The organism is Nocardioides sp. dk884 (genome assembly GCF_009557055.1).
Lineage (GTDB): Bacteria > Actinomycetota > Actinomycetes > Propionibacteriales > Nocardioidaceae > Nocardioides.
Genome location: NZ_CP045649.1, coordinates 786,006 through 899,806 on the forward strand (window position 1 = coordinate 786,006; position 113,801 = coordinate 899,806).

General features: G+C 74.3%; 98 protein-coding genes and 1 tRNA gene (2 of these 99 cut by a window edge). 61 read left to right on the forward strand and 38 right to left on the reverse strand.

Annotation, left to right across the window (positions count from 1 at the left end; genetic code table 11):
- The 5 genes in view from GFH29_RS03875 to GFH29_RS03895 are tightly spaced (at most 35 nt apart) and all read right to left on the reverse strand, a layout consistent with a single transcriptional unit that may run on beyond the window.
- Nucleotides 1-79, reverse strand: the 5' portion of a protein-coding gene (locus GFH29_RS03875; protein ID WP_153322126.1) for an acyl-CoA dehydrogenase family protein. 1,073 nt of this gene lie to the left of the window's left edge; 79 of the gene's 1,152 nt are visible here — the first part of the coding sequence; it begins with the start codon at nucleotides 77-79; its stop codon lies off the left edge, out of view.
- 3 nt (nucleotides 80-82) lie between these two features.
- Nucleotides 83-1,315, reverse strand: a complete 1,233-nt coding sequence (locus GFH29_RS03880) for an acyl-CoA dehydrogenase family protein (RefSeq protein ID WP_153322127.1) — start codon at nucleotides 1,313-1,315, stop codon at nucleotides 83-85.
- Between the two features lie 35 nt (nucleotides 1,316-1,350).
- The gene (locus GFH29_RS03885; RefSeq protein WP_153322128.1) at nucleotides 1,351-2,430 is read right to left on the reverse strand and encodes a phosphotransferase family protein; all 1,080 of its coding nucleotides are present in this window, start codon (nucleotides 2,428-2,430) and stop codon (nucleotides 1,351-1,353) included.
- Complete coding sequence (locus GFH29_RS03890) at nucleotides 2,427-3,251, reverse strand: SDR family oxidoreductase (RefSeq protein WP_153322129.1); 825 nt, start codon at nucleotides 3,249-3,251, stop codon at nucleotides 2,427-2,429. The genes GFH29_RS03885 and GFH29_RS03890 overlap by 4 nt, the downstream gene beginning before the upstream one ends.
- Nucleotides 3,251-4,003: an SDR family oxidoreductase gene (locus GFH29_RS03895; RefSeq protein ID WP_153322130.1), complete on the reverse strand. Its 753-nt coding sequence runs from the start codon at nucleotides 4,001-4,003 to the stop codon at nucleotides 3,251-3,253. Before GFH29_RS03895 ends, GFH29_RS03890 begins: the two co-directional genes overlap by 1 nt.
- A 94-nt stretch (nucleotides 4,004-4,097) precedes the next feature.
- Between GFH29_RS03895 and GFH29_RS03900 the strand changes: the two genes are divergently transcribed.
- The 3 genes from GFH29_RS03900 (at nucleotide 4,098) to GFH29_RS03910 (ending at nucleotide 5,923) form a co-directional block, all read left to right on the forward strand.
- Nucleotides 4,098-4,724, forward strand: a complete 627-nt coding sequence (locus tag GFH29_RS03900) for a TetR/AcrR family transcriptional regulator (RefSeq protein ID WP_153322131.1) — start codon at nucleotides 4,098-4,100, stop codon at nucleotides 4,722-4,724.
- Between the two features lie 69 nt (nucleotides 4,725-4,793).
- Nucleotides 4,794-5,459 carry a GntR family transcriptional regulator gene (locus GFH29_RS03905; protein ID WP_153322132.1) on the forward strand — a complete coding sequence of 222 codons (666 nt, stop codon included), beginning with the start codon at nucleotides 4,794-4,796 and terminating at the stop codon, nucleotides 5,457-5,459.
- Nucleotides 5,460-5,464: 5 nt separating this feature from the next.
- Entirely contained in the window at nucleotides 5,465-5,923 is a 459-nt protein-coding gene (locus GFH29_RS03910) for a hypothetical protein (RefSeq protein ID WP_153322133.1), read from the forward strand.
- On the opposite strand, the gene GFH29_RS03915 is transcribed toward GFH29_RS03910, so the two are convergent.
- The 4 genes from GFH29_RS03915 to GFH29_RS03930 all read right to left on the reverse strand — a co-directional run bounded on the left by GFH29_RS03915 (nucleotide 5,910) and on the right by GFH29_RS03930 (nucleotide 11,153).
- Nucleotides 5,910-7,739, reverse strand: coding sequence for an FG-GAP repeat domain-containing protein (locus tag GFH29_RS03915; RefSeq protein WP_153322134.1), 1,830 nt, complete (start codon nucleotides 7,737-7,739; stop codon nucleotides 5,910-5,912). The two genes, GFH29_RS03910 and GFH29_RS03915, sit on opposite strands and share 14 nt — an antisense overlap.
- A gap of 79 nt (nucleotides 7,740-7,818) precedes the next feature.
- A complete protein-coding gene (locus tag GFH29_RS03920) occupies nucleotides 7,819-8,790 on the reverse strand; it encodes a phosphatase PAP2 family protein (protein ID WP_153322135.1) in 972 nt (323 codons plus the stop codon).
- Nucleotides 8,791-8,800: 10 nt separating this feature from the next.
- Complete coding sequence (locus GFH29_RS03925; protein ID WP_153322136.1) at nucleotides 8,801-9,991, reverse strand: acyl-CoA dehydrogenase family protein; 1,191 nt, start codon at nucleotides 9,989-9,991, stop codon at nucleotides 8,801-8,803.
- Between the two features lie 10 nt (nucleotides 9,992-10,001).
- On the reverse strand, nucleotides 10,002-11,153 hold the full coding sequence (locus GFH29_RS03930) for an acyl-CoA dehydrogenase family protein (protein ID WP_153322137.1): 1,152 nt from the start codon (nucleotides 11,151-11,153) through the stop codon (nucleotides 10,002-10,004).
- A 211-nt stretch (nucleotides 11,154-11,364) separates the two neighbouring features.
- Here GFH29_RS03930 and hrpA point away from each other — a divergent pair, with 211 nt between their 5' ends.
- From hrpA to GFH29_RS03945, 3 genes are all read left to right on the forward strand, one after another.
- Entirely contained in the window at nucleotides 11,365-15,273 is a 3,909-nt protein-coding gene (hrpA, locus tag GFH29_RS03935; protein WP_153322138.1) for an ATP-dependent RNA helicase HrpA, read from the forward strand.
- A 46-nt stretch (nucleotides 15,274-15,319) separates the two neighbouring features.
- Nucleotides 15,320-15,913: a hypothetical protein gene (locus GFH29_RS03940; protein ID WP_228387751.1), complete on the forward strand. Its 594-nt coding sequence runs from the start codon at nucleotides 15,320-15,322 to the stop codon at nucleotides 15,911-15,913.
- 196 nt (nucleotides 15,914-16,109) lie between these two features.
- Nucleotides 16,110-16,625: a type II toxin-antitoxin system PemK/MazF family toxin gene (locus GFH29_RS03945; protein ID WP_153322139.1), complete on the forward strand. Its 516-nt coding sequence runs from the start codon at nucleotides 16,110-16,112 to the stop codon at nucleotides 16,623-16,625.
- A gap of 3 nt (nucleotides 16,626-16,628) precedes the next feature.
- On the opposite strand, the gene GFH29_RS03950 is transcribed toward GFH29_RS03945, so the two are convergent.
- Complete coding sequence (locus tag GFH29_RS03950; RefSeq protein ID WP_153322140.1) at nucleotides 16,629-17,402, reverse strand: hypothetical protein; 774 nt, start codon at nucleotides 17,400-17,402, stop codon at nucleotides 16,629-16,631.
- A gap of 131 nt (nucleotides 17,403-17,533) precedes the next feature.
- Between GFH29_RS03950 and GFH29_RS03955 the strand changes: the two genes are divergently transcribed.
- The 3 genes from GFH29_RS03955 (at nucleotide 17,534) to GFH29_RS03965 (ending at nucleotide 20,897) form a co-directional block, all read left to right on the forward strand.
- Nucleotides 17,534-18,934 (forward strand): ABC transporter substrate-binding protein, encoded by a 1,401-nt coding sequence (locus GFH29_RS03955; protein ID WP_153337094.1) that lies wholly within the window; start codon nucleotides 17,534-17,536, stop codon nucleotides 18,932-18,934.
- A 100-nt stretch (nucleotides 18,935-19,034) separates the two neighbouring features.
- Entirely contained in the window at nucleotides 19,035-20,336 is a 1,302-nt protein-coding gene (locus GFH29_RS03960; protein ID WP_153322142.1) for an HNH endonuclease signature motif containing protein, read from the forward strand.
- Nucleotides 20,337-20,483: 147 nt separating this feature from the next.
- Entirely contained in the window at nucleotides 20,484-20,897 is a 414-nt protein-coding gene (locus GFH29_RS03965) for a hypothetical protein (RefSeq protein WP_153322143.1), read from the forward strand.
- Between the two features lie 177 nt (nucleotides 20,898-21,074).
- Here the strand turns inward: GFH29_RS03965 and GFH29_RS03970 are convergent, their stop codons facing one another.
- The gene (locus GFH29_RS03970; protein ID WP_228387752.1) at nucleotides 21,075-22,415 is read right to left on the reverse strand and encodes a ribonuclease D; all 1,341 of its coding nucleotides are present in this window, start codon (nucleotides 22,413-22,415) and stop codon (nucleotides 21,075-21,077) included.
- Nucleotides 22,416-22,420: 5 nt separating this feature from the next.
- Nucleotides 22,421-23,056 (reverse strand): DUF3000 domain-containing protein, encoded by a 636-nt coding sequence (locus GFH29_RS03975; protein WP_153322144.1) that lies wholly within the window; start codon nucleotides 23,054-23,056, stop codon nucleotides 22,421-22,423.
- Between the two features lie 70 nt (nucleotides 23,057-23,126).
- Between GFH29_RS03975 and hemE the strand changes: the two genes are divergently transcribed.
- Entirely contained in the window at nucleotides 23,127-24,227 is a 1,101-nt protein-coding gene (gene hemE / locus GFH29_RS03980) for a uroporphyrinogen decarboxylase (RefSeq protein ID WP_153322145.1), read from the forward strand.
- Here hemE and GFH29_RS03985 read toward each other — a convergent pair.
- Entirely contained in the window at nucleotides 24,209-25,135 is a 927-nt protein-coding gene (locus GFH29_RS03985; RefSeq protein ID WP_153322146.1) for a LysR family transcriptional regulator, read from the reverse strand. The two genes, hemE and GFH29_RS03985, sit on opposite strands and share 19 nt — an antisense overlap.
- 302 nt (nucleotides 25,136-25,437) lie before the next feature.
- Between GFH29_RS03985 and GFH29_RS03990 the strand changes: the two genes are divergently transcribed.
- From GFH29_RS03990 to hemQ, 6 genes are all read left to right on the forward strand, one after another.
- A complete protein-coding gene (locus GFH29_RS03990) occupies nucleotides 25,438-26,664 on the forward strand; it encodes an SfnB family sulfur acquisition oxidoreductase (RefSeq protein WP_153322147.1) in 1,227 nt (408 codons plus the stop codon).
- 65 nt (nucleotides 26,665-26,729) lie between these two features.
- Nucleotides 26,730-27,884: an LLM class flavin-dependent oxidoreductase gene (locus GFH29_RS03995; RefSeq protein WP_153322148.1), complete on the forward strand. Its 1,155-nt coding sequence runs from the start codon at nucleotides 26,730-26,732 to the stop codon at nucleotides 27,882-27,884.
- On the forward strand, nucleotides 27,881-28,396 hold the full coding sequence (locus GFH29_RS04000; protein WP_153322149.1) for an NAD(P)H-dependent oxidoreductase: 516 nt from the start codon (nucleotides 27,881-27,883) through the stop codon (nucleotides 28,394-28,396). Before GFH29_RS03995 ends, GFH29_RS04000 begins: the two co-directional genes overlap by 4 nt.
- On the forward strand, nucleotides 28,393-28,911 hold the full coding sequence (locus GFH29_RS04005; RefSeq protein ID WP_153322150.1) for a flavin reductase family protein: 519 nt from the start codon (nucleotides 28,393-28,395) through the stop codon (nucleotides 28,909-28,911). Before GFH29_RS04000 ends, GFH29_RS04005 begins: the two co-directional genes overlap by 4 nt.
- Before the next feature lie 49 nt (nucleotides 28,912-28,960).
- Nucleotides 28,961-30,352, forward strand: a complete 1,392-nt coding sequence (gene hemG / locus GFH29_RS04010; protein ID WP_153322151.1) for a protoporphyrinogen oxidase — start codon at nucleotides 28,961-28,963, stop codon at nucleotides 30,350-30,352.
- A gap of 46 nt (nucleotides 30,353-30,398) precedes the next feature.
- A complete protein-coding gene (gene hemQ, locus GFH29_RS04015) occupies nucleotides 30,399-31,109 on the forward strand; it encodes a hydrogen peroxide-dependent heme synthase (RefSeq protein ID WP_153322152.1) in 711 nt (236 codons plus the stop codon).
- On the opposite strand, the gene GFH29_RS04020 is transcribed toward hemQ, so the two are convergent.
- Together GFH29_RS04020 and msrB are read right to left on the reverse strand one after the other, a co-directional pair.
- A complete protein-coding gene (locus tag GFH29_RS04020; protein ID WP_228387753.1) occupies nucleotides 31,058-32,500 on the reverse strand; it encodes an FAD-binding oxidoreductase in 1,443 nt (480 codons plus the stop codon). The two genes, hemQ and GFH29_RS04020, sit on opposite strands and share 52 nt — an antisense overlap.
- A 161-nt stretch (nucleotides 32,501-32,661) precedes the next feature.
- Nucleotides 32,662-33,087, reverse strand: coding sequence for a peptide-methionine (R)-S-oxide reductase MsrB (gene msrB, locus GFH29_RS04025; RefSeq protein WP_153322153.1), 426 nt, complete (start codon nucleotides 33,085-33,087; stop codon nucleotides 32,662-32,664).
- A 45-nt stretch (nucleotides 33,088-33,132) separates the two neighbouring features.
- Between msrB and GFH29_RS04030 the strand changes: the two genes are divergently transcribed.
- Entirely contained in the window at nucleotides 33,133-33,660 is a 528-nt protein-coding gene (locus tag GFH29_RS04030) for a DUF664 domain-containing protein (RefSeq protein ID WP_153322154.1), read from the forward strand.
- 7 nt (nucleotides 33,661-33,667) lie between these two features.
- On the opposite strand, the gene GFH29_RS04035 is transcribed toward GFH29_RS04030, so the two are convergent.
- Complete coding sequence (locus GFH29_RS04035; RefSeq protein ID WP_194288908.1) at nucleotides 33,668-34,954, reverse strand: GNAT family N-acetyltransferase; 1,287 nt, start codon at nucleotides 34,952-34,954, stop codon at nucleotides 33,668-33,670.
- A gap of 91 nt (nucleotides 34,955-35,045) precedes the next feature.
- Between GFH29_RS04035 and GFH29_RS04040 the strand changes: the two genes are divergently transcribed.
- The gene (locus GFH29_RS04040; protein WP_153322156.1) at nucleotides 35,046-36,131 is read left to right on the forward strand and encodes a DNA polymerase domain-containing protein; all 1,086 of its coding nucleotides are present in this window, start codon (nucleotides 35,046-35,048) and stop codon (nucleotides 36,129-36,131) included.
- 272 nt (nucleotides 36,132-36,403) lie between these two features.
- On the opposite strand, the gene GFH29_RS04045 is transcribed toward GFH29_RS04040, so the two are convergent.
- The gene (locus GFH29_RS04045; RefSeq protein WP_228387754.1) at nucleotides 36,404-37,006 is read right to left on the reverse strand and encodes a hypothetical protein; all 603 of its coding nucleotides are present in this window, start codon (nucleotides 37,004-37,006) and stop codon (nucleotides 36,404-36,406) included.
- A complete protein-coding gene (locus GFH29_RS04050) occupies nucleotides 37,006-38,130 on the reverse strand; it encodes an ATP-dependent DNA ligase (RefSeq protein WP_153322157.1) in 1,125 nt (374 codons plus the stop codon). The genes GFH29_RS04045 and GFH29_RS04050 overlap by 1 nt, the downstream gene beginning before the upstream one ends.
- A gap of 105 nt (nucleotides 38,131-38,235) precedes the next feature.
- Here GFH29_RS04050 and GFH29_RS04055 point away from each other — a divergent pair.
- From GFH29_RS04055 to GFH29_RS04085, 7 genes are all read left to right on the forward strand, one after another.
- Nucleotides 38,236-38,314 (forward strand) — tRNA-Gln (locus tag GFH29_RS04055).
- 1 nt (nucleotide 38,315) lies between these two features.
- On the forward strand, nucleotides 38,316-39,788 hold the full coding sequence (glmU, locus tag GFH29_RS04060; protein WP_153322158.1) for a bifunctional UDP-N-acetylglucosamine diphosphorylase/glucosamine-1-phosphate N-acetyltransferase GlmU: 1,473 nt from the start codon (nucleotides 38,316-38,318) through the stop codon (nucleotides 39,786-39,788).
- Between the two features lie 135 nt (nucleotides 39,789-39,923).
- Nucleotides 39,924-40,895, forward strand: coding sequence for a ribose-phosphate diphosphokinase (locus tag GFH29_RS04065; RefSeq protein ID WP_153325622.1), 972 nt, complete (start codon nucleotides 39,924-39,926; stop codon nucleotides 40,893-40,895).
- A 294-nt stretch (nucleotides 40,896-41,189) separates the two neighbouring features.
- Nucleotides 41,190-41,828 carry a 50S ribosomal protein L25/general stress protein Ctc gene (locus GFH29_RS04070; RefSeq protein WP_153322159.1) on the forward strand — a complete coding sequence of 213 codons (639 nt, stop codon included), beginning with the start codon at nucleotides 41,190-41,192 and terminating at the stop codon, nucleotides 41,826-41,828.
- Between the two features lie 47 nt (nucleotides 41,829-41,875).
- Complete coding sequence (gene pth, locus GFH29_RS04075; RefSeq protein WP_153322160.1) at nucleotides 41,876-42,469, forward strand: aminoacyl-tRNA hydrolase; 594 nt, start codon at nucleotides 41,876-41,878, stop codon at nucleotides 42,467-42,469.
- Between the two features lie 74 nt (nucleotides 42,470-42,543).
- The gene (locus tag GFH29_RS04080) at nucleotides 42,544-43,344 is read left to right on the forward strand and encodes a 3'(2'),5'-bisphosphate nucleotidase CysQ (RefSeq protein WP_153322161.1); all 801 of its coding nucleotides are present in this window, start codon (nucleotides 42,544-42,546) and stop codon (nucleotides 43,342-43,344) included.
- 113 nt (nucleotides 43,345-43,457) lie between these two features.
- On the forward strand, nucleotides 43,458-44,207 hold the full coding sequence (locus GFH29_RS04085) for a lytic transglycosylase domain-containing protein (RefSeq protein WP_153322162.1): 750 nt from the start codon (nucleotides 43,458-43,460) through the stop codon (nucleotides 44,205-44,207).
- Between the two features lie 22 nt (nucleotides 44,208-44,229).
- On the opposite strand, the gene GFH29_RS04090 is transcribed toward GFH29_RS04085, so the two are convergent.
- Together GFH29_RS04090 and GFH29_RS04095 are read right to left on the reverse strand one after the other, a co-directional pair.
- Nucleotides 44,230-44,919: a response regulator transcription factor gene (locus GFH29_RS04090; protein ID WP_153322163.1), complete on the reverse strand. Its 690-nt coding sequence runs from the start codon at nucleotides 44,917-44,919 to the stop codon at nucleotides 44,230-44,232.
- Nucleotides 44,912-46,309 carry a sensor histidine kinase gene (locus GFH29_RS04095; RefSeq protein WP_153322164.1) on the reverse strand — a complete coding sequence of 466 codons (1,398 nt, stop codon included), beginning with the start codon at nucleotides 46,307-46,309 and terminating at the stop codon, nucleotides 44,912-44,914. Before GFH29_RS04095 ends, GFH29_RS04090 begins: the two co-directional genes overlap by 8 nt.
- 493 nt (nucleotides 46,310-46,802) lie before the next feature.
- Here GFH29_RS04095 and GFH29_RS04100 point away from each other — a divergent pair, with 493 nt between their 5' ends.
- The 5 genes from GFH29_RS04100 to GFH29_RS04120 are packed head-to-tail and all read left to right on the forward strand — an operon-like array spanning nucleotide 46,803 to nucleotide 53,245.
- Nucleotides 46,803-47,510 (forward strand): response regulator transcription factor, encoded by a 708-nt coding sequence (locus tag GFH29_RS04100; RefSeq protein ID WP_153322165.1) that lies wholly within the window; start codon nucleotides 46,803-46,805, stop codon nucleotides 47,508-47,510.
- A 56-nt stretch (nucleotides 47,511-47,566) separates the two neighbouring features.
- Nucleotides 47,567-49,018: an exopolysaccharide biosynthesis polyprenyl glycosylphosphotransferase gene (locus tag GFH29_RS04105; protein WP_228387755.1), complete on the forward strand. Its 1,452-nt coding sequence runs from the start codon at nucleotides 47,567-47,569 to the stop codon at nucleotides 49,016-49,018.
- A complete protein-coding gene (locus tag GFH29_RS04110; protein ID WP_153322166.1) occupies nucleotides 49,018-49,473 on the forward strand; it encodes a UDP-N-acetylglucosamine--LPS N-acetylglucosamine transferase in 456 nt (151 codons plus the stop codon). The genes GFH29_RS04105 and GFH29_RS04110 overlap by 1 nt, the downstream gene beginning before the upstream one ends.
- The gene (locus GFH29_RS04115) at nucleotides 49,470-50,033 is read left to right on the forward strand and encodes a glycosyltransferase (protein ID WP_153337096.1); all 564 of its coding nucleotides are present in this window, start codon (nucleotides 49,470-49,472) and stop codon (nucleotides 50,031-50,033) included. Before GFH29_RS04110 ends, GFH29_RS04115 begins: the two co-directional genes overlap by 4 nt.
- 23 nt (nucleotides 50,034-50,056) lie before the next feature.
- Nucleotides 50,057-53,245 (forward strand): PKD domain-containing protein, encoded by a 3,189-nt coding sequence (locus GFH29_RS04120; RefSeq protein WP_153322168.1) that lies wholly within the window; start codon nucleotides 50,057-50,059, stop codon nucleotides 53,243-53,245.
- A gap of 11 nt (nucleotides 53,246-53,256) precedes the next feature.
- On the opposite strand, the gene GFH29_RS04125 is transcribed toward GFH29_RS04120, so the two are convergent.
- On the reverse strand, nucleotides 53,257-54,183 hold the full coding sequence (locus GFH29_RS04125; protein WP_153322169.1) for a glycosyltransferase family 2 protein: 927 nt from the start codon (nucleotides 54,181-54,183) through the stop codon (nucleotides 53,257-53,259).
- Nucleotides 54,180-55,517 carry an O-antigen ligase family protein gene (locus GFH29_RS04130; RefSeq protein WP_153322170.1) on the reverse strand — a complete coding sequence of 446 codons (1,338 nt, stop codon included), beginning with the start codon at nucleotides 55,515-55,517 and terminating at the stop codon, nucleotides 54,180-54,182. Before GFH29_RS04130 ends, GFH29_RS04125 begins: the two co-directional genes overlap by 4 nt.
- A 163-nt stretch (nucleotides 55,518-55,680) precedes the next feature.
- On the opposite strand from GFH29_RS04130, the gene GFH29_RS04135 reads away from it, so the two are divergent.
- From GFH29_RS04135 to GFH29_RS04145, 3 genes are read left to right on the forward strand one after another with little or no spacing between them, the layout of a single operon-like run.
- Complete coding sequence (locus tag GFH29_RS04135) at nucleotides 55,681-57,306, forward strand: hypothetical protein (protein WP_153322171.1); 1,626 nt, start codon at nucleotides 55,681-55,683, stop codon at nucleotides 57,304-57,306.
- Nucleotides 57,303-58,208, forward strand: coding sequence for a sulfotransferase family protein (locus GFH29_RS04140; RefSeq protein ID WP_153322172.1), 906 nt, complete (start codon nucleotides 57,303-57,305; stop codon nucleotides 58,206-58,208). Before GFH29_RS04135 ends, GFH29_RS04140 begins: the two co-directional genes overlap by 4 nt.
- Nucleotides 58,205-59,416, forward strand: a complete 1,212-nt coding sequence (locus GFH29_RS04145) for a hypothetical protein (protein WP_153322173.1) — start codon at nucleotides 58,205-58,207, stop codon at nucleotides 59,414-59,416. Before GFH29_RS04140 ends, GFH29_RS04145 begins: the two co-directional genes overlap by 4 nt.
- Before the next feature lie 28 nt (nucleotides 59,417-59,444).
- On the opposite strand, the gene GFH29_RS04150 is transcribed toward GFH29_RS04145, so the two are convergent.
- Both GFH29_RS04150 and GFH29_RS04155 read right to left on the reverse strand, forming a co-directional pair.
- Entirely contained in the window at nucleotides 59,445-60,281 is an 837-nt protein-coding gene (locus tag GFH29_RS04150) for a hypothetical protein (RefSeq protein ID WP_153322174.1), read from the reverse strand.
- A complete protein-coding gene (locus tag GFH29_RS04155) occupies nucleotides 60,278-61,759 on the reverse strand; it encodes a hypothetical protein (RefSeq protein ID WP_153322175.1) in 1,482 nt (493 codons plus the stop codon). The genes GFH29_RS04150 and GFH29_RS04155 overlap by 4 nt, the downstream gene beginning before the upstream one ends.
- Nucleotides 61,760-61,889: 130 nt before the next feature.
- On the opposite strand from GFH29_RS04155, the gene GFH29_RS04160 reads away from it, so the two are divergent.
- Nucleotides 61,890-63,452, forward strand: a complete 1,563-nt coding sequence (locus GFH29_RS04160; RefSeq protein WP_153322176.1) for a polysaccharide biosynthesis C-terminal domain-containing protein — start codon at nucleotides 61,890-61,892, stop codon at nucleotides 63,450-63,452.
- Here GFH29_RS04160 and GFH29_RS04165 read toward each other — a convergent pair.
- The 4 genes from GFH29_RS04165 to GFH29_RS04180 form a co-directional block, all read right to left on the reverse strand.
- A complete protein-coding gene (locus GFH29_RS04165) occupies nucleotides 63,425-65,089 on the reverse strand; it encodes a glycoside hydrolase family 16 protein (protein ID WP_153322177.1) in 1,665 nt (554 codons plus the stop codon). The two genes, GFH29_RS04160 and GFH29_RS04165, sit on opposite strands and share 28 nt — an antisense overlap.
- 254 nt (nucleotides 65,090-65,343) lie before the next feature.
- Nucleotides 65,344-65,481, reverse strand: coding sequence for a hypothetical protein (locus tag GFH29_RS04170; protein WP_153322178.1), 138 nt, complete (start codon nucleotides 65,479-65,481; stop codon nucleotides 65,344-65,346).
- Nucleotides 65,466-66,941 carry a family 16 glycosylhydrolase gene (locus GFH29_RS04175; RefSeq protein ID WP_194288909.1) on the reverse strand — a complete coding sequence of 492 codons (1,476 nt, stop codon included), beginning with the start codon at nucleotides 66,939-66,941 and terminating at the stop codon, nucleotides 65,466-65,468. Before GFH29_RS04175 ends, GFH29_RS04170 begins: the two co-directional genes overlap by 16 nt.
- A 496-nt stretch (nucleotides 66,942-67,437) precedes the next feature.
- Entirely contained in the window at nucleotides 67,438-68,061 is a 624-nt protein-coding gene (locus tag GFH29_RS04180; protein WP_153322180.1) for an acyltransferase, read from the reverse strand.
- Between the two features lie 420 nt (nucleotides 68,062-68,481).
- Here GFH29_RS04180 and GFH29_RS04185 point away from each other — a divergent pair, with 420 nt between their 5' ends.
- From GFH29_RS04185 to GFH29_RS04245, 13 genes are all read left to right on the forward strand, one after another.
- Nucleotides 68,482-69,129: a response regulator transcription factor gene (locus GFH29_RS04185; protein ID WP_194288910.1), complete on the forward strand. Its 648-nt coding sequence runs from the start codon at nucleotides 68,482-68,484 to the stop codon at nucleotides 69,127-69,129.
- A gap of 172 nt (nucleotides 69,130-69,301) precedes the next feature.
- The gene (locus GFH29_RS04190) at nucleotides 69,302-74,146 is read left to right on the forward strand and encodes a DUF4082 domain-containing protein (RefSeq protein WP_153322182.1); all 4,845 of its coding nucleotides are present in this window, start codon (nucleotides 69,302-69,304) and stop codon (nucleotides 74,144-74,146) included.
- 131 nt (nucleotides 74,147-74,277) lie between these two features.
- Nucleotides 74,278-75,381, forward strand: coding sequence for a Gfo/Idh/MocA family protein (locus GFH29_RS04195; RefSeq protein WP_153322183.1), 1,104 nt, complete (start codon nucleotides 74,278-74,280; stop codon nucleotides 75,379-75,381).
- Nucleotides 75,378-76,403 carry a dTDP-glucose 4,6-dehydratase gene (locus tag GFH29_RS04200; RefSeq protein ID WP_228387756.1) on the forward strand — a complete coding sequence of 342 codons (1,026 nt, stop codon included), beginning with the start codon at nucleotides 75,378-75,380 and terminating at the stop codon, nucleotides 76,401-76,403. The genes GFH29_RS04195 and GFH29_RS04200 overlap by 4 nt, the downstream gene beginning before the upstream one ends.
- Nucleotides 76,400-77,557 carry a DegT/DnrJ/EryC1/StrS family aminotransferase gene (locus GFH29_RS04205; protein WP_228387757.1) on the forward strand — a complete coding sequence of 386 codons (1,158 nt, stop codon included), beginning with the start codon at nucleotides 76,400-76,402 and terminating at the stop codon, nucleotides 77,555-77,557. The genes GFH29_RS04200 and GFH29_RS04205 overlap by 4 nt, the downstream gene beginning before the upstream one ends.
- Entirely contained in the window at nucleotides 77,554-78,255 is a 702-nt protein-coding gene (locus GFH29_RS04210; protein ID WP_153322184.1) for an acetyltransferase, read from the forward strand. The genes GFH29_RS04205 and GFH29_RS04210 overlap by 4 nt, the downstream gene beginning before the upstream one ends.
- Nucleotides 78,255-79,319 carry a glycosyltransferase family 2 protein gene (locus GFH29_RS04215; RefSeq protein WP_153322185.1) on the forward strand — a complete coding sequence of 355 codons (1,065 nt, stop codon included), beginning with the start codon at nucleotides 78,255-78,257 and terminating at the stop codon, nucleotides 79,317-79,319. Before GFH29_RS04210 ends, GFH29_RS04215 begins: the two co-directional genes overlap by 1 nt.
- A complete protein-coding gene (locus GFH29_RS04220; RefSeq protein WP_153322186.1) occupies nucleotides 79,316-81,940 on the forward strand; it encodes an oligosaccharide flippase family protein in 2,625 nt (874 codons plus the stop codon). Before GFH29_RS04215 ends, GFH29_RS04220 begins: the two co-directional genes overlap by 4 nt.
- Nucleotides 81,937-83,103, forward strand: a complete 1,167-nt coding sequence (locus tag GFH29_RS04225) for a DegT/DnrJ/EryC1/StrS family aminotransferase (RefSeq protein WP_153322187.1) — start codon at nucleotides 81,937-81,939, stop codon at nucleotides 83,101-83,103. Before GFH29_RS04220 ends, GFH29_RS04225 begins: the two co-directional genes overlap by 4 nt.
- Complete coding sequence (locus tag GFH29_RS04230; RefSeq protein ID WP_194288911.1) at nucleotides 83,100-84,419, forward strand: glycosyltransferase family 1 protein; 1,320 nt, start codon at nucleotides 83,100-83,102, stop codon at nucleotides 84,417-84,419. Before GFH29_RS04225 ends, GFH29_RS04230 begins: the two co-directional genes overlap by 4 nt.
- 1 nt (nucleotide 84,420) lies before the next feature.
- Nucleotides 84,421-85,203 carry a hypothetical protein gene (locus GFH29_RS04235; RefSeq protein ID WP_153322188.1) on the forward strand — a complete coding sequence of 261 codons (783 nt, stop codon included), beginning with the start codon at nucleotides 84,421-84,423 and terminating at the stop codon, nucleotides 85,201-85,203.
- Between the two features lie 2 nt (nucleotides 85,204-85,205).
- Nucleotides 85,206-86,654, forward strand: a complete 1,449-nt coding sequence (locus GFH29_RS04240; RefSeq protein ID WP_153322189.1) for an O-antigen ligase family protein — start codon at nucleotides 85,206-85,208, stop codon at nucleotides 86,652-86,654.
- The gene (locus tag GFH29_RS04245) at nucleotides 86,641-87,564 is read left to right on the forward strand and encodes a glycosyltransferase (RefSeq protein WP_153322190.1); all 924 of its coding nucleotides are present in this window, start codon (nucleotides 86,641-86,643) and stop codon (nucleotides 87,562-87,564) included. The genes GFH29_RS04240 and GFH29_RS04245 overlap by 14 nt, the downstream gene beginning before the upstream one ends.
- 10 nt (nucleotides 87,565-87,574) lie before the next feature.
- On the opposite strand, the gene GFH29_RS04250 is transcribed toward GFH29_RS04245, so the two are convergent.
- Both GFH29_RS04250 and GFH29_RS04255 read right to left on the reverse strand, forming a co-directional pair.
- Nucleotides 87,575-88,240 carry a polysaccharide deacetylase family protein gene (locus GFH29_RS04250; protein ID WP_228387758.1) on the reverse strand — a complete coding sequence of 222 codons (666 nt, stop codon included), beginning with the start codon at nucleotides 88,238-88,240 and terminating at the stop codon, nucleotides 87,575-87,577.
- 3 nt (nucleotides 88,241-88,243) lie between these two features.
- Nucleotides 88,244-89,107, reverse strand: a complete 864-nt coding sequence (locus GFH29_RS04255) for a glycosyltransferase (protein WP_153322191.1) — start codon at nucleotides 89,105-89,107, stop codon at nucleotides 88,244-88,246.
- 122 nt (nucleotides 89,108-89,229) lie between these two features.
- Here GFH29_RS04255 and GFH29_RS04260 point away from each other — a divergent pair, with 122 nt between their 5' ends.
- From GFH29_RS04260 to GFH29_RS04300, 9 genes are all read left to right on the forward strand, one after another.
- Complete coding sequence (locus GFH29_RS04260) at nucleotides 89,230-90,132, forward strand: GNAT family N-acetyltransferase (RefSeq protein ID WP_228387759.1); 903 nt, start codon at nucleotides 89,230-89,232, stop codon at nucleotides 90,130-90,132.
- Between the two features lie 26 nt (nucleotides 90,133-90,158).
- Nucleotides 90,159-91,748: an acyl-CoA ligase (AMP-forming), exosortase A system-associated gene (locus GFH29_RS04265; RefSeq protein ID WP_153322192.1), complete on the forward strand. Its 1,590-nt coding sequence runs from the start codon at nucleotides 90,159-90,161 to the stop codon at nucleotides 91,746-91,748.
- Entirely contained in the window at nucleotides 91,748-92,974 is a 1,227-nt protein-coding gene (locus GFH29_RS04270; RefSeq protein WP_153322193.1) for a pyridoxal-dependent decarboxylase, exosortase A system-associated, read from the forward strand. Before GFH29_RS04265 ends, GFH29_RS04270 begins: the two co-directional genes overlap by 1 nt.
- Before the next feature lie 32 nt (nucleotides 92,975-93,006).
- Nucleotides 93,007-93,285 carry an acyl carrier protein gene (locus GFH29_RS04275; RefSeq protein WP_153322194.1) on the forward strand — a complete coding sequence of 93 codons (279 nt, stop codon included), beginning with the start codon at nucleotides 93,007-93,009 and terminating at the stop codon, nucleotides 93,283-93,285.
- A 5-nt stretch (nucleotides 93,286-93,290) separates the two neighbouring features.
- Nucleotides 93,291-95,099 carry an asparagine synthase-related protein gene (locus GFH29_RS04280; RefSeq protein WP_153322195.1) on the forward strand — a complete coding sequence of 603 codons (1,809 nt, stop codon included), beginning with the start codon at nucleotides 93,291-93,293 and terminating at the stop codon, nucleotides 95,097-95,099.
- 127 nt (nucleotides 95,100-95,226) lie between these two features.
- The gene (locus tag GFH29_RS04285; protein ID WP_153322196.1) at nucleotides 95,227-96,630 is read left to right on the forward strand and encodes a DUF4082 domain-containing protein; all 1,404 of its coding nucleotides are present in this window, start codon (nucleotides 95,227-95,229) and stop codon (nucleotides 96,628-96,630) included.
- A 122-nt stretch (nucleotides 96,631-96,752) separates the two neighbouring features.
- Nucleotides 96,753-98,075, forward strand: coding sequence for a glycosyltransferase family 4 protein (locus GFH29_RS04290; protein WP_153322197.1), 1,323 nt, complete (start codon nucleotides 96,753-96,755; stop codon nucleotides 98,073-98,075).
- Between the two features lie 11 nt (nucleotides 98,076-98,086).
- Nucleotides 98,087-99,415, forward strand: a complete 1,329-nt coding sequence (locus GFH29_RS04295; RefSeq protein WP_153322198.1) for a UDP-glucose dehydrogenase family protein — start codon at nucleotides 98,087-98,089, stop codon at nucleotides 99,413-99,415.
- Entirely contained in the window at nucleotides 99,415-100,092 is a 678-nt protein-coding gene (locus GFH29_RS04300; RefSeq protein ID WP_153322199.1) for a methyltransferase type 11, read from the forward strand. The genes GFH29_RS04295 and GFH29_RS04300 overlap by 1 nt, the downstream gene beginning before the upstream one ends.
- Nucleotides 100,093-100,149: 57 nt before the next feature.
- Here GFH29_RS04300 and GFH29_RS04305 read toward each other — a convergent pair whose 3' ends face one another.
- The 3 genes from GFH29_RS04305 to GFH29_RS04315 are packed head-to-tail and all read right to left on the reverse strand — an operon-like array spanning nucleotide 100,150 to nucleotide 103,137.
- Entirely contained in the window at nucleotides 100,150-101,160 is a 1,011-nt protein-coding gene (locus GFH29_RS04305; RefSeq protein ID WP_153322200.1) for a hypothetical protein, read from the reverse strand.
- Nucleotides 101,157-102,422, reverse strand: coding sequence for an MFS transporter (locus tag GFH29_RS04310; RefSeq protein WP_153322201.1), 1,266 nt, complete (start codon nucleotides 102,420-102,422; stop codon nucleotides 101,157-101,159). Before GFH29_RS04310 ends, GFH29_RS04305 begins: the two co-directional genes overlap by 4 nt.
- Nucleotide 102,423: 1 nt before the next feature.
- A complete protein-coding gene (locus GFH29_RS04315; RefSeq protein ID WP_153322202.1) occupies nucleotides 102,424-103,137 on the reverse strand; it encodes a hypothetical protein in 714 nt (237 codons plus the stop codon).
- 471 nt (nucleotides 103,138-103,608) lie between these two features.
- Here GFH29_RS04315 and mfd point away from each other — a divergent pair, with 471 nt between their 5' ends.
- The 5 genes from mfd to GFH29_RS04340 all read left to right on the forward strand — a co-directional run bounded on the left by mfd (nucleotide 103,609) and on the right by GFH29_RS04340 (nucleotide 110,086).
- The gene (gene mfd, locus GFH29_RS04320) at nucleotides 103,609-107,196 is read left to right on the forward strand and encodes a transcription-repair coupling factor (protein WP_153322203.1); all 3,588 of its coding nucleotides are present in this window, start codon (nucleotides 103,609-103,611) and stop codon (nucleotides 107,194-107,196) included.
- A gap of 8 nt (nucleotides 107,197-107,204) precedes the next feature.
- A complete protein-coding gene (locus GFH29_RS04325) occupies nucleotides 107,205-107,915 on the forward strand; it encodes a hypothetical protein (RefSeq protein WP_153322204.1) in 711 nt (236 codons plus the stop codon).
- Between the two features lie 10 nt (nucleotides 107,916-107,925).
- Nucleotides 107,926-108,561, forward strand: coding sequence for a MazG family protein (locus GFH29_RS04330; RefSeq protein WP_153322205.1), 636 nt, complete (start codon nucleotides 107,926-107,928; stop codon nucleotides 108,559-108,561).
- 167 nt (nucleotides 108,562-108,728) lie between these two features.
- Nucleotides 108,729-109,295 carry a hypothetical protein gene (locus GFH29_RS04335; RefSeq protein ID WP_228387760.1) on the forward strand — a complete coding sequence of 189 codons (567 nt, stop codon included), beginning with the start codon at nucleotides 108,729-108,731 and terminating at the stop codon, nucleotides 109,293-109,295.
- Nucleotides 109,292-110,086, forward strand: coding sequence for a glycosyltransferase (locus tag GFH29_RS04340; RefSeq protein ID WP_153322206.1), 795 nt, complete (start codon nucleotides 109,292-109,294; stop codon nucleotides 110,084-110,086). Before GFH29_RS04335 ends, GFH29_RS04340 begins: the two co-directional genes overlap by 4 nt.
- Here GFH29_RS04340 and GFH29_RS04345 read toward each other — a convergent pair.
- The 5 genes in view from GFH29_RS04345 to GFH29_RS04365 are tightly spaced (each overlapping or abutting the next) and all read right to left on the reverse strand, a layout consistent with a single transcriptional unit that may run on beyond the window.
- Entirely contained in the window at nucleotides 110,049-110,927 is an 879-nt protein-coding gene (locus GFH29_RS04345; RefSeq protein WP_153322207.1) for a prenyltransferase, read from the reverse strand. The two genes, GFH29_RS04340 and GFH29_RS04345, sit on opposite strands and share 38 nt — an antisense overlap.
- The gene (locus tag GFH29_RS04350) at nucleotides 110,924-111,250 is read right to left on the reverse strand and encodes a lycopene cyclase domain-containing protein (protein WP_153322208.1); all 327 of its coding nucleotides are present in this window, start codon (nucleotides 111,248-111,250) and stop codon (nucleotides 110,924-110,926) included. Before GFH29_RS04350 ends, GFH29_RS04345 begins: the two co-directional genes overlap by 4 nt.
- The gene (locus tag GFH29_RS04355; RefSeq protein WP_153322209.1) at nucleotides 111,247-111,600 is read right to left on the reverse strand and encodes a lycopene cyclase domain-containing protein; all 354 of its coding nucleotides are present in this window, start codon (nucleotides 111,598-111,600) and stop codon (nucleotides 111,247-111,249) included. Before GFH29_RS04355 ends, GFH29_RS04350 begins: the two co-directional genes overlap by 4 nt.
- The gene (gene crtI / locus GFH29_RS04360; protein ID WP_153322210.1) at nucleotides 111,597-113,219 is read right to left on the reverse strand and encodes a phytoene desaturase family protein; all 1,623 of its coding nucleotides are present in this window, start codon (nucleotides 113,217-113,219) and stop codon (nucleotides 111,597-111,599) included. Before crtI ends, GFH29_RS04355 begins: the two co-directional genes overlap by 4 nt.
- Nucleotides 113,216-113,801, reverse strand: partial view of a phytoene/squalene synthase family protein gene (locus GFH29_RS04365; protein ID WP_153322211.1) — the 3' portion only. It continues 314 nt past the right edge of the window; only the last 586 of its 900 coding nucleotides appear in the window; the start codon falls outside the window, past its right edge — the gene reads right to left on this strand; the stop codon is at nucleotides 113,216-113,218. Before GFH29_RS04365 ends, crtI begins: the two co-directional genes overlap by 4 nt.

Genomic DNA, 113,801 nt, shown 5'->3' on the forward strand with positions numbered 1-113,801 from the left:
TTGGGACCGCCTCGCGCTCGAGGAACTCCCGGGCCACCGCCCGGAACGCCTCCTGCTCCGCGCTCAGCGAGAGGTCCACGGCTCAGGACCCGACGCTGTGGCGGGCCAGCTCGGCCTTGGCCAGGGAGTTCTTGTGCACCTCGTCGGGGCCGTCGGCGAAGCGCAGCGTGCGGATGCCCGCCAGGCTGCTGGCCAGCGGGAAGTCCTGGGACAGCCCGCCCGCGCCGTGTGCCTGGATGGCCCGGTCGAGGATCTCCTGGACGACCTTGGGGGTGGCGATCTTGATCGCCTGGATCTCGGTGTGGGCGCCCTTGTTGCCCACGCTGTCCATCAGCCAGGCGGTCTTGAGCACCAGCAGCCGCAGCTGCTCGACCGCCACGCGCGCCTCGGCGATCCACTCCCGGATCACGCCCTGGCGCGAGAGCGGCCGGCCGAAGGCGACCCGGCTCTCGACGCGCTGGCACATCAGCTCGATGGCTCGCTCGGCCACGCCGATCGCGCGCATGCAGTGGTGGATGCGCCCCGGCCCGAGGCGGGCCTGGGCGACCGCGAACCCGGCGCCCTGCTCGCCGATGAGGTTGCTCGCCGGCACCCGGACGTCCTCGAGGACCAGCTCGGCGTGTCCACCGTGCTCGTGGTCGTCGTAGCCCAGCACGTGCATGGGTCGTACGACGTGCAGCCCCGGAGTGTCACGGGGGACGAGCACCATCGACTGCTGGCGGTGCCGGGCCGCGTCGGGGTCGGTGCGCCCCATCACGATGAAGATCTCGCAGTCGGGGTTCATCGCCCCGGTGATCCACCACTTGCGCCCGTTGAGCACGTAGTCGTCGCCGTCGCGCACGATCGAGGTGGCGATGTTGGTCGCGTCGGAGGAGGCGACGTCGGGCTCGGTCATCGCGAAGGCGGAGCGGATCTCCCCGGCGAGCAGCGGGTCGAGCCAGCGCTCCTGCTGCTCGGGGGTGCCGAACATGTGCAGCACCTCCATGTTGCCGGTGTCGGGGGCCGCACAGTTCATCGCCGCCGGGGCCAGGTTGCCGCTGCGGCCGCTGATCTCGGCCAGCGGGGCGTACTGCAGGTTGGTGAGTCCGGCGCCGCGCCCGCCGGTGTCGCCGGGCAGGAAGAGGTTCCACAGCCCGCGGGCGCGGGCCTCGGCCTGGAGGTCCTTCATCACCGCGGTGCGGGTCCAGGCGAACGGGTCCTCGAGGGCGCCCAGCTGCTCGTCGAACACCTCCTCGGCCGGGTGCACGTGGCTGTCCATGAACTCCAGCAGGGTGCGCTGGAGCTCGCGGGTGCGGTCGTCGAACTCGAAGTCCATGGGGTCCTCTCAGGGATGGCCGTCAGTGCTGGCGGTCAGTGCTGGCGGTCGGGGGTGCCGGTCGCGGCGGCGAGGCCGGCGGCGAGCAGCGGCTCGACCGCCTCGCCGACGGTGTCGAAGCCCTCCCCGACCGTCTGGCCGAGCAGGTGGCGGTGGTGGATGCCCTCGAGGATCACCGCGAGCTTGAGGTGGGCCAGGCCGAGGTGGAAGTCCATCCGGCCCAGGTCGCGCCCGCTCGCCGCGGCGTACCGCTCGAGCTGGGCCTCGGGGGAGGGGTAGCCGGGCGCGGTGCTGGCGTCGGCGACGGCGGCGCCGCCGGAGATCGCGCCGAGGCTGTCATAGACCAGCAGCAGCGCGACGTCGGTGAGCGGGTCGCCGAGCGTGGCCATCTCCCAGTCGACGACGGCGCGCACGGGCTGCGGGTCCCCGGCGACCGCGAGCAGGTTGTCGAGGCGGTAGTCGCCGTGCACGATCCCCGCCCGGCCGGCGTCGCCGGTCTCCGGCGGCACGTGCGCGGCGAGGTGGTCCAGCAGGCGCGTGGCGTCGGGCAGCTCGCGGGTGCGCGAGCCCTCCAGCTGCCTGCCCCAGCGGCGCACCTGGCGCTCGAGGAACCCGGCCGGGCGGCCGAGCTCGGTGAGCCCGACCGCGGTCGGGTCGACGTCGTGCAGCCGGGCCAGCACGTCGACCAGCGCGGCGCCGAGCTCGGCGGTGTGCTGCTCGCCGAGGGCGGTCAGTTCGGCTGCGGTGCGGTACGGCGTGCCCTCGACGCGCTCCATGACGTAGAACGGCGCGCCGAGCACGTCGGGGTCGGGGCAGTGGGCGTAGGTCCGCGGCACCGGCACATCGGTGTCGGCGAGCGCGCTCATCACCGTGAACTCGCGGCCCATGTCGTGGGCGGTGGCCTGCACGTGACCGAGCGGCGGGCGGCGCACGATCCACCAGCGGAACCCGTCGGTGACCTCGTAGGTGAGGTTGGACTTGCCGCCGGCGATCAGCGAGCCGCGCAGCTCGCCGGTGATCTCGCCGGGGCGCTGCGCGTCGTACCAGCGCCGCCACACGGGCAGGTCCAGGCCGGGCAGCCCGGTGTCGGTGTCGGCGCCGGTCTCGGTGCTCATCGCCCGACCCCCGCGTCGACCTTGGCCTGCAGCCGGCGCATCCCGGCCAGCCAGCGGTCGGTGTCGGTGGCGCGGGCGCGGTAGTAGTCGGCGACCTCGGGGTGCGGCAGCACCAGGAACCGGTCGTCGGCGAGGGAGTCGACCCAGGCCGTGGCGACGTCCTCGGGCTCGAGCGCGGCGTCGCGGGAGAGCAGGTCGCTCAGCGGCCCGGCGTCCTCGAGCATGCGGGTGCGCACCCCCTGCGGGCACAGCGCCTGGACCACGACGCCCCGGTCGCCGTAGGTCACCGAGAGCCACTCGGCGAACCCGACGGCGGCGTGCTTGGTCACCGAGTACGGCGCGCTGCCGATCATCGTGAGCAGCCCGGCGGCCGACGCGGTGACCACGAACCGGCCGCCTCCGCCGTCGGCCAGCCACCCGGGGACGACGGCCCGTGCGGTGCGGACGTGGGCCAGGACGTTGGTCTCCAGCATCCGCGCCCAGGTCTCGTCGGGGACGCCCAGCGGGTCCGTGAGGCTGCCGGGACCGTCCTCGGCGTGACTGGTGTCGATGCCGGCGTTGGCGCAGAACACGTCGATGCGCCCCAGCGCCGCGCGCGCCTGCTCGACCAGCGCGGTCACCCCGGCGCTCGAGGCGCAGTCACCGGGCACCGCGTGCCCGCCGATCTCGGCCGCGACGGCCGTGGCCGCGTCGGCGTCGAGGTCGTTGACCACCACGCGGGCCCCCTCGGCGGCCAGCCGGCGCGCCAGCGCCCGGCCGATGCCGTGCCCGCCGCCGGTGACGACCGCGCCCGCGTCTGCGAGCGGGGAGCCGGTCGCCATCAGACCCCGCCGGTGAGGGTGAGCCCGCCGTCGACCACGAGCACCTGGCCGGTGAGCCAGGCCGCCTCCTCGGAGAGCAGGAACGCGACCACGCTGCCGATGTCGTCGGGCACGCCCAGCCGCTTGAGCGGGTACGCCGCGGCGACCTCCTCCTCGCGGCCCTCGTAGAGCGCGCTGGCGAACCGGGTCTTCACCACGGCCGGGGCGACCGCGTTGACCCGGACGCTCGGGCCGAGCTCGACGGCCAGGCTCTCGGTGAGGCTGGCCAGCATCGCCTTGGTCGCGCCGTACATCGCGATGCCGGGGGCGGGCTTGACCCCGGCCACCGAGGAGACGTTGACGACCGCGCCGCCGTGCTCGCCCATCCAGGCGCGGTGGGCGGCCTGCACCCAGCCGAGCGCGGCGATCGCGTTGACCTCCACGATCTTGCGGGCGGCGTCGAGATCGATGTCGACGAGCGGACCGAAGACGGGGTTGATGCCGGTGTTGTTGACCAGCAGGTCGACGCTGCCGAAGGCCTCGAGGGTGCGGGCCACCGCGTCCTCGCGGTGCGCGGCGTCCCCGGCGTTGCCGGCCACCCCGATCGCGACGTCGGCGCCGCCGAGCGTCTTGACCGCCTCCTCCAGCGCATCGGGCTTGCGTGCGGTGACGCAGACCCGGACCCCCTCGGCCACCAGCCGCTCGGCGACGCCGAGGCCGATGCCCCGGCTCGCTCCGGTGACGATCGCGACCTTGCCCTGCAGACCCTGCATGCGTCCTCCGTCTGGTGCTCCGGCTGGTGGACCCGGGTGCCCGTCGCGGACGGGTGTGACCCAAGTAACTAAGCGCTCGCTTACTATGGCTGCCATGACCGAGGACGTCAACGGCCCCGCGGGCGCTCGCCCACCCCGCCGCGACGCCCGCGACCGGCTGCTCGCCGCGGCCGTGGAGGCGTTCGGGGCGTGGGGGTTCCACGGCACCAGCACCCGCGACATCGCCGCGGCGGCGGGGATGAGCCCGGCCGCGCTCTATGTGCACCACCGCTCCAAGGAGGAGCTGTTGCACCGCATCTCCCTCGTCGGCCACGAGCAGACCCTGGCGCTGTGCGAGGCCGCGCTGGCCACCTCCACCGACCCGGTCGAGCAGCTCGCGCGGCTGGTGGAGGACTACGTGCGCTGGCACGCGGTGCACCACACAACCGCCCGCATCCTCAACTACGAGCTCGGGGCGCTCGCGCCCGAGCACCGCGCCGAGATCGACCGGCTGCGGGTGGCGATCGACGCCCTCGTGCGCGACGTGCTGCGCCGCGGCGTCGCCGCCGGCGTGCTGGTCACCGACGACCCCGCGATGACCGCGACGGCGGTGCTGTCGATGGGCATCGACCTGGCGCGGTGGTATCGCGAGGGCCGCAGCTGGGGTCCCGACGACCTTGCACGCCACTACCGCGGGCTGGTGCTCGCGATGGTCGGGGCCGCGCCCGAACCCGCCCGGTAGCCGCCGGGTCGGCACTATCCTGCTCCCGGCGGACCACCCGGTCCGGCGCCGAAGGAGCAGGAGGCCGCGATGGGCTCGGTGACCCGCGAGCACGGCGCCCTACGCGAGAACGTCGTCGCCGCGCTGCGTGCCGACATCATCGACGGACGCCTCGAGCCGGGGGAGCCGTTGCGCACCGAGGCGATCATGCAGCGCTTCGGGGTCTCCAACTCCCCGCTGCGCGAGGCCTTCGCCCAGCTGGCCAGCGAGGGCCTGGTGGTCGTGCGGCGCAACCGCGGCGCCTCGGTCGCCCCGCTGAGCCGCGCCGGCGCCGACGACGTGCTGCGCGTGGGGGCGCTGTTCCTCGAGCACGTGCTGCGCTGGGGCGTGCCGGGCTACACCCCGGGCGACGTGGCCGCGCTGCGACGCATCTGCCTGGACTTCGAGCTGGCCTACCGCAGCGGCGACGTCGCGACGGCGTACGCCGAGGCGGACCGCTTCGGGGCCGCGCTCCTCGATCGCTGCGGCAGCTCAGAGCTCGCGCACGCGTTCCGCGCGGTGCTGCCGCAGCTGCAGCGACTGGTGCGGCTGCTGGAGCCCTTCGACTACCTCGCGCTGCAGGGCTCGCTGCACTCCGCGGTCGTCGCGGCCGCCGCGGACCGGGACGCCGAGAGCGCGGTCGCCGCGGCCCGCTCGGTGTGGCGGCAGGTGACCCGGGCCGTCGAGGACCTCGGCAACGACCGCTTCGGCGCCTGAGGGCGATGGCCGCGACCGTGCCGCCCGGGCCGCACCCGGCCGTGCTCGCCCTGCGCCGGCGCCAGCGGGCCGGGGTGCTGGGACGCCGGATCGGCTGGGTGCTGCTCCCGCTGGTGGTCGCCTCCACCGCGTCGCACTACGCCGGGGGAGCGACGCTCCACGCCTGGACGCCGTACCTCGTCGGGGCGGTGGCCGTGCTCAACACGGTGCACATCGCCTTGTCGGTCTATGTCTTCGGCCTGGTCGCGCCGCGCCGCAGCCTCAAGGTGCTCCACATCTACCTCGGCTACCTGCTCGGCGCCCTGATCTGGGCCTCCCAGACCAACCTCGACCGCGAGCCGCTGCACACCTGGCTGACCGTGGCGATGTTCGCGACGATCGGGGTGCACCTGCTGCTCGCGGCGCGCTACGCGGCCCAGCGTCGGGCCGCGCAGCACGCCGCGGGCCTGCTCAGCGCAGGGTGACCCGGACGCGGGCCCGTGTCGAGGTGTCGCGCAGCGTCGGGCTCACGACGCTGCCGGCGTAGTCGACGCGCAGCCGGCCCGCCTGGGTCGGACGCCAGGTCAGCGTGGCGGTGTGCGCGGTCGGGCCGACCCGCTTCAGGCGCAGCGTGCGCAGCACCCGGGCCGCGCCACGGCGCGGCTCGAAGGTGACCGTCACCTGGCGGGCCGCGCCGCCGCGGGCACCGGTGAGGCGCACCTTCCAGGTCGCCTTCTTCCCGGCGGTGACCCGCCGGGCCGGCGGGCTCACCCGCAGTGCGGAGGCGACGACCGTCGTGCTCACCGGCGGCGGGGTCGCGGCCACCGGGCGGCGCTTCCAGATCGCCACGGTGTTGCGGTCGAAGGAGCTGAAGACCATCTCGGTGACCCCGTCGGCGTCGAGGTCGGCGACCGCGCCGCCGCCGGACTGCCCGAACTCCTCGCCGGGGCTGCTCAGCGTGTGCAGCCGGGTGGCGCCGTCGGCGAGCTGCTCGATCCAGAACAGCCGGCGGTCACCGTCGCCGGAGACCGCGAGGTCGATGTCGCCGTCGCCGTCCACGTCGCCGTACCCGAAGACGCCGGGGGCGCCCTGTCCGTAGGTGGGGCGGGAGGTGATCTCGTCGCCGGGGAAGATCGGCACGGTGCCGTCGGTGTAGTCGGCGGGGCAGGTGGGCGTCGGGGTGGTCGGCGTCGACAGGGTGGTGACCGCCCACGGCTGGCGCGGGTCGGCCGGCGGAACGAGCTCCATCACCTTCTCGGCGGGGAGGTAGGGCTGCAGGCAGCGGTTCATGTGGTTGGTGCCGATCCAGGACACGGTGCCGGGGCCGCGGAAGCCCGGGACGGGGCGGATCTGGAAGCCCATGCCGACGCCCACGGCGCTGCCGGCGGTCTGCGCGAGCGTGGCGATCGTGTGTGCGGTGAAGTCGTCCGCGCTGAGCCCGGGCGTGGCGTCGGTGGCGTGCTCGAGCCACAGGAAGGTCGCCCGCCCGGCGTCCTCCGGGCCGCCGCCCACGTCGAAGTACTGCGCGGTGACGATGTCGAGGTCGCCGTCCGCGTCGACGTCGTGCACGACCGGCAGGCTGCCGCCGACGTCGGCCAGGGCGACCGGGGCGTCGAAGGTCAGGTCCTCGTTGCCCTGGAAGAAGTGGGTCTCGACCTGGTCGTCGGTCTGGTCGCTGGGGTTGCCGCCCTGCTCGGCGACACTGACCAGGTCGAGGATCCCGTCGCCGTCGAGGTCGATGTGCTGCACGCCGTGGTAGGACCACGGCTGGCCGGTGATGATGTCGTGGCGCACGAAGGGCAGGGGAGTGCCGTCGGCGGCGAGGCCGGCGTTCTCCCACCAGGTGATCGCGCCGCGGGAGTTGCCGGCGAAGGAGTCGAAGAAGTTGCCGGACGGGACGACCAGGTCGGTGTCGCCGTCCCCGTCGACGTCGGTGAGGGTCGGCTGGTTGGGGAAGATGATGTTCGCGCTGGCGTCGAAGACGCTCACCTTGCGCCAGTCGGAGAGGTTGGCGCGAGGTCGGTAGACCTGCAGGCTGCCGCCGGTGCTGGGCACGCCTCGCGGGCCCAGGGCGCCGAAGCCGCTGGTCACGATGTTCTGCTCGCCGGCGAAGACCTCGCCGACCACGGTGAAGCTCGCTCCCTGCACCGCGGTGTCCACGTTGACCCGGTCGAAGGCGGCCGGCTTCGCGTCCGGCGCGGCGGGTGCCGCCGTCCCCGGAGCGGAGGTCAGGAGCGCGAGGGGGAGGGCGAGCGCGAGAGCGCCACCGGCGCGTCGGCGCCGTCGTCGAAGCAGGGACACGGGGACCGTCCTTGGGGTCGCGGAGCTGGAGCGCCCACCATGGCGGAACTTCGCACAATGTGAGGAGGATTATGCGAAATCAGTTCGCTGTCGGGACGGCAGCGCCCCGGCGCAACTCCCAGGCGCGGGCGGCCAGCATCACCGCGGCGGCCAGCGCGGCCCCGGCGACGATGTCGATGACGTAGTGCTCGGCGAAGTAGACCAGCGCCAGCGACATCGCCAGCGGGTAGGCCGCGAGCAGCCAGCGCCAGGGTGTGCGCAGGCGCCAGACGGCGTACATCGCGACCAGGAAGGCGATGCCGGCGTGCAGCGAGGGCATCGCGGCGACGGGGTTGCCGACGCCTTGGAGGATCAGGTCGAAGCGACCCAGTCCGAGGTCGGCCCAGCCGCGGCTGGTGATCCGGGTGACCTCGCCCATGTAGCCGTCGCGGGAGGCCATCCACGGCGGGGCCATCGGGTAGAGGATGTAGACGACGAGCGCGCCGAAGTTGATCATCAGGTAGCGCCGCATCCACATCAGCCACTCGGTGCGGTTGCGCATCCACAGCACCGCCGCCATGGTCAGCCCGACCAGGAAGTGCGAGGCGTAGACGGTGGTGAGCGCGACGTCGTACCAGCGTGGCGCGAGGTCGCGGGTGCACGGGTCACCGCACCAGGCGTCCTGGAGCCGCTCGGTGGGCGTGATCCCGCCGCCGAGCCACTCATCGACCCGGATCGGCATGGTGATGTGCACCGGCAGCCCGAGCTCGTCGGTGAGCCCGCGGCTGTAGAAGTACACGATCAGCCCGAGGACCGGCAGCGACCAGTCGCGCAGGAACCGCAGGTGCGAGCGCGCCGGGGCCTCGATGTTCCAGGCGATGGTGCCCAGCCACAGCCACAAGAAGACCTGCACCGTGTCGTTGGGGATGCCGAGCAGCTCGATCCAGACGATCAGCAGCCCGGCGTAGGCCAGCATCGCGCAGGCCCGCGCCGATCGGCGGGTCTGGCCCTCCGGGTCAGGGGGCGACGAGAGCGCCGGATCGGTCTGGACGGTTCCGGCCCGCTCCATCATGCGCGCCAGTCTAGGGGGCCTCGCCCTCCCCGCGTCGCCCGGCCAGCGGGTCCAGAGCGGCGTACCCGCCCACCCCGGCGGCGAGCGTGGCGAGGTGGTGGTGGCCGTCGCCGAGCAGATGGTCGAGCGCGGTGAGGCGTGCGGTCAGGTTGCCGACGAGGTACTCGGCGGTCATCGCGATGCCGCCGTGCAGCTGGATCGCCTCCTGGCCGATGTGGCGACCCGAGCGGCTGACCTGCAGCCCGGCACGCGCGGCCGCCTCGCCGGCCCGCTCGCGGTCCCCGGTGGCCAGCACCATCGCCGCCCAGAGGGTCGTCGAGCGGGCCATCTCCAAGGAGACGTACATGTCCGCGGCGCGGAAGGTGAGCGCCTGGAAGGTCGCCAGCGGCACGCCGAACTGCTTGCGGGTGCGCAGGTAGTCGGTGGTGCTCGAGAGGGCGACCTCCATCGCGCCCAGCGCCTCGTGGCAGGCCGCGACCCGGGCCTGAGCGGCCGCGGCCACGATCGTCGCGGACTGGTCGACGCCGGGCGCGCCGAGGCGGGTCGCCGGGGCGCCGTCGAAGGCGATGCGCGCCGCGCGGCCCCCGTCGTACGTCGAGTAGCCGGTGCGGCTGACCCCGGGTCCGTCGCCGGGCACCAGGAACAGGCCGGTGCCGCCGGCGGGCAGGGCGGCGCTGACCACGAGCAGGTCCGCGCGCAGTCCGTGCACCACCGGCTCCTTGACCCCGCCGAGCAGCCAGGTGCCGTCGGGGTCCGAGGCGGTCACGGTGGTGGCGGTGGGGCTCCAGCGCGCGCCCGCCCCCGGGCTGCCCCAGGGCTCGTGGTGGGCGAAGGCCAGCAGCACCTCGCCGGCGCTCAGCCGGCCCAGGACGTCGGCCTGCTGCTCGGGGGTGCCGGCCGCGGCGACCAGGCCGCCGGCGAGCACCACGGAGGTGAGGAACGGCTCGGGCGCGAGCACCCGGCCCAGCTCGGCGGCCACGATCCCGACCTCGACAGGTCCGGCGCCGACGCCCCCGACCTCCTCGGCGAAGGGCAGGCCCAGCACGCCCATCTCGGCCAGCTGGGTCCAGACCTTCTCGCTGAACCCGGGCTCCTCGGCCACGGCGCGTCGCCGCTGCTCGAAGTCGCCGTAGGCCCGGGTCGCGAGCCCGCGCACCGCGTCGCGCAGCGCGACCTGCTCGTCGTCATAGGTGAAGTCCATGCCGTGCTCCTCAGAGTCCCAGGATCGTGCGGGCGATGATCTGGCGCTGGATCTCGTTGGACCCGCCGTAGATCGAGGCCTTGCGGAGGTTCAGGTACGCCGGCGCCGCGAGGTGGGTCCACTCGGGCAGGTCGCTCCCGGCGCCCGCTCCCGAGGAGTACGCCGCGGGCCCGGCCAGGTCGAGCACCAGCTCGCTGACCGCCTGCTGGAGCTCGGTGCCCTTGAGCTTGAGCACCGAGCTGGCCGGATGGGGCTCCCCGCCGGCGGAGTGCGCGGCCACGCGCAGCGCGGTGAGCTCGAGGGCGAGCAGCTCGTTCTCGAGCTCGGCGACCCGGGCGCGCAGCATCGGGTCGTTGAGCTGGGCGCCGGCGAGGCGCTTGGCGCGGGCCAGGTTGCGCTTGACGGTGCCGACCGGCGCGACCCCCACCCGCTCGTTGCCGAGCAGGAACTTGGCCATCGTCCAGCCCTGGTTGACCTCGCCCACGAGGTTGTCGCCGGGGACACGGACGTCGGTGAACCAGACCTCGTTGACCTCGTGGCCGCCGTCGATCAGCTGGATCGGGCGGACCTCGAGCCCCGGGCTGGTCATGTCGATGAGCAGCATCGAGATGCCGGCCTGCTTCTTGGCCTCCGGGTCGGTGCGCACGAGGGTGAAGATCCAGTCGCCGTACTGCCCGAGCGTGGTCCAGGTCTTCTGGCCGTTGACGATCCAGTCGTCGCCGTCGCGTACGGCGGTGGTGCGCAGCCCGGCGAGGTCGGAGCCGGCGTCGGGCTCGGAGAAGCCCTGGCTCCACCAGATGTCGAGGTTGGCGGTCGCCGGGAGGAAGCGCTGCTTCATCTCCTCGCTGGCGAACTGGGCGAGCACCGGCCCGATCATGCTGGTGTTGAACGGCAGCGGCGCCGGCACGCCCGCCGCCTGCATCTCCTCCAGCCACAGGTGCCGGCGCAGGTCGCTCCAGTCGCGCCCGCCCCACTCCACCGGCCAGTGCGGCACCGCGAGCCCCGCGGCGTTGAGGGTGCGCTGGGTCTCGACGTAGGCATCGCGCCCGAGCTCTCGACCGGCGATGACGGTCTCGCGGAACTCCGCGGGGACCTGGGTCGTGAAGAACGTGCGCATCTCCTCGCGGAACGCCTCGTCCTCGGGTGACAGCTCGAGCTGCATGCGAGCCCCTTCCTCCTGGGTGCGGCCAGGTGCGGCCGTGTGACCCACATCATGTCTGGTGGGGTGCAACGGCGGTACCGGTTCGGCCCATGCCACCACCCCGGGCTCGGGGTTTTGTGCGCTCCGCCCCGTCCGCGCCGTACGCCGCGCCGTCCCGACTGCGTCCACCGCGGCACCGCCATGGGGTGGGGGTTGGCACAATGGCCGGGCCATGACCGACGAGCTCTCGATCACCTACCCGCCGGAGCTCCCGGTCACCCAGCGCCGCGAGGACATCGCGGCCGCGATCCGCGACCACCAGGTCGTGATCGTGGCCGGCGAGACCGGCTCGGGAAAGACCACCCAGCTGCCGAAGATCTGCCTGGAGCTCGGCCGCGGCCGGCGCGGGCGCAAGGGCGGCGGGCTGATCGGGCACACCCAGCCGCGGCGGATCGCGGCGCGCTCGGTGGCCGAGCGGATCGCCGAGGAGCTCGGCACCGAGCTCGGCGGCCCCGACGGCGTGGTCGGCTACCAGGTGCGCTTCACCGACCGCACCTCGCGCAGCACCCGCGTGAAGCTGATGACCGACGGCATCCTGCTCGCCGAGCTCCAGCGCGACCGGATGCTGCGCAAGTACGACACGATCATCATCGACGAGGCCCACGAGCGCAGCCTCAACATCGACTTCCTGCTCGGCTACCTCAGGCAGCTGCTGCCGCGCCGACCCGACCTCAAGCTCGTCATCACCTCCGCGACCATCGACCCGGAGCGGTTCGCCGCGCACTTCGCCGACGTACGCACCGGTGAGCCGGCACCGATCATCGAGGTCTCCGGGCGCACCTACCCGGTGGAGGTGCGCTACCGGCCGCTGATGGAGCTGCCCGAGGAGGACGAGGAGGGCGAGCCGGTCGTCCGCGACCAGACCGAGGCGATCGCCGACGCGGTGCGCGAGCTGGTGGCCGAGGGACCCGGCGACATCCTGGTCTTCCTGCCCGGCGAGCGGGAGATCCGCGACACCGCCGAGGTGCTCGAGGGGCTCAACCTGCGCAACCCGCTCGAGATCGTGCCGCTCTACTCCCGCCTCTCGGCCGCGGAGCAGCACCGGGTCTTCGCCCGGCACAGCGGGCGCCGGGTGGTGCTGGCGACCAACGTCGCCGAGACGTCGCTGACCGTGCCCGGCATCCGCTACGTCGTGGACACCGGCGTGGCCCGGATCAGCCGCTACTCGGTGCGCAGCAAGGTCCAGCGGCTGCCGATCGAGGCGATCAGCCAGGCCTCGGCCAACCAGCGCTCCGGGCGTTGCGGGCGCGTCGAGGCCGGCATCGCGATCCGGCTCTACTCCGAGGAGGACTTCGCGGGCCGCCCGGAGTTCACCGACCCCGAGATCCTGCGCACCAACCTGGCCAGCGTCATCCTGCAGATGGCCAGCCTCGGCCTCGGCGAGGTCGCCCGCTTCCCGTTCGTCGAGCCCCCGGACCGGCGCAACATCACCGCCGGCGTGCAGCTGCTCGAGGAGCTCGGCGCGCTGCGCGCGGGTACCGCCTCGGGTGCCGAGGCGGCGCGCGGCGCCACGAAGCTGACCGAGCTGGGACGCCGCCTGGCGCGGCTGCCGATCGACCCCCGCCTGGGCCGCATGGTGCTCGAGGCCGAGAAGCTCGGCTGCCTGCGCGAGGTGGTCGTGATCGCGGCGGCGCTCTCGCTGCAGGACCCCCGCGAGCGCCCCGGCCCCGACCACCCCGCCGAGCAGGCCCGCGCCGACCAGCTGCACGCCCGGTTCAAGGCCGAGGGCAGCGACTTCCTGACCTGGCTGAACCTGTGGCGCTTCCTCAAGGACCAGCAGCGCGAGCTCTCCGGCAGCGCGTTCCGCCGGATGTGCAAGAAGGAGTTCCTCAACTACCTGCGGGTGCGCGAGTGGCAGGACTTCGAGTCCCAGCTGCGCCAGGTGTGCAAGGAGATGGGCGTCCACGTCGGGCAGCCCGCCGACACCCCCGACGCCGACGGGATCCACCAGGCGCTCCTGTCCGGCCTGCTGTCGCAGATCGGGCTGCTGGAGGAGCGCGACAAGGCCGGCTCGGGCCAGGGCGGTCAAGGCGGTCAGGCTCGCGACGGGCGCCGCCGCGGTCCGCGGGAGTACCTCGGCGCCCGGGGTGCGCGGTTCGCGATCTTCCCCGGCAGCGTGGTGGCCCGCAAGAACCCTCCGTTCGTGATGGCCGGGGAGCTCGTCGAGACCGGCCGGCTGTGGGCGCGCCAGGTCGCGGGCATCCAGCCCGAGTGGGCCGAGCGCCTCGGCGGCGACCTGGTCAAGCGGACCTGGTCGGAGCCGCACTGGAGCAAGAAGCGGGCCGCGGTGATGGCCTACGAGCGCGCGACGCTGTACGGCGTACCGCTGGTGGCCGACCGGCTGGTCAGCTACGGCAAGGTCGACCCGGCGCTCGCCCGCGAGCTGTTCATCCGCCACGCGCTGGTGCACGGGGAGTGGCACAGCCGGCACCGGTTCCTCACCGAGAACCAGCGGCTGCTCGAGCAGGCCGAGGAGCTCGAGCACCGGGCCCGGCGCCGCGACCTCGTGGTCGACGAGCACACCCTGTTCGACTTCTACGACGCCCGCGTCGGCGCCGAGGTGGTCAGCGGCGCCCACTTCGACCAGTGGTGGAAGCAGGCGCGGCGCACCCAGCCCGACCTGCTGACCTTCGACCCCGCGATGCTCACCCACGACACCGTGGAGGAGGTGCGCGCCGAGGACTACCCCGAGGAGTGGCGCACCGACATCGGGGCGGGCCTGACCTTCCCGATCAGCTACCACTTCGAGCCCGGCACCGACGACGACGGCCTCACCATCGAGGTGCCGGTCGCGATGCTCAACCGGGTCTCGGCCGCGGACTTCTCCTGGAACGTGCCGGGGCTGCGCGAGGAGCTGGTCACCGCGCTGATCCGCAGCCTGCCGAAGAACCTGCGGGTCAACCTGGTGCCCGCCCCGAACCGGGCGCGGGAGTTCCTCGCCGAGGTGCCGGCGGGGGAGGAGCCGCTGCTCGACGCCCTGGAGCGCTGGTGCCGGGCGCGCACCGGGCTGGTCGTGCCGCGCGAGGCCTGGGACTGGGACAAGGTGCCCGAGCACCTGCGCCCGACGTACCGCGTCGTGGACGAGCAGGGACACGAGCGCGGCCGCGGCAAGGACCTCGAGGCGCTCAAGGCGCCGCTGCGCGGCTCCTTCCAGCAGGCCATCGCCGACGTGGCCAGCGAGAGCGGGCTGAGCCGCACCGGGGAGACCACCTGGACCTTCGGCACCATCGAGCGCTCCTTCGAGCAGAAGCGCGCCGGGCACGAGGTGCAGGCCTATCCGGCGCTGGTCGACGAGGGCCGGACCGTCGGGCTGCAGGTCTACGGCTCTGCCGAGGAGCAGGAGGCCCGCCACCGCCTCGGCGTACGCCGCCTGCTGCTGCTCGAGCTCGACAAGCTCGACGGGCGTGGGGGGCCGGTCAAGCGGGTGCTCGACGGGCTCGGCAACGCCGAGAAGCTGGGCCTGGCCGGGTCGCCGTACGCCTCGGTCACCGACCTGTTGGAGGACTGCCGGGCCGCGATCCTCGGCGCCGCGGTCGACGCACGTCCGCCGGTGTGGAGCGAGCAGGAGTACGTCGCGCTGCGCACCGAGGCCGGACGCGATCTGGAGGCGCACCTGCGCGCGATGCTCGCCGACGTGCTGCGGGTGCTGGACGCCTGGCGCCAGGCCGAGAAGGCGCTGAGCGGCCGCGCGGAGATGGCGCAGCTGCCGGCCCTGTCGGACATGAAGGCCCAGCTCGGACGGCTGGTGCACCGCGGGTTCATCGGCGAGGCCGGGCCCGCCCAGCTGCGCCGCTACCCGGTCTACCTGGCCGCGCTGGCCCAGCGCCGCGCCCGCCTCGACGAGGGCGCCGCCGCGATCGGGCGGGACCGCCAGCTGATGGACCGCATCGGTGACCTGCAGGCCTCCTGGCTGCACCAGGTCGAGGCGCTGCCCGCGGGCCGCCCGCCGGGGGAGTCGCTGCGCCAGGTGCGCTGGATGCTGGAGGAGTACCGGGTCTCGCTGTGGGCCCAGCAGCTCGGGACGCCGTACCCGGTGAGCGACCAGCGGATCCGCAAGGCGCTGGGCCGTGCGGGCTCCTGACCGGCTGGTCCACGGCGGCGCATCGGGCGCGCCGTAGGCTCGTCGGGTGAGCTCGCGCCCCCACCACCGCCCGATGCTGCCCGGTGACGACGTCATCGCCGAGGCGATCGGAGGAGCAGACCCCGCCCTGGTCCGCGAGGCGGCCGACCAGGCCGCCCGGCTGCTGGTGCGCGGGGCACGCGAGCGCGGGGACGCGGAGATCGCCGAGCGCCTGCTGCACCTCGCCGACACCGAGGGCATCGAGACGATCGCGGAGGTCTGGGCCGGCTCCGCCGCGGACACGGTCGCCGGGTGCCTGTGGCGGCTGTACCTGCTGCGCTCGTGGGTGCACGCCGAGCCGGTCGCGGTGGCCGCCGAGTTCGAGGCCGGCCGTGCGCACGCGCAGGTCGCGCGGGTGGTCGCCGGCGTCGCCGACCCGCCCGGGCCCGAGCAGCTCAAGGCGATGATCGACGCGGTGCTGCGCGGGATCGCGACCGGCGACTTCGCCGACGTGCTCTTCCGCGCCGCCGCCTTCGCCCAGGTCATCGCGACCGGACGCGCGGCGCGCGGCGTGACCGGGGAGCCGGTGCAGCGGATGCGCACGCTGGCCGAGCAGCTCGAGGCCGCCGGGCACGTCGAGCTCTCGCACCGGCTCGCCTGAGACGCGCGTCGAGCCGGCGCGAGTGTCGCGAACGCCCCATCGCCTTGGCAGTGGGCGGCTGACCGTTAGACTGAGGATGAGCACGCCGGACCGCGGCAGCCCCGGGTCCCAAAATTAGCCGCTACGAGCGGCCACGCGCCGTGAGGCGCTCCCGGTTCGGCGTGCTCACTACCTCGGGTCTCACTAGTCTCGGGCCATGGCCTTCCTCCCCATGCCGCGTCACCTGCTCCGCCGTGCCGGTCGCGAGCTGGTCCGCACGCTCACCCCGCCGTCGAGGAGGACCACCGCCCGCTCGCGGCAGGCCCCCCGCTCGCGGCAGGCGCCGGGCGAGCGCGACGAGATCGGCTACGCGCCCCGGCCCGACGGCCGCCCCGATCCCGGCGAGGTCGTCTGGGCCTGGGTCGCCTACGAGGAGGACGCCAGCCGGGGCAAGGACCGCCCGGTGCTGGTGATCGGGCGCCGCGGGGCCGGGCTGCTCGGGCTGATGCTCACCAGCAAGGACCACGACCGCGACGCCGCCGACGAGGCACGCCGCGGGCGGCACTGGATGGACGTCGGCACGGGGGCCTGGGACCGCCAGCGACGCCCCAGCGAGGTGCGCCTGGACCGGCTGCTGGTGCTCGAGGAGTCGGCGGTGCGCCGCGAGGGCGCGGCCCTGGACCGGCGTACGTTCGACGCGGTGCTGGCCGCCGCGCGGCCGCACCTGTCCTGACCCTCAGCCCACCCGGTCGGCGAGGCGGCGTACGGCGCCTCGAGCCGGGTTGGCCCCGGGGCCTGCGAAGCCGCCGGCCCGTGCCTCGACGCGCACGACGGTGATCGTCGCGCCACGGCGCAGGAACGCCAGGCCCTCGAGGTGGCGGGCCGCACGGGCACGCGGTCCGTACGTCGCGCGGTAGGCGCGCGCGGTGCCGGCCGGGACCTCCACGGTCCGCAGGGCGGCGACGCGGTGGTGCGGCTGGTCGAGCTGCTCGGCGCAGTCGCGCCACCACGACTCCAGCACCTTCAGGGCGCGGGTGGCCGAGCGGGCGTCGGCGAAGTCGGCCACGACCTGCACGGCGCGGGCCGGGTGACGTGCCTCGCCGTGGCCGTTGGCGAAGGTGCGGCGCAGGGTGCTCACCGCGCCGATGTCGGTGAGGCTGGCGCGCTGGCAGACGCCGACCGGGTCGGTGTCCTCGGGCGTGGTCGCGGTCGTCACCCAGCGGTTGCCGTCCGCGAGCAGGGGCAGCTCCGCGGGGTCGAGGAGCAGCGCGCGTCCGCTCGTCGGGACCTGACGGCGTCCCAGCGGGGCCGGCGAGGCCGTCGTCTCGGGACGGGTCTCGGGACTGGTCTCTGCGTCGGTCTCGGGGCTGGTCTCGGGGGAGGGGGAGGGCGTACCGGTCGAGGAGGTCAACGGGGTCGCGGGCAGCGCCGCCTCCGGCGAGGGGCCCTCGGCGCCGCAACCGGCGAGCAGGACGAGGGCGAGCGAGGAGACGGCGAGGACACGGAGCACGTCGAGAATCGTAGGGATCCGCGGCCGCCGGACGGTGCTCCGACATGCGCGCAAGGGGCGCGCATCGACTCGGTAGGGTGTGAGGGCTCCGGGTGGTCCGCCCGGTGGGGGTCGAGCAGAACGGTGGAGTCGTGAGCAGCAGGCAGGTCCGAGGAGTACGACGCACGACCTGTTGGACCGCGGCGCTCGCGCTGACCCTGGGCCTGGGCGCATGCTCGAGCGAGGAGGACCCCGAGCCCTCAGCGCCGCGCACGACGGCGGCCGCGCCGCAGTCGAGCGACGAGGTCGAGCTCACCTTCGGTGTGTGGGGCAGCGACGACGAGATCGCGGCGTACGAGACGACCGTGGCGCAGTTCAACGCCCTCTCCGATGAGAGCAACGTGCGGATCGTGGCGTTCCCGGACCGCGACGCGCTGGTCAAGGCGCTGCGCACCGGCGCGCGGGAGACCCCCGACGTCTACATGCTCGACCGTCAGGACCTGGTCTGGGCCCACGACGAGGACCTCAACACCCCGATCGGTGAGCTCCTCGACGAGCGTGGCGTGGAGTTCGGCGACCGCTACTCCCGCTCGGCGCTCGAGGCCTTCGGGCTCGACCGCGAGCTGCAGTGCATGCCGTACGGCATCTCGCCGACCGTCATGTACTACAACACCGACCTGGTCGACTTCGATCGGATGGCCGAGCTCGGTCTCGACGTCCCGTCGGCCACGCGCACCAAGTGGACCTTCGCGCAGTTCGCCGAGGCAGCGAACTTCGCCTCCCGCAAGCGCCGCGGGACCAAGGGCGTGCACGTCTCGCCGACGCTGCTGGGCCTCGCGCCCTTCGTGTACTCCGGTGGTCCGGTCTTCAACGACGAGACCGACCCGACCTCCCTCGCCCTGAACGACGACGACTCGCGTGAGGCGCTCGCCGAGGCGCTGCGCGTGCTGCGCGACCCGACGCTGACGCTCTCCGATGAGCAGCTGGCCCGGCGTACGCCGCTGGAGTGGTTCAAGGCCGGCAAGGTCGCGATGATCCCCGGCGACCGCTCGCTCGTGCCGGAGCTGCGCCGCGTGCGGGGCCTGGACTTCGACGTGATCCCGATGCCGATCCTGGAGTCCGCCGCGACCGTCGGCGACATCACCGGCCTCTGCGTCTCCAGCACCGCCCGCAGCGTGCCCGAGGCCGCCGACTTCGTGGTGCACGCGCTGTCCACCGAGTCGGTGCGCGAGGTGACGCGCGCGGGTTACCTGGCGCCCGCCAACCAGGAGGTCGCCCTCAGCGACGACTTCCTGCAGCCCGGTCGCCAGCCCGCACACGCCGGCGCGTTCAACACCAGCGTGCGGGCGCTGCAGATCCCGCCGCTGCTCGACGTGTGGGGCGCCCTCGAGGCCGCGGTGAACCCGATCCTGAGCGAGCTGTTCACCGTCCCGGTCGTCGACGACATCGGCGACTACACCCAGCGCATCGACGAGGCCTCCCGCGCCGTCCTCGACCCCGAGTCGGTCGAGGAGTCGCCCACCGAGGAGCCGTCGGGTTCACCGACGGAGTAGTTCCGGCGCGTCGGTGGTCGCGCTGCCGAGGCCAGGGCCGCCAGCCGAATCTTCGGTGGAAAACCCTTGTCCTCGAACGTGCGTTCGAGTAGAATGAGGCATGGCCGACCACGAGCTCCCCGACTGCGACACCCCAGCTGCCGTGCTGACGTTCGCGCAGGCGCAGCGGGCTGCGGTGCAGCGGGCGGAGTTCCTGGTCTTAGAGGCGGCTCTGGTGTGGGCGGCGATGCACCCGGCCGAGTCGGTGTCGACGAGCCCGACCACCGGGTGGATCTTCGGCGAGGTGGCGGTGCCGCTGGGTGGTGAGGGGACGCCGCTGGTGGCGGAGTTCGCGCCGATGGAGCTGGGCGCTGCGCTGGGCATGTCGACCGATGCGGCCCGTGCGTTGGTCGGGTCCGCGCTCGAGCTGGCGCACCGGTTGCCGCGGACCTGGAAGCAGATGAAGTCAGGTGTGGTCCCGGTCTGGAAGGGCCGCCGGCTCGCGCAGCTGACTCTCTTGCTCCCGCCCGACGGTGCCGACTTCGTGGACCGTCAGCTCGCGGGCGGGCTCGGGAAGGTCGGGTGGGCCACCATCGAGCGGCTCGTGGACCAGGCCCGCGTGACGTTCGACCCTGAGGGTGCCGAGAAGCAGCGCCGTGAAGCCGCTGATGGACGCCGCTTCGACGTGCACACCGGCGAGGCGACCCATGACGGGACCGTGCGGGTGGAGGGCGAGCTCGACCTCGCCGATGCGCTCGATCTGGACACCGCGATCCGCCAGGGCGCGGAGGAGCTGGCTGCTCTGGGCGCGACGGAGTCGTTGGACGTACGCCGCTCGATGGCAGCCGGTGAGCTCGCCCGGCGCCAGCTCGCGTTCGACCTCCGCACCGAAGCCGGCGACGGCGCCGCGTCGGTGGTCAAGCCGCGACAGGTGATCATCCACGTCCACCTGTCCGAGGCGGCGATCAGCCGCGACGAGGCCGGCATCGCGACGCTCGAGGAGACCGGGTCGATCGTGTCGACCGAGCAGGTCCGCGACTGGTGCGCCAATCCCGAGACGCAGGTGACCATCAAGCCGGTCATCGACCTGGACGCCCATCACCACACCGACGCCTACGCGATCCCGGACCGGCTCGTCGACCAGACGCGTCTCACCCAGCCGGTCTGCGCCTTCCCATGGTGCGAACGCCCCGCCCGGCGCTGCGACACCGACCACGTCGTCGCCCACGGAACCGGTGGCCCGACGTGTTCGTGCAACCTGGCCCCGCTCTGCCGGCGACATCATCGGGCCAAGACCCACACGAGTTGGACCTACGACAAGACCGACGCCACGACCTACCTCTGGCGATCACCCCACGGCCTTCACCTCGTGAAGGACCGCGGCGAGACCCGACTCGTCGCCGCGCACCCACCCGACGACTAGGTGTGCCCGGCAGACAAGAACTTATGGTGTGTGGCTGTGAGCTGGTTCATGGTGGGCGCAAAGGGCAGCAGTCGTGACTTCTGGGTCTCGCTATGTGGAGAGGGGAAGCGAGAGTGGGGCGCCTGGATCTCCCCCTCGGGTCTAGACGTGCATCGCACCGTCAATGAACGTGGCCCCGACGCCGTCGACGTCGACGTGTGGTGGCAGCAGGAGGAGGAGAGTTACGGCACCAAGCTGCATGACATCTTGTGGGACACGGGCCTGTCGCAGGTAAAGATTGTCAGTGCGCGCGCAGCCCAGGTGCTTCGTGACGCTGGCGGCGTGTTCGAGACCTTTGACGTGCAGGTCCGCCGCCGTGACGGCTCGTTGGTCGATGGGTACGTCGGCATCCACGAGGACGACCAGACCTCGGGGCCGGTCCACAGCGCGCGGAAGGGCCGACGTTCGGCGCGGATGGTCGTCGACGATCAGGTGCTGGCTGCGATCAAGGACGCAGGGCTCACCGGGTTCGAGGTCGAGGCTGTTGCCTCAGCGTTCCCCCGCGACACCGCGGACTCCTAAAAACGGACCTGCTGCTCGCGCCGGCGGTAGCCGCTCAGTCTTCGAACGCCGCGACGTAGGCGTCGACCACCTGCCTCAAGTTCACATCGCTGCCGCGATGGTCCGGACGTGGTCGGCCCGAAGTCGGCGTGCCGTCCCGGGTGGAGCCGCGGCACTCGCGCACCGCACCGCGCCGCCTCAGGCGTCGGGCTGTGCGGGCTCCGGCTCGGGGTCCGGCTCGGCGTCGGCGCGCAGGATCGCGTCGGTGATCACCGGCCCGGTGAGCTCGGTCTGCCACCGGCGGGCGCCGAGGTCGAGCAGCGCCTGGGTGACCTGCGAGGCGAGCTCGGCCGGCTCGCGGGTGGCGGGCGGCGTCCACAGGGTGCGGCGCAGGTAGTCGGGGGTGAGCAGGTTCTCGACCGGCATGTGGTGGGTCTCGGCGAGCGTGGTCATCGCCTCGCGCGCGATCGCCAGCCGGCGGGCCGCGACCGGGTCGCGGTCGGCCCAGGCGCGCGGCGTCGGGGGTCCGTCGCCGCGGGGAGCGCGGGCGGGAAGCTCGCTCTCGGGCAGTGCGGCTGCCTCGCGGATCGCCGCGATCCACCGCACGGAGTAGCGCTCCGCGCCGCGGCCGTGGAAGCCCTTGGTCTCCAGCAGCGCGGCCCGGTCGGTCGGCATCGCCTGCGCGGCGGCGACGAGAGCGGCGTCGGGGATGATCCGGCCGGGGGTCACGTCGCGCTGCCGGGCGATCTCGTCGCGGGTCTCCCACAGCGCCTTGGCGGCGGCGAGGGTACGGCGACCGCGCACCCGGTGCAGGCCCGAGACGCGGCGCCAGGCGTCGGCGCGCGGGGTCTGCTCGAAGGTGAGCAGCGCCTCGAACTCCTGACGCGCCCACTCGGCCTTGCCGCTCTCCTCGAGCTCGGCGGCCAGCGCGTCGCGCAGCTCGACGAGGACCTCGACGTCGAGTGCGGCGTACTCCAGCCACGGCCTGGGCAGCGGGCGGGTGGACCAGTCGACGGCCGAGTGCTCCTTCTTCAGCCGTCGGCCGAGCACGGTCTCCACGAGCGTGGCCAGGCCGACCCGCGGGTGGCCCAGCAGGCGCCCGGCGAGCTCGGTGTCGAAGAGGGCGGCGGGGCGCAGGCCGATCTCGGCCAGGCAGGGGAGGTCCTGGGTCGCGGCGTGCAGGATCCACTCGGGGCCGTCGAGCACCTCGGCGAGCGGGGCGAGCGTGGACAGGGCGATCGGGTCGACCAGCGCCGTGCCGGAGCCCTCGCGGCGCAGCTGGACGAGGTAGGCGCGGCTGGAGTAGCGGTAGCCGGAGGCGCGCTCGGCGTCGATCGCGATCGGGCCGCTGCCCTCGCGCAGGCGTGCGACGTAGTCGCGCAACGCCTCGTCGGTCTCGATGACCGGGGGGAGCCCGTCGCGCAGGGTCAGCATCGGCGCCGGCGGCGCCTCGGGCGCCTCGGGCGTCTCTGGCGCCTCGGGCGTCTCCGGGGTCATCTCCGGATCGGGGGTCTCCTCGACGGGGGCGGTGTCAGGCATCGGCATCAGTACGCTGCGCCCCGCTGGCCCCGTCGGCTCGGCATGGCGGTCACGCCCTCGGGGACCGGGGGCAGGCCGACGGCGGTGCACATCAGCTCACCCCATGCCTCGACGTGCGGTGCCAGGTCCGGCCCCTGGCCGGGGGCGAGGTCGGCGACGCCGAGCGGTGTCCAGGAGGCCCGGACCTCGATCTGGGCGGTGCCGTCCTCCTCGGCCATCGAGCCGAAGCTCTCGGTCGTGACGACGGTGACGGTGCCGGAGATGGCGGAGTACGCCGCGCCGTGCGCGTCCAGGGCGTCGGTCAGCCAGGACCAGCCCACCCCGGCGAGCATCTGGTCGGTGCTCAGGTCGCTGTCGATCTCCGCGCGGGCGTAGGCGACGCAGCGGAAGGTGCCCTCCCAGGCGTCGTTGCCGGCCGGGTCGTGCAGCAGGATCAGCCGGCCGCTGCCCAGGTCGAGGTCGTCGACGGTGACGTCGGCGGACAGCGCGGAGGCGTGGGGGGCGATCCGCTGGGGGGCGGGCATCTCCTCGCAGAGGATCTCCGGGCGCAGGCGCGCGCGGCGCATGCTGGCGACAGCCTCCCGGAACTCGAGGGGACTGGACGCACCCGGGCCCGGGTGCGTCTCCTGACGCGCAACCATGGTGCCCAGCGTAGGTCCGCAGGGGTCGAACCGATGTGCGAACACGCCGGGCGGGTGGGACGCTTGTCCGGTGAGCCAGCGCCCCGACCCCGCCTCCGTCCCCGCCGACTCCTCGACCGCGCCCTCCCCGGGGCCGGCCCCGGAGCTCGCCGACAGCGCCTTCCTCAAGGCCGCACGCGGCGAGGAGGTGCCGCACACCCCGGTGTGGTTCATGCGCCAGGCCGGCCGCTCGCTGCCCGAGTACCTGCGGGTGCGCGAGGGCGTCGGCATGCTCGAGTCCTGCATGGACCCCGAGCTGGTCGTCGAGATCACCCTCCAGCCGGTGCGCCGGTACGGCGTGGACGCCGCGATCTTCTTCTCCGACATCGTGCTCCCGCTCAAGGCTGTCGGCGTCGACCTCGACATCGTGCCCGGCGTCGGTCCGGTCGTGGCCCAGCCGGTGCGGACGATGGCCGACGTGGAGGCGATCTCCGACCTGACCCCCGAGCACGTCCCCTTCATCACCGAGGCGGTGCGCGGGCTGGTCGGCCAGCTGGGCGGCACCCCGCTGATCGGGTTCGCCGGCGCGCCGTTCACGGTGGCCTCCTACCTGGTCGAGGGCGGCCCGTCCAAGGACCACGCCCGCACCAAGGCGATGATGTTCGGCGCTCCCGACGTCTGGGACGCGCTGATGCGCAAGATCTCCGGCATCGCCGCGGCGTACCTGCGCGTGCAGGTCGAGGCCGGTGCGTCCGCGGTGCAGCTCTTCGACTCCTGGGCCGGCGCGCTGACCCCGGCCGACTACCGCGAGCACGTGATGGCGCACTCCGCGCGGGTGCTCTCCGCCGCGGGCGAGCTCGGCGTCCCGCGCATCCACTTCGGCGTGGGCACCGCCAACCTGCTCGACCTGATGGGGGAGGCCGGCGCCGACGTCGTCGGGGTCGACTGGCGCACCCCGCTGGAGCGGGCGATCCCGATCGTCGGCGACCGCGGCGTGCAGGGCAACCTCGACCCGACGCTGGTCTTCGCCCCGACCGAGGTGATGACCGCGCGTGCCGCGCAGGTCATCGAGGCCGGCCGCGCCGCGCGCGGGCACATCTTCAACCTCGGCCACGGCGTGATCCCCTCGACCGACCCCGACCAGCTGGCCCGGCTGACCGAGTTCGTGCAGTCCTACGACCTGAGCAAGTAGTCCTCGTTCGGGGACCGGCGCGCGGCCTGGGCGAGGAACGCCTCGTGCAGGTCGCGCACGGCCCGCGGCACGTGGCCGCCGGCCCGCTGCTGCAGCACCAGGGTCACGCCGGTGTGGTCCCCGGCGATCGGGCGGGTGGTGATCAGTCCGGCGCGCTCCATCGGGTCGCCGACGACGCTGTAGTCCGGCAGCAGCGTCACGCCGAGGCCGTCGGCCACCATCACCTTGCCCATCTCGGCGCCGTCGGTGCTGTGGCACGACGCCGGCAGGTCGGTGCCGAAGAGCCGGTGCGCGAAGCGGTGCATCAGGTAGCCCGCGCGCATCGTGATCACCCGCTCGCCGCGCAGCTGCTCCGCCGTCACCTCGTCGTACGACGTGAGCGGGTGCCCCGCGGGCAGGACGGCGACCGGTCGCCCGTGCAGCAGGTCGGTGCTGAGCAGGTCCGGGGCGACGTCGTCGCCGGCGAGCAGGTTGACCAGCCCGAGGTCGAGGGAGCCCTCGACCAGCGCGACGTGGATGTCGGCCTGCTGCATGGTGAGGATCTCCACGTGCGAGCCCGGGTGGGTGTCGTGGAAGCGGCGCACCGCGGGGAGCAGCACCGTCGAGGTCGCGGCGTTGACGGTCCCGAGGCGGATCAAGCGCGAGCTGGCCGTCTGGTCCCCGGCCGCGGTGCGCAGCCGGCTGACCGCCTCGAGCACCTCGACCATGGGGTGCAGCAGGTCGCGGCCCTGCCGGCTGATCCGGGCCCCGGAGCGCCGCCGGTCCAGCAATGTCACCCCGAGCTCGCGCTCGAGCTTGCTCACCGCCTCGCTGAGCGCGGGCTGGGAGATGTGGAGTCGCTCGCTGGCCTTGCGCAGCGAGCCGTACTGGGTGACTGCGGCGATGTACTCGAGCTGCTCGATGCGCACGGGCGTCCCTGTCCGCCCGCCGACCGCGGGCCTGTCGTCTCGAGGCGCGGGGTGGCGGAGCGCCCCGGACTCACATTGTCTACTAAGTTAGTCGACAAGAGAGCATGCTAGCGCGCGAGGGGACCTGTGGTCACGTGCGACGCGGGCCGGGCCTCCGGGTGGCATGCCGACGCCGGGTGATAGGGCCTGCCTATCACCCGGCAGCCCGAATCTACGGCGGGTGCGCGGGCCCCGCCTTGCAACTGACCAATATCTAGTGCTTTAGTGGACAAAGAAGATCGCGTCCTCGAACGGAGTCCCACATGAGCGCCACCACCTCGGGCGGACCGCTGCCGTCCGCGACCGAGCGGGTGCCGGTCCTCGGCGCCGACGAGGCGGTGTCCGTCGCCGCGCGGCTCGCCGAGGAGCTCGCCGTCGGCTCCGCCGAGCGCGACCTGGAGCGGGTGCTGCCCGCCGAGCAGGTCGACGCGCTCGCCCGCAGCGGCCTGCTCGCGATCACCGTCCCCGCGGAGCACGGCGGCGCCGACCTGCCGGTGGCGGTCGTGGCCGAGGTGTTCGGCCTCCTCGCCTCGGGCGACCCCAACGTCGCCCAGATCCCGCACAGCCACTTCGCCTACGTCAACGCGCTGCGCCACCAGGGCACCCCGGCGCAGCAGGCGTACTTCTTCGGCGAGGTGCTCGCCGGCAAGCGCTTCGGCAACGCCCAGTCCGAGCTCGGCACCAAGCACGTGCGCGACTACCGCACCACGCTCACCCCGGCCGGCCCCGGCACCTGGCGCCTCGACGGGCTCAAGGGCTACGCGACCGGCGCGCTGCTCGCCGACTGGATCCCGGTGCTGGCCCATCTCGACGTCGACGGGCCGATGCACGTCGCCTGGGTGGAGCGCCACGCGCCCGGCGTGACGGTCATCGACGACTGGGACGGCCTGGGCCAGCGCACCACCGCCAGCGGGTCGGTGCGCCTCGAGGGTGTGGTCGTCGACGACGCGCGGATCACGCCGTACCACCTCACCTTCACCGGCCCGCAGACGTACGGCGCGTTCGCGCAGGTGCTGCACGCCGCGATCGACGCCGGCATCGCGCGGGCCGCGATCAGCGACGCCGCGCGCTTCGTGACCACCAAGTCCCGACCCTTCCCCGACGCGGGCGTCGAGCGGCACGCCGACGACCCGCTGGTGGTGCAGGCCTTCGGGCAGATGGAGGTCGCGGTCCGCGGCGCCGAGGCGCTGGTGGCCGAGGCCGCCCGTGCCGTCGACCGTGCGAACGCCGATCTCGACGCCGACTCCGCGGCCGCCGCCAGCCTGGCCGTGGCCGCCGCCCGCGCGGCCACCACCTCGGCGTCGGTGGACGTCTCCAGCCGGCTCTTCGAGGTGGCCGGCACCCGATCCGCGCTGCGCAGCCTCGACCTGGACCGGCACTGGCGCAACGCGCGCACGCACACCCTGCACGACCCGGCCGCCTGGAAGGTCCAGCACCTCGGCCGCTACGTCCTCGACGGCACCGCGCCGCCCAACCACGGCCAGCTCTGAGCCGTCCGCTCCGAGCCGCCACCCACGAGCACCGACCCCTCGCACCCCGCGTCGAAAGGCAGACGATGAGCACGCTGAAGTTCCACTGGTTCCTCCCCACCAACGGCGGAGACGGACGCGCCATCGTCGGCGGCGGCCACGGCGTCGCCGCGACCGCCTCGGGCCGGCCGGCGAGCATCCCCTACCTGGGCCAGATCGCGCGCAGCGCCGAGCAGCTCGGGTTCGAGGCCGCGCTGACCCCGACCGGTGCGTGGTGCGAGGACGCCTGGGTCTCCACCGCGATGATCAGCAGCCTCTCCGAGCGGCTGAAGTTCCTCGTCGCCTTCCGCCCCGGCTTGGTCGCGCCGTTCCTGGCCGCGCAGATGGCCGGGTCCTTCCAGAACCTCTCCGGCGGCCGGCTGCTGCTCAACGTCGTCGTCGGCGGCGAGGACCACGAGCAGCGGATGTTCGGCGACTTCTCCACCAAGGACGAGCGCTACGAGTCCGCCGGGGAGTTCCTGCACATCGTGAAGTCGCTGTGGGCGGGGGAGACGGTCACCTTCGAGGGCAAGCACCACCGCGTCGAGGACGCCGTGCTCACCCAGATCCCCGGACCGGTGCCGCAGGTCTACTTCGGCGGCTCCTCGCCGGCGGCCGGCACGGTCGCGGCCAAGTACGCCGACGTCTACCTCACCTGGGGCGAGCCGCCGGCCGCGGTCGCGGAGAAGATCGCCTGGATCCGCGAGCTCGCCGCCGCGGAGGGCCGCGAGGTCAGGTTCGGCATCCGCCTGCACACGATCGCCCGCGACACCTCCGAGGCCGCCTGGGCCGAGGCGGACCGGATGCTCGCCGGGATCTCCGAGGACGAGATCGCACGCATCCAGGGCGGGCTCGCGCGCAGCGGCTCGGTCGGGCAGCGCCGCATGCTCGAGCTCAACAAGGGCAGCAAGGACGGCCTCGAGGTCTTCCCGAACCTGTGGGCTGGCGTCGGCCTGGTCCGCGGCGGCGCCGGCACCGCGATGGTCGGCAGCCACAGCGAGATCGCCGACCTGATCGAGAAGTACGCCGAGGTCGGCATCGAGGAGTTCGTCCTCTCCGGCTACCCGCACCTCGAGGAGTCCTACTGGTTCGGCGAGGGCGTCCTGCCCGAGCTGGCCCGCCGCGGTCTCTGGGAGCACCCCGCCCCGCCGGTCGCGGGCCCGGCGTCGGTGCCGTTCGGCGGCTCCACGGCCGCCTCGTGAGCGCCCGCGTCGCCGTCGTCTGCGGCAACCCCAAGCCCGGCAGTCGCACCCTGGCGGCGGCGACGCACGTCGCGCGCGAGCTCAGCGGCGCCGAGCCGGACCTGGTGGTCGACCTCGGCGCCATCGGGCCGGGCCTGCTCGACTGGGCCGACCCCGAGGTCGGCGCCCTGGTGAAGGAGGTGAGCGCCGCGGAGCTGGTCGTGGTCGCGAGCCCGACGTACAAGGCGACCTACACCGGCCTGCTCAAGCTGTTCCTCGACCGCTTCGCCGCGAGCGGGGACGGTAGCCTGCGGGGCGTCGCCGTGCCGCTGATGCTCGGTGCCGGGCCGGCCCACGCCCTCGCCCCCGAGCTCACGCTGCGCCCGGTGCTCAGCGAGATCGGGGCGATCGTGCCGGTGCGGGGGCTCTACGTCCTCGACGCGCGCCACGACGACCCCACGGCGTACGCCGAGTGGCTGGCCGAGTCCCGCCCGCGCGTCCGCGCCCACCTCACCTCAGGAGCACCCGCATGAGCCTCACCCCGCTGAGCACCAACCAGGACCTCGACCCCCAGCGGCTGCGTCAGGCGTTCGGGATCTTCCCCAGCGGCGTCGTGGCCGTGGCCGCCGAGGTGGACGGCCGGCTCGTCGGCCTCGCCGCGAGCTCGTTCACCTCGGTGAGCCTGGAGCCGCCGCTGGTGTCGTTCTCGATCGCGAACACCTCGAAGACCTGGCCGGACCTGCGCCGCGCCGACCATCTGGGCGTGACGGTGCTCGCCGACCACCACGGGGCGGTCTGCCGCCAGCTCGCGGGACCGGTCGAGGAGCGCTTCAGCGACATCCCGGCCACCGTCACCGAGAAGGGCGCGGCCACCCTCGACGAGGGCCTGGTGCGCTACGACACCTCGATCTACCGCGAGGTCGAGGCCGGCGACCACACGATCGTGCTGCTGCAGGTGCACGCCGTGGAGCAGCTCGGCGAGACCGGCGACGGCTCCCCGCTGGTCTTCCACCGCAGCGGGTTCGGTCGCCTCGAGGCCTCCGCCTGATCGACCCCGGCCGCGCCGGCGCGGTGGGGCCGGGGCATAGCCTGAGGCCGTGCCTTCCCCGACCCGAGTCGCCGTCGTCGGTGCCGGCCTGGCCGGCCTCACCGCAGCCCACGAGCTCACCGCGCGGGGGTGCGAGGTGGTGGTCCTCGAGGCCGCCGACCGCGTCGGCGGCAAGATCTGGCGCACCGACGTCGCCGGGGTCACCGTCGACGTGGGTGCCGAGGCGATGCTGCACCGCCGCCCCGAGGGCGTCGACCTGGCCCGCTCGCTCGGCCTGGAGGTCGAGCACCCCGCCGTCGTCTCCTCGCGGATCTGGACCCGCGGCGCGCTGCGGACGCTGCCGCGCTCGCTGATGGGCGTGCCGCTCGACCTCGACCAGCTCGCCGCCTCCGGCGTGCTGAGCCCCGAGGGTCTCGAGCGGGTCCGCCGCGAGCCCATGCTGCCGCCGGAGGTCCTTGACGACGACGTCACCGTGGGCGACCTGGTCGCCCGCCGCCTCGGCGAGGAGGTCGTGGACCGGCTCGTGGAGCCGCTGCTCGGGGGCGTGTACGCCGGGCACGCGCGGCTGCTGTCCGCCCGCGCGGCGGTCCCGCAGCTCCTCGCCCTGGCCCAGCGCGGCTCGCTGGTCGAGCTCGGCGCCGCCCTGCCCAGCAGCGGGGACGGTCCGGTCTTCGCCGGGCTGCCCGGCGGCATGGGCCGGCTGCCGGAGACACTCGCCGCGTCGCTCGACGTACGGCTGTCCACGACGGTGCGGGCACTGGAGCGCACCGGGACCGGCCTGCGGCTGGTGACCGGGCCGACGACGGCCCCGGTGGCGCTCGACGTCGACGCGGTCGTGCTCGCGACGCCCGCCGCACCCACCGCACGGCTGCTCGCCGACCTGGCGCCGGCGGCGGCCGCCGACCTCGCCGGCATCGAGTACGCCTCGATGGCGGTGGTCAGCCTGGCCTTCCGCGCCGCCGACGCCGCGGCGCTCGAGGCGGCCGGGTCCTCGGGCTTCCTGGTGCCGCCGGTGGACGGGCGGCGGATCAAGGCGGCCACGTTCTCCTTCGCCAAGTGGGGCTGGGTGCGCCGCGCCGGCGCGGCGGCCGAGGAGCCGTTGGTGCACCTGCGCACCTCGCTGGGCCGGCACCGCGAGGAGGCCGCCCTGCAGGCGAGCGACGAGGAGCTGGTGGCCTGGTCGCTGGCCGACCTGGCCGAGGCGACCGGCTTCACCGCGACGCCGGTCGATGTGCACGTGCAGCGCTGGGGCGGTGGCCTGCCGCAGTACGCCCTGGGCCACCTCGAGCGGGTCGCCCGGATCCGCGCCGAGGTCGAGCAGGTGCCCGGCCTCGCGGTCTGCGGGGCGGCGTACGACGGGGTCGGCATCCCGGCGGTGGTGGCCTCGGCGCGCACTGCGGTCGCGCGGCTGGTCCCGCCCGAGGTGTCGGCCGCGGGCTGACCGGGGCCGGGCGCTCGGCGCTGGGCCGGTTGGTGACAATGGGGGCATGAGCGAGACCAAGTCCAACGCCGCCCGCGTCCGCGAGATCAACGATTCCATCCGCTACACGATGTGGTCGGTGTTCCGGCTGCGCGACGTGCTCGGTGACGACGCCGACCGCGCGGGGGAGGCCGCCGAGCTCGAGAAGCTCTTCGCCGACCTCGCCGAGGCCGACGTCGTGGTGCGCGGCACCTACGACGTGTCGGGCCTGCGCGCCGACGCCGACGTCATGGTGTGGACCCACGCGACCACGTCGGAGGAGCTGCAGGCGGCGTACCACCGCTTCCGCCGCACCCGCTTCGGGCGCCGCCTCGACCCGGTGTGGTCGCAGATGGCGCTGCACCGCCCGGCGGAGTTCAACAAGAGCCACGTCCCGGCGTTCCTCAACAACGAGGAGCCCAAGGCGCACGTGTGCGTCTACCCGTTCGTGCGCTCCTACGAGTGGTACCTGCTGCCCGACGAGGAGCGCCGCCGCATGCTCGCCGAGCACGGCAAGATGGCCCGCGACTACGCCGACGTGCGCGCCAACACCGTCGCGTCGTTCGCGCTCGGTGACTATGAGTGGATGCTCGCCTTCGAGGCCGACGAGCTCTACCGGATCGTGGACCTGATGCGTCACCTGCGCGGCTCCGACGCCCGCCGCCACGTGCGCGAGGAGGTGCCGTTCTACACCGGCTCCCTGGCGCCGGTCGGCGACCTGGTCGCGCGCCTGCCCTGACGGGTCGGCGTCACAGCCGCTCGCCAGCCGCCACCGGGTGGTTGGCCAGCAGCCGTCGCTGCGGGTCGAACCGGTCGCGCAGCCCGGTGAGCCGCTCCCGGGCGGCGGCGTCGTACATCGTGGTGGGGTCCGTGCGGGCCTCGGTGAACGTCGGGATCCGGGTGGGCAGCGTCCACGGCGCCATCGCGCGTACGACGTCCGCCGCGGCGGCCCGGCCGGCGTGCGGCGGCCCCGGCGTCGGGCGCCATCGCGATGCAGATCAGCGCGTAGTCGCCGGGCACCGCCGACAGCGCACCGCCGGCGGCGTCCGGGCGGGCGAGGGCGCCGCCGAGGTGGCGCAGCTCGGCGATGGTGACCCCGGAGCTCGTGCCGGGACCGAGGACGCCGAGGAACGCCGCGACCGCGTCGTCCTCCAGCGGCCCCAGCACCGCGTGGTCGCCGACGCCGGGCGTCGGCTCGGGCGGGTCCATGTGGACGTCGAGCACACCCAGCGCCGGGATCCGGGCGAAGGTGTCGAGCTCGGGGCCGAGCGCGCGCAGCGGGGCCAGCAGCCCGGCGGCCCGGTCGTCGTCCTCCAGCGCGACGCCGTCGACGACCACCAGGTCGCGCCCGCGCAGGAAGGGCGGGAGCTCGGGCAGCGGCGGGAAGCTCATGATGCGCAACGCGCTCGTCACGGACTCGGGGAGATCGCGGGTCCAGCTCGCCCAGGCGGCCACGACGGCCGGCGCGTGCTCGCGGTCCCACAGCATCATCCCGGCGTGCGCGTCGGGCTGGGCGATCAGGTCGATCTCGACCGCAACCACGACGCCCAGGTTGGCGCCGGCGCCGCGCAGCGCCCAGAACAGGTCGGCGTGCTCCGTGGCGTCGGCGTGCAGCAGGGCGCCGTCGGCGGTGACGACGTCGAGGCCGCGCACCGAGTTGGTGGCGAGCCCGTGGGCGCGGCCGTAGCAGGAGATCCCGCCGCCGAGCAGGTAGCCGATCGCGGCGACGCTCGGGGCGCTGCCGTGCAGGGCGGTCAGCCCGTGCGGCGAGGACGCCGCCACGACCTGGCCCCAGGTCGTGGCCCCGGCGATGCGGGCCGTGCAGGCGTCGGGGTCGACGCTCACGTCGCTGAGTCCGGAGAGCCGCAGGACCACCACGTCGTCCAGTCCGTCCGCGGCCAGTGCGGCGGCACCGTGACCGGCGTTCTGCGGCGCAATCCGGAGGCCGGCGGCCGTGGCCGCCGCGACCAGGGCCTGCACCTCCCGCGTCGTGGACGGTACGGCGACCGCGGCGGGTCGCTGGTCGACGCTGAGGTTCCAGGGGCGCCGGGCATCGTCGTACCCGGGATCGTCGGGGAGGTGGATCTCGCAGAGGCCGCGCAGCGCGGCGGCGGTGTTGGATGTGGTCATGGCGCCGGTCCTTCGGGCTCGTCCGTCCCTCCAGCGTGACCACCCGAGCGCCGGCCCGCGACCCCATTTCTGCCGATCCGCGCCGCGATCCGGCCGGGTTCACCCGTGCTGTGGTCGCTTCACCCGTCGCACACCGCGGGTGAAGCGACGACAACCCCGCGTTACAGCTGCTCGCCGGCTCCCTCGGCAGGTGCGGCCGGCTCCAGGGTCAGGCTCAGGCTGTTGATGCAGTAGCGGTCGCCCGTGGGGGTGCCATAGCCGTCGGGGAAGACGTGGCCGAGGTGGGAGCCGCAGGAGGCGCAGCGCACCTCGACGCGCTTCATGCCGTGGGAGGTGTCCTCGATGTACTCGATGGTGTCGGTGACCGGCTGGTAGAACGACGGCCAGCCGCAGCCGGAGTGGAACTTGGTGTCCGACTCGAACAGCTTGGCCTGGCAGGCCCGGCAGCGGTAGATGCCGGTCGTCTCGGTGTCGTTGTACTCGCCGGTGAAGGCCCGCTCGGTGCCCGCCTGACGCAGCACGGCGTACTCCTCGGGGGAGAGCAGCTCGCGCCACTCCTCGTCGGTCTTCTCCACGTCGTAGCCCATGCTTCGCATCGTACGGGGGCTCCCGAGCCGCGCTAGCCTGCCGGCATGGTGACGCGCGAGGAGCCGGGCCCCGGGCTGGGCGAGGAGGCCGCGCACCACGCGGCGTACCTGCGCTTCCTGCGCGCCACGGTGCTCGAGCGCTGTGGGTCGCTGCCGGTCGCCGAGCAGCGCCGGCCCCACGTCCCCTCGGGATGGACGCCGCTGGAGCTGCTCGACCACGTCGCCCACGTGGAGCGGCGCTGGATCGTGTGGGGCTTCCTCGCCGAGCCGGTGTCCGACCCCTGGGGCGACTGGTGGCGCGGCGACACCGCGACCCGCTGGCACGTGGCCGAGGACCGCACGCTCGAGGACGTGGCCGCCGACCTGCGAGCCACCGTCGCGCGCACCGAGGAGGTGCTGGCCACGACCCCGCTGGACACCCGCGCCCGCACCGGGGGCCGGTTCGGGCCCGCGACCGGGGAGGAGCCTCCGGACCTGCGCTGGATCTGCTTCCACCTGCTCCAGGAGTACGCCCGCCATGCGGGCCACCTCGACCTCGCGGTCGAGGTGGCGGGCGGACCCACCGGCGAGTGAGGCGCGCTCAGAAGGCAGTCGAGCAGTACGGCGCGGGGCCGCCGTCGGCGAGGGCGGCCAGGGTGGCCACCGCGTCGGCCGGCCCCTCGAGGCGTCCGGCCGCGTGCAGCGTGCCCACCGACACCCCGCCGAGGTAGAGCGAGCCGAGGGCGGCGGCGTCCAGACGCACCGCCGGGGCGGTGCCGTCGGGGTCGGCCGTCACCTGCGCGTGCCCGTCGCGGGCGCGCACCCGCCAGCGCCCGGCCGCGTGGCCGAGCGCGTCGTCGACCTCGAGCACGACCTCGCCCTCGGCCCACCACGGGCGAGCCGCGAGCGCGACGGGGACGTCGAGCACCCGCACCCACAGCAGGTCGCTGGTGCCGGTGGCGCGCACGACGCGCGGGTCCACCAGTGCCCAGGGCAGCGGGTCGTCGACGGCCGTGCGGTGGCGCACCTGGTCGGCCAGGTCGACGTCGGCGAGGTAGCGCCACAGCCCCAGGTGGGCGGCGGGGTCGAGGGCCACGAGGTCGCTCACCTGCAGCGTCGGGCGGCCCGCCACCTCGCCGACCGGGCCGTAGCAGACGTAGCCGTCCGGGGTGCCGGACGCGTCGAGGTGGATCGCGGTCCACATCTTGTGGTCCGGGCCGCGCTCCTCCCAGTCGTAGCGCGCGGTGAGCATCGCCTCGTAGTTCTCCGGGCGACCGCACGCGCCGCGCACCTGTGCGAGGTGCCGGTCATAGACGGCCCTGATCACCGGCCACGCCTCGCCCGGCTCCACGAGCTCGACCGAGCCCGGGCCCACCGGCTTGCGCAGCGCGAAGCGGGCGTCGGTGTCGACCAGGACCTGCTGGCGCCAGGTCGCGGCCCCGAAGCCGAACCGGGCGTAGATCGAGCCCTCGGTCGCGGTCAGCGCGGCGACCGGCACGCCGCGCTCCGCGGCGTCGGCGAGGTCGGCGGTCATCAGACTGCGCAGCAGGCCTCGGCGCCGATGCGTCGGGCTGACGGTGACGTCGGTGATCATCCGCAGCGGGAGGAGGTGCCCGCCGCCGACGTTCAGCTCCTTGTCAAAGCTGCAGAACGTCGCGACCGGCACGGTGGCGGAGCCGACCGTCGTGCGCGCCGGCCAGGCCCCGCGCAGCACGGCCCGGTCGGCGCGGGTGGCCTCCAGCCAGAGGCGGTGCCCGGTCTCGTCCATCCGCGCCTGGTGGAAGCCGCGGACGACTGCCTTGCCCCAGCCGGCGAGCAGCTCGGTGGTGCGGGGGTCCTCGGCCTGCGGATCGAGGACGGCGAAGGTCAGGTCGTCGTGGGTGCTCACGAGCCGCAAATGTACGAAAGCGCGGACCGTCGGCGCCGTCCGGGGTTTTTCCGCGCCCCGCGGACCGGGAGCGGGCAGCTAGCGTGTCGCCATGGCGAAGACGACGGCGGCCGAGGTCAGCGCGGGGGAGCGGTCGGTCCGGGTCTCCTCCCCGGACCGGGTGATCTACGAGGCCACCGCCACCACGCCCGACATCACCAAGCTCATGGTCGCCGAGTACGTCGCGAGCGTCGAGGACGGCCTGATGCGCGCCCTGCGGGACCGGCCGACCGCGCTCGAGCGCTGGCCCAGCGGCGTACGCGAGGGGATGCGGCTGGCGACCGGGCCGCAGGACAAGGATGCCGAGGCGTTCTACCAGAAGCGGGTGCCCAAGGGTGCCCCCGACTACCTGCGCACCGTCGAGGTGCGCTTCCCGTCCGGTCGCGCCGCGGAGGAGATCTGCCCCCACGAGATCGCGGTCCCGGTCTGGTGCGCCCACATGGGCACGCTCACCTTCCACCCCTGGCCGGTACGCCGCGACGACGTCGACCACCCCGACGAGCTGCGCATCGACCTCGACCCGCAGCCGGGCACCTCGTTCACCGACGCCGTACGCGTCGCGGGACAGGCGCGGGTGCTGCTCGAGGAGCTCGGGATGCGCGGGTTCGCCAAGACCTCCGGCAACCGCGGCGTGCACGTCTTCGTCCGCATCGAGCCGCGCTGGGAGTTCGTCGACGTGCGCCACGCCGCGATCGCGTTCGGCCGCGAGCTGGAGAGGCGCGACCCCGGCGTGACCACCGCGTGGTGGAAGGAGGAGCGCGGCGAGCGGATCTTCGTGGACTACAACCAGAACAACCGCGACCGCACCATGGCCTCGGCGTACTCGCTGCGTCCGCTGCCCGGCGCCCCGGTCTCCACCCCGCTGGCGTGGGAGGAGCTCGCCGAGCTCACCGACCCCCGCGGGCTCAACCTGCTGACGGTGCCGCAGCGACTGGCCGAGCACGGCGACCCGTGGGCCGGCATCGACGAGGTGCACCACGACCTCACGCCGCTGCTCGCGCTGTGGGAGGAGCAGGGCGCCGTCGAGCTGCCCTATCCGCCGGACTACCCGAAGATGCCGGGCGAGCCGCCGCGGGTGCAGCCGAGCAAGAAGGTCGCGGAGCACTGGACCGAGGACGGGCAGCGGCGCGACGGCTGAGCCGCTCGGCGCGCCATTGGCGCCGACTCGGTGCGCCATGAGGGCCGACTCGCGCCGCCATTGGCGCCGACTCGGGGAACAGGAAAGGCCCGCCCGCGCCTCCCCCCAGACGCGCGGTGCGGGCCGTTCCGTCGTTCGTGGACTGGCGGGCTCCCCCCAGGGGCCGCCGGTCCGGCAGACCTCACGAGGTGATGTCTGCCTGTGACCGAAACACTAGGGAGGCGAGGTCCACAGAAGATCCACAGAGCACCCAGCGTCGGGTAACAGCCGGCTCACACGCCGGTGACGCCCTCACCGCCGCCGGCCTGCTCGTCGAAGGTCTCGCGCTCGAGCAGGTGCAGGACAGGTACGCCGAGGCGGCGCCGGGCCCGCGAGGACCAGTCGACGTGGAAGAACTCCGCGACGAGGTGCGGGCGGGTCAAGATGATCGCCTCGGCGGCGCCGACGGCCTCGACCTTGGCCGCGAGCGCGTCGACGGGCGGCGCGGCGGTCACCTCGCCGGAGGCCTGGGCGCCGGTGGCGCGCAGGGCGGTGAGCGTGCGCTGGAGGTCCTCGCTGGCGCGGTCACGGCAGTCCTCGCGGACCGCGTCGAGGTCGATGTCCTCCATCGCCATGGCCGGCGAGGCCATCATGTCGCCGGCGCCGAGGGTGCCGAGCGAGGTCTCGATGCGCGACGCGGCGTCCTCCAGCGGCAACAGCACGTGGTAGACGACCTGGTCGGCGATGGTGTCGTGCAGCGAGTGCACCTGTGCGGCGTCGCTCGCGGACAGGGCCTGCTCGACGAGGAGCACGACGTCATAGGTGCCGATGCCGTCGTCGATCCTGTCGTTGGGCTGCTTGCCGGCAGGGGACGGGGACGGGCTCTGCTCGTTCATCAGGTGCCTTCCGGGGTGCTGGTCAGGATGGTGGCGAGGTCGTAGCCGGCGGGTTCCTCGAGCTGGTCGTATCCGCACGAGGCCGGGTCCCGGTCGGGCCGCCACCGCTTGAACTGGGCGGTGTGGCGAAGTCGCGATCCCTCCATGTGGTCGTACTTCACCTCCAGGACTCGCGTGGGCCGCAGCGGGACGAAGCTGAGGTCCTTGCCGGCGCTCCACCTGCTCTGCGTCCCCGGTACCCGATCGGGGTTCGCAGTCAGCGCCTGCGCCCAGTGGCCCCACGGATGCTCCTCCAGCGCGACGACGAGCGGTGCCAGCTCCTCGATCAGCTCGGCACGCCGGGCGGCGGTGAAGCTGGCGCTCACCCCGATGTGCTGGAGGTGGCCGTCGGCGTCGTACAGCCCGAGCAGCAGGCTGCCGAGCAGCGGCCGCTCGGGCGTGGAGGTCTTGTGCTCGCGGTAGCCGGCGACCACCACGTCGGCGGTGCGCTCGTGCTTGACCTTGAGCATCGTGCGCACGTTCGGCCGGTACGGCGCGTCGAGCGGCTTGGCGACCACCCCGTCGAGCCCGGCGCCCTCGAACTCGGTGAACCAGCGCTGCGCCTCGGCCGCGTCGGTCGTGGTGCGGGTGAGGAAGCAGGGCCCGTGCTGCCCGGCCAGGTGGGCCAGCGCGTCCTCGAGCGCGGCGCGCCGCTCGGCGAAGGGGCGCGCCATCAGCGACTCCTCGCCCAGCGCGAGCAGGTCGAAGGCCACGAACCCCGCCGGCGTCTCCTCGGCCAGCAACGCGACCCGTGAGGCGGCGGGGTGGATGCGCTCCTGGAGCGACTCGAAGGCCAGCCGGCGCCCGCCGCCCTCGGCCGGGAGGGCCACGAAGATCTCGCCGTCGACGACGCAGCGCTCGGGCAGCTGCTCCTTCACCGCCGCCACGATCTCGGGGAAGTAGCGGGTCAGCGGCTTGGTGTTGCGCGAGGCCAGCTCCACCTCGTCGCCGTCGCGGAAGACCAGGCAGCGGAAGCCGTCCCACTTCGGCTCGAAGAGCAGGCCGCCGTGGGTATTGGGGGCGGGCAGCCCGGACACGGACTTGGCGAGCATCGGCTGGACGGGCGGCAACACGGGCAGGTCCACGGGTGCGAGCGTAGGGCGAGCAACTAAGGTGTGGCAGTCCCCTGACGGAGATCTTCTTCAAGATCGGTCGATGTCCGCGCAGGGAACAGCTCCCGCGAGGGACATTCCCCGGTTGGTCTGCCGGCAGGGCCCGCCTGACTTTGAATCAGGACTAGCGACGTAGGTTCGACTCCTACCCGGGGAGCATGAGTCGTGAGCTGACGGTCATCGTGCTGGCCGCGGGTGGAGGCACCCGGATGAAGTCCAAGACGATGAAGGTGCTGCACCCGATCTGCGGACGGAGCATGATCGGCCACGTGCTGACCGCGGTCGCCGGGTCCGGTGCGGACCGGGTGGTGACGGTCGTCGGGCACCAGCGCGAGGTCGTCGGGCCGCATGTGCGCGCGCTGATGCCGGAGGCGGTGCTCGCCGTGCAGGAGGAGCAGGCCGGCACCGGCCACGCCGTCCGCGTCGCCGTCGAGGCGCTGATCGCGGCCGAGGGCAACGTCGAGGGCACCGTGCTGGTGGCCTACGGCGACACCCCGCTGCTCGAGGGGGAGTCGCTGCGCGCCCTCGCCGCGGAGCACGAGGCCGCCCAGCGCGCGGTCAGCATCCTCAGCGCCGTGGTGCCCGCGCCGTTCGGCTACGGCCGGGTGGTGCGCGACGAGGAGGGCGAGGTCGTCGCGATCGTCGAGGAGAAGGACGCGACGCCGCAGCAGCGCGAGATCGCCGAGATCAACTCCGGCATCCTCGCCTTCGACGCCGAGTTCCTGCTCTCGGCGCTGCCGCGGATCTCCAACGACAACGCCAAGGGCGAGTACTACCTCACCGACACGGTGAACATCGCGCGCGAGGACGGCCTGGCGGTCGGGGCGCTGGTGATCGACGACGTCGTGCAGACCGAGGGCGCCAACGACCGGGTGCAGCTGGCCGACCTGGGCCGGGAGATGAACCGCCGGATCCTGACCCGCTGGATGCGCGAGGGCGTCACGGTGATGGACCCCGCCACGACCTGGGTGGACGCCGACGTGGTGCTCGCCCGCGACGTCACGCTGCTGCCGGGTACCCAGCTGCTCGGCGCCACCTCGGTAGCCGAGGACGCCGTGGTCGGGCCGGACACGACGCTGAAGGACTGCGAGGTGGGCGAGGGCGCCAAGGTGGTGCGCACCCACGGCGAGCTCGCCGTCGTCGGCGCCGGGGCCAACGTCGGCCCGTTCTCCTACCTGCGTCCCGGTACGCAGCTGGGCGACGCGGGCAAGATCGGCGCGTTCGTGGAGACCAAGAACGCCGAGATCGGCGCGGGGGCGAAGGTGCCCCACCTGTCCTACATCGGCGACGCGGAGATCGGCGAGGGCACCAACATCGGCGCCGGCACCATCGTCGCGAACTACGACGGGGTCGCCAAGCACCGCACCAAGGTCGGTCGCCACGCCCGCACCGGCTCGAACAACACCTTCGTGGCGCCCGTCGAGATCGGCGACGGCGCGGCGACCGGTGCCGGCACCGTCGTACGACGCGACGTGCCGCCCGGCGCGCTGGCCGTGAGCGCCGGGGAGCAGCGCAGCATCGAGGGCTGGGTCGAGCGGCGTCGCCCGGGCACCGCGCAGGCGGAGGCCGCGCGGGCCGCCCGCGAGGCCGCGGACCCGGGCGACCAGGACAGCCAGCCCTCGCCGGAGTAGGGCGGCCGCGGGTCGCACGAGAGCGGGCTCACACGTGATGTCTCAGACGCGGACCGGATTTTGAGGCAGTTCGCGTGGGGAGGGCACAATCGACGTTATCCCCTCCCGGCGATCCAGGAGTCACTTGTGACCGGAATGAAGAAGACCACCGAGAAGAACCTGATGGTCTTCAGTGGTCGGGCACACCCCGAGCTGGCCGAGGAGGTCGCCGGGATCCTCGGCACCGACCTCGTGCCCACCTCGGCGTACGAGTTCGCGAACTCCGAGATCTACGTCCGCTACGAGGAGTCCGTCCGCGGCTGCGACGCCTTCGTGATCCAGAGCCACAAGGCTCCGATCAACGAGTGGATCATGGAGCACCTGATCATGGTCGACGCGCTCAAGCGCGCCTCGGCCAAGCGGATCACCGTGGTGATGCCGTTCTACGGCTACTCCCGCCAGGACAAGAAGCACCGCGGCCGCGAGCCGATCTCCGCGCGCCTGATCGCTGACCTGTTCAAGACCGCCGGCGCGGACCGGCTGATCTCGGTCGACCTGCACGCCGACCAGATCCAGGGCTACTTCGACGGCCCCGTCGACCACCTGATGGCGCTGCCGCTGCTCACCGAGTACGTCTTGTCCAAGTACGGCAGCGAGCAGCTGTGCGTGGTCTCCCCGGACGCCGGCCGGATCAAGGTCGCCGAGCGCTGGTCGGCCAAGCTGGGCGGCGCGCCGCTGGCCTTCATCCACAAGACGCGTCGCACGGACCGCCCGAACGAGACGGTCGCCAACCGCGTGGTCGGTGAGGTCGCCGGCCGCATGTGCGTGCTGACCGACGACATGATCGACACCGGCGGCACGATCGTGAAGGCCGCCGAGGCCCTGATGAAGGAGGGTGCGGCGGGCGTCATCATCGCCGCCACCCACGCGATCCTCTCCGACCCGGCCGTCGACCGGCTCAAGAACAGCCCCGCCATCGAGGTCGTGGTCACCAACACGCTCCCGATCGCCGACGAGCGACGCTTCGACAAGCTGACAGTGCTCTCGATCGCCCCGCTGGTCGCCCGCGCGATCCGCGAGGTCTTCAACGACGGCTCGGTGACCTCGATGTTCGACGGTCACGCCTGAGCCGACCGGCCCACCCGCACCACCAGGACGCCATCGCCACTCAGGCGGTGGCGTCCTCGTGCGTCGGACGGGCGCGGCCGGACGCCGTGCTCAGGCACGCGGATTGGGCGCTCGGCGGGGCCCGCGCCTAGACTTCTGCAGTTGCCTCGGCGAGGGAGCGCGTCCGGTCCACCGGGCTCGCGGCTCCGTGATCGACAGGGCCGGCTCGTCTCGTGTGCCGCACTGTGATCGGCGGAACATCTCGCACGGCGACCCCCCGGTCCCTTGAATGTCTGCACGCAACAGGAGAGTCGCATGTCCGCCGAGAAGATCACCGCCGAGAAGCGCACCGAGTTCGGCAAGGGCGCCGCCCGCCGGATCCGCCGCGAGCACAAGATCCCCGCCGTCGTCTACGGCCACGGCGCCGACCCGCTGCACGTGATGCTGCCGGGTCACGCCACGATGATGGCGCTCAAGCACCACGGCTACAACGCGCTGCTCGAGCTCACCATCGACGGCGACACCCACCTGGCCCTGACCAAGCAGGTCCAGATCGACCCGATCAAGCGCGTCATCGAGCACGTCGACTTCGTCGCCGTCGTCCGCGGCGAGAAGGTCACCGTCGACGTCCCGATCATCGTCACCGGTGACGCCAAGCCCGGCACCCTGGTCGTGACCGAGGCCTCGAGCATCCAGCTCGAGGCGGAGGCCACCCACGTGCCCGAGCAGATCGAGGTCTCGGTCGAGGGCGCCGTCGCCGGCACCCTGATCACCGCCGCCGACCTGCCGCTGCCCCAGGACGTCTCGCTGCTCGTCGACCCCGCGACGCTGATCGTGAACGTGACCGAGCAGGTCAGCGCCGCCGCCCTCGAGGCCGACCTGGAGCAGGCCGAGGCCGAGGCCGGCATCGAGAAGGACGCCCCCGAGACCGAGGCCGCCGCCGACTCGGAGTGACCTCCGGGCACCACTGAACACGCACTCCTACGAAGGGCCGGGACTCCGTGACCGACGCACCCGTGTGGCTCGTCGTCGGGCTGGGGAATCCCGGCCCGACGTACGCCGGGCACCGCCACAACATCGGCTACCTCGTGGTCGAGGAGCTGGCCTCCCGGATGGGGTCGTCGTTCCGCGCCCACAAGTCGGGTCGCGCCGAGGTCGTCGAAGGACGACTCGGCGCGCCCGGCCGGCCCGGCCCGCGGGTCGTGCTGGCCAAGCCGCGCTCGTACATGAACGAGGTCGGGGGCCCGGTCAAGGCGCTCGCCAGCTTCTACAAGGTCGACCCCGCGCACATCGTCGCGATCCACGACGAGCTCGACATCCCCTTCGACACGATGCGGGTCAAGCTGGGCGGCGGCGACAACGGCCACAACGGCCTGAAGTCGATGCGCTCCTCGCTCGGCACCGGCGACTTCCACCGGGTGCGCGTCGGCATCGGCCGCCCGCCCGGACGCCAGGACGTCGCCGACTTCGTGCTGTCCAACTACTCCGCCGCCGAGCGCAAGCTGCTGCCCTTCGGTGTCGACTCCGCCGCCGACGCCGTCGAGTGCCTCGTGACCGAGGGGCTCGAGCGCACCCAGCAGAAGTTCAACTCCTGACCGCGCCGCCCGTGCGGGCGGTGCTGGTCGACGCGGCGACGCCGGGGTCCGGCTGTCCCGATAGGCTCCGGGGCGTGAGCTTCGACCCCGGAACCCCGCCGCCCGCCGCCGCCACCGACGACCACGTCCTCGCCACCTGGCTGGCCGAGGCCGCCGGGCGCCGCCTCCTCGAGGTGCGCCAGGAGGGCCTGGAGGGCCGGGAGCTGAAGGACGCCGGCGACCGCGCCGCCCACGAGCTCCTGATGAGCCTGCTCGCCGAGCACCGTCCTGGCGACGCCGTGCTCTCGGAGGAGGGCAAGGACGACAAGGAGCGCCTCACCCAGGACCGGGTGTGGATCGTGGACCCGCTCGACGGCACCCGCGAGTTCTCCGAGGTGCCACGCGAGGACTGGGCGGTGCACGTGGCACTGTGGGAGCGCAACGCCGACGGAGGCGACCTGACCGCGGGCGCCGTCGCGCAGCCCGCCCTGGGGGAGACCTTCCACACCGGCGCCCCGCCGGTGGTGCCCCCGTCGACCGCCCCGCGCCCGCGGATCGCGGTCTCGCGCAGCCGCCCGCCGGCCTTCGTGCAGGCGCTGGCCGCGGAGCTGGACGCCGAGCTGGTCCCGATGGGCTCCGCCGGGGTCAAGGTCATCTCGGTGGCCCGCGACCTCACCGACGCCTACGTGCACGCCGGCGGCCAGTACGAGTGGGACTCCGCCGCCCCCGTCGCGGTGGCCCGCGCGGCCGGGCTGTTCACCTCCCGCATCGACGGCACGCCCCTGGAGTACAACCAGGACGACGTCTACCTGCCCGACCTGATCGTGTGCCGGCCCGAGCTGTCCGCGCAGATCCTGGACTTCATCGAGCGCCACGGGGTCACCTCCGCGGGCTGAGTTCGCCCAGGGCGGGCTCGAATCGCCGCGGTCCGCGGGCCCGGCCATACTGGCGCCATGTCCCGTGACCTCCGGCACCCGCGCCCGCGCGCTGGCGTCGTCGGCCGCGCCCGGTGAGGCCCGCGCGCCTCATCGGGTCGCTGGCCACGGCGCTCCTCGCCGTCGCCGGGCTCGGCTGGGCGGGGTCGCAGACGGTGCTGGCCGGCCCCGAGCCGGTCCCCACCATCCAGCAGCCGTACGTCGTGGCGCCCGCGCCCACGACCGCGCAGAGCCCCGTGGTGCCCCCGGACCAGCCGGTCGGCGTACCCCAGCTCGACACCGCGTGGTTGACCCGCACCGCCGAGCAGGCCGGCATCCCGGCCACGGCGCTGCGCGCCTACGCCACCGCCCAGCTCTCCGTGGGCCGCACCTGCGCGTTGGGCTGGACGACCCTGGCCGGGATCGGCTGGGTGGAGTCCCAGCACGGCACGATCGGCGGCCGCACCCTGGGCGAGGACGGGCACTCCTCCGCGCGCATCCTGGGCCCCGCCCTCGACGGCGCGGGGGACTTCGCGGCGATCCCCGCGACGCCGGACAGCTCGCGCTGGCACGGCAACGACCGCTGGGACCACGCGGTCGGCCCGATGCAGTTCATCCCCTCCACGTGGAAGACCTGGGCCGCTGACGGGGACGGCGACGGCGTCGCGGACCCCAACGACCTCGACGACGCGGCGCTGGCGGCGGCGCGCTACCTGTGCCACGACGAGCGTGACCTGACCTCCGGCGACGGCTGGTCGGACGCGGTGTTCTCCTACAACCACTCGCGCCAGTACGTCCTCGACGTGCACGCGGCGGCGACGAGCTACGCCGAGCGCACCGCCTGACCCGGCCGGTCGCGCGACCCGCTCAGGCGTCGACGCGCCAGCCCACCGAGTTGGCCAGGCCGACCGCGGCGAGCTGGGAGGAGACCCCCAGCTTGGAGAGGATCGACTTCACCTGGGTGCGGACGGTCGCCTCGGAGATCACCCCGAGACGGGCGATCTCGCGCACCTGGTGTCCGGCGATCAGGTGACCGAGGACCTGGCGCTCGCGCGGGGTCAGGGAGTTCAGCCTGCCGCGCACGTCCTGCTGGCTCGCGCGCTGGTCGCGCCAGGCCTTCAGCAGGTCCTCGCGCTCCTGGGGGTCCTGCACCTGCAGGCCCTGGCTGAGCCGGCGCACCACCGAGAGCACCTCGTTGAGCGGACGGGTCTTCGACACCACGCGGCGCGCGCCGTTGGCCAGGCACTCGCCCCAGCGGGCCCGGTCGTCGGAGGCGGTGACCACCACGACATTGATGCCCTCCTTGGCCATCGGGGTGATCAGGCGTACGGCGTCCCCCAGCGGGCCGAGGTCGAGGTCGAGGAGCAGGATGCGCGGGCGCAGCCGGGACACCGCGGAGACCGCCGCGGCGGCGGAGGCGATCTCGTTGACGCCGACCCGGCGCACGTCGTACCCGTCGATGGACAGCGCCACCTCGAGGGACTCGGCGAACAGGTGGTGGTCCTCGAGGATGACCACCCGGGTGCGGCGGCGCGGCTGCTGCTGGAGGTTAGGCAACGTCGCTCTCCTCACCGGCTCGCTCGAGACCGATCACGAAGGAGGCCCCGCCCCGGTAGTTGCGGTCCAGGCGCAGGCAGCCGCCGTCGGCGTCGAGCAGGGTCTGGGCGATGTTGAGACCGATCCCGCTGCCGGCGGACTCGGGGCGGCGCGCGCCCCACTCGAAGATGGAGTCGGCCAGGTCGGGCTGGACGCCCGGGCCGTTGTCGCAGACCCGGATGAGCACCCGGTCGCGGGCCAGGGAGGACTGGATCTCCACGGTGCTGCCGGGCGCATGGGCGGCGGCGTTGGTGAGCAGGATGTTGACGGCCTCGCTCAGGTGATCGGGGACCGCGCGGCACCGCAGCCCGCTGGGCTCCCAGTGGATCGTGCGCCCCTGGGTGCGGTGGGCGGTGACGAGCGGGGCGAGGATCTCATCGACGTCGACCACGGAGGCACCCTCCACCAGCGGCTTCTGCAGCAGGCGGGTCAGGCGGGCCGTCTCCTGGGCGACCATGTGGCCCAGGGAGGCCCGGGAGCGCAGCGCGGGACCGGCGCCGCCGGCCGCGGAGGCTCCGGCCGGCGCGCTCTCGTAGCCGTAGTCGCCGGTGAGCAGCTCCACCGCCGAGGCGATGCCGGCGATCGTGCCCTTCACCTCGTGCAGCTGGGCGCGGTCGGCGCGGGCGCGGTTCTCGATGGCCCCCAGCGAACGGCGCAGGTCGGCGATCGCACGCAGGTCGTCGCCGATCGCCGCGCAGAGCAGGGCGAAGGACGCCGAGCCGACGGTCGCGGTGGCGATGAACCCACAGACCAGCTCGATGGCCGGGGCGGCGACCGGCGCGCCCTCCAGGCGGCCGGCGGTCAGGGACATGATGAAGAGCAGCAGCCCGATCTGCAGTCGCAAGGCCGCCCACCGGGGCAGCGGCACCCGGGCCAGGCCGGCGACGATCGGGAGGCTGAGCAGGACCAGCGCGATGGCTCCGACGAGGCGTCCGGCGGTGGAGAGCGGCAGCTCCCACCCGCTTTGGGCGACCGCGACGTGGGCGCCGCTGAGCACCACGCCGACGGCCAGGCCGAAGACGGCCGGGTCGGCGAAGACGGGCACGGTCTCGGAGAAGCCGAGGGTGATCGCGACGATCGAGACGACGACCAGGTCGGAGGCGAGCACCCAGGCTTCCTGACCGGTCCCGCTCCCACCGGTGCGCAGCGCCGCCAGGGCCAGCACGTGCGCCGCGATCACGATCGTGCAGGCGGTCAGCCAGGCGACGGGGCGGCTGTCGGTGATGCGCCAGTGCAGGTAGAGGAAGAGCGCCGAGACGATGAGGGCGGGCGCGAAGACGAGGCTGGACGCGACCGCGAGCCGGTCGAGCGTGCCCCACCGGGTCGTGGCCCCGATGAGGATGAGTGGCACGGCGAGGAGCGCGCACACGACCAAGGCGCCGCCCCACCGCGACGAGCTGATCGCACTGGTACTACCTGATGACACTCCGACCCCCCGCGCCCTTACCTGTGTGCCGTGGGGTCAGGACGACCCCACGGTTCTCCCTCCCGAGAACGAACCTCTGTCTGTTCGCCGGGCCGATGCTTGTGTTCCGCGTCACGGTCAACACCAAGGATCGCCTCCGCTTACCTGTTATTGGTGAAGAACGGACGGAGTGAAACCGCCAGCGGCGCAACATTTACCTTCCGGGGAAGGTCGCGGGGCCGCACACGCGCGAGCCTGCGCCGCCGCGCGAGCGCGCGCGAGGGGCCGAACCAGGGCGCGGCGTCCCCAAATTCAGGGCACTCGGAGCGGCGACGGCACCGCCGTCACCCGCCGCTCCGGACGATGCGGCCATGCCCGTTCCCGACCGGCCGGCCCGGTTGTCCGTGAGTCGTCCCCTCCTCGATCCGGAGGGCGCGCGATGAGCAGCGTCCTGGTCGTCTCCGACCAGATGCTGATGGCGGAGACGATCCGGGCAGCACTGGCCACCCAGGGGTGGGACGCGCGGGTCGCCCGCTGGCCGGAGCGCGAGGGCGGACTCGTCCCGGTCCCGCCCGGCACCTCGCTCGGCGTGCTCGTGAGCGACCTCGAGCCCACCGCCCGCCTGGAGCGCGCGCAGCGGATCCTGGCGGCCTGGCCGGGCCACTGGCTGGTGCTCACCGGGGCGCCCCGTGGGCCCCGGTGGGGGGCCGCGCTCGACGCCGACGCCCTCGGGGTGCTGAGCGCCGACATCGGTCTCGAGGAGCTGGCCGCCGTGCTGCAGCGCGCTCTTGCCGGGGTACGCCCGATGGACCCCGCCGAGATCAACCGGCTGCGCCACGCCTGGCGTGCGGTGCTGGCCGAGCAGCGCGAGCTGGCCGAGCGCATGCGCCGCCTCACCCGTCGTGAGCTCACCATCCTCGGGTTGCTGTACTCCGGCGGCAACGTCGCGGCGATCGCCGCCCAGCTCGGCGTCTCCGAGGCGACCGTCCGCAGCCAGGTGCGGGCCGTGCTGCGCAAGCTCGCGGTGAACTCCCAGCTGGCGGCGGTGGCGGCGTACGCCTCGCTGGTGGAGGAGCGACGGCCCCCTGGCGGCGGTGGCGGCACTACCCAAAATCCGGGAAACGCCCACGCGGTCCAGCGGCCGTGACGACCGCGATGAACCAACCTTCCCCTTGTCCCCGCCCGCATCCCTGGAGGCCACTCGTGAGCTCGTTCGCCGACGCCCAGGCACTCGACCCGGAGCAGTTCTCGGCTGCCGCGGTCGAGGCGGTGGCCGGATCCCTGACCGACGTCACGGCCGAGGCCGGCGCGGGCGCCGGGGTCGCCGGGCGCCGCAGTCACGCGGCGCTCGCCGCGGGCGGTGAGGTCGTGGGTGTCCTCGGGGCGGGCGCGGTGGCCGCGGTGCTCTTCGGCGGGCATCCCTGGGTGGCGCTGGTCATGGTCCTGACCGCGGCGATCGGTGTCGTGGCGGCGGCCAGGGCCTCGGCCCGTCGCGGCTGGCTCGACGCGCCCGGCACCGGGCGCGCGGCGCTCACGGTCCTGCTGTCCGGGGTCCTCACCTCCTGGGGGATGGGCTCGACCGAGGTGGGGCCGGTCCTGGGGCTGGTCGCCGTCACCACGGCGACCTCCGTGCTCCTCCGCGGCCTGGTGCGACTGGGGCGCCCGCCGTTGCGGGTCGTGCTCGCCGGCGACGCCGCCGTCGTCGCCCGCACCGCGCTCGGCTGGCGGATGCGCGGGGATGTGGAGGTCGTCGGCGCGGTGATCGTGCCCGACGAGGACCGCGAGCCCCGCGCGCTGGACACGATCGTGCCGCTCCCGGTCTCCACCGACCCCTGGGCCGCCGCGGCCTGGCGCGCGGACACTGTCGTGCTGCTTCCCGGCGGCGCGGTCGGTCCGCAGACCCTCGAGCGGCTGTGCTGGCGCCTGGAGTCCAGCACGGTGCGCATCGCCGTCGCCTGGGACGGCCTGCTCGACGCCGTAGGTCGCCACCGCGTGCGGACGGGCTGGTCGGGGAACAGCCCCTTCGCGGTCGTCGACCGCAGCCGGGCGCCGCTCGCCGTCCGCGGACTGAAGGCGGCGCTCGACCGGCTGGCCGGTCTCGCACTGCTCGGGCTCGCGGCACCGGTGCTGGCCTTGCTGGCCCTCGTGGTCCGTCTGGACTCCCCGGGCCCGGCGTTCTTCCGTCAGGTCCGGGTGGGCAGGCACGGCCGCCCGTTCACGATGTACAAGCTGCGCACGATGACCACCGACGCCGAGGTGGTGCGCGCCAGCATCGCGCACGCCGACCAGGGCGCCGGGGTGCTGTTCAAGATCCACCATGACCCGCGGGTGACGCGGGCGGGCCGGGTGCTGCGGCGCACCTCCCTCGACGAGCTGCCGCAGCTGCTCAACGTGCTCCGCGGCGAGATGTCGCTGGTCGGTCCGCGCCCGGCGCTGCCCGACGAGGTCGCGGCGTACGACGACCGGACCCGGCGGCGGCTGGCCGTGCGGCCCGGGCTGACCGGCCTGTGGCAGGTCAGCGGCCGCTCCGACCTGGGCTGGGAGGAGTCGGTGGGCCTGGACCTGAGCTACACCGACAACGTGACCCTCGGTCGTGACCTGGGCATCTGCCTGCGCACCGTGCGCGCGGTCACCAGCCGGCGCGGGGCGTACTGATGGCCACCGAGGTCCTGCTGATCACCTCCCAAGGCGGTCATCTGGCCCAGCTGCTGACCATGCGCGGATGGTGGAGCGGACGCGACCGGGCCTGGGTGGCACCCGACACCGCGGACGTCGCTGACCGGTTGGCCGGCGAGCGCGTGATCCACTCCTTCTCGCCCACGACGCGCCACCTGCCCAACCTGGTGCGCAACGCGTTCCTGGCGCTCCGGGTGCTGCGCCGTGAGCGGCCCGCGCTCGTGGTGAGCGCCGGCGCCGGTGTCGCGGTCCCGTTCTTCGTGGCGGCCCGGGCGATGGGGATCCCGACGGTGTTCATCGAGGTGTACGACCGGGTCGACACCCCGACGATGACCGGGCGCCTGTGCGGTCCGTTCACCACCCGCCGCATCGTGCAGTGGGAGGACCAGCTGGCCTTCTATCCCGACGCGCGTCTCGTGGGGCCGCTGCTGTGAGGGCCACCGTCCTGGCCCTCGTCGGAACCGACCACCACCCCTTCCACCGTCTCGTGGACTGGGTCGACGCGGCCGCCGTGCGCCACCCCGACGTGCGCTTCCTCATCCAGCACGGTGTCGCGGACCCGCCGCTGGTCGCGGAGGGACACCGGTTCTTGACCCATGCCCGGCTGAGCGCCGAGTTGGCGACGGCCGCAGCGGTGGTGTGCCACGGCGGCCCGGGCACGATCATGGAAGCCCGCGCGGCCGGCCTGGTGCCGATCTGCATGCCGCGCGACCCCGCGTTGGGTGAGCACGTCGACTCCCACCAGCTCCGCTTCGCCCGGCTGGTCGGCACCGCCGGTGTGGTCCGCACCGTCCACCACGTCGCGGAGCTCCAGAGCGCGATCGACACCGCGCTGCTCACCGGACCCCGCACCCGCACGATCCGCACTCTCGAGGAGAGCGTCGCGACCGCCCGCGCCCACGCCGCTCTCGCCGAGGAGCTCGATCTCCTCCTGGGTGCGTCCCGCCGTGCGGGACGCACCGGTTGGCGGCGCCGCCCGCACACGCTTCGTTGATCCGACCCTTCGAAAGGCCCGCCATGCGCCCCACCGCCGCCCTGTCCTCCGGAGGCGCCCCCGGCCCCCGCCGCACCCGGTCGCGTGCGGGTCGGACGCGCCGCGCCCTCGGGGCCCTCCTCGCCGGCGTCGTGGGCGCCGGGTCCCTGCTCGCGATCGGCGTCGCGGGTGCTCCGCAGGCGGTCGCGGCCGAGCGCGACCAGCGCCTGAGCGGGGTCACCTCGCCGATGTGGCAGACCAACAACAACGTCGAGGCGATCGCGGTGTCCAACGGCGTGGTGTACGCCGGCGGCACCTTCACCCGGGTCCGGCCGCCGGGCGTCGCGCTCGGTGGCGCCGGGGAGGTCACCCGCACCAACCTCGCCGCGTTCGACGCGAGCACGGGTGCGCTGGTCACCGGCTTCAACGTGACCCTCAACGGCCGCGTCGACGACATCGCGATCTCCCCGAACGGCTCGCGGATGTACATCGTGGGGATGTTCACCTCCGTGAACGGCCAGACCCGCAACCGGGTCGCGGCGCTCAACCTGCCCTCAGGCACCCTCGCCACCGGCTTCACCGCCAACGCCAACACCACGGTCATGGCGGTCGCGGCCTCGTCCACCGGCCTCTACGTCGCGGGTGACTTCACCACGATCCGCGGCGCCGCCAAGGCGCGGTTCGCCTCGCTCGATCCCACGACCGGGGCGCTGCGGTCCGGCTTCACCGCGGACCTCGACGCCCGTGGACAGACGATCGAGATCGCGCCCGACGGCAGCCGGGTGCTGGTCGGCGGCGAGTTCGCCACCGTCAACGGCACCACCACGGGCGCGGTCGCCTCGGTCGACCCGGGCACCGGCGCGCTGGCGACCTGGGGGGCCAACACCACCCAGCCGATCAACATCAACTGCAAGGCGCGCGTCACCGACATCATCTCCTCGGGGAGCACGGCGTACGTCACGGCCGAGGGCGACCCGCCGGGCTGCTACGAGGGCACCTACGGCGCGCGGATCAGCGACGGCGAGCTGGTGTGGAACAGCACCTGCCTGGGTGCCTCGATGGGGCTGGCCCTGCTCGACGGGGTGCTCTACAAGGCCTCCCACCAGCACGACTGCGCGTTCAACTACGGCGACGCCCGCGGCGGCTACGTCGGCGGCACCTCCCGCGACGAGTTCATCTGGTGGCGCCTGGTCGGGCAGGACGTCGAGGACGGCTCGTTCGTGCACTGGTCGCCCAACACCAACGCCAGCACCGGCACCAGCCCGGTCGGCCCGCGCGTCCTGGCCACCGACGGCTCGCAGATGTTCGTCGGCGGCGACTTCAGCCGGGTCAACAACGCAGCCCAGCAGGGGCTGGCGCGCTTCGCGTCCGGCAACGCCTCGGCGCCGGACAACCCGGCCGCACCCACGGTGCAGGCCAACGCCGCCGGCGGGCTCACCGTGCAGTGGCCGGCCGTCATCGACAAGGACAGCGGCACGCTGACCTACCAGCTGCTGCGCGGCAACACGGTCGTCGAGGAGCAGACCGCCGAGTCCTACCCCTGGAGCCGGCCCACGATGCGCTTCGACGACACCGGGCTCACCCCCGGCGCGACGTACAGCTACCGGCTGCGGGTCAGCGACGGCACCCGGACCAGCGCCAGCTCGCCCTCGGCGAGTGCGACGGTGCGCACCAGCGCCCCACCGGCGTACGCCGACCTGGTGCGCTCGCTCGGCGCGAACCTCTACTGGCGCACCGGGGACACCGGCGCCACGCTCGCCGACAGCGCGGCCGGTGCCGGCTCGCCGGGGGAGAAGGTCGGCGGCGTCGCCGCGAGCCCCGGCGCGATCGCCGGTGACGGCGCGGTCCGCCTCGACGGCGCCACGGGCCACCTCACCTCCCGCGACCCGCTCACGCTCACCCCGACGTTCACCCAGTCCGCGTGGTTCAACACCACCTCGATCACCGGCGGGTCGCTGCTCGCGGTGACCGACGCCAAGACCGGGGTCGGCACCTTGTCGGACCGCGCGGTGACGATGGACAACAACGGCAACGTGGTGTTCTCCGTGCACCAGCCGCCGCGTGCGGGCAGCCCGGACCCGCTCGGGCCGCGGTTGAACAACGTGCGCCTGCAGGGCCTGAGGTTCAACGACGGGCGCTGGCACCAGGTGGTCGCCACCTGGAGCGGCACCACCGCCTCGCTCTACGTCGACGGCATCCTGCTGGGGACCTACGAGGGGACCGCGGGCGGGCTGACCCAGGGCTACCAGCGGGTCGGCTACACCGACCTCACCAACGAGCAGGCGGTCTTCGGGCGCAACTTCTACAACCAGAAGTGGCCGCTGACCGAGCACTTCAACGGCGCCATCGACGAGGTGGCCACCTTCCCGACCGCGCTCACCGCGGCCCAGGTGCAGGAGCTCTGGGCGGCCGGCGTGGCCGGCGGCAGCGGTGGCGCCCCGGCGAACCGTCCGCCGGTCGCGGCGTTCTCGTTCACCACCGACGGGCTGACCGCGACCCTCGACGCGGGGGCGTCGAGCGACCCCGACGGGACGGTGGACTCCTACCGCTGGGACTTCGGCGACGGCAGCACCGCCAGCGGGGCGACCGCGTCGCGCACCTTCGCCGCCGCGGGCACCTACCCGGTGACGCTGGTGGTCACCGACGACGACGGCGCGTCCACCGAGCTGACCCGCTCGGTCACGGTGAGCGCGCCGCTGCCGCCCGCCACCAGCGTCGTCGTCGAGAAGGGCGCGACCTGGGCCTGGCGCTACGCCGCGGGGGCCCCGGCGACCGGGTGGAACGCCACGACGTTCGACGACTCCGGATGGAGTCGGGGAGCCGGCTCGCTCGGGTTCGGCGCCACCGCCACGCTGGGCACGAACATCGACACGTTCGCCACCACGGCGGAGCGGCCGCTGGCGGCGTACTTCCGGCGCAGCTTCACCGTGACCGACGCGACCCGGGCGGTGCGCCTGGACCTGGAGACCGTCGCCGACGACGGGGTGGTGGTCTACGTCAACGGCACCGAGGTGGCCCGCGCCAACATGCCGACCGGACCGGTCACCTCGAGCACCTACGCCACCTCCGCGCGCAACAGCACGGTGGCCAACGCCGCCCCCGTGCTCGTCACGGTGCCGGCCTCGCTGCTGCGCAGCGGCACCAACGTGATCGCCGCCGAGACGCACCTGAACTTCCGGGGCACCCGGGATGTCGGCTTCGACCTGCGCGCGACGCTCACCACCAACCCCTGAGGGCGAGGAAGCTAGATCCCCCGCCCGCGGTGGTGCAGCGTCTCCATCACCCGGTCGGGGGTGACGGCGCGGGCGGCGACGGCCAGGGCCAGCACCGCGCGCGGCTCGACGGGGTTGCGCCGCATCGAGCGCCTCGCCCAGCCCAGCGCCTGGCGACGGTGCCCCATCGCGGCGTGGGCGAAGGCGATCTGGCCGTGGATGCGGGAGGAGCCGCGCGGCGAGCTCTCGAACTCGGGGTAGCGCGCGAGCAGCCAGGAGAGCCCGGCGGCCATCGTCTCCCAGCGGCGGAAGAAGAACGACTGGGTGCCCCAGCGCACCACCGCGAGCGGCTCGGGGACGTTGAGCACCGGGTGGGCGCGCGCGCAGCGCAGCAGCAGCTCGTAGTCCTCCCCGAATCCGCCGGGGATCTCCTCCTCGACCAGGCCCACCGCCCCGCGCAGGGCGGCGGTGCGGGCCAGGAACGTCGAGGGGTGCAGCTCGGTGTGCCGGTCGGCCAGCAGCGCGGCGAAGCCGATCTCGGTCGCGGGCAGCACCCGGTCGTGGGTGTGCTCGTCGTAGGCGACCCGGATGCCGCAGCAGCACAGCACCGCCTCCGGGCGGGTGGTGAGCGCGGCGACCTGGCGCGTGAGCTTGGCGGGCAGCCACAGGTCGTCGTCGTCGCAGAACGCGACGAGCTCGCCGTGCGCGGCCTCGATGCCGGTGTTGCGTGCCCCCGCCAGGCCGGGACGCCGGGCGTTCGCGATGGCGCGCACGCTCACCCGGCCGTCGTCGGCGTCCAGCAGGGGGTCGGGCTCGGAGCGGTCGGCGACCACGACGATCTCGATCGGGCCGGGGTAGTCCTGGGCGCGCACCGAGGCGATCGCCTCGCGCAGCATCTGGGGACGGTCGCGGGTGGCGATGACGACAGTGACCAACGGCGTGATCGGGGGCAGGCTCATGCGCGCTCCGGTTCGGGTGAGGGGTCGGGCTGGTCGGCGGGTTCGGCGCTACGCAGCCCCAGCGCCGCGGCCACCATCAGCAGCGGCAGCCCGTAGGGCAGGGCGCCGTAGTAGAAGAGCTCGACGCTGCCGACCAGCAGTGCGGTGCTGCACGCGAGCCCGACGGGGTCGCGGCGGCGCAGGGTGCCGAGCAGGGCCAGCGCGAACCAGCCCAGGAAGCACACGGTGGCGACCGGCCCGTGGGAGACCAGCACCATCCAGACCTGGCCCTGGGTCCCGACCGGGACGCCGCTCTCGCCCAGCGTGGCGACCGGGGCGCCGTGGCCGAACAGCGGGGAGTCGGGCACCAGCCGGAGCGCCTGCACGTAGAGCGCGGCGCGGTCGTCGGTGCTGGTGGCGTCGGCGCTGCTGCTGAGCCGGGTGCCCTGGCGCTCCTCGACCGGCAGGGCGTGGAACAGCGCCACGGCCACCAGGCCGAGGGCCGCCAGCCCCGCGACCACCGCCACGTGCCGCGCGAGCAGCGCGCGCAGGCCGAGGTACGCCGCGGCGAGGGCAACGCCGAGGAACATGCCGCGGTTCAAGGTGAGCAGCGCCGGCACCGCGGAGACCGGGAGCAGCGCGAGCAGCGGCCAGAACCGGCGCTCGCCGCGCACCTGCCAGAGGTGGACCAGGACGAAGGGCAGGAGCAGGGAGTACACGTTGCCCCAGTTGTTCGTGTAGAGGAACGGCGCGCTCGGGCGCGGGGCGACCTGGAGGAACGAGTCCGGGTTGAACTGGCTGAGCCGGCGCACGACCATGTGGCTCACCAGCTCGTTGCCGAGCAGCGAGTCGGGCAGCACCCGGGCGAGCGGGGTGCGCAGCTGCGCCGTGGGCAGCAGCAGGCCGAGGAAGCCGCCGATCACCGTGTAGACCCACCACAGCGCCAGGCAGCCGCACACGACCCGCTCGGTGAGGCGGTCGCGGGCGTTGTAGACGTACAGCAGCAGCACCGTGCCGGCGACGTACAGCGCAAGGCGGTAGCTGAAGCCGAGCAGGTCGGCGGCCGTGCTCAGCATGATCGCGGACGCCGCGCACCAGACCAGGAACAGCAGCCACACGCCGAGGCCGCGTGGGGCGCGGACGGCGTGGGCGCGCCCCAGCAGCAGCGCCATCACGAGGGCGGCCGGGACCCAGACCAGGTCGAGCACGCCGCCGGCCCACCACAGGGGCAGGCCGGCGAACAGCACCACGACCGGCCAGGCGGGCAGGTCCGCGGCTGCGCCGCGCACCGGAGCGCTGCTCGCCTCGCGGGGACCGCTGGCCGGCAGCGCACGCGTCGGGGAGGGACTCGACATGCTCGGATCCTGGGGCGCGGCCCGGGCCGGAGGTTCCCGCCCGGCGCCGTATACCCCATCTGGGGGATACCGCTCCGGACCAGACGGGGCGGCCGGGACCGCTCCCTACGGTGGGCGCTCCGCCGGTCCGTGGGGGACGGCCGTCTCGAGCTGGGAGTCTTAGATGCATGCTGGTCAGGCAGTCCCGGACCCGTGGGGGATGGCTCGCTACGGGCGGGTGCTGCGTCGGCGCTGGGTGGTGCTGCTCGTGTGTGCGGTCCTGGGCGCCGGCCTCGGCGGGGCGTACGCCGCGCTGCGACCGAGCACGGCAACCGCTGCCGCGACGGTGAACCTCAACGTCATCTCCCAGGACCCCTTCGACCTCCAGCGCGAGCCGTCCGGCCTGATCGACGCCCAGACGGAGGTGCAGACCGTCCGGTCCTCGGAGGTCGTGGCACGCGCGGCGGAGGGGCTGGAGGACACCACCCCGGCCGAGCTGCGCAGCGGACTGCGGGCGGAGGTCTATCCCGACGCCACCGTCCTGCGGCTCACCTACACCGCCGGCAGCGTCGAGGAGGCGGTCGCCGGCGCGGACCGGATCGCGGAGGAGTTCCTCACCTACCGCGGCAGCCTCGCCCGCCAGCGGGTGGCCAACGCGGTGGCGCAGCTCAGCCGGCGCCGCGACCTGCTGCGCGACGACGTGCTCGCCGCGACCCGCGAGCTCGCCGACGCGCCCCCGGGCAGCCGGCAGGCGAACGCCGCGGCGCAGGAGCGCGACCTCCTCAACGCCGAGATCGAGGAGCTGCTGCTGCGCATCGGCGGGCTCAGCGCGATCGAGACGACCGGCGGCACCGTGATCACGACGGCCGGCGACATCGGGGCCACCACCGGGCGCGCCCCCTCGGTGCTCGTCGGCGGCGGCCTGCTGGCCGGGCTGCTGCTCGGCCTGGTGCTCGCCTTCGCCCGCGACGCCCTCGACGGCCGGGTCCGTGACGAGGAGGACCTGGTCGCGGCCGGTGCCGGGCCGCTGCTCGCGCGGCTGCCGCAGGACCTGCGCCTGCCCGCGCGCGGTGCCGAGCAGGACGCCCTGCTGCGGGTCTGGCAGTTCCTCGAAGCGTCGCTCGGCTCCGCCGCGGTGGTCGCGGGCCAGGAGGAGTCCCGGGTGCTCGCCGTGCTCGACGCGACCGGTCGCGACGACGCCGAGTCCGGCCTGCCGACCCTCGGCGCTGCGCTCACGATGGCGGCGGCGGGTCGCGACGGGGACGCCGAGCTCGTGCTGGTCGGGGTGCCGCAGCACCGGATGCGCGCACTGGGCACCGAGCTCCGCCTGGACCCGGAGACCGCGGTCCCGGACGGCTCCGAGGCGCCGGCACTCGGCTGCGTGACCTACCGCTCGACGCGCCATCCCCGGCTGCGGGTGCGGTGGTTCGAGCCGCGCGGCGGCGAGGCGGGCGTCCTGGCCCGCTTCGGTGACGCGCTGACCGAGCGCGGCGCGCTCGCCGCGCACACGGTCGTCTGCCTCGGACCCGCCGCCGGCACCGCGGGCCACATGCTCGCGGCCCGGGTCGCCGACGCGGTGCTGGTGGTGAGCAGCACCGGGCGCACGCGCCGCCGTGACCTGGCCGCGGGCGTCGCCGATGTCGTGGCCGTCGAGGGCCGGGTGCTGGGCACGCTCGACGTGCACGGTCGCGCACGCCCCGCCCACGAGCACGCGCTGGAGCGCCGCGGTGAGCACCTCGACGCCGAGCAGCCCACTGTCGCCGCCTCGCCCGAGGACACGGCCGACGAGGCGGCGAGGACCCGCACATGAGCGCTGGTGCTCGCCCCGGGAGCGGCCTGAAGGACGGCGCCCCGCGCTGGATCAAGGACGCCGCCAACCGCACCACCCGTGCGTACGGCGTCGCGACCTCGCCGTGGCGACCCGCCCCGGACTTCCTGGTGATCGGCACCAAGCGCGGCGGCACCACCTCGATGTTCGACTACCTGCTCCAGCACCCCGGCCTGCTCGGGCTCTACCCGCAGGTGCGGGGCAAGAAGAGCACCGACTACTTCTTCCGCGAGACCCACCGCGGTGAGCGCTGGTACCGCTCGCACTTCCACGCCCGGCCCTACCGAGCGGTGCTCGGCGCGCGGCTGGGGCACGCCCCGCTCGGCGGTGAGGCCTCGCCGTACTACGTGTGGGACCCACGGATCGCCGCGGCCGTGCGCCGCGTGGCCCCGGGGGTGCGCAGCATCATGCTGGTGCGCGACCCGGTCAAGCGGGCCTGGTCGCACTACCAGGAGCGCGTCGAGAACGGCGTCGAGCCGCTCGGCTTCGCCGACGCCCTCGCTGCCGAGGAGGACCGGACGGCCGGCGAGCTCGAGCGGATGGCGGCGGACCCGACCTACTACGCCACCGCGCACGACTGGTACTCCTACCGCGCCCGCGGGATCTATCTGCCGCAGATCCGCAACTGGCTGGCGTCCTTCCCGCCCGAGCAGCTGCTGGTGCTGCGCAGCGAGGACCTGTACGCCGACCCGCAGGCGGTCCTCGACCGCACCTGCGCCTTCCTCGGGCTGCCCCCGGCCCGGCTGAGCCGCACCTCCGGGCTCAACGCGAGCCGCCGCAGCGACCCCGTGCCGGCCCGTGAGCGGGACCGGTTGGCGCAGTTCTTCGCCCCGCACAACGCCGAGCTGGAGCAGTTCCTCGGCCGCCCGCTGGGGTGGACGTGAGCACCCGGCGCCACCTCTCGCGCGTGCCCCGCCTGGCCCGGACGCTGGTGCCCACCCTGGCCCTGCTGCTCCTCGCACCCGTCGTGCCGGGCGGAGTGGTCGGCGCACCGGCGCACGCGGCCACCACCGCCGCCGCGGCCGCCCCGACGGCGAGCGTGGCCCGGGCCGCGGTGCCCCGCTCGGGGAGCCCGGGGAAGGTCCGGCGCAGCTGGCAGGTCGACGGCCGGGTGATGGCCGTGCGGATCAAGGGCGACCTGGTCATCGTGGGTGGGGAGTTCCGGCACGCGATCGCCCCGAACGGGCGACGGGTGGCGGCTCGCAACCTCGCGGTCTTCCGGCTGGGCACCGGCCGCTTCGTCGCCGGTGCGGTGCCGGGCACGGACGGCGTCGTGCGGGCACTGGAGACCCGAGGCCGCTGGCTGTGGGTGGGCGGTTACTTCGAGCGGGTCGGTGGCCTCACGCGCACCGGCCTGGCCAAGATCGACCTGGACACCGGCGCGGTGGCGCCCGGGTTCGACGCGGGCCTCGACCACGGCGTGCAGGCACTGGCGCTCGGCGGTGGTGGGCTGCTCGTGGGCGGCCGGATGACCCGCGTCGGCGGGGTCGCCCAGAGCTGGCTGACCCGCCTCGCGCCGTCGACCGGTCGCCTCGACGAGGCGTTCCGCCCGCAGCTCGACGGGCCGGTCTTCGCCCTCGGCGTGGACCGCGTGAGCAGCCGGGTGTGGACCGGTGGCGCCTTCGAGCACGCGGAGGGCGCGGCGCACGACAGCGTCGTGGCGCTCGACCTCACCACCGGTCGCGTCCGCGGACGCCAGCTGGCGCGCTCGGGTGGTGAGGTGCTCTCGCTGCAGGTGACCTCGCGCGGCAAGCGGATCCTGCTCGCGGACAGCTTCAACGTGCTGTGCTCCTGGTCGGTGCGGACCGGCGCCCGGCAGTGGCGCGTGGCGGCCGGCGGCAACGTCCAGGCGGTGCGGGTGCGCGGCAGGCTCGCCTACTTCGGGGTGCACGGCGGCTTCGGCGGCAAGCGCCGCGCCAAGCTGCTGGTGGCCGACGTCGGCACCGGCCGGGTGCGCTCGTGGCGCCCGGGGATCCCGGACTTCTGGGGGATCTACGCCATCGACGCCAGCCGCCGCGGCCTGGTCGCGGGCGGCCGGATCACCCGGGTGGCCGGCGTACCGGCCGGCGGCTGGGTGCGCTTCCTGCCCTGAGCCGTCGCGACCGGATCAGCGCCGTTCCTCACAGGTAGCCGAGGTACGGCGCCGCGACCCGGCCGTTGAACTGGTCGGTGGCGTGGGGCAGCGGCTTGCCGTCGAGGCCGACCTTGCCCCCGACGGTCAGCGGTGTGCGGTCCTCGAAGCGGACGTCGCCGACGAAGCCGCTGATGTGGCTGGCGAAGGAGCGAGGGGTGTCGTCGGCGGGCAGCTCGGTGACATAGACGGCCAGCTCCCCGGGGGTGAGCTCGCAGCGCAGGTGGTACCAGCGCCCGGCGACCACCCGTTCGCTCGCGTGCACCACGAGGGTGTCCTCGGATCCGGTCACGGTGCACCCGGGGCGGCGCTGGTCGAGCTCGGCCTTGAAGAACCCGGGGTCGTTGGAGAGCCCACGCTGGACCAGGTTGTCGCCGTTGTCGACGGCGCTCGTGCCGGTGTCGCTGTCCACCCGGAAGTCGGCCCCCCAGGCGAAGGGGCGGGTCCCCGGCTCGAGGAGGTCACGCGGACCCGCCGGCGTCACCGCGAGCACCGCCCGCGGATACGGGCCCGGGTCGGGGGAGAACGCCGGCAGACGCATCGCGGGGCCCGCCCCGGGGCTGGCGCCGCGCGGAGTGACCCGGCCGCCGTCCACGGAGAGGGTCTTCACCGCCACGTCCGCCGACCCGTGCTGGCGGACCCGGCCGTCGGGGTCGATGCGCAGCACGACCACGGCGTCGGCCGGTGCGGCGGCGCCGCTGGCGCCCCGGGCGGCGTCGGCATCACCGGCCGGGTCGGGGACGACCGTGGGGGAGCCGCAGGCCGGCAGCGCCAGCACCCCCGCGAGGGCCGCGACCCCGAGGCCGCCGCCGCGGGCGGCCGTCATGCGGTCTCCCGGTCCCCGGCGTCGACGAAGGAGCCCGTCAACAGACGGCGCGCGCCGAGGAGGAGCGCGGCCAGCTCGTCGGGGCGCACCCAGTCGTCCTCCCAGCGCTCGGCCGCCGGCTCGTCCGGGCGGGTGCCCGTCGTGGGATCCAGCCTCGGACCCAGCGTCGGACCCAGCGCCAGGCCCAGCGCACGCTCGGCGATCGTCGCGGCCCACAGCGCCGCGACGCCGGCCTCACAGGCGCGGGGCAGCGCCGCCGCACGCAGCAGGGGCCCGGCGTCCGCGAGCACCGCGGCCGGGGTGGTGGCGTCGAGGCGCTCGCCGCGCTCGCGGCGTACCGCTGAGCACCAGTGCAGCGCATCGAGGCCGGCGACCGCGTCGGGTTCGCTGGACTCCCAGTCCCAGCACCACAGGGTCCCGGCGCCGTCGCGCGCGACGTTCCACGGCGTCAGGTCGCCGTGCCACCGGGCGGTGACCGGGACCTCGGTGCGCAGCGTGGTGAGGGCGTCCAGCAGGTCACCGGCGAGGGCGAGCAGCGGCCGGGTGGTCGCGGTGGGGACCAGCGCGTCGAGGCGGCCGCGCAGGGCGCGGAACTGCCCGGTCGCGGCGATCGGGGCGAGCCGGTCACGCGGGCACAGGACGGCGAGCTCCTCCGCTGTGGGAGCCGGCACCGTGCCCCGGACCGCACGGACGTCCAGCGGCAGCGGCGCGGTCACGACGTAGGGGTGCTCGCCCAGCACCCCGTCCAGCACCCCGTCCAGCGGCCCCGAGGCGAGCAGGTGCGGCACCCGCACCCGTCCCTCGCGCGGCGCGTGCGCCAGCGCCGCGCGCTCCGCGCGGATGCCCGCGGAGCTGGCGGCGTCCCAGCCCAGCTTGGCGAAGCCGCGGGGGTGACCGGCGGGGTCGACGAGCTGGAGCGTCGCCTTGCGGTTGGCGCCGGTACGCACCCCGATCGAGGCCATCAGCGGCCCGGTGCCGAGGATCCGCTCGAGCGCCGCCAGCGGGAGCTCCTGATCGGCCCGCCCGGCCGGCTCGTCGGGGACCTGCACCGACAGACGCGGGAACGGCATCGCCATCCGGGTCGTGACAGCGGCGCCGAGCACCGAGCGTTGCAGGGCGGTCGCGCCCGAGCGCAGCCCGCGGTAGTTCAGCAGCGCCCCGCGCAGCGCGGCGTTGGGCGCGCCGGGGAGCAGCATCGTCGCGCGCGAGATCGAGGGCAGCACCAGGTAGCGCTCCACCTCGCGCCACCCCGGCTCGGGGGCGCGCCGCGACAGACGCAGCCGGCCGGCGCGCAGGGTCGAGCCCCAGAGCTGCTCGGCGAGGTAGGCGAGGGGGCCGTCGAGGTCGGGCGGGAACCCGGGAACCTTGGGCGGGGGAGCGGTGTCGGTGGAGGCGGCAGGGGCAGGGGGCCGGATCACGGGCGGGGTCTCCCAGGAGGCGAGGGCGTGCGTGGGACCCCAGGCTCGGCGCAGCCGCACCCGCGGCACGTCGCACGCGGGTCGACGTACCCAATTAGGGGGAGCAGGTGCCGGCGTGCGCGAACCGTCTCGGGGCCGCGGCCCACAGTGGGCCGGCGACCCGCCGGGGAGGTCGCCGGAGAGGCAGGCCATGAGTACGACACCGGTCGGGGCCGCGGCGCCGTCGGGGCTGGCGGGGGAGCTGCGCTCCACGGCCCGTGGCGGCGCGCTGAGTCTGGCGGGCTCACTGTTCGGCACGGCGATGGGCTTCGTGCTGGTGCTGGTGCTGGCCCGCCAGCTCGGGCCGTCCGGGTCCGGCCTGGTCCTCCAGGCGATGGGCGTGTTCATGATCTGCCTGAGCCTCGCGCGCCTCGGCACCGACACCACCGCGGTCTGGCTGGTGCCCCGGCTGCGTCACGAGCAGCCGGACCAGGTGCGGGCCGCATGCGTGCTGCTCCTGGGACTCGCCGGGAGCACCGGCCTGGTGCTGTGGATCGGCTGGCTGCTGGTGCGCCCAGCCCTGAGCGGGCACGGGATCGACGTCGTCGACTCCGGCGCCCTGGGCGCCGTGCTGGGCGGGGTCCCGCTGGCCGCGGTGATGCTCGCCGCGCTGGCCGCCACGCGGGCCTTCGGCGGCGTCGTGCCCTACACGCTCGTGGGCAACGTCGGGGTCCCGCTCGCGCGCCCCGTGGCGGTGCTCGCCGGCACCCTCGCCGGCGGCGCGGTCGTCACCGCCGGGGTGGCCTGGACGGCCCCGCTCGTGCCCGGCGTGATCGCGGCGGTATGGGTGCTGCACCGCCAGGTCACCCGCTTCGAGCGCCAGCACGGCCTGCCCGTCGTCCGGGTGGCCGACCGGGCCCTGCGGCGCCGCGCGGTCGGGTTCGCGCTGCCCCGCACCCTGTCGGCCGCCCTGGAGGAGTCCCTCGTCTGGCTCGACGTGGTGCTCGTCGGGCTGATCGCCGGCCCCGCCGCCGCCGGGGTGTACGGCGCCGCGACGCGGTTCGTGAGCGCCGGGTCGGCGCTGCTGCAGGCGATGCGGATCGTGGTCGCACCCCGCTTCAGTGCGATGCTCGCCCGCGGCCGACGCCAGGACGTGCAGGATCTCTACGACGTCACCGGCACCTGGATCGTGCTGGCCGGCGCGCCGGTCTACGTGCTCCTCGCCGCGCACGCCGGCACCGTGCTCGACCTGTTGGGGCCCGGGTTCGACCGGGGCACCAGCGCCGTCGTGGCCCTGTGCGTCGGCGGGGTGGGCATGCTGGTGGGCGGCAACGTGCAGTCGCTGCTGCTGATGTCGGGCCACAGCGGGTGGGCCGCGGCCAACAAGGGGGTCGTGCTGGCCGTGAACGTCGCGGCCAACCTGGCGCTGATCGCGCCCCTCGGGATCACCGGCGCGGCGATCAGCTGGGCGGCGTGCGCGTGGTTGGACACCGTGCTCGCGGTGCTCCAGGTGCGCCGCTTCACCGGGGTCCGCCTCGCGGTGCGGTCACTGGCCCGCTGCCTGCTGGCCGTGCTCGGCTGCGCCGCCGCGGTGTCCTGGCTGGTGCGTGCCCAGGTCGGCGAGGGGGTGGGCGCCCTGCTCCTGTCGGTCGTCCTCACCGCCCTCGCCGTGGGCGGGTACGCCGCCGCGGACCGGCGCCGCCTGCACACCGCCGAGCTCGCCGCGCTGCTGCCGCGCCGCTCGTCCTACTCGGGCACCCACGTGCGCAGGTAGTCCACCGCCATCGAGGCCTGCGACCAGTCGGTGCTGGCATCGGGAAGCCCGCCCCAGCTGCCCCCGACCTGCAGGTTGATGCGCAGGTTCCAGCGCTTGCCGGCCTCGTAGAACCGGTCGAACCAGCGCGGGTCGCCGCTGCGCCAGGTCGCCGTCGTGACCCCGTCGACCGACATGACGATCTGGCCCGGGGTCTTCTCCACGACGTAGGTGTGCCACCCGGTGCCGGCCGGGTCGCCGAGCCGGGCGTAGGGGAAGGTGAGCGCGGACTGGCGGTGCAGGAGGCCGTAGCCGGTGTGGATGGTCTGGTGGACCAGGGGGCGCGCGGACTCGCGGCCGTAGGTCTCGATCAGGTCGATCTCGCCGGCGGACCCGTCGGTGGGCCGGAACCACAGCGGCGCGGCCCACAGCCCCTGCTCCATCGGCACCCGGGCGCGGACCTCCGCGCGGAAGGTGTCGGGCAGGGAGTATCTGCGGTTCGTGTCGACGTAGCCCGAGGTGTACTGACGTCCGCCGGCGCTCTCCGGTCGGGCCTCGATGACCAGGGCGCCGTCGCGCACGCTGGTGTTGTCGGCGATCAGGTAGCTGTGCTCGTTGCTGTTGTAGGTGCGGTCGCGCACGTTCCATCGCGCCGGGTCCAGCTCGTCGAAGTTCTCGTCGAGGTCCAGGGCCCACCCCTCGACCTCGGCGGGGCTGCGGTCGGCGGTGGCACGGGTGCCCTCCGCGCGCAGCGCGGCCGGCACCGGGACGCGGTAGACCGGGCTGTGGACGCCCTCGCTGCCGACGACGATCGCGCGGCGTCCGCGTCGTACTGCCACCGACTCGCCCTGTCGGCGCGCGGGGAGGGCGATGGGGGTGGCCGTCCCGCCGACCTTGCGGTAGCCGTAGGCCTCGTCCTCGGTGCCGAGCACCAGGAACCCGCCGTCCGGGGAGAAGGAGCCGGCCGTCACGCCGGCCGGGGCGTCGGCGACCCGGGTGAGCCGGTTGACCCGGTCGGCGCGCAGCCGGCGTGGGGCCCGGTAGACGCCGGCGCCATCGTCGGACTTGGTGACGAGCAGGACCCGCCCGCTGCGGGGTCGCACCAGCAGGGTCTCGGCGTCGTGCGGTCCGTCGGGGTAGGCGAGGCGGAACCGGGTCGCCCGCACCCGGGTCGAGGTCAGCGTCCGCGGCTCGCGGATCCGGTAGACGCTGATCTGCTCGCGGGCGGCGTCGTTGTCGCCGATGTCGCCGACCCACACGGTGTGGTCCGGCCCGGCCGCGATGTCCTCCCAGTCCTGGGCCTCGGCACCGGCCAGACGCAGGACCGCGCGCGTGGCGCCGCGCGGCCCGATCGCGAAGAGCCGGGGGCGATCACCGCTGTCGTTGTGGGTCCACAGCAGCGAGCGGGGGTAGGTGCTGCGGGCCAGGCCGCTGGACTCCTCGATGCGGGGGTCGCGCAGGCGCCGCTCGAGCGACGCCGCGTCGTTCGTGGGCGCGGACGACGCGGAGGTCGAGGCGGCCGCGGTGCCGGGGGTGGTGCCGCTCGCGAGCGCGGCGCCCAGTGGGACCGCGAGGGCGCCGGCGGTGAGGAGCGGAAGCAGCCGACGGCGGCTCCGGGTCGCCACCGGGTGGGCGGGGAGGGTGGTGCGCTGGTCCATGGAGTCGTGCTCCTCTGCCCGGCAGCCCTCGACCCGACCGCACGGTGTCGGTGGCCCCGCCGGCGTACCGGTCGGGGTGTCGAGGTGGTGCCGCGGTGTCGGGCGTGGCGGGTGGGCAGGTCGCAGGCCGCCCCGGGCGGCGGCCTCCATGGACGCTAGTGGGGGTTCTCGGGCTGTCCGGGCCGCTGAGGGGTCATCTTTTTCTGGGTATGCGCGGGCCCGTCGAGCCCGCGCGGAGCCCCGTGCCCCGCTGCTCAGCGAGCCGCCTCGCGCAGCCCGTCCCCGTCCTCGACCCGGGCCGGCTCGTAGACGAGCGCGTTGTTCTGCACCTTGCACCGCGCGCCGAGCACGACGCGCTGCTGCCGCGCCGGACGTCCTACTGCGGCACCCACGTGCGCAGGTAGTCCACCGCCATCGTGGCCCGGGACCAGTCGGTGCTGGCGTCGGGCTTTCCGCCATAGCTGCCGCCGATCTGCAGGTTGATGCGCAGGTTCCAGCGCTTGCCGGCCTCGTAGTACTTGTCGAACCAGTCGGGATCGCCGCTTCGCCAGGTGGCCGTGGTGACCCCGTCGACCGTCATGACGATCCGTCCGGGGGTCTTCGCCACGACGTAGGTGTGCCATCCCGTGCCCGCCGAGTCGCCGAGCCGGGCGAAGGGGTAGGTCAGCGCGGACTGGCGGTGCTGGGCGCCGTAGTCGGTGTGGATGGTCTGGTGGACCAGAGGCCGCGCGGCCTCGCGGCCGTAGGTCTCGACCAGGTCGATCTCGCCGCCGGACCCGTCGGTCGGGCGGAACCACAGCGGGGCCGCCCAGAGGCCCTGCTCCATCGGCACCCGGGCCCGGATCTCGGCGCGGAAGCGGTTGGGCACGGAGTAGTGACGGTTGGTGTCGACGTAGCCGGAGGTGTACTGACGCCCGCCGGCGCTCTCTCGTCGGCCCTCGATGACCAGGACGCCGTTGCGCACGCGGGTGTTGGCGGCGAGCAGGTAGCTGTCCTCGTTGCTGTTGTAGGTGCGGTCGCGGACGTTCCACCGGTCCGGGTCGAGGGTGTTGAACTCTTCGTTGATGTCCAGGGCCCAGCCCTTGACCTGCGACGGGCCAGGGTCGGGGGAGGGGGACCGGGGGTCGTCGCGCAGGGATCGCGGCAGCGGCACCCGGTAGATCGGGCTGCGTCGGCCCTCACTGCCGACGAGGAGGGCGCGGCGGCCGCGTCGGACCTCCAACGACTCGCCCTTCGGGCGGGCCGGGAGGGCGATGCGGGTGCCTGTCCCGCCGACCTTGCGGTAGCCGAACGCGTCGTCCTCGGTGCCGAGCACCAAGAAGTCGCCCTCGGGTGCGAAGGCGCCGGCGGTCACATCGGCAGGAGCGCGGGCGACGCGGGTGAGCCGGTTGACCCGGTCGGCGCGCAGCCGCCGCGGCGCGCGGTAGATGCGGCCGGCGCCCGTGGACCTCGTGACGATCAGGATCCGCCCGCTGCGGGGCCGCACCAACAAGGTGTCGGCGTCGTGCGGGCCGTCGGGGTAGGCGAGACGGAACCGGGTGGCACGCACCCGTGCCGAGGCGACCCGGCGCGGCTCGCGCACGCGGTAGACGCTGATCTTGTTGCGCACGGCGCGGTTGTCCCCGATGTCGCCGGCCCACAGGGTGTGGTTCGGGCCGGTGGCGACGTCCTCCCAGTCCATCGCGGAGGCGTTGGACACGCGCAGCACCGCACGGGTGCGGCCCTGGGCGCCGACCCCGAAGAGACGCGGCCGGTCGCCACGGTCGTTGTGGGTCCACAGCAGCGGGCGGGTGAAGGTGCTGCGCGCCAGCCCGCTGGACTCCTTGATGCGCGGGTCGTTGAGGCGGCGCACGACCGATGCGGGGGCCGACGACCCCGATGCGACAGATGACGCCGGTGACCCGGGTGATGCTGGGGAGGCCGGTGCCGCGAGAGTCGCTCCGGGGCCAGGGGTGCTGGCGAGCGCCGCGGCCAGCGGGAACGCCAGCGCGCTGGCGGCGAGGCGGGCCACGAGGCGGCGCGGGCTGCGGCGTCGGGTCGTGGGCCGGGGCGGAGGGTCGGGCTGATGCATGGGCTGACGCATGGGCTGATGCATGGGGGGTGCGCTCCCTCGGCGGCCGACGCCGACTCCGACAGCTCGGTGTCGGTGGTTCCGCCGGACCTGCCGGACGGGTGGCGCCGTCGTGCCGCGGTGTCGGGAATGGAGGATGGCATGGCGATCGACCGCCCCGGGCGACGGCCCTCCGGTGGACGCTACTGCTGTTCTGCCGCCTTCCGGGCCGCTGGCGGGTCATCTTTTTGGGGTATGCGAGGGCCCGTGGGGCCCGCCCGCCGCCGTGCCTCGCTGCTCAGCGAGCCGCCTCACGCAGCCCGTCCCCGGCCTCGACGTACTCCTCGCCGGTGCGCGGGCAGCGCCAGGTGCCGGGCCCGGCGTCCTCGAGCGGTACGCCGGCGCGCCCCACCCAGCCGATCCGGCGGGCCGGCACCCCGGCCACCAGCGCGAAGTCGGGGACGTCGCGGGTGACCACTGCGCCCGCCGCGACCATCGACCACCGCCCCAGGGTCACCGGCGCGATGCAGACGGCGCGCGCCCCGACGCTGGCACCGGTGCGGGCGACGACGCCCACGACGTCCCAGTCGTCGGCGGTCTTGAGCCTGCCCTCCGGTGTCACGGCACGCGGCAGGAGGTCGTTGGTGAAGACCACGGCGGGTCCGATGAACACCCCGTCCTCGACCCGGGCCGGCTCGTAGACGAGCGCGTTGTTCTGCACCTTGCACCGCGCGCCGAGCACGACGCCGGGGCCGAGGTAGACCGCGCGCCCGATCGTGCACTCCGCGCCCAGTTCGGCGTGCTCGCGGATCTGGGCGAGGTGCCAGACCCGGCACCCGGGCCCGAGCTTCGCGCGGGGGTCGACGTCGGCGGAGGCGACGACGACGGCAGCCGTGTCGGCGGCGCTGGCGGTGTTGGTCATGGCGCTCCTCGCTCCCTGAACCCGCGTGGTGGTCCCGCGTGCCGGTCCCGCGCTGGTGGGGGCGAGCCTGCGACCGGCCATGACCGGGCGGCGGCCGTCCGGGAACGGCATACCCAGAACTGGGCAGGGTGCGGGGCCGGGGCGCGGGGACCACGCGCGACGGGGTCCCTCATATGAGGGAAAGCACGGCGTCGGGAGCGTGGCCACGAGCGCCGGTGCGGTGGTCTGTCGCCGCCCGGCACACCGATGCGCCGGGGCGGACTCGGGGACGCCGTCCGTGGATTCCAGCTCCTGACCGAGGTGATGTGTGAGGTGAGCGATGTCGCGAGCCGTCCTGTCGTGCGACCCGAGCAACGCCGGATAGAACGCCCTGGCCCACGGCCACGGGAGGAGCCCGACGGGGCCCCGACCCGGCTGGTGGTGGCCTCCGACCTGCCGCTCGTGGCGGAGGCGATCCGTGCGGCCCTCGGCGGGCGTGGGTTCGTCGCCATGGCGCTGCACCTGCGGCAGGGGGGAGCCTTCGCCGCCCAGGAGCGGGCCGTGCGCCGCTTCGGCCCGGACCTGCTGCTGGTCGCCAGCGAGCTGCGGCGTCCGCGGCGCCTGCACGACGTGCAGGTGCTGCTGCGCGAGCTGGGGCTGCCCAGCGTCGTGCTCACCGAGCACGAGCCGGGACCGGTGTGGGGCGCGCTGCTGGAGAGCGGTGCGGCCGCGGTGCTGCCCACCTCCGCGGTGCTCGACGAGGTCGCGACCACCCTGCACTGCGTCCTCGTCGGGGAGAGGGTGATCCCGGCGTCGACCCGTGAGCAGCTGCTCCGGGCCTGGCACGCCACGGAGCGGGAGGGCGCGGAGCTGAGCAGGAGGATCGCCGCGCTCACGCCGCGGGAGCTGCAGACCCTGCAGCTGCTGCACGCCGGGCGCACGGTGCTGGAGATCGCGCAGCTGTGCCGGGTGGCCGACGGCACGGTGCGCAGCCACGTGCGCGCGATCCTGCGCAAGCTGGCGGTGAACTCCCAGCTTGCCGCGGTCGCGACCTACGGGCAGTTCGTCGGGCGCGACCGGCCGCGCTGAGCGGGGCGTGCGCGAGCGGCGCGGCGTGCCTGATTTGAGGGAGTACGCCGCGCCGCGGCACACGTGTCCGGGGATCGGGGCGACAGTGGCCCCAGCGGCCGGGCCGGCTCGGTGGCCCCGGGGCCCGCCACCATCCCCGTGCCGCCCGGCACCCGAGCAGGACAGGCACGACGTGACACGCAGCGACCGACACCAGCAGGCCGGCCCCGCGGCCCGGCACCGCTGGGACCGGCGCCTCGCCGCAGTCCTCCTCGCGCTCGGCGTGACCGCGACCGGGTCGCTGCTGGACCCGGCGGCAGGCGTCGCGGCGCCCGCGCCGGCAGCGGCGCTGGACCCTGCGGCGCTGGTCCCGGCGGCGCTGGCGACCAGTGCGGCGAGCGACCCGTGCGGACCGGCGGGCAACGAGATCACCTGCGAGAACAGCCGTCCCGGCACGTCCCCGGAGGTCTGGGACGACACCTGGGGCGGCGGCAGCTCCGACATCCAGGGGTTCGCCACCGAGATCAGCGTGGACGTCGGCGAGCGGGTGGACTTCAAGATCGACACCGCCGCGTCCGCCTACGGCATCACGATCTACCGCACCGGCTACTACGACGGCGACGGCGCCCGCCGGATCGCCGCGGTCACCCCCTCCGCGGCCCTGCCGCAGCACCAGCCGGAGTGCATCAGCGAGGCGGCCACGGAGCTCTACGACTGCGGCAACTGGGCGGTCTCGGCCTCCTGGCAGGTCCCGGAGACCGCGGTGTCGGGGGTCTACCTCGCCCACCTGGAGATCCCGGGCACGGGGGAGTCCAGCCACATCACGTTCGTGGTGCGCGACGAGGCCAGCGACGCCGACGTCGTCTTCCAGACCTCCGACCCGACCTGGGTGGCCTACAACGACTACGGCGGGTCGAACTTCTACTGGGGCGGCGCCCGGGGCCGGGCGCTCAAGCTCAGCTACAACCGGCCGATGCTGACCCGCAACGGCCCCGGCGGGCGGGACTTCTACTTCGCCAACGAGTACCCCCTGGTCCGCTTCCTCGAGCGCAACGGCTACGACGTCAGCTATCTGGCCGGGGTCGACACCGACCGGCGCGGGCACCTGTTGGCCAACCACGACGTGTTCCTCTCGGTCGGCCACGACGAGTACTGGAGCGGCGCCCAGCGGGCCAACGTCGAGGCTGCCCGCGACGCCGGCATGCACCTGCAGTTCCTCAGCGGCAACGAGGTCTACTGGCGCACCCGCTACGAGCTGTCCGCGGACGCCGCGCACACGCCGTACCGCACGCTGGTGGCCTACAAGGAGACCTGGGACCGGGGCAAGATCGACCCGACGCCGGAGTGGACCGGCACCTGGCGCGACCCCCGCTACGCCCCGTCCGCTCAAGGCGGTGGCCGCCCGGAGAACGAGCTGATCGGCACGCTCTACCAGGTCAACCACGTCGACCTCGCGATCACCGTGCCGGCCCGCCAGGGGCGGATGCGGCTGTGGCGCCACACCTCGCTCGCCACGTTGCCGGCCGGCGGGCAGGCGACCCTGGCGCCGCACACGGTGGGCTATGAGGCCAACGAGGACATCGACAACGGGTTCCGGCCTCCGGGGCTGGTGCGGCTCTCGACCACCACCGGTCCGACGCCGGAGTACCTCACGGACTTCGGCAACACCGTCGTGCCCGGCACGACCACCCACCACACCACGCTCTACCGCGCCCCGAGCGGTGCCCTGGTCTTCAGCGCCGGCAGCGTGCAGTGGACCTGGGGCCTCGACGAGCAGCACGACAGCCCGTTCGAGCCGGAGCCCGCGGACCCGCGGATGCAGCAGGCGCAGGTCAACCTGCTCGCCGACATGGGCGCCCAGCCGCGCACGCTGGAGCCGCACCTCACCGCGTCCACCGCGTCCACCGACCAGGTCGGCCCGACGGTCACCGTCACCTCGCCGGAGGCGGGGGCGAACCGGGCGAACGGCGCCCGCCTCACCGTCGCGGGCACCGCCACCGACAGCGGCGGCGGCCAGGTCGCCGGCGTGGAGGTCAGCACCGACGACGGCGACACCTGGCACCCGGCCACGGGCACCGACACCTGGACCTACGCCTACACCCAGCGCGGCGTCGCGGCCGAGACGATCCGGGTGCGTGCCACCGACGACAGCGCCCACATCGGCCCGGTGGTGTCCCGTCCGGTCACGGTGACCTGCCCCTGCACCGTCCACGGCGCCGACGAGCCGGCGGTCGCGGCCTCCGACGACCCGGTCGCGCGGGAGCTGGGTCTGCGGTTCCGCGCCGACGTCGACGGCTTCCTCACCGGCGTCCGGTTCTTCCAGGGCGCGGGCAACACCGGCACCCACGTCGGGTCGATCTGGTCGGCCGCCGGGGAACGGCTGGCCTCCGCGACGTTCGGCTCGTCCAGCGCCACCGGGTGGCAGCGCGTCGACTTCGCGACCCCGGTGCCGGTGCTGGCGGGCGAGGCCTACACCGCCTCCTACACCGCGCCGAGCGGGCACTACGCGATCGAGCCGGAGGCGTTCAGCGCCCGGAGCTGGCGCCGCGGGCCGTTCACCGTCCTGGGCGGGTACGGCGCCGCGCCGGCGGGCGTCTTCGCCGCGCCCGGAGTCCTGCCGACCGAGTCGGCCCGCAACACCGGGTACTTCGTCGACCCGGTCTTCACCCTCACCGACACCTCGCCGCTGACCGTGCTCGAGCGCCATCCGCGGCCCGACGCCTCCAGCGTGCCGAGCGCCGCGGTGGTCCGGGCCCGGTTCTCCAAGCCGGTCGGGGCCGCGAGCGTGAGCCTCGGGGTCGTGGACGCCAACGGCACGGCCGTGCCCGGCGCCACGTCGTACGACGCGGGCAGCCGGACCGCCACCTTCACCCCCGCCCAGCCGCTGGCCGGGGGCGTGCGGCACACCGCCACGGTCCAGGCCACCGACTCCGCCGGGCAGCAGGTCAGCGGGGCCCGGCAGTGGTCCTTCACCACCGCGGTGCCGCAGGGCCCGGTGGGCGTGTGCCCCTGCTCGCTGTTCGCCGACGACCTGGCACCGGTCCTCCCGGACTCCGGGGACTCCGCGCCGGTCAGCGTCGGCACCCGCTTCCGCACCGACGTCGCCGGCCTGGTGACCGCGATCCGCTTCTACCGCGCGGCCGGCAACCCCGGACCGCACCGCGCGACGCTGTGGTCGGCGGCCGACGCCCGGGTGCTGGCCGAGGGCACGCTCGCCACGGAGTCCTCCGAGGGCTGGCAGACCCTCGTCCTCGACCAGCCGGTCCCGGTCACCCCCGGCACCGAGTACGTCGCGTCGTACCGTGCCCCGCAGGGGCGCTACTCGGTCACGCCCGGGGCGTTCGCCGCGGCCGACCTGTCCCGCGGCCCGCTGCGCGTGGACGCCCAGGCCGGCGCCTACACCTACGGCACCGGGCTCCCGGCGTCGCGGTCGTCCTCCAGCTACCTGGTCGACGTGGTCTTCGAGCGCACCCCGGCCGCCATCGACGTCGAGGCGCAGGACCCGGTCGCCGGCGCGGTGGACGTCCCCCTCACCCGGCCGGTGCGGGTCTGGCTGAGCACCCCGATCGCCCTGGGCGCCCGGCTCGACATCACGGTCGTCGGCAGCCCGGTGGCCGGCACGACGGTCCTGGGCGGCGGCGGGCGGCGGCTCACGTTCACTCCAGCGGCGCCGTACCCGGCCGGGGCCGACGTGCGGGTCACGCTGCGCGACGTCGTCTCCACCGAGGGCGCGGTCCTGCCGACGCGCACCTGGGAGTTCCGCACCCGCGACCCGGGCGTGCTGGACCCGCAGACGATCTTCGGCGACGCGGTCCCGGTGGACGCCGCCGAGGACTCCTCGCCGGTCGAGGTCGGCACGGTGTTCTCGCCGTCCCGCGACGGGGAGGTCCGGGCGCTGCGGTTCCTCAAGGGCGCCGGCAACACCGGCACCCACGTCGGCACCCTGTGGGACGCGAACGGCGAGGTCTTGGCCCGGGTCACCTTCACGGACGAGACCCCCGACGGCTGGCAGCGCGCGGTGCTCGCCGAGCCGGTGCCGGTGCAGGCGGGCCGCAGCTACGTGGTGTCCTACCTGGCCCCGCACGGGCACTACTCCTCCTCGCTCGGCTACTTCTCCGCACCGGTGACCGCGGGCGACCTCACCGCTCCGGCCGGTGGCAACGGTCGCTACCTCTACGGGGCCGCGGGCGGGTTCCCGACGTTCTCCCACGGCGCGAGCGCCTACTTCGCCGACGTGGAGTACGTCCCCGACGCCACGGTGAGCATCACCGCTCGCAGCCCCGCCGCCTCGGCGGTGGGCGCCGCCCCCACGGTGCAGCCGAGCGTGACCCTGAGCGCGCCGGTGCGAGCGGGCGCGCGGCTGCGGCTGTTCTCCGGTGGCGCGGAGCTCGCGGCGACCACCCGGCTCTCCGCCGACGGCACCCGGCTCACCGCCGAGCCGGCCGGGGCGCTGCCCGGCGACGCGGTGGTCCGCGTCGAGCTCTCCGGGGTGATCTCGACGGCGGGCGCCACCCTGGCCGACACCGCCTGGTCGTTCCGCACCGCGTCCGCGACGCACGCCACCACGACCCTGCTCGGCGCGGCGACCCCGGCCGTCCCCGACAGCGGCGAGCCCGACCCCGTGGAGCTCGGGGTGGCGTTCACCCCGGCGGTGTCCGGGCACGCCACCGGGATCCGGTTCTTCAAGGGCCCCGGCAACACCGGCACCCACACCGGCACGCTGTGGTCGGCGACGGGGACGCCGCTCGCCTCGGTGGTCTTCACCGACGAGACCGCGGCCGGCTGGCAGGTGGCCGACCTGGCCACGCCGTACCCCCTGGAGGCGGGGACGACGTACGTCGTGTCCTACCTCGCCCCGCACGGGCACTACGCCGCGACGGCGGGGTTCTTCGCCGACGGGTGGGTGTCCGGGCCGCTGTCGGTGCCGGCGGGCGGCAACGGGCGCTACCGCTACGGCAGCCAGGGCGGGTTCCCGAGCCTGTCGTGGGGTGCGACGAACTACTTCGTCGACGTGGTCTTCCGCAGTCCGCTGCCCTGACCCGGGCTCCCCAATGTGCGGTATTGGCCGGAGGACTTTCCTCGGGCCACGGACCGCGCGCCCTACCAAGGAGGTCGACCCAATCGGTCTGCCCGCTGAGGCCCGACCGTCGTCACGAGGGGGAAGCACGGATGGCTGAAGACGTGGGGCCGGGAGCTGCCGGTGAGGCGGATCGACCCCGGCTCGGGGTCGCGGTGATCGGGGCCGGCTACTGGGGACCCAACCTGTTCCGCAACTTCAGCGCCGCTCCGGACTGGGAGGTGCGCGCGGTGTGCGATCTCGACGCCGAGCGCGCCCGCGACCTGGTCGGGCGCCGCGAGGAGGTCCAGGTGACCACGGTGCTGGACGATGTGCTGGGACGCGAGGACGTCGACGCCGTCGCGATCGCGACGCCGGCCGGCACCCACCACGCGATCGCGACCCGGGCGCTGCGCGCCGGCAAGCACGTGCTGGTCGAGAAGCCGCTCGCCGACAGCGTCCGGCACGGACGCGAGATGGTCGAGCTGGCCCGCCGTGCCGGCCTGGTGCTGATGACCGACCACACCTACTGCTACACGCCGGCGGTGCAGAAGATCCGCGAGCTGGTCGCCGAGGGCACGCTGGGCAAGATCCTCTACGTCGACTCGGTGCGCATCAACCTCGGCCTGGTGCAGTCCGACGTCGATGTGTTCTGGGACCTCGCGCCGCACGACCTCTCGATCCTCGACCACGTGCTGCCCGGCGGCCTGCACCCGCTCGGGGTCGCCGCGCAGGGGGCCGACCCGGTCGGTGCCGGGACCTCCTGCGTCGGCTACCTCAGCATGCCGCTGGCCGACGGCGCGATGGCGCACGTCCACGTCAACTGGCTCAGCCCGACCAAGATCCGCCAGATGGTGATCGGCGGCAGCGAGCGCACCCTGGTCTGGGACGACCTCAACCCCCAGCAGCGGCTGAGCGTGTACGACCGCGGGGTCGACCTGGTGCAGCAGAGCGTCGACAGCGCGGACCGGCGTACCGCCTCGGTGGCCTACCGGCTCGGCGACACCTGGGCGCCGGCGCTGCCCGAGCACGAGGCGCTGGGCGCGATGGTGGCCGAGCTCGCCGCGAGCATCCGCGAGGGCCGCGCGCCGGCCACCGACGGTGCCTCCGGGCTGCGGGTCCTGCAGGTGCTCGAGTCGGCCGCGACCAGCCTGCGTGCCCGCGGCGCGCTCGTCGACGTCAGCGACGGGGTCCGCCCGCTGGAGATCGTGCGATGACCGCATCGAGCGCACTGACCGGCGCCCGGGTGCTGGTCACCGGCGGCGCGGGCTTCATCGGCAGCCACCTGGTCACCGCCCTGCTGCGCGACGCCGGCGTCGACCGGGTCGTGGTGCTGGACTCCCTGGCGACCGGCACACGGGCCAACCTCGCCCACCTCGCCGAGAACCCCCGCCTCGAGCTGCGCGTCGGTGACGTCGCCGCGCCCGACGACGCCGCCGGCGCGGTCGCCGAGGCGGACGTCGTGTTCCACCTCGCCTGCCTCGGCGTGCGCCACAGCCTGCACGACCCGCTCGAGAACCACCGGGTCAACGCCGAGGGCAGCCTGGTGCTGCTGCAGGCCGCGCTCCGCCGCGGGGTGGAGCGCTTCGTGCACGTCAGCTCCAGCGAGGTCTACGGCACCGCGCAGTACGCCCCCATGGACGAGCAGCACCCCACCCACCCGGAGACGGTGTACGGCGCGGGCAAGCTGGCGGGCGAGGCCTACGCCCGCGCCCACGCCCGCACCTACGGCATGCCGGTCGTGGTGGCCCGGCCGTTCAACACCTACGGACCGCGCAGCCACTTCGAGGGCGACAGCGGCGAGGTCATCCCGCGCACCATCGTGCGGGCGCTGTGCGGCCTGCCCGCACTGGTCTTCGGCGACGGCGAGCAGTCGCGCGACTTCACCCACGTCAGCGACACCGCCGCCGGGCTGATCGCGCTGGCCGGCGCGCCCGACGTGCTCGGCCGCACCGTCAACCTGGGCTCGGGCGCGGAGATCACCGTCAACGAGCTGGCCGAGCTGGTCCGCGAGCTCGTCGGCAACGACGGCCCCGCCGCCGAGCACCTCGAGCCCCGCCCGGGCGACGTCCGGCGCCTGCTGGTCGACGACGCGCGGATGCGCGCGCTGTGCGAGTGGAAGCCGCGGGTGGACCTGCGCACCGGCATCGCCGAGCTCATCGAGTGGTTCGCGACGCGCGAGCAGTCACCGCAGGAGATGCTGCGGCGTATCGAGGACCGCAACTGGGTGGCGCCGTGAGCGGCTCGCGCATCAACGTCATGGAGCCCTGGCTGGGCGCCGAGGAGGCCGCCGCGGTCGTGGCGGTGATCGAGTCCGGCTGGGTGGCCCAGGGGCCCCGCGTGGCCGAGTTCGAGCAGCGCTTCGCCCAGCACCAGCAGGCCGACCACGCCGTCGCGCTGTCCAGCTGCACCGCCGCGTTGCACCTGGCCCTGGAGGTGGCCGGGATCGGCCCGGGCGACGACGTGGTGGTGCCCTCGTTCTCGTTCATCGCCACCGCCAATGCGGTCACCTACGTCGGCGCGCGCCCGGTCTTCTGCGACGTGGACCCGGTCACCGGCAACGTCACCGCGGAGACGGTCGAGGTGGCCCTCACCGCGGCCACCCGCGCCGTGATCGCCGTCGACCAGGGCGGGATGCCCGTCGAGCTGGCGCCGGTGCAGGAGCTGTGCTCGCCGCGCGGCATCGTGGTGATCGAGGACGCCGCCTGCGGCGCGGGCTCGACCTACCGCGGGCGCCCGGTCGGGGCCGGCGCCTCGCTCACCGCCTGGTCCTTCCATCCCCGCAAGGTGCTCACCACCGGCGAGGGCGGGATGCTCACGACCGGCAACCCCTCCTGGGCGGCGCGGGCGCGCCGGCTGCGCGAGCACGCGATGAGCATCTCCGCGGCCCAGCGGCACGGCAGCGTGCTCGCCCCGGCCGAGGAGTACGACGAGGTCGGCTTCAACTTCCGGATGACCGATCTCCAGGCGGCGGTGGGGCTGGTCCAGCTCGACAAGCTCGCGGAGATGGTGGCCCGTCGCCGGGCGCTCGCCGCGGGCTACCAGAAGGCGCTCGCCGACGTCGAGGGTCTGCGCGCCGTCGCCGACCCGCCGTGGGGCGCCACCAACTTCCAGTCCTTCTGGGTCGAGGTCGGCCCGGAGCACCCGCTCGACCGCGACGGGGTGCTCGCCGCGCTGGCACGGTCCGGGATCTCCGCGCGGCGCGGGATCATGGCCGCGCACCGCCAGCCGGCGTACGCCGGTCGCGACACCGGCGGCGTGCCGCTGCCGGTCACCGAGCGGCTCACCGACCGCACCCTGATCCTCCCGCTGTTCCACCGCATGTCGGACTCCGAGCAGGCACGCGTGCTCGAGGTGCTCACCGGGCCGGCCCCGATGAGGGGCGCGCGATGAAGAGCCTGGTCCTGGTCGCCGCGGGCGGCCTCGCCCGCGAGACGCTCGCAGCGGTCCGCGCCTCCGCGAGCCACGGACGGGTGCTCGCGGTCGACGACGACCCGCGGCAGTGGGGCAGCAGCTTCCACGGTGTCCCGGTCATCGGCGGCCTCGACCGGGTCGCCGACCTGCTCGACGGCGAGGTCGTCGTCTGCGCCGGTCGCGGCAGCGTGCGACGCTCGCTGGTGGAGCGGCTGACCAGGGTCGGGGTCACCTGGGAGCACTACGCGCGGATCGTGCACCCCAGCGTCGACATCCCGGCCAGCTGCGTGGTCGGGCGGGGCAGCATCCTGCTGTCCCACGTGAGCCTGACCAGCGACGTCCGCCTCGGCGCCCACGTCGTGGCCATGCCCCAGGTGACGCTGACCCACGACGACGTGGTGGCCGACTACGCCACGCTGTGCGCCGGGGTCAGCCTCGGCGGGGGCGTCACGGTCGGCGCCGCGGCGTACCTCGGCATGAACGCCAGCGTCCGCCAGGGGCTCCGGGTGGGTGCCGGCGCCGTCCTCGGGATGGGCGCCGTGCTGCTGCGCTCGCTGCCCGACGAGGAGACCTGGGTGGGGGTGCCGGCGCGCCCGACGGCCGTGCCCCACCGCCAGGACCCGTCCGCGGGGCCGGTGCGCGACCGGGTCGCGGGCCGGACGGGCGGGGAGGCCTGATGCGCCTGCACCGCCCCCGTCCGCTGCGCACCACGCCGACCGTCTCGGTGGTCGTGCCCTGCTACCGCTACGGGCACTACCTGCCCGCCGCGGTCGCCAGCGCCCTGGACCAGCCCGGCGTCGAGGTGGAGGTGATCGTCGTCGACGACGCCTCGCCCGACGACAGCGCGGACGTCGCCCGCTCGTTGGCGGCCGCCGACCCCCGCATCCGGGTGCTCGTCCACGAGCACAACCGCGGCCACATCCAGACCTACAACGACGGCCTCGACCTGGCCCGCGGCACCTACGTCGCCCTGCTCTCCGCCGACGACCTGCTGACGCCGGGGTCCCTGACCCGGGCGGCCGCGCTGATGGAGGCCCATCCCGAGGTCGGCCTGGTCTACGGGTTCGCCGAGACCTTCCAGGACGAGCCGCCTGCCCTGGCCCCGGCGCGCGAGCACTGGGCGATCTGGGAGGGCGAGGAGTGGCTGGCGCGCATCTGCGCGCGCGGTCGCAACATCATCGTGAACCCCGAGGCCCTGATGCGCACCTCGGTGTTGCGTCAGATCGGCGGCTACGACCCGGAGCACCCCTACGCCGCGGACATGCAGATGTGGATGCGGGCCGCGACCATCGCCCAGGTCGGACGGATCAACGGGCCGGCCCAGGCCTGCTACCGCGAGCACGGCGCGAACATGCACCTCACCCAGTTCGCCGGCCTGCTGGTGGACCTGGGCGAGTCGGGCCGGGTGTTCGAGTCGTTCTTCGACGAGCTCGCCGCGGATCCGGATCGCGCCCTCCCACGGGTGCCCGCCCTGCGCGAACGCGCCCGTGCCGCGCTCGCGCGCGAGGCGCTCCAGCGCGCGGCGACCGCGCACGGCATCGACGGCGCGGGGCCCTCTCCGGCCGAGCTCGCCGCGTTCGCCGCCAGCCACTGGCCGCCGGTCGTCGGCACCCGCTCCTGGCAGGCCCACGAGCGTCGGGTCAGCCAGGGGCTGCGACCCGGTGAGCGCTACCTCCTGGCCCGGGCCGAGGAGCTGCGCTGGAAGGTCCGCTGGCGCCGGTGGCGACGGTGGGGCACGTGAGCGCGCTGCGCCAGCAGGTCCGCACGGGCCTGGTCTGGAGCGCGCTCAACAACGTGGTGCTCCGCTTCGGCACCCTCGCCGTCGGGATCGTGCTCGCTCGGTTGCTGAGCCCCGAGGAGTTCGGGGTGTACGCCGTCGCGCTCACCGTGCAGGCCGTGCTGATGACCTTGGCCGACCTCGGTCTCAGCGCCGACCTGGTGCGCAGCCGGGACCCGGAGCGGCGGGCGCCCACGGTGGCGCTGCTCGGGCTGAGTGCGGGGGTCCTGCTCGCGGTGGCGATGGCGGTGTCCGCCGCGCCGACGGCGCGGCTGATGGGCACCCCGGAGGCCGCACCGGTGATCGCGCTGCTCGGCGTGACGCTGGTGCTCGCCGGTGCCGGCGTGGTGCCCTTCGGGCTGCTGCAGCGCGCGTTTCGCCAGCGCGCCCTGTTCGTGGTGGCCTCGGTGGACTTCGTGGTCTCGACGACTGTCACCCTCGCCCTGGTGGGCGCGGGCTGGGGCGTCCTCGCCCTGGCGGTCGGCAGGATCGCGGCGCAGAGCACCACCCTGGTGCTGCTCCACGTGCTCGCCCGGCACCGCCCGCGCGTCGCGGTGGACCGCTCGGTGGCGGTCTCGGTGCTGGCCTTCGGGCTGCCGGTGGCCGGGGCCAACATGCTCTCCTGGGCGCTGCTGAACCTCGACAACATCGTCGTGGCCCGGATGTCGGGAGCGGTGCTCCTCGGCTTCTACGTGCTGGCCTTCAACATCTCCACCTGGCCGATGACCGCGATCGGCCAGGTGGTGCGCTCGGTCGCGCTGCCGGCGTTCGCCCGGCTCAGCGGGCGCGACGGCGCCCACGCCCTGGCCGTCGGCACCGGGCTGACGGCGGCGCTGGCGATCCCCGCCGGCGCGCTGCTGGCCGTGCTGGCCAGCCCGCTGGTGAGCGTCGTCTACGGCTCGCGCTGGTCGCTCGCAGCACCGGTCCTGGGCGCCCTGGCGATCTTCGGCGCGATGCGGGTGCTGTTCGACCTGTGGGTCTCCTACCTGCTGGCCCGGGGCGCGGCGCGCACGGTGCTGGCGGTGCAGGTGCTGTGGTTCCTCACGCTGCTGCCCGCCGTCGTGGTGGGCGTCCGGGTCGGCGGCATCACCGGCGCCGGCTGGGCGCACGTGGTGGTCGCCGTCGGCGTGGTGCTGCCGGCGTACGCCGTCGCGATGCGCCGCACCGGCGCCGACCTCGCCGCCGTCGCCCGCCGCTGCGTCGTGTCGATCGCCGCCACGCTGCCCGCCGCCGCCGTCGCCGCGGCGATCAGCCGCAGCGTGCAGACCAGCTGGGTCGCGCTGGTGCTGGGCGGTGTCGCGGCCGGCGCGACGTACCTGCTGCTGATGGGGCGCTGGCTGCGCCGGGCCGCGCACGCGATGACCCGGGCCGACGACGTGGGGGCGGGCCCCGAGCCGGTGCCGGGGCGCCACCGGGCCGAGGTGGCGAGGCCCGAGTCGGAGGACCTGGGCAGCCTCGAGCCGGTGCGCGGCCGGCACCGCGCCGAGGAGGCGCCGGCCCGGGTGTCGGTGGTGGTGCCCTGCTACAACTACGCCCGCTTCCTGCCCGAGGCGGTCCACAGCGCCCTGCACCAGGAGGGGGCGCAGGTCGAGGTGGTCATCGTCGACGACGCCTCCACCGACGACAGCCTCGCCGTCGCCCGCGAGCTCGCCGCGGGGGACCCCCGCGTCCGGGTGCTCGCCCACCCGGACAACCGCGGGCCGGTCGCGACGTTCAACGACGGCCTGGCCCTGGCGACCGGGGAGTTCCTGGTCCGCCTGGACGCCGACGACCTGCTGACACCGGGGTCGCTGGTCCGCTCCGTGGCCCTGTGCCGGCGCCACCCCGAGGTCGGCCTGGTCTACGGTCACCCGCTGCACTTCACCGACCGGCGGCCCCCGGCCCGCTCGGGCCCGGTCACCTGGACGGTGTGGCCGGGACTGGCCTGGCTGGAGGACCGCTGCCGCAGCGGCGTCAACGTCATCACCTCACCGGAGGCCCTGATGCGGATGTCGGTGGTGCAGCGGGTCGGCGGGCAGCGCGAGCTCGCGCACACCCACGACATGGAGATGTGGATGCGGCTCGCGGCGTACGCCGACGTGGGCTACGTCGGCGGCGCCGACCAGGCCTGGCACCGCGAGCATCCCGCCAGCCTCTCCACCACGGCCGAGGCCCCGCTGGGGCTGACCATCCTCGAGGAGCGCCGGGCCGCCTTCGAGATGCTGTTCTCCACGGTGGCCGAGGAGGTGCCCGCGGCCGCCCGGCTGCGCACCGTCGCGCGCGCGGCGCTGGCGACCGAGGCGCTGCGCCGCGCCAGCTATGAGTACGACCGGCGCCGGGCACCGGCCCGCAGCGTCGCCCCCCTGCAGGCCTTCGCGCTCGCGACCTACCTCGGGGCTCGACACCTGCCGCAGTGGCGCGGGCTGCAGCGCCGGGTGCGGGCCGGGCAGGCGTGGACCCGCTGGCGGCCGTGGTGGCTGCTGCACCCGGTGCGCCGCATCGTCCGCGACCGCGCCGCCGCCCGGCAGTGGCACCGCACCGGGCTGTACCGGCCGCTGCCGGCCACCCGCTCCCGACCTCCCCTCGACGAAGGAATCTCCGCATGAGCACCAGCCCGTTCCCCTCCCACCGAGGGCGCCCCCGGGTGCCTCTCGTGGACCTGGCTCCCCAGCACGGCCGGATCGCCGAGGACGTACGCCGCGAGCTGCTCGCGGTCGTCGACAGCGGCGCGTTCGTGCTCGGCCCCCGGGTGGCGCGCTTCGAGGACGCCTACGCCGCCTTCTGCGGGGTCGAGCACGTCGTGGGGGTCGGCAACGGCACCGACGCGCTGCACCTCGCGCTGCGGGCGGCCGGCGTCGGGGCGGGCGATGAGGTGGTCGTCCCGGCCAACACCTTCGTGGCCACCGCCGAGGCCGTCGTGCTCGCCGGTGCCGAGCTGGTGCTGGTGGACTGCGACGAGGACCTGCTGATCGACGTGGACGCCGTCACCGCCCGCATCGGACCGCGCACCCGGGCCGTGGCCGGGGTGGACCTCTACGGCCAGGTCGCGCCGTTCGAGCGGCTGCGCGAGGCGGTCGGCCCGGAGGTGGTGCTGCTCGAGGACGCCGCGCAGTCCCAGGGCGCGACCCGGTGGGGGAAGGCGGCGGGCTCGTGCGCCGACCTCGCCGCGACCAGCTTCTATCCCGGCAAGAACCTCGGCGCCTTCGGCGATGCCGGCGCGGTCAGCACCGACGATCCGCTGATCGCGCATCGGCTGCGTCAGCTGCGCAACCACGGGGGCGAGGCGCGCTACCAGCACGACCTGGTCGGCACGAACTCCCGGATGGACTCCCTGCAGGCAGCCGTGCTCGAGGTCAAGCTCGAGCACCTCAAGGAGTGGAACGCCGAGCGCGCCGCCGCCGCGGCCCGCTACGCCGCGCTGCTCGCCGACGTCCCCGGCGTACGCCTGCCGCGCACGCTGCCGGGCAACGAGCACGTGTGGCACCTCTACGTCGTGCGGGTCGCGCACCGCGACGCCGTGCAGCGCACCCTCGCCGAGCGAGGCATCGACACCGGGATCCACTACCCGACGCCTGTGCACCTGCTGCCGGCCTTCGCCTGGCTCGGGCAGGGGGTGGGCAGCTTCCCGGTGGCGGAGCGGGCCGCGGGAGAGATCCTCTCGCTGCCGATGTTCCCCGGCATCACCGCCGCCCAGCAGGAGCGGGTCGCCGAGGAGCTCGTGGACGCCGTGCGGCAGCACGACGCCGGGCGGCAGGGGGACGCGTCGTGAGGCGGGCGGACCGGGCGGCGCACCTGGTGCGGAGGCTGCGCGCGGAGGGTCCGCAGGACTCCGCCCGACGCGCGGCGCGGTGGCTGCACCACCGGGTCGGCGCCGACGCGCTGGACTTCGGTCTGCGCGAGGACGAGATCGCCGACTCCACCCGGCTGGTGACCCCGACCGCCCGCTGCCGGGCCGACGACGGGCCGCTGACGGTCGGCTGGCTGTGCTCGCCCCCGGCCGCCGGGTCGGGCGGGCACACCACGATGTTCCGCATGGTGCGGGCCTTCGAGGCCGCCGGGCACCGCTGCGTGCTGCTGCTCCACGACCGCCACGGCGGCCGGGTCGAGCAGCAGGCGCGCGTGATCCGGGAGGGGTGGCCCTGGGTGGGTGCGGAGGTCCGTTCCGTGGCCGACGGCCTCGGCGGGCTGGACGCGTGCGTGGCCACCGGCTGGGAGACCGCGCACGTGCTGGCCGCCCGCTGCCGCGAGCCGCTGCACCGCTTCTACTTCATCCAGGACTTCGAGCCGTTCTTCTACCCCCGCGGCTCCGAGCACGAGCTGGCGACCGACACCTACCGGTTCGGGTTCACCCACCTCGCGCTGGGCCACATGGTGCAGGACCGGCTGCTCACCGAGGTGGGCGTGGGCTCGCTCCGGGTGCCGTTCTCCTGCGACACGAGCACCTACTCCCTCACCCGGGACTCCGGGCGCACCGGCGTGGTGCTCTACGCCAAGCCCGGGGTGCCTCGGCGCGGCTTCCGCCTCGCCGTGCTGGCGCTGCGCGAGTTCCACGCGCGCCACCCCGAGCAGGAGATCCACACCTACGGCGCGGTCGTGCCCGACCTCGGCGTACCCGCGACCCAGCACGGCGGCCTCACCCCGGCCGAGCTGGCAGCCCTCTACAACCGATGCCTGGCCGGCCTGGCGCCGTCGTTCACCAACATCTCGCTGGTGGCCGAGGAGATGCTGGCCAGCGGCTGCGTCCCGGTCGTCAACGATGCGCCCGACGCCCGCGCCGACCTCGCCAGCCCGGCGGTGGCCTGGGCGGTGCCGACACCCGGCGGACTGGCCGACGCGCTGTCCCGGGTCGTCTCCGCGGCGGACCCGGCCGCCCAGGCCCGGGCGGCGGCCGCGAGCGTACGACGCGACGACTGGGCCCTCACCGGGGCCGGCGTCGTGCGCGCGGTGGTCGACCAGGTGCGCGGCGTCACCGTGGCGGCGCCTGCGCCACCGACGGCCGGGACCCGCCCGGCCGACCTCGACCCGGCAGACCTCGACCCGGCGGCCGAGGCGAGCCGTGAGCTGATGCATGGGAAGGCGACCTGAGATGTCCGTAGTCAACCTCCTGAGCGCGCTGGCGCGCCGCTGGGTGGTGGTCCTGATCGGGGTGGGCCTCACCGCCGTCGGCTGCTACCAGGTGCTCCAGACGGTCGGCACCCAGCACCAGGCCTCCAGCCAGGTCGTGCTGCTGCTGCCGCCCGAGGCGAGCGGGCTGGCCACGCCCAGCAACCCGTTCCTCAACATGCAGAACGGCCAGGTGACCCTGGCCTCCATGCTGGCCGGGACCGTCTCGACCGCAGACGTGAACCGCCGGCTGGTCGAGGACGGCAACGACGCGGAGTACGACGTCGCGGTGGTGCCGGGCGCCGGCCCGATCCTGCAGGTCACCACCACGAGCACCGACCCCGCGGCGGCGCTCGCGACCCGCAACGCGGTGATGAAGGAGATCGACACCCAGCTCGCCCGGCTGCAGAAGCAGGCCGACGTGCCCCCGCGGCAGCTGATCAGCGGGCAACGGGTCGCGGTGAGCGCCGACGCCGAGGTGCTCGGCGGCAGCCGGATCCGCGCCCTGGGTGCGACGGCGGCCGCGGGGCTGCTCGTGACGCTGCTGCTCGCCCTCGGGCTGGACCGGCTGCTCGGGTCGCGTGGGGGTCCCGCCCTGGGTGGCGCCCGCGCCGCACGTGAGGGCGGGCGCCCCACGGACTCCGCTGGGGACGACGCCGAGGCGGACGCGCCGGCCACGGAGCCCGTCCGGGCTGCCCCGTCGCGGGTGGGCGGCGCCGCCCGGGCGCGCAACGGGGGCGACCAACGGTCGCGACGGGTCGGCTGAGGATGCTCGGAGGGGTCCTCGCACGGTTCAGGTCGCGGGTCGGTGAGGGGCGGGCGCCGCTGTTCGTGGCCCTCGCCTACGTCGTCCTGCTGCTGTGCGTGCCCTCCCAGCTCGTCCTCGGCCCGCTCGGCGCCGCCGGCTCCCCGGCCAGCCTCCTCGGCATCGGCGCCCTGGTGTGGTGGTGCGCGAGCACGGTCGCCGGGCAGAACCCGACCCGCGGGCCCAGTGGCCTGCGGATCGCGGTGCTGGTCCTGGTGCTGTGCGTGCTGGCGGCGTACGCGAACGGCAACGCGGGCGGCTGGTACGCCCCGCTCACCGTGCGGCAGGAGACCGACGAGCTGTGGACCCTGGCGCCGCAGACGATCACGCACGTCGCCGGGATGATGATCAGCGCCGGCGACCGTGGCCTGCTCGCGTTCGCCGCGTGGATGGGGATCACCCTGGTGGTGGCGGACGGGATCGGCTCGTGGCGCGACCTGGAGCGGCTGGGTGCCTGGCTGACCTGGCTGGGGGCTGTCGTCGCGGCGGTCGGGCTGTGGCAGTTCGTCACCGGCTACAACCTGGCCGGCTCGATCTCGGTGCCCGGGCTGGTGGCCAACAGCGAGATCGGCGGGACCCAGACCCGGTCGATCTTCAACCGGGTCTCGGCCACCGCCGTCCACCCGATCGAGTTCGGCGTCGTGCTCGCCTGCCTGTTCCCGCTCGCGCTGCACCGCACGATCCACCAGTGGGGGCGTCCCCGCGCCTTCTGGTCCTCCGCCGTGCCCACGGTGCTGATCCTGGTGGGGGCCAACCTCTCGATCTCGCGCTCCGCCGTCGTGGTGCTGATGGTCGGGCTGCTGGTGCTGTTCCTCGGCTGGCCGGCGCGCTGGCGGCTGCGGGCGCTGCTCCTCGCCCCGGTCGCGGTCGTCGCCCTGCGGGTGATGATCCCCGGCCTCGTCGGGACCCTGATCTCGCTGTTCACCAACCTCCTCGAGGATCCGAGCGTCACCGGGCGGACCACCGACTACGACGTCGTCCTGGACCTGTACAGCGACCACTGGCTGATCGGCCGCGGCCTGTTCACCTTCATCCCGCGCTACTACCGGATCTTGGACAACCAGTACCTGATGCTGCTCGTCGAGATCGGGATCCTCGGCCTGCTGGCGGTCCTGCTGTTCCTGGTCGTCGCCTTCCTCGACGGGATCGGTGCCCGGGTGGCGCGCGACCACCGCTCGCGGCACCTGGGCCTCGCCCTGGCGGCGTCAGTGGCCGGAGGCGCGGTCGGCATGTTCACCTTCGACGCCTGGGGGTTCCCGATGGCCGCGGGGGTGAGCTTCGTGGTGGCCGGGATGGCGGGTGCGGCCCGGCGCCTGGCCCGCGCCGACTCCGCAGCCTCGAGCGGCCCGGTGGAGGAGGCGCTGCCGGCGCCCCCGGCACCCGGACGGAGGCCGGCGGATGCGCGACGGTGACGCGACGGTGCTGGTCACGGTCGTCACCTACAACAGCGCCGCGTTGCTGCCCGGGCTGCTGGAGAGCCTTCCCGCCGCGCTCCACCCGGTGCCGTGGCGCCTCGCCGTGGCCGACAACGACTCCCACGACGACAGCCTCACGGTGCTGCGCGAGCTGGCGCCGGACGCGGTCGTGGTCGAGATGGGCCGCAACGCCGGCTACGCGGCCGGCATCAACGCCGCGGTCGCGGCCGGTGGGCCGCACACCGCCGTGCTGGTGCTCAACCCGGACGTGCGTCTGGACCCGGGCTGCGGGCCGGCCCTGCTCGCCGCGCTGCGCGAGCCCGGGGTCGGGGTCGCGGTCCCGCTGCTGCGCGACGCGAACGGCGAGCGGATCGACTCCCTGCGCCGGGAGCCCACGGTGCTGCGCACCTGGGCCGACGCGGTGATCGGTGCGGAGCGGGCCGGGCGGCTGGGTCGCCTCGGCGAGACCGTGACCGACGCCGCGCGCTACCGCGACGCCTGCGACACGGCGTGGGCGGAGGGCTCGGTGCAGCTGGTGGACGCGGCGTGCTGGGCACGGGTCGGGGGCTGGGACGAGTCGTTCTTCCTCTACTCCGAGGAGACCGACTTCCACCTGCGCGTGGGCGACGCCGGTCGGGCGGTCCGCTTCGTGCCCACCGCACGGGCCACCCACCTGGAGGGCGACTCGGGGGTCTCCCCGCGCCTGTGGCCGCTGCTCCTCGCCAACCGGGTGCGCCTGGCGCGACGCCGGGGCGGACGACGCGCCGCCTGCGCGGTCTGGGCCGCACTGGTGCTGCGCGAGACCAGCCGCGCCTGCCTCGGACGCCCCACCGCCCGCGCGGCGGTGCGGGTGCTGCTCAGCCCGCGGCTGCTGCGCAGGCCCGCCGGGCCGGACTGGGTGGCCTGAGCGGGTCCGCTCAGCGCAACCGCTTGACCAGGCCCACCAGCTCGCCGCGGGTGCGCGTGGGCAGGCCGGGTGTGCTCAGCACCTCGTGCGTCAGCCGCGCGGCGGTGTCGTGGTCGCGCACGCTGAACCGCGGTTGCAGCCAGGCGCCCGGACGCGCCCTGCGGCGGTCGCTGGTGTACACCGTGCGGTAGCCGAGACGGCGCAGCGTGGTGAGCAGGTGGCGGTCGTAGCGGCCCAGCGGCAGCGCCGCCTCGTCGACCGGTCGACCGACCAGCTCGGCGATCTCCTCGCGGGCGCCCTCCAGCTCCGCGGCCGCCGCCGCGGGGTCCAGCCCGCGCCACGGCCGGTGTGCGCGCCCGTGGGTGCCGATCCCCATGCCCCCGTCACGCAGCTCGAGCACCTGCTCGCGGCTGAGGCTGCCGGGCTCGTCGAGGCGCCCGCTCAGCACGAAGAACGTCGCGCTCAGGCCGCGCTCGAGCAGGGCCGGCAGGGCGGTCACCGCATCGGAGGCGTTGCCGTCGTCGAAGCTGATCCGCACCCGTGGGTCGTCGGCGACGGCGTCCAGGATCGCGTGGAAGACGGTGGTGCGCACCCAGTAGCGCGCCTCGCCGATCTCGAGGTCGCGGGCCGGCGTACCGACTCCGTGGAAGCACAGGTTGATGCGCTGCTCGTCCACGGCTCAGCCCGCCCGCAGGGTGCGCGTCGACTCGTCGTGGCCCCAGGATGGTGCTGCCGCGTCGCGCTGGCGCCGGGCCTCGAGGGCGGCCTGAGCGGTGAGTGCGGCGTAGGCGAGCCCGGCGGGGGCCAGCCAGGGACGGGGGAGCACGACGTCGCGCAGCCAGGACCAGCGGTCGGCGCCACGGACCGTCCCCGCCGCGCCCGCGCCCCCACCCGCACGCAGCGCGGCGTTGCCGCGGCGTACCCGGGCCAGGCGCCGGCGCAGGTCGGCGGTGCGCCACGGGGTCTCGACGGTGGTGGTCACCTCGCGCACGAGCACGCGTTCCTCGGCGCCGAACAGCGAGTCCAGGAACAGGTCGTCGGCCACCACGTCGGGGAACGTCGAGAAGCGTGCTCGGCCGGTCTCGGAGACCGCGACCATGCCGCGCCCGAACAGACCCTCCTCGAACGCCGGCAGCCGACGGTGGATCGCGGTGTAGCCGCGCACCGGCCAGGGCCGACCGCGGGTCTCCAGGTGCCGGCCCGGTACGGCGACCAGCGGGGCGCCCGGCCCCTCCAGCGCAGCACACAGGGCGCGCACCGCGGTGACCGGCACGGCGATGTCGGCGTCGAGGTAGACCCGGGGGAACCCGGTCGCGAGTCGGTCCGCGACGTTGAGCGCATGGGTCTTGCTCGCGCGGGCGACCTCGACCACCGTGACCCCGGGCCGTTGCTCGGCGACCTGCACCGTGCGGTCCCGGCAGCCGTTGGCGGCCACCACCACCTCCAGCTCGTCCGGGGCCGCGCCGGCCAGCAGGGTGTCGAGGGTGTGGCCGATGACGGCCTCCTCGTCGTGGGCCGCGATGACGACGCTCACAGCACTCATGGGCCCCACCGTGGCGACCGGGCGTGGGCCTATCCGGGTGTCACGCGGTTGCCTCCCCACCATTGGGTACGCGTCGCGGCTTCGCCCGATCGCTCCCCGGGGGCCTCCCTACGTTGATCGCCATGCTGAAAGAGGGGCTGGAGGGGGCCCGCGACCGTGCCCGCAACGCCCGGGTGCGCGTCGAGCCCATCCTCGACACCGACCTGCTCGAGGTCGGTGCGTTCCTGCACGCCCACCTCAACCCGCGGCTCAGCCCCCGCCAGTGGGCCGCGGCCGCCACCCCGACCTGGCCGGGCGAGGCGCCGAACCACGGCTTCGTGCTGCGCGCGGGCGAGGGGGCCGACGCCGAGGTGGTCGGGGTCCAGCTGGCCTTCTACGCCGAGCGCCGGATCGCCGGCGTCCCGGTGCGCTTCTGCAACCTCGCCGCGTGGTGCGTGCGCGAGGAGCACCGCAGCCACGGCCTGCGGCTGCTGCGCGCGGTGCTCGCCCAGCGCGGCCACGTGTTCACCGACCTCTCCCCGAGCGGGAGCGTCGTCGCCCTCGACGAGCGGCTCGGCTTCGAGCACCTCGACACCACCACGGCGCTCGTGGCCAACCTCCCCGGCGCGGGACGCGGCCGCGTCGTCACCGACCTCGACGAGATCGAGGCCCGTCTCGACGGTGAGCAGCGCACGATCCTGCGCGACCACCGCGGCGCGGCCGCGGCCCGGCACGTGCTGCTTCGCGCCGGCGGCGAGCAGTGCTACGTGGTCTACCGCCGCGACCGGCGGCGCGGGCTGCGGCTGTTCGCCACGCTGCTGCACGTCGACGACCCGGCCGTGCTCGCCCGCCACCAGGGCGTGCTGCGCCGGCACCTGCTGAGCCGCGGCCTGCCCGTGACCCTGGCCGAGCTGCGCGTCGTCGGCTCCCGGCCGGCGGTCTCGGTGCCGCTGTCCCGGCCACGCCCGAAGATGTTCCGCGGCACCGGCGTCCCGGCGTCCGCGGTCGACAGCCTGTACAGCGAGCTCGCGCTCGTCGCCTGGTGACGACGCGCGGCCAAGGGGGACCCTCGATGCGAGTACACCTGCACGACCTGCTCGAGGAGCAGGCGGAGCACCGACCGACCGCGTCCGCGCTCACCGCCGGTGAGCAGACCCGGGACTACGCCGAGCTGGCCGCGGTGGTCCGCGAGGCCGCCGCGGGGATGCGCCGCCTCGGGATCGTCCCCGGCGACCGGGTCGCGGTCCTGCTCGACAAGCGGCTGGAGACCGTCGAGGCGATCTTCGCCGCGTCGTACGCCGGGGCGGTGTTCGTCCCGGTCAACCCGCTGCTCAAGCCCGAGCAGATCGCCCACGTGCTGGCCGACTGCGACGTCCGGCTGCTGGTCACCTCGACGTCGCGCTGGGGCGCGCTGGGCGACGCCGCGCACCGGCTGCCGGCGCTGGAGCGGGTGGTGCTCGTCGAGGGGGCCGCCGCCGGCACCGGCGACGCCGGGGTGCCGGTCTGCTCCTGGGACGCCCTGCTGGCCAGCGGCCGGGAGGCCGGGCCGGCGGCGGCACGCGCCCACGCGGGCGTCGACTCCGACCTCGCCGCGATCCTCTACACCTCCGGCAGCACCGGGCGTCCGAAGGGCGTGGTGCTGAGCCACCGCAACCTCGTGGTCGGCGCGGAGAGCGTGAGCGGCTACCTCGACAACCGTCCCGACGACGTCATCCTGGCCGCGCTGCCACTGAGCTTCGACGCCGGCCTGAGCCAAGTGACGACCGCGTTCGCGGTCGGTGCCCACGTGGTGCTGGTCAACTACCTGCTGCCGCGCGACGTGGTGCGGCTGTGCGCGCGCCACGGGGTGACCGGGCTGACCTGCGTGCCGCCGCTGTGGATCCAGCTGGCCGGCGTGGAGTGGCCCCCGGAGGCGACCGGGCTGCGCTACTTCGCCAACACCGGCGGGCGGATGCCGCGCGCGACGCTGACCCGGCTGCGCGAGCTGTTCCCGCAGGCGCGCCCGTTCCTCATGTACGGCCTCACCGAGGCGTTCCGCTCGACCTACCTCGACCCCGCCGAGGTGGACCGGCGCCCCGACTCGATCGGGCGGGCGGTGCCGGACGCCGAGGTCCTGGTGCTGCGCCCGGACGGGACGCCGGCGGCGCCGGGGGAGGAGGGCGAGCTGGTGCACCGCGGGCCGCTCGTCGCCCAGGGTTACTGGAACGACCCCGCGCGCACCGCCGAGCGGTTCCGCCCCGTGCCCGACCCGCACGCCGCCTGGCGCGCGCCGGAGAGGGCGGTGTGGTCGGGCGACGCGGTGGTCGCCGACGAGGAGGGCTACCTCTACTTCGTCGGCCGCTCCGACGACATGATCAAGACCTCCGGCTACCGGGTCAGCCCCAGCGAGGTCGAGGAGGTCGCCCACGACACCGGGCTGGTCGGCGAGGTGGCCGCGCTCGGGGTGGAGGACGACCGGCTCGGCCAACGGATCGTGCTGGTCCTCAGCCCGCCCGTGGGCACGCCCGACCCCACGGCGTACGACGCGGCGGCGCTGCTCGCCGAGCTGCGTCGCCGGCTCCCGCTCTTCATGGTGCCCGCGGAGGTGCGCGTCCTCGATGAGCTGCCGCGCTCGCCGAACGGCAAGTTCGACCGCGTGCTGCTGCGCAAGGAGGTCTCCTGATGGACGTCGAGCACCACCTCGACCGCTTCGGCACCGCCGACGGCCAGCTCTGCGTCGGTGGCGTGCCGCTGCGGCGCCTGACCGCCCGGGTCGGGAGCACCCCGTACTTCGCCTACGACCGCGACGCCATCACCGCCCGGGCGCAACGCCTGCGCGCGGCGCTGGGCCCGCAGGTCGAGCTCGGGTACGCCGTCAAGGCCAACCCGATGCCCGCGGTCGTGGGTCACCTCGCCGGGCTGATCGACTGGCTCGACGTGGCCTCGGCGGGGGAGATGCACGTGGCGCTGGACGCCGCCGGGTCGCCCGCGCGTACCAGCTTCGCCGGGCCGGGCAAGACCGACGCCGAGCTCGAGCAGGCGGTCGCCGCCGGCGTGCTCGTGGAGCTGGAGTCCGCCGGCGAGGCCGACCGGATCACGGGCGTCGGCGAGCGGCTCGGGATGCGCCCGCGGGTCGCGGTGCGGGTCAACCCGGACTTCGTGGTCAAGGGCTCCGGCATGCGGATGGGCGGCGGCCCGCAGCAGTTCGGCGTGGACGTCGAGCAGGTGCCCGCGCTGCTGGACCGGCTGGTCGAGCGCGACCTCGCCGTCGAGGGCTTCCACCTGTTCGCGGGCTCGCAGAACCTGCACGCCGAGATCATCGTCGAGGCCCAGCAGCGCACCGTCGAGCTGTTGCTCGCGCTGGCCGACAAGGCCCCAGGGCCGCTCAGCTACCTCAACCTCGGTGGCGGCTTCGGCATCCCCTACTTCGACAAGGACCAGCCACTCGACCTGGTGCGGGTGGGCGAGCAGCTGCGCGCGCTCGTGGCCGAGCGGCTGCACCCGGCACTGCCCGACGCCCACGTCGTGGTCGAGCTGGGCCGGTTCCTGGTGGGGGAGGCGGGGGTCTACGTCACCCGCGTCGTGGACCGCAAGGTCTCCCGCGGCACGACGTACCTCGTCGTCGACGGCGGGATGCACCACCAGCTCGCCGCCTCCGGCAACTTCGGCCAGGTGATCCGCCGCAACTACCCGCTCGTCGTCGGCGACCGCCTCGACGCGGAGCGCGACGAGCGCGCCGACGTCGTGGGCTGCCTGTGCACGCCGCTGGACGTGCTCGGCACCGGCATCTCGGTGCCGGACGCCCGGGTCGGCGACCTCGTCGTGCTGTTCCAGGCCGGCGCCTACGGGCGCAGCGCGAGCCCGCTGGGCTTCCTCGGCCACCCGGCGCCGCCGGAGATCCTCGTCTGACCCCTCGTCCCCTCGCCCCCAGGAGCAAACCCATGACCGAGACCACCCCCGCCCGCCCCACCGAGACCGAGACCTTCGCGCAGGTCCGCGCCGTGCTCGCCCGGACCCTCGGGATCGAGGACCGGGCGGAGACCCTGACGCCGGACACGGCGCTGCTCGGCGAGCTCCCCGAGCTCGACTCGCTCGCGGTCGTCGAGCTGGCGAGCGCCCTGGAGGAGCGCTTCGACATCGTCATCGACGACGACGACTTCACCGGTGAGGTGTTCGAGACCGTGGGTTCGCTCGCGGCATTCGTCGCCGGGCGCGGGTGAGCGGCATGGGCGCCGTCGCGGAGCCCGATCCGGGTCTGGTCGTGGTGTCCTGGGCGGGACGGGACGGGGACGGCCTGCTGGACTCCGTGCAGCGCGCCCTCGCGCACACCGACCCGGCCGCGGTGCCCGTGCGGCACGGCTCCTCGGCCGTCGTCGCCACCTGGGGGGTCGCCCCGCCCGGGATCTGCGCGGACCGTGCGCTCGCGCTCACCCTCGAGGTGCGTCACCACGACCGACCTGTCGGCGCCCAGGAGGTACGCCGCGCGCTGGTCGAGCGCGACACGGCGATGTTGGCCGGGATGCTGCCCCCCTTCGCAGCGGTCGCGCTCGGGGCGGACGCAGCGGTGCTCGCCTGCGTCGAAGCGCTCGGGCTGCGCCACCTCTACCTGCGCCGCGGACCGGACTGGGTCGCGATCTCGACGTCGGCGCGGCTGCTCGCCGCCCTCGACCCCGTCTGCGCGCTGGACCTGACCGCGGTGGCGGTGCAGAGCCAGCTGGGCTGGCAGCTGGGGCACCGGACGCTTGCCGCCGGCGTCGAGCAGGTGGCAGCGGGTTCGCTGCTGTGCCTGCAGGACGGTCGGGTCACCACCATGTCCTTCGCGGTGCCGGACCCTCTGGTCGTCGCCGAGCTGGAGGCGACGGTCCTCCGGACGCGGGACCTGCTGCGCGACTACCTGGACGCCTACCTGCGCGACCATCCCGACCCGGTGCTGCAGCTCAGCGGGGGACAGGACTCCCGGCTGCTGCTCTCCGCGATCGATCCCGCGCGTCGTCGGGGCCTGCGGGTGATGACCGTGGGAAGTCCTGAGGACGCCGACGTCGTGATCGCGAGCGACCTCGCCCGGCGCTACGGGATGCGCCACGAGGTGCTCGACCTGGCCGGCCTCGAGCACCTCGACCCGGAGGAGGCGTGGGAGCGCTGCGTGGTCGCGGCGCGCCGTCTCGAGCTCGGGGCCGATCCGGTGGCGCGGGCCGCGCTGGACACCGCGGAGGAGCGCTCCCAGCCAGGCCCCCGGCTCTCCGGGCTCGGTGGGGAGGTCGCTCGGGGGTTCTACTACCTGGGCTCGCGGGGGCAGCGGCAGGTGACCGAGCGCCGCTCTCGCCGGCTGGCCGCGTGGCGGTTGCTGACCAACGAGGCAGCGGCCGACGACGCCCTCGAGCCGGGCTTCGCGGCGTGGGCGCGCGACGTCGCACTGACCGAGGTGCACCGGGCGCTCGTCGCCTCCGGCGACCCGTGGTTCGCCGCCACCGACAGGTTCTACCTCGAGCACCGCGTCCAGCGCTGGGGGGGCGTGACCGAGACAGCCGTCTGCTCCCGCGTCGCGGTGGCGAACCCGATGCTCGACGAGCGGTTCCTCGCCGCCGTACACACGCTGGCTCCGGCGGACAAGCGGCGCTCCCGCTTCCTGGCCCGTCTCCAGGTCGCCCTGGACCCCGAGCTGGCCTCCATGCCGCTGGACGGACGGCCCGCGCCGGCCAGCTATGCCGAACCGGGGCCGTCGGCCGCGCTCCAACGGGCCCGCAGCCGCTCCGCGGCCGCACGCCGCAAGGCGCTCCAGCGGGTCCGGGGGGAGCGGCGCGCTCCCGTCGGCGGCCCGGTCCTGGCCCGGCAGGCGACCGCCCACCTGCGCGGGCGCCCAGAAGTCCTCGAGCCGCTGGTCGCGACCGGCGTGTTCCGCGAGCAGTGGCTCGACGAGGTGGTGTCCGGTGGCGTCGACCCGGATCCCGCCACCGCCGCGCTGCTGGTCAACCTGACGGTGGCCACCTCCCGACAGCCGCGAGTTCCGGCCTCGTCTCCCCAACCTGAGGGATGACGCGCCCGCTCCGTGGCACCTGGGGGGTTACGTTCGGGAAGAGGCGCTCTACGCGTCGGTCCGTGCGCCTGTGCGGTCCTCCGACACCCCCGACCGGACCGCGCCCCGCGTGGTCCCCTGGAGCGAGATGTTCTCGATATCCCACCACCGACGCCTGCCGCTGGCCATGGTCGTCGTCTGCACCGCCGTCGCCCTGAGCGGTGCCACGCCCCCCGCTACGGCGGGCGCAGCCACCGCCGCGCCGTCGGGCTACAGCGTGTGGCCCGACAGCCTGGTGCCCCAGACCCCGGTCGACGGCGACACCACCCGCACCACCCTCGGCCTGGAGTTCTCGGCGGCTGCCGCCGGGCGCGTCACGGCGATCGAGGTCTACCGCGGTCCCGGTGGCGCCGTGCCCCAGGACGCGACCCTGTGGTCCCCGGGAGGACGCGCGCTCGCCGTCGCCGACGTCGCCGACCCGCAGGGGACCGGCTGGCTGGTTGCCGAGCTCTCCGAGCCGGTCACGCTGACCCCCGGGCGGCGCTACGTCGCCTCCTACACAGCGCCGGAGGGCAGGTACGCCGGGGACAACGACGCCCTCAGCGCCCCTGTCGTCCACGACGCGCTCACCGCCTGGCGCGGCGTCTTCACCCGGGGCGAGGGCCGCCCCGACCAGACCTACCGGCAGTCGAACTACTACGTCGACGTCGTGTTCGAGCCCACCGACGAGCGCGTGCCCGCTCCCGGCGGCGAGCCCACGCCGTCACCGTCGCCAGGCGGCGACTTCCCGGACGCCGCCAGCACCGGCGTACCCGTCGGCACCGCGCTCACGCCGTACACCGGACCGTGCACGATCACCCAGGACGGCACCGTGATCGAGGCCAGGACCGTGGACTGCGACCTCCTCGTCCGCGCCTCCGGGGTGGTCATCCGCAACACGCTGATCAACGGCACCGTCACCAACGACGAGCTCGTCCCCGGCAACGACTTCACGATCACCGACAGCGAGGTGCGGGCCGGTGACTACACCGGCACCGGGATCGGGACCCGCGACTTCGTCGCCACCCGGGTGGAGGTCACCGGCGGCAACCGGTCGATCAACTGCTGGCTGGACTGCGAGGTTCGCTCCTCCTTCGTCCACGGCCAGATGAGCGACGAGACGGGGGTGAGCCATGAGTCCGGCATCCGCATGGGAGCGGGCAACACGATCGTGGGCAACACGATCACCTGCGACGCGCCGTACATCCCGCCGGACGCGGGCTGCTCCGCCGGGCTCACCGGGTACGGCGACTTCGCCGCCGTCCGCGACGTTCTGGTGCAGGGCAACCTGTTCCTCGCCTCCACCGGCGGCACCTGCGCGTACGGCGGGTCCTCCGCCGGCAAGCCGTTCTCACTCCTGGCCCGCGACATCCGGTTCATCGACAACGTCTTCCAGCGCGGGGAAACCGGCAACTGCGGTGTCTGGGCCCCGGTGATGGACTTCGACGCTGCCGCGCCGGGCAATGTCTGGAGCGGCAACACGTGGGAGGACGGGACCCCCGTGACCCCCTGATCGGGCCTCCTCGAAGTCAACTGACTTGGTGGACCATGCGGTCCCCGCAGCGTGCTCACCACTATTGGTGAAGTGGCACTTCTTCGTCGGAGGGCCGCTGGGCGCCTCGTGAGATTGGAGTCATGCCCGCCGTCGCGCATGTCCTCGTCATCGTGCAGAACCTGCCGGTTCCCTTGGACCGTCGGGTCTGGCTGGAGTGCCAGGCCCTGCGGTCCGCGGGGTACGACGTCAGCGTCATCTGTCCGAAGGGCCCGGGCGATCCACGCCTGGAGGTCATCGACGGCGTCCGCATCCACAAGTACCGGCCCGCGCCGCCGGCCGAGGGCGCGCTCGGCTACCTGCTGGAGTTCGTCTACTCCTGGGTCCGCACGGCGTGGCTGAGCCGCCGGGTGTGGCGCCGCAAGCCCTTCGACGTGGTCCAGGCCTGCAACCCGCCCGACACCTACTGGGCGCTCGCCCGGTACTGGAAGCGGCGCGGCGTCCGCTTCGTCTACGACCAGCACGACCTCAACCCCGAGCTCTTCTTGTCCCGCTTCGGCCGCCCCACCGGCCTCGCCGGGCGGGCACAGCTGGCCGGGCTGCGCTGGCTGGAGCGGATGACCTACCGCACGGCCGACCACGTCATCTCCACCAACCGCTCCTACCAGGACATCGCCTTCACCCGTGGCGGCCTGGCGCCCCACGAGGTCACCGTGGTGCGCAGCGGCCCGGACACCTCCGCGATGCGCCCGCTGCTCCCGACCTCCGACGTGCTGCCCGCGCGGCGGCACTCACTGGTCTACCTCGGGATCATGGGACCCCAGGACGGGGTGGGCCTCGTGCTCGACGTCGTCGACGAGCTGGTGCGGGTGCGGGGGCGCCGCGACGTCTGCGCGACGCTGCTGGGCTTCGGCGACTGCTACGACGACCTGCTGCGCCGCAGCCACGAGCTCGGCCTCGACGACGTGGTGACCTTCACCGGGCGGGCCGGTCCCGAGATGATCGCCGAGCACCTCAGCGCGGCGACGCTCGGCGTCTGCCCCGACCTGAAGACGCCGCTCAACGACATCTCCACGATGAACAAGACCATGGAGTACATGGCCTACGCGTTGCCGTCGGTCGCCTTCGACCTCGTCGAGACCCGGGTCTCGGGGGAGGACTCCTGCCTCTACGTCCCGTCCGGGGACGTGCAGGCGTTCGCCGACGCCGTGGAGCTGATCCTCGACGACCCCGTGCGCCGCGAGGCGATGTCGCTGCGGGCCCGCGAGCGGGTCCGCGACGTCCTCGACTGGCGCCCGCAGCGCGAGGCCTACCTCTCGGTCTTCGACCGCCTGGTCCACCTGGACCCGTCCCGGACGGCGCCGGCCGGGCCGGCGTACGTCCCGGACACCCCGGAGGCGCTGGGTCGGTTCGTGCGCGACCGCGGTCCGCGCCCGGCCGTGCGACACCAGCCCCTGGGCGCCTGAGGAGGCACTGGATGGACATCTCGGTGATCGGTTGCGGCTACCTCGGCGCGGTCCACGCGGCCGGCCTGGCGGCACTCGGCCACGACGTCGTCGGCATCGACGTCGACGCCGACAAGGTGGCCCGCCTGAGCGCCGGCGAGGCGCCGTTCTACGAGCCGGGCCTGCGCGAGCTGCTCGCTTCGGCGACCGGCTCGCTGCGCTTCACCACCGACATGACGGCCGCCGAGGGGTGCACGGTGCACTTCGTCTGCGTCGGCACGCCGCAGCGCCCCGGTGAGAACGCCGCGGACGTCAGCCACGTCGAGTCCTCGGTCGAGATGCTGGCGGCCCACCTGCGCTCCGGCGACGTGGTCGTCGGCAAGTCCACGGTGCCGGTCGGCACCGCGGAGTCCCTGCTCGTCGAGGTCCGCGCGGCCTGCCCGGGCGCGACGCTCGTGTGGAACCCCGAGTTCCTGCGCGAGGGCCATGCGGTCCGAGACACCCTGCACCCCGACCGGCTGGTGTTCGGGCTGGCCGAGGACGACGCCCCCGACCACGCCCGCTCGGTGCTGCGCGAGGTCTACGCGCGCCCGATCGCCGAGGGCGTCCCCGTCATCGAGACCGACCTGGCGACCGCGCAGCTGGTCAAGGCCGCGGCCAACTCCTTCCTGGCCACCAAGATCTCCTTCATCAACGCGATGGCCGAGGTCTGCGAGGCCTCCGGCGGCGACGTGGTGCGGCTCGCCGAGGCGATCGGCCACGACACCCGGATCGGGCCGCAGTTCCTGCGCGCGGGCCTCGGCTTCGGCGGCGGCTGCCTGCCCAAGGACATCCGGGCGTTCATGGCCCGCGCGGGCGAGCTCGGCGCCGACCAGGCGCTGGCGTTCCTGCGCGAGGTGGACGCGATCAACCTGCGCCGCCGGGTGCGGATGGTCGACCTGGCCCGGGCCGAGTGCCACGGCTCGATCGTGGGGCGCCGGATCGCGATCCTGGGCGCCGCGTTCAAGCCCGACAGCGACGACGTCCGCGACTCCCCGGCCCTCAGCGTCGCCGCGCAGATGTCGCTGCAGGGCGCCGAGGTGGTGGTCACCGACCCGCAGGCGATCGACAACGCGCGCCGCCGCTGGCCGGACCTGAAGTACGCCTTCACGCCCGAGGAGGCCGCGACCGGCGCCGACCTGGTGCTGCTGCTCACCGAGTGGCGTGAGTACGTCGACCTCGACCCCCACGAGCTCGGCGACCTCGTGCGTCGGCGGCGGGTGCTGGACGGGCGCAACGTCCTGGACCCCGATCGCTGGCGAGGCGCCGGCTGGACCTATCGAGCCCTGGGCCGCCCGCTGAGCGACGGAAGGCCCGTGTGATGGCCACCGCGACGGGTGCCTCCCGGCTGCGGGAGCTGATGGTCGACTCGCCCTCCTCGGTCGGGGCACGGCGCCGGGCCGGGCGCTGGGAGCTGTTCGCCCGGCTCTTCCCGTCCGTGGAGCAGATGCGGGTGCTGGACCTCGGCGGCACCACGGAGGCCTGGCGCCGCGCCCCCGTGCGGCCGGCCGACGTGGTCGTGCTGAACCTGCTCGAACCTGGGGAGAGCACCGAGCCGTGGCTGCACCCGGTGCTGGGCGATGCGTGCACGGCACGGCGCTCGCTGGAGGAGGCCGGGGCGCCCACGGCGTACGACCTGGTGTTCTCCAACTCGCTGATCGAGCACGTCGGCGGGCACGCCCAGCGGGCCGCGCTCGCTCGCGAGGTCCACGCCCTGGCGCCGCGGCACTGGGTGCAGACGCCGTACCGCTACTTCCCGCTCGAGCCGCACTGGCTCTGCCCTGGCCTGCAGTTCCTGCCCCTGGGCGCCCGAGCCCGCGTCGCGGCCGTGTGGCCGCTCGCCCACACCCGCCCCGGCTCCCGCGAGGACGCGTTCGCCGAGGTGCAGTGGACCGAGCTCATCGGCCTCGCCGAGCTGCGCGCCTACTTCCCGCGCTCGCAGATCCACCACGAGCGGATGGCCGGCCTCACCAAGTCCCTGACCGCCGTCGCCACCTGACCCCCACCTCCGCGAGTCGGCGCCAATGGCGCGCCGAGTCGGCGCGAACGGCGGCGCTCAGCGGACCACGGCGGGGGACCAGGCCTGCTCGATCAGCAGCCGGGGCACGGCCGTGGCCGTCGTGTCCAGCGCCCACACGTCGGTGACGCCCGGCTCGTCCGTGCGGGGCAGGCCGTAGACGATCGTGTCCTCGTCGAGCCACGCCGCCTGGTCGTCGACGCCGGAGCTCTCGCCGCGCAGCACCGTCTCCTCGCCGGTGGCCAGGTCGAGGACCGCGAAGGACCAGTGCGTCCCGGCCTCCGGGCCATCGACCTTGTAGGCCAGTCGGCCGCCGTCGGGTGAGAGCGCGGGGCACTCGGCGTTCTCGCGCAGCCCGGTGAGGGTGCGCGCCTGCAGGTCGCCACGCACCAGGTAGGTGCGTCCGCCCGTCGCGGCCGTCGCATAGAAGGTGCGCTCGTCGAGGAAGGTCACCCCCCACAGGTTGCGGTCGGCGGGGCGCACCTCCTCGCCGTCGAGCACGAGGGTGAAGCGCTCCAGGTTGCCGTGTCCTTCTCCGCCGACGTCGCGGATCTCGGTGGCGGTGGAGAACCCGGTCTGCAGGTAGGAGTGACCGCTGACGAACGTCGTGGTGGCCACCAGCCCGGCGCCGGGGGAGAGCCGGGTGCGGCTCGGGATCCCCGGCAGCGAGATCCGGTGCTGCTCGCGCAGGTCGGCGTCGAGCTCGCGCAGCTCATAGCGCGTCACCACGCCCCGCACGGTGCGCAGGCACGCGACCACCTCGCCCACCGCGTCCACCCGGTCACAGGCGACGTCGCTGATCACCCGCTCGCCCCCCGGGTCCGCGAGCGGTACGCCGGCGACCAGCCCGAAGCTGCGGTCGGTCCCGGTGTGGCGGAACAGGATCCGCGGCCCCTCCGGCATTCCCCCCGCCGCCGCGACCGGTACGCCGGGGGCCGCGTCGTGCCGCTGGCGGTAGCGCTCGGCGTCGCGCAGGGCGAACACCGCGACCGCGGCAATGACGAGCACCAGCAGCCCGGCGAACACCCCCACCCGCAGCCGGCGGCTCACCGCGCCGCCTCGGTGCGGTCCAGCGGCGCGAGCACTACCAGCGCCGGGACCACCACCACCGAGAGCGCGCCGGCGACCACCAGCAGCGCGGTGCCCGGGCCGACCCAGAACCACAGCAACCCGAACCCCGCCGAGGAGGCCATCCGGGCCAGCGCGACGACGGTCTGCGCCGAGGCGATCCCGCTGGCGCGCAGCGCGGGCTCGACCACGCGCCCGGCGATCGCCGCGAGCACCCCGTCGGTGGCGGCGTAGAAGAGCCCGAGCAGCGCGAGCGCGACCAGGGTGCCGACCGCGGGTGCGAGCGGGGCCGCCGCCGCGACGTACGCCGCCAGCAGCGCGAGGTGGCCGAGCACCATCGTGCGGGCCCGGCCGCAGCCGTCCGCCACCCGGCCCAGCGGCAGCGCGAGCAGCAGGTAGGCGAGGCTGGTGCCGACGTAGAGCAGCGGGAACCAGTGCGCGGCGAAGCCGCCGCGCTCCAGCAGCGCGAGGTAGACGAAGCCGTCGCCGACGCTCAGCAGCCCCAGCATGCCCGCGACCACCAGCAGCCGCACCATCCCGGGTGCGGCCAGGTCGCGCCAGCGCGGGCGGGGACCGACCGGCGCCACGGCCCCGGGGGTCGTGGCGGACGCCGGACGGTCCTCCACGAACAGCCCGAGCAGCACCACCCCGAGGAGGGCGAAGCCCAGCGAGACCACCATCACCGTGAGGTAGCCGTCGGGGATCCACCACAGGATCGCGAAGGCCAGCAGCGGCCCGATCACCGCTCCCACGGTGTCGAGGCAGCGGTGCACCCCGAACGCGTACGCCGTGTGCTGCGGCGCGGTCGCGGCCGAGATGATCGCGTCGCGCGGCGCGCTGCGGATCCCCTTGCCGACCCGGTCCGCGGCGACCACGGCCGCGATCGCCCCGACGCCGGTGCTGAGCAGGAAGCCGACCCGCGCCACGCAGCTCAGCGCGTAGCCGGCCAGCGCGACCCACTTGGGGTGTCCGCTGCGATCGGCGCCCCAGCCGCCCGCGATCCGCACCAGGGCGCTGACCCCCTGGTAGAGCGCGTCGATGAGCCCGTAGGCGAGCGTCGAGACGCCCAGGCCGACCGTCAGGTAGAGCGGCAGGATCGCCGCCACCGACTCCGAGGAGATGTCGGTGAGCAGGCTGACGAAGCCGAGGGTGAGGACCACCGGCGCGACCCGGCGACCCGGAGCGCCGGCCGGGGCGGCGCCGGTCGCGGGCGCTGCCGGCACCTGGCGCAGCGAGACATACACGTCATGCCCGGCGGGCGCGCAGGATGGCGAAGACGGCGTAGGAGCCGTCCTCCGGGACGGCGGTGATCACCACCGAGCTGGCGCGCCAGGCGAAGAACGCCGCCTCCGTGCCGCTCGCGGCGCGCCCCGACACCTCTCGGAAGCCGAGGCCGGCGAGGTGCACGCGGTAGAAGGCGAGCACCCGGTCCGCGTCGCTTCCCTCGGCGCTGAAGGTGACCTGGAGGCGCCCCGGGGAGGGGGAGACGCTCGAGGTCCGCACCCGGGTGCCGGGCACCGGAGGGAGCACGCGCCGGGGATGGCCGGCCACCAGCGCGCCGTCGGCGGACTCGGGTGCCGCGACTCCGCGCACCACCGGATCGCGGCGCCGCCCGGGGCCGCTGCCACGCGGCTCTCCGGACCCCGGCCCCGCACCGAGGTCGGGCCCGGGCGCGGCCTCGATGCCGCCGGGGCCCGGGTCGGATCCGTCGCTGGGGGGCGCGCCGGGCGGCTGCCCGGACCCGCCCGCGGCCCCGCCCCCGGTCGGATCGCCGTCTGGTCCGCCGCCGGGGACGCCGGCATCGGCACCCCGCGAGGCGCCGGCCGACAGCGAGGCGGCGACCGGTCCGGGCAGGGGCTGGCCGGTGTCCTCGCGCAGCGTCGCGATCACGATCGCACCCAGGCAGAGCACGCCGAGGACGTAGACGACGAGGAAGCGGCGGCCGAACTGCAGCTTCATCGTCCCTCCCGGGCGGCGTCGCCCCTCGACGCCGGACCCTGCGAATCTAGGAACGGGGCCCGTGGGGTCGGAGGGCAACCGTGGCCACATACCCAATGCAGGGGAGGCGACGGCGCTCGGTCGCCGAGCGCGACCGGGTCCGGGCAGGGGGGGGGCGACCCATCAGTCGCCGGGCTGGCCGCCGGGGGGTCGGACCTACGCACACACCGGCGAGGGGGCGGACTCCCGCAGCGGGGGCGGCTGGGAGTCCTTCTCACCGATTCGACGACTGATGGGTCGAGGGGTCGCAACCCCAGGCACCACCCTGCGCGACGGCGAGGACCGTGGCATCACCAAATTGCGGCAGCCGCGGGACCAGTCGTGTCGGAGCGCTTCCGTAGACTCTCGGGGTCCCTCCGTGTCGGTCCCGACCGGAGGCGCTCGTGCTGCCGTCCGGCCCGGGCGACCACTCCGATACTCCTGAGGAGCCACGTGAGTCTCAACGGCCTCGCCGATGCCGTTCTCGCCGACCCGACCCTCGCCGGTGCCCTGGCCGACGCCGGGCCCGGACGGGTCAAGACCCTGGACCTCACCGCCCCCGAGTCGCTGCGTCCGTTCGTGGTCACCGGTCTGGTCCGCGAGGGCCGCACCGTGCTCGCGGTGACCGCGACCTCGCGCGAGGCCGAGGACCTGGTCGACGCCCTCGGCTGCTTCCTGGACCCCGCCTCGGTGGCCTACTACCCGAGCTGGGAGACCCTCCCGCACGAGCGGCTGAGCCCGCGCAGCGACACCGTCGGACGCCGGCTCGCGGTCCTGCGTCGCCTGTGCCACCCCGGCGACGACGTCAGCAACGGACCGCTGAAGGTCGTGGTCGCGCCGGTGCGCTCGGTGCTCCAGCCGCAGGTCAAGGGTCTCGGCGACCTCGCCCCGGTGGAGATCGTGTCCGGCGCCACCGCCTCCCTCGACGAGGTCGTACGCCGCCTGGCCGACGCGGCCTACTCGCGCGTCGACCTGGTCGAGAAGCGCGGCGAGTTCGCGGTGCGCGGCGGCATCGTCGACGTCTTCCCGCCCACCGAGGAGCACCCGCTCCGGGTGGAGTTCTGGGGCGACGAGGTCGAGGAGATCCGCGCGTTCTCGGTGGCCGACCAGCGCACCCTGGAGAAGGTCGAGCGGCTCTGGGCGCCGCCGTGCCGCGAGCTGCTGCTGACCGAGGAGGTCCGCGCCCGCGCCGCCGAGCTGGGCCGCAACCACCCCCAGCTGCTCGAGCTCACCGACAAGATCGCCGCCGGCATCGCCGTCGACGGCATGGAGTCGCTGGCGCCGGTCCTGGTCGACGACATGGAGCTGCTGGTCGACCTGATGCCCGAGCGCACCCACGTGCTGGTGCTCGACCCCGAGCGGGTCCGCACCCGCGCCCAGGACCTGGTCGCGACCAGCGAGGAGTTCCTCGGCGCCAGCTGGGCCGCGGCCGCGAGCGGCGGGACGGCACCGATCGACCTCGGCGCCGCGTCGTACCGCTCGGTCGGCGACGTGCGCGACCACGCCCTGGAGCGAGGCCTGCCCTGGTGGGCGCTGAGCCCGTTCGGCCTCGACGACCAGCAGGCCGCGCCGGTCGGCTCCTCCGCCGACGACGCCGGCGTGCCGAGCCGCGGGCTGCCGATGCGCCCGGTCGACGCCTACCGCGGCGACACCGAGCGCGCCACCCGCGACCTGCAGCGCTGGACCGACGACGGCTACCGCGCGGTGCTCGTCTACGCCGGCCCGGGCCTGGCCGAGCGCGCCGTGGAGGTGCTCACCGAGCGCGACGTGTCCGCGCGCTACCTCGAGGGCATCGAGACCGGCGAGGAGCTGCTGCCGACCACCGTGGCGGTCACCGTCGGCGGGCTCGCCCACGGGTTCGTCGACGACACCAACCGCCTGGTGCTGCTCACCGGCGACGACGTGTCGGGGCAGAAGAGCTCCACACGCGACATGCGCAAGATGCCGGTGCGCCGGCGCAAGCAGATCGACCCGCTCGAGCTCAAGACCGGCGACTACGTCGTCCACGAGCAGCACGGCGTGGGCCGCTTCGTGGAGATGAAGCAGCGCGAGGCCGGCGGCGCGGTGCGCGAGTACCTCGTCCTCGAGTACGGCGCCTCCAAGCGCGGCGCCCCGCCGGACCGGCTCTACGTGCCGGCCGACGCCCTCGACCAGGTGACCCGCTACGTCGGCGGCGAGCAGCCCAGCCTGGACCGCCTCGGCGGCGCGGACTGGAGCAAGCGCAAGAACCGCGCCCGCAAGGCGGTGCGGGAGATCGCCGCCGAGCTGATCAAGCTGTACGCCGCGCGCCAGGCCACCAAGGGCTACGCCTTCGGCCCGGACACGCCCTGGCAGCGCGAGCTGGAGGACGCCTTCCCCTTCACCGAGACCCCCGACCAGCTCAGCACGGTCGAGGAGGTCAAGGCCGACATGCGCCAGACGGTCCCGATGGACCGGCTGATCTGCGGCGACGTCGGCTACGGCAAGACCGAGATCGCGGTGCGCGCGGCGTTCAAGGCGGTGCAGGACGGCAAGCAGGTGGCGGTCCTGGTGCCGACGACGCTGCTGGTCACCCAGCACCTCTCGACGTTCGCCGAGCGGATGAGCAACTTCCCGGTCAACCTCAGGGCGCTCTCGCGGTTCCAGAGCGACAAGGAGGCCAAGGAGGTGATGGCCGGTCTGGCCGACGGCACCGTGGACATCGTGGTCGGCACCCACCGGCTGCTCAACCCCGACATCCGCTTCAAGGACCTCGGCCTGATCATCGTCGATGAGGAGCAGCGCTTCGGCGTCGAGCACAAGGAGCAGATGAAGCGGCTGCGGACCTCCGTCGACGTGCTCTCGATGTCCGCGACGCCGATCCCGCGCACCCTGGAGATGGCGATCACCGGCATCCGCGAGATGTCCACGATCGCCACCCCGCCGGAGGAGCGGCACCCGGTGCTGACCTACGTCGGCCCGTACGAGGACCGCCAGGTCGTCGCTGCGCTGCGCCGCGAGCTGCTGCGCGACGGCCAGGTGTTCTACATCCACAACCGGGTGAACTCCATCGAGAAGGCGGCCGCGCGGCTGCGCGAGCTGGTCCCCGAGGCGCGGGTCGCGACCGCGCACGGTCAGATGGGGGAGAAGCAGCTCGAGCAGGTCATGCTCGACTTCTGGGAGAAGCGCTTCGACGTCCTGGTCTGCACGACGCTGGTCGAGTCGGGCCTCGACGTCTCCAACGCCAACACGATGATCATCGAGCGTGCCGACACCCTCGGCCTGTCCCAGCTGCACCAGCTGCGCGGCCGCGTCGGTCGCTCGCGCGAGCGGGCGTACGCCTACTTCCTCTACCCGGGGGAGAAGCCGCTGACCGAGACCGCCCACGAGCGGCTCGCGACCCTGGCCCAGCACTCCGACCTGGGCGGCGGCATGGCGATCGCGATGAAGGACCTGGAGATCCGCGGCGCCGGCAACCTGCTGGGCGGCGCGCAGTCGGGCCACATCGAGGACGTCGGGTTCGACCTCTACGTCCGCCTGGTCGGCGAGGCGGTCAACGAGTTCAAGGGCGACACCGAGCCCGAGCTCAACGAGGTGCGCATCGAGCTGCCGGTCGACGCCCACCTGCCCCACGACTACATCCCCAGCGAGCGGCTGCGCCTGGAGATGTACAAGCGGCTCGCCGAGGTGCGCACCGACGAGGACGTCGACGCGATCAACGAGGAGCTCATCGACCGCTACGGCGAGCCGCCGATCGTCGTGGTCTCGCTGCTGCTGGTGGCGCGCTTCCGGGCCCGGGCGCGGCAGGCGGGGGTCGGGGAGGTGACGATCGCGGGCAAGAACGTCCGCTTCGCGCCGGTCTCGCTGCCCGAGTCGCGGGTGGTGCGGCTGAACCGGATGTACCCGCGCTCGATCGTCAAGCCCCAGGTCGACACGATCCTGGTGCCGCGACCGCAGACGGCGCCGGTCGGGGGCAAGCCCATCGACGGGATCGCCCTGCTTGAATGGGCCCGCCATGTGATCGACGCCATCATCGACCCCGACCACGCGGTCGCCAAGACCGACCCGAAGTCGAAGCCCTAGGAGCTCCCGTGCGCCGTCCGCTCGTGTCCCTCGCCACCGCCGTCGTCCCGCTCGTGCTGCTCAGCGGATGCGGGAGCGTCGGCACCGAGCTGCGGCCCGGCACCGCGGCGGTGGTCGACGAGGAGGTGGTGTCGATGTCGGAGGTCGACGACGTCACCGACAGCCTGTGCACGGTGCTCGTCAGCCAGGCGGCCGAGGCCGCCCAGCCGGGCGCGCCCGCCGCGTCGTACCCGCTCGGCGTGGTCCGCTCGGCCGCCCAGCGCGGCCTCGCGCTCAACATCGCGGCCGACCGGATCGCCGAGGAGCAGGGCATCGACGTGAGCGAGGACCTGGAGGCCGGGATCGCGACGGTCCGCAACGCCTACCAGGGCGCCGACCCCGCGCTGGTCGAGGAGGCGATGCCCGGGTTCACCGGCGACGGCCACCTCGAGCTGGTGCTCACCGCGTGGGGCCGCGAGGACCTCGGTCCGCAGGCCGCCGAGGAGGAGGCGCGGGCCCGCGGCTACGAGCTCGGCGCCGAGTGGGCCGAGGAGCACGGGCTGGAGTCCAACCCGCTCTTCGACAGCCTGGCGATCGGCGAGGGCGGCGTCGCGGCGGCCCGCGAGGACCTGTCGGTCCCCGTCTCCGAGTGGGCCCGGATGGCCGCGACGCCGGCGTCCCAGGCCGAGGTCGACGAGGTCACCCGCGACCTGCCCGCCAACCAGCGCTGCGACGGCTAGCGAGGCGCCGATGCCCCCGGAGACCCGACCGCAGGCGCCCGCGCTGGTGGAGCTGCTCGACGTGATGCGCCGGCTGCGGGCCGAGTGCCCGTGGAAGGCCGAGCAGACCCACCGCTCGCTCGCGCGCTACCTGCTCGAGGAGACCCACGAGACCCTCGAGGCGATCGACACCGGCGACGCCGCGCACCTGCGTGAGGAGCTCGGCGACCTGCTGCTGCAGGTGTACTTCCACGCGGTCATCGCCGAGCAGTCCGGCGCGTTCGACCTCGACGACGTCGCCCGCGGCATCACCGACAAGATGGTGCGCCGCAACCCGCACGTCTTCGCGCCCGCCGAGCCCGGCTCCGAGCGGGAGCGCCCCGGCGACGCCGCCGCCGTCAACGAGGCGTGGGAGGAGATCAAGGCCGAGGAGAAGAGCGCACGCACCTCGGTCCTCGACGGCATCGCGCCCACCCTCCCCGCCCTGCTGTACGCCGACAAGGCCCTCGACCGGCTCGCCCGCGCCGGCCAGGCAGTCACCCCCGACCCCGCCTCGCCCGACCTCGGCGAACGCCTTCTCGCCCTCGTCGCCGAGGCGCGCGCCGCCGGCATCGACCCCGAGCAGGCCCTGCGCGACACCGTCCGCGAGCACACCCGCGGCCACTGAGCGCGGTCGGGCCGGCCGGCCGACAGCGGTGTTCCGCAGTCACCGGCTGGCAGCTGCGCACCGCTGTCCCTCTCACGGGGCCGCGGCCCGACGCCCGACCCGCACGGGTGGGGCAGGCCGCGCCGTGGGTACCGGGGGCCGTGACGACGACTGCGGATCCTGACGCCGTGTCCGCGCCCCGGTGGGTGGTGGGCGACCTGCTGCGCGCGGTCGCGCTGGTGAGCGTCGCGGTGGGCGCGAGCGGGTGGGGCGTCGTGGGCTTCGCGCTGTTCATGCTGGTGCTCGGGGCGACGATGATCCCGCGCGCGCTGGGCGCGCCGCCGTCCCTCGATGTCAGCTACTGCTCGGTGCTGCTGGGGGGCGCGTGGGCGGCGGTGCTCGACCTCTACCTGCGCTTCGCCTGGCTCGACACCGTCGTGCACGCCGCCGCGACCGGGCTCATCGGCGTCGTGGCGTACGTCGTGATGGTGCGGGTCGGATGGCTGTCGACACGGGTCCCGCGGCCGGGTCGGGTGGTGGTGGCCACGGGCGTGGGCACCGTCCTCGCGCTGGTCTGGGAGCTGCTGGAGTGGGGCGGCCACGCGCTCGTCGACGACCGCATCCAGGTGGGCTACGAGGACACCCTCGGCGACCTGGTCTCCGGGCTGGTGGGCGCGGCCCTCGCGGGCGCCGTCCTGCTGAGCGACACCCTGGTGCGCGGGCCGGGGTCGCGGCGAGCAGGATCTCCGAGATGAGGAGCCCGTCCGCGTCGCACCGGAGCCACCCCAGCGTGTCGGTGGTGATCCCCGCGCGCGACGACGCCGTCGCCCTCGAGCGCTGCCTCACGCTGCTGGCCCGCCAGAGCGTGGCGGCGTACGAGGTGATCGTGGTCGACAACGCCTCCACCGACGAGACCGCGCAGGTGGCACGCCGCCACGGCGCGCGGGTGGTGCACGAGGCGACGCCCGGCATCCCGCAGGCGGCCGCGACCGGGTACGACGCGGCGCGCGGCGACGTCATCGCCCGCCTGGACGCCGACTCGCGGCCCGGACGGACCTGGGTGTCGCGGATCGGGTGCCGGATGGCCGACCCGCGACTGGACGCGGCGACCGGGACCGGGTGGTTCTACGACCTGGCCCCGCTGCTCGGTCGACCGGTCGCGCTGGTCTACCTCGGTGCCTACTACGCGCTGTGCCACCTCGCGCTCGGGCACACCGCGCTGTGGGGATCCAGCATGGCGCTGCGCCGCTCGGCCTGGGAGCGGGTGCGCGACCGGGTGCACCGCGACGACGCGGAGCTGCACGACGACCTCGACCTCGCCTTCGTGCTCGGCCCGCACGCCCGGATCCGCCTCGACCCCGGCCTCGACGTGGGCGTCTCCGCGCGCTCGCTGCACGGGCTGGCCCAGCTGCGCCGCCGCCTGGACCGAGCGGTCCGCACGCTGCGGCTCAACTGGGCCGACCAGCCGCCGTGGCTGCGCTGGCGCGACCGGTTCACCCGCGAGGGGGCTACCAGCCGATCGTCATCCACAAGAAGAGCTGCGTGATCAAGAACCCGGTCAGGAAGTTCAGCCACAGGAACCGGCGCCACCCCGCGTTCGCGCGCTCGCACTCCGCGTCGCTCAGGCGCACGTACGGCGCGACGTTGGCGACGTAGGGCAGCACCAGCAGCGCCGACAGGGAGGCCGGCCACGGCAGGGTGAGCAGCAGCAGCCCGGCCACGACGTAGCAGCCGAGCGCGAACCAGGTCGTCGTCGAGGCGCCCATGACGGTGCCGACCGAGCCGATCCCGCCGGCGCGGTCGGCCTCGATGTCCTGCACCGCGCCGAAGGCGTGCGAGCCCATGCCCCACAAGAAGAACCCGGCCAGCGCGGCGAGCGCCGTCGCGTCGAGCGAGGCCCCGCTCATCGCCAGGCCCAGGACGGCGGGGGAGACGAAGTGGGTGCTGGAGGTGATCGAGTCCAGGAACGGGCGCTCCTTGAACCGCAGCCCCGGTGCGGAGTAGGCGACCACCGCGAACACGCTCACCGCCAGCACGGCGGTGGAGGCCAGGTCACCGAGCGCGACCAGCGCGAGGACGAACGGCAGGTTCGAGAGCACCGCCGCCCAGATCGTGCGCCGGTGCACGCCCCGGTCGAGCACGACCCCCTCGACCCCGCCCTTGCGCGGGTTGCGGATGTCGGACTCGTAGTCGAAGACGTCGTTCACGCCGTACATCAACAGGTTGTACGGCACCAGGAACCACAGCGTGCCGAGCACCAGCACCCACCACTCGGCGGCGCCGTCGGGGCTCCCGCCGGCGAGCAGGTACGCCGCGGCGAACGGGTAGGCGGTGTTGATCCAGCTCAGCGGTCGCGACGACGCGAGGACCTGGCCCCAGGCGCTCACCGCTCGGGCCGATCGGGCCGATCGAGCACCCGGTCCACCAGCAGCGCGAGCGCGGGCAGCCCGGCGACGGCGGCCACCGGCCAGGCGAAGTCCTCGATCGGCGCGAGGCCGATCTTGATCCCGGAGATCTGGTCGTCGACGTAGCCGAACAGGTCCACGGCGATCATCAGGTTGTCGAAGACCGCAGTGAGCACCATCAGCGCGGCCAGCGTGAGGCCGGTCGCCGCCCACCAGCGGCGGTCCGGACGACCCACGAGCGCCGCGACACCGAGCACCACGAGGGTCACCGCCACGAAGGCGGAGGAGACGAGCACGTAGGTCATCGCAGCGCCTCCCGGCGACCGCTGCGCCGCTCGGTGCCCGCCGAGCCCAGCAGCATCCGGAACAACCCGTGCAGCACCATCGTCACGTAGCAGAGGAACACGATGAAGAACAGCTCCTCCAGCGGCAGCTCGGGAGCCACCTCGATCCCGGTCATGGCCTCGGACTCCCCGCGGTGGTAGATCTCCAGGCCGATCGCGACCAGGTCCCAGGCGAGGAAGTAGACCAGCCCGACCGCGAGCACCACGAGCGCGCGTCGGGGCCGGTCGAAGACGAACAGCTTCCAGCGGTGGTCGACCAGGCCCATGCAGAGCCCCGAGACGATGATCGACGCCAGGTACGCCAGGCTCATGCGCCCCGTCCTGCGCCCGCGACCACCGAGGGCCCGGTGGAGGTGTCCCCCCGCAGTCGCTTGAGCACCAGCTCGGCGCTGATCAGGCACATCGGCAGACCCACGCCGGGTCGGGTGGCGTAGCCGGCGTACACCAGGCCCTCCACCTTGCGCGAGACATTGGCGGCGCGGAAGAACGCGCTCTGCTTCAGGGTGTGGCCGGGGCCGAGCATTCCGCCGCTCCAGGAGTTGAGGTCGGCCGCGAAGTCGGCCGGCCCGATCGTACGGCGAACCTCGACCCGCGCGGCGAGGTCCGACACGCCGGCCCACGCGCCGATCTCGGCGATCGCGGCGTCGACGGCCTTCTCGACCCCCGGGTCGCCGGCGCCGTCGAGGCCGCCGCGGCCGATGGCCGTGTCGGCCGGCACCGGGATCAGCACGAAGAGGTTCTCCTTGCCGGCCGGCGCCACGCTCGGGTCGGTCGCGGAGGGCCGGCAGACGTAGAGCGACGCGGGGTCCGGGACCCGTGGGGCGGAGCCGAAGATGTCGTCGAAGTTGCGCCGCCAGTCGCGGGTGAAGAACAGCGAGTGGTGGGCCAGCTCGGGCAGCTCGCCGTCCACGCCGAGCAGCGCGAGCACCCCGCCGGGCCCGGGGTCGCGGCGGCGCCACCACGACTCGGGGAAGGTCTGCAGCTCGCGCGGCAGCAGCCGGGTCTCGAGGTGGTGCAGGTCGGCCGCGCCCACGACCAGGTCGGCGTCGAGGTCGTGCCGGGCGCCGTCGCCGTCGACGTAGCGGACCCCCTGCACCCGGGCCGAGCGCCCGGTGCGGGTGGTGCGCACCGCCTCGACGGTGCAGCCGGTGCGCAGCCGGGCCCCGCGGTCGGTGGCGAGCCGGGAGATCGCGTCGATGATCGTGGTGAACCCGCCCTGCGGGTAGCGCACGCCGTCGGCGAGGTCCATCCAGCTCATCAGGTGATACATGCTCGGCGCGCGCTCGGGGGAGGTGCCGAGGAACACCGCGGGGTAGCCGAGCACCTGGCGCAGCCGCTCGTCGTCGAAGCGGGCGCCGACGTGGGACTCCAGCGACCGGGTCAGCAGCGAGGAGAGCCGCGGTCCGTTGCGCAGCACCTCGGCGTTGAGCATCGTGGTGGGGGAGTCGAAGCTGGTGTAGAGGAAGCGCTGCACCGCCAGCTCGTAGACGTGCTGGGCGGAGTCGAGGTACGCCGACAGCGCCGCGCCGGCACCGGGCTCGACGGACTCGAAGAGCGCCTCGTTGGCCGCCCGGTCGCGGCGCAGGTCGAGCGGCTGCTCGCGGCCCTCGAAGAACACCCGGTAGCCGGGGTCGAGGGTCACCAGGTCGAGCTGCTCGGCCGTGGAGGTGCCGAGCAGCTCGAAGAAGTGGTCGAAGACCTCCGGCATCAGGTACCACGACGGGCCGGTGTCGAAGCGGTAGCCGTCGGTCTCCCAGCGACCGGCGCGGCCGCCGACGACGTCCTGGCGCTCGAGCAGGTCGACCGACCAGCCGTCGTGGGCCAGCAGGGCGGCGGTGGCCAGCCCGCTGATCCCGCCGCCGATGACGACGGCGGTGCCGGGCGGGGTTGCGGCGGCGGAGCCGGGACCGCCGCGACGCGTCGCCCTCACCGGCGCCCCGCAGCAGGCAGCGGGCCGCGATGCGGGCCTTGGCCCCCGGGGACGCGCACCCGGCGGGAGCGGATCTCGCTGGCCGGCGTACGCCGCAGCCGGGCGGCCAGCTCGGCGAAGAGCCCGTGCGCGACCAGCACCGCCCGCCGGCTGCTGGGCGGCAGCGCGGGGATCACCGCCGCGGCCGCCGCGAGGTCGGCGTCGATGTCGTCGAGGAGCCGGTCGCGGGTGGCGTCGTCGAGGCGTGCGGGGTCCACCCCGGGGAAGTAGCTGCGCCCGAGCAGCCCGTCGTCGGTGGCCAGGTCGCGCAGGAAGTTGACCTTCTGGAACGCCGCACCGAGGCGCTGGGCGCCGCCGGCAAGCGCGTCGTACGCCGTGTCGGGCTCGGGCTCGTCGGCGAGGAACGCGCGCAGGCACATCAGGCCGATCACCTCCGCGGAGCCGTAGACGTAGCGCTCGAAGCTCTCCTGGTCGTGCTCGGCGCGGAACAGGTCGGTGCGCATCGAGGCGAAGAACGGGTCGATGAGGTCGTGGCCGATGCCGCACCGCCGGGCGGTGCGGGCGAAGGCGTGCACGATGAGG

Coding starts and splice junctions, on each gene's coding strand:
- GFH29_RS03880 (WP_153322127.1), bottom strand. CDS start 1,315: ATGGACTTCGAGTTCGACGACCGCACCCGCGAGCTCCAGCGCACCCTG.
- GFH29_RS03885 (WP_153322128.1), bottom strand. CDS start 2,430: ATGAGCACCGAGACCGGCGCCGACACCGACACCGGGCTGCCCGGCCTG.
- GFH29_RS03890 (WP_153322129.1), bottom strand. CDS start 3,251: ATGGCGACCGGCTCCCCGCTCGCAGACGCGGGCGCGGTCGTCACCGGC.
- GFH29_RS03895 (WP_153322130.1), bottom strand. CDS start 4,003: ATGCAGGGTCTGCAGGGCAAGGTCGCGATCGTCACCGGAGCGAGCCGG.
- GFH29_RS03900 (WP_153322131.1), top strand. CDS start 4,098: ATGACCGAGGACGTCAACGGCCCCGCGGGCGCTCGCCCACCCCGCCGC.
- GFH29_RS03905 (WP_153322132.1), top strand. CDS start 4,794: ATGGGCTCGGTGACCCGCGAGCACGGCGCCCTACGCGAGAACGTCGTC.
- GFH29_RS03910 (WP_153322133.1), top strand. CDS start 5,465: ATGGCCGCGACCGTGCCGCCCGGGCCGCACCCGGCCGTGCTCGCCCTG.
- GFH29_RS03920 (WP_153322135.1), bottom strand. CDS start 8,790: ATGATGGAGCGGGCCGGAACCGTCCAGACCGATCCGGCGCTCTCGTCG.
- GFH29_RS03925 (WP_153322136.1), bottom strand. CDS start 9,991: ATGGACTTCACCTATGACGACGAGCAGGTCGCGCTGCGCGACGCGGTG.
- GFH29_RS03930 (WP_153322137.1), bottom strand. CDS start 11,153: ATGCAGCTCGAGCTGTCACCCGAGGACGAGGCGTTCCGCGAGGAGATG.
- hrpA (WP_153322138.1), top strand. CDS start 11,365: ATGACCGACGAGCTCTCGATCACCTACCCGCCGGAGCTCCCGGTCACC.
- GFH29_RS03945 (WP_153322139.1), top strand. CDS start 16,110: ATGGCCTTCCTCCCCATGCCGCGTCACCTGCTCCGCCGTGCCGGTCGC.
- GFH29_RS03960 (WP_153322142.1), top strand. CDS start 19,035: ATGGCCGACCACGAGCTCCCCGACTGCGACACCCCAGCTGCCGTGCTG.
- GFH29_RS03970 (WP_228387752.1), bottom strand. CDS start 22,415: ATGCCTGACACCGCCCCCGTCGAGGAGACCCCCGATCCGGAGATGACC.
- GFH29_RS03975 (WP_153322144.1), bottom strand. CDS start 23,056: ATGGTTGCGCGTCAGGAGACGCACCCGGGCCCGGGTGCGTCCAGTCCC.
- GFH29_RS03990 (WP_153322147.1), top strand. CDS start 25,438: ATGAGCGCCACCACCTCGGGCGGACCGCTGCCGTCCGCGACCGAGCGG.
- GFH29_RS03995 (WP_153322148.1), top strand. CDS start 26,730: ATGAGCACGCTGAAGTTCCACTGGTTCCTCCCCACCAACGGCGGAGAC.
- GFH29_RS04005 (WP_153322150.1), top strand. CDS start 28,393: ATGAGCCTCACCCCGCTGAGCACCAACCAGGACCTCGACCCCCAGCGG.
- hemQ (WP_153322152.1), top strand. CDS start 30,399: ATGAGCGAGACCAAGTCCAACGCCGCCCGCGTCCGCGAGATCAACGAT.
- GFH29_RS04020 (WP_228387753.1), bottom strand. CDS start 32,500: ATGACCACATCCAACACCGCCGCCGCGCTGCGCGGCCTCTGCGAGATC.
- msrB (WP_153322153.1), bottom strand. CDS start 33,087: ATGGGCTACGACGTGGAGAAGACCGACGAGGAGTGGCGCGAGCTGCTC.
- GFH29_RS04030 (WP_153322154.1), top strand. CDS start 33,133: ATGGTGACGCGCGAGGAGCCGGGCCCCGGGCTGGGCGAGGAGGCCGCG.
- GFH29_RS04040 (WP_153322156.1), top strand. CDS start 35,046: ATGGCGAAGACGACGGCGGCCGAGGTCAGCGCGGGGGAGCGGTCGGTC.
- GFH29_RS04045 (WP_228387754.1), bottom strand. CDS start 37,006: ATGAACGAGCAGAGCCCGTCCCCGTCCCCTGCCGGCAAGCAGCCCAAC.
- glmU (WP_153322158.1), top strand. CDS start 38,316: ATGAGTCGTGAGCTGACGGTCATCGTGCTGGCCGCGGGTGGAGGCACC.
- GFH29_RS04065 (WP_153325622.1), top strand. CDS start 39,924: ATGAAGAAGACCACCGAGAAGAACCTGATGGTCTTCAGTGGTCGGGCA.
- GFH29_RS04070 (WP_153322159.1), top strand. CDS start 41,190: ATGTCCGCCGAGAAGATCACCGCCGAGAAGCGCACCGAGTTCGGCAAG.
- GFH29_RS04100 (WP_153322165.1), top strand. CDS start 46,803: ATGAGCAGCGTCCTGGTCGTCTCCGACCAGATGCTGATGGCGGAGACG.
- GFH29_RS04110 (WP_153322166.1), top strand. CDS start 49,018: ATGGCCACCGAGGTCCTGCTGATCACCTCCCAAGGCGGTCATCTGGCC.
- GFH29_RS04120 (WP_153322168.1), top strand. CDS start 50,057: ATGCGCCCCACCGCCGCCCTGTCCTCCGGAGGCGCCCCCGGCCCCCGC.
- GFH29_RS04125 (WP_153322169.1), bottom strand. CDS start 54,183: ATGAGCCTGCCCCCGATCACGCCGTTGGTCACTGTCGTCATCGCCACC.
- GFH29_RS04130 (WP_153322170.1), bottom strand. CDS start 55,517: ATGTCGAGTCCCTCCCCGACGCGTGCGCTGCCGGCCAGCGGTCCCCGC.
- GFH29_RS04135 (WP_153322171.1), top strand. CDS start 55,681: ATGCATGCTGGTCAGGCAGTCCCGGACCCGTGGGGGATGGCTCGCTAC.
- GFH29_RS04140 (WP_153322172.1), top strand. CDS start 57,303: ATGAGCGCTGGTGCTCGCCCCGGGAGCGGCCTGAAGGACGGCGCCCCG.
- GFH29_RS04150 (WP_153322174.1), bottom strand. CDS start 60,281: ATGACGGCCGCCCGCGGCGGCGGCCTCGGGGTCGCGGCCCTCGCGGGG.
- GFH29_RS04160 (WP_153322176.1), top strand. CDS start 61,890: ATGAGTACGACACCGGTCGGGGCCGCGGCGCCGTCGGGGCTGGCGGGG.
- GFH29_RS04165 (WP_153322177.1), bottom strand. CDS start 65,089: ATGGACCAGCGCACCACCCTCCCCGCCCACCCGGTGGCGACCCGGAGC.
- GFH29_RS04180 (WP_153322180.1), bottom strand. CDS start 68,061: ATGACCAACACCGCCAGCGCCGCCGACACGGCTGCCGTCGTCGTCGCC.
- GFH29_RS04195 (WP_153322183.1), top strand. CDS start 74,278: ATGGCTGAAGACGTGGGGCCGGGAGCTGCCGGTGAGGCGGATCGACCC.
- GFH29_RS04200 (WP_228387756.1), top strand. CDS start 75,378: ATGACCGCATCGAGCGCACTGACCGGCGCCCGGGTGCTGGTCACCGGC.
- GFH29_RS04210 (WP_153322184.1), top strand. CDS start 77,554: ATGAAGAGCCTGGTCCTGGTCGCCGCGGGCGGCCTCGCCCGCGAGACG.
- GFH29_RS04215 (WP_153322185.1), top strand. CDS start 78,255: ATGCGCCTGCACCGCCCCCGTCCGCTGCGCACCACGCCGACCGTCTCG.
- GFH29_RS04225 (WP_153322187.1), top strand. CDS start 81,937: ATGAGCACCAGCCCGTTCCCCTCCCACCGAGGGCGCCCCCGGGTGCCT.
- GFH29_RS04235 (WP_153322188.1), top strand. CDS start 84,421: ATGTCCGTAGTCAACCTCCTGAGCGCGCTGGCGCGCCGCTGGGTGGTG.
- GFH29_RS04240 (WP_153322189.1), top strand. CDS start 85,206: ATGCTCGGAGGGGTCCTCGCACGGTTCAGGTCGCGGGTCGGTGAGGGG.
- GFH29_RS04245 (WP_153322190.1), top strand. CDS start 86,641: ATGCGCGACGGTGACGCGACGGTGCTGGTCACGGTCGTCACCTACAAC.
- GFH29_RS04255 (WP_153322191.1), bottom strand. CDS start 89,107: ATGAGTGCTGTGAGCGTCGTCATCGCGGCCCACGACGAGGAGGCCGTC.
- GFH29_RS04260 (WP_228387759.1), top strand. CDS start 89,230: ATGCTGAAAGAGGGGCTGGAGGGGGCCCGCGACCGTGCCCGCAACGCC.
- GFH29_RS04265 (WP_153322192.1), top strand. CDS start 90,159: ATGCGAGTACACCTGCACGACCTGCTCGAGGAGCAGGCGGAGCACCGA.
- GFH29_RS04270 (WP_153322193.1), top strand. CDS start 91,748: ATGGACGTCGAGCACCACCTCGACCGCTTCGGCACCGCCGACGGCCAG.
- GFH29_RS04275 (WP_153322194.1), top strand. CDS start 93,007: ATGACCGAGACCACCCCCGCCCGCCCCACCGAGACCGAGACCTTCGCG.
- GFH29_RS04280 (WP_153322195.1), top strand. CDS start 93,291: ATGGGCGCCGTCGCGGAGCCCGATCCGGGTCTGGTCGTGGTGTCCTGG.
- GFH29_RS04285 (WP_153322196.1), top strand. CDS start 95,227: ATGTTCTCGATATCCCACCACCGACGCCTGCCGCTGGCCATGGTCGTC.
- GFH29_RS04290 (WP_153322197.1), top strand. CDS start 96,753: ATGCCCGCCGTCGCGCATGTCCTCGTCATCGTGCAGAACCTGCCGGTT.
- GFH29_RS04295 (WP_153322198.1), top strand. CDS start 98,087: ATGGACATCTCGGTGATCGGTTGCGGCTACCTCGGCGCGGTCCACGCG.
- GFH29_RS04300 (WP_153322199.1), top strand. CDS start 99,415: ATGGCCACCGCGACGGGTGCCTCCCGGCTGCGGGAGCTGATGGTCGAC.
- GFH29_RS04315 (WP_153322202.1), bottom strand. CDS start 103,137: ATGAAGCTGCAGTTCGGCCGCCGCTTCCTCGTCGTCTACGTCCTCGGC.
- GFH29_RS04330 (WP_153322205.1), top strand. CDS start 107,926: ATGCCCCCGGAGACCCGACCGCAGGCGCCCGCGCTGGTGGAGCTGCTC.
- GFH29_RS04340 (WP_153322206.1), top strand. CDS start 109,292: ATGAGGAGCCCGTCCGCGTCGCACCGGAGCCACCCCAGCGTGTCGGTG.
- GFH29_RS04350 (WP_153322208.1), bottom strand. CDS start 111,250: ATGACCTACGTGCTCGTCTCCTCCGCCTTCGTGGCGGTGACCCTCGTG.
- GFH29_RS04355 (WP_153322209.1), bottom strand. CDS start 111,600: ATGAGCCTGGCGTACCTGGCGTCGATCATCGTCTCGGGGCTCTGCATG.